Below are 86,332 nucleotides of genomic sequence, written 5' to 3' on the forward strand. Positions count from 1 at the left end.
TGCCATTGTGGTTCGAGCATTACAACACGCTTCACCCGCACAAAGCTTTGGGATATCGATCTCCCCGCGAGTTCTTAAACCGTCAAACAGAAATCTGATCCTGTCCGGTTTTTATGGGGCAACTCCAGGAAGAACCTTGCTCCGGCGCATGTGTTCCCAATTTTAATATTTCGTGATCTCGTTTCGAAAACAGGGATTGAGGAAGCGGACCGGGCGGGTAGGGAGCTCGCCTGCCGTTTCGTTGGCCATCGGGAGAAAGCGGAAAAATCCCGATGTTCTCCAGCACTGCCGTGTCCGCTTGGCGCGGCCCGCAACCTCGCTTCGACAATGCGGGTGGCGGCAGGAAGGTTCCGCAGTCCAACGGTCCATCCATGCCGGAATGGCCGTTGCAGCCAGCGGGCTCTTTCCAATTGACCTCGTCGCTCTAGCTTAACAGGCATGGAACGAAAGGAGAAACCCATGTCCGACGCACCGAATACGGCGACCCCGGCGCGAAGAGTGTTGCGTGGCCGCCCCTACAGCATCAGCGAATTTGCCAGGAAATACCGGCTGGATGACGAGGAGGCCAAGCGCCTCTACGAGAAGTTCGGCCCCTCCGCCACCGAACTCGATCTGTTGATGGCGGCTAAGCGGCGCCCGCCGGGGCTGCCCACCAGCCTCGACGCCTGACGGCGGCCATGCGGATGCGGACCGGAAGCTGCCTGTGCGGGGCGGTTGCCTATCGCGTGGAAGGTGAGCCGCTTCGTGTCGGCCTTTGCCACTGTGCCGATTGCCGCAAATCGAGCGGCTCCGCCTTCGTCTTCTTCGCGGTCTGGCCGCGCCGGGCATTTTCCCACAGCGGCGAGATCGCCACCTTTGCCGGCCGCAGCTTCTGCCCTGCCTGCGGCAGCAGGCTTTTCTGCCTGCAGGAGGAGACGACAGAAATCCGTCTCGGCTCGCTCGACGATCCGCCGACGGACCTTGTCCCGGATCATGAAGTCTGGATCAAGCGACGCGAACCCTGGCTGCCTCAGCTGCCGAGCGCTGGCCAATTTGGCGAGGATGCCGACTGACGAGCGCTCCGCGCCAAAACTTGACTTTTCTTACCAATATTTCATTTCCCCCATCCGCAATTCCGTGCCACTTCGGCGGCAATGATAATGCCCGGTTCATCTGCGCTGTGATTATTTCACTAGAGGGCCAAGGCAGCCACTGACTGACGAGGATGACATGAACGATACCGGAACCGGCAAGAAGACCGGGGCACAGACGAGCGGCGCGTCCGATCTCGCAGCGGTCCTTGCCGCATCGGGACGGCAGGGCAAGCGCAGCCGCTGGCGCGGACGCCTGCTCATCCTGCTGATTCTCGCCGCTGCTGCAGCAAGCGCTGCATATTTCTATATGGGCCGCGGGGAAAGTGAAGTGAGCTACGCCACCCAGCCGGCAAAACGCGGCGACCTGACGGTGCTGGTCACCGCCACCGGCTCGGTGCAGCCGACCGAGCAGGTGGATATATCGAGCGAACTTTCCGGGACGGTCCGCGACGTCAACGTCGATTACAATAGCACGATCAAAGCGGGCGACGTGTTGGCGCTGCTCGATACCAACAAGCTCGAGGCGGATGTGAAAAGTTCGCGCGCCAAGCTCAATTCGGCCAAGGCGAATGTCGTCAAGGCGAATGCCGACATGCAATCGGCGGGCACCTCGCTCGAGCGGCTGAAGAGCCTGGTCAGGAGCAATGTCTCCACCCAGCAGAGCCTCGACGACGCCAGCTACAAATATGATTCCGCCGTCGCCGCCAAACAGATCAACGAAGCCGAGGTGCTGGCTTCGGAGGCCGACCTGCAGCTTGCCGAGGTCAATCTCGCCAAGGCGAAGATCATCTCGCCGATCGACGGCGTGATCCTCACCCGCGCCGTCAATCCGGGTGCGACGGTCGCAGCCTCGCTTTCGGCGCCGATTCTTTTCACCATCGCTGGCGATCTGAAAAAGATGGAGCTGCAGGTCGATGTCGACGAGGCCGATGTCGGCCAGATCGCCGTCGGCCAGAAGGCGAAGTTTTCGGTCGACGCTTACCCTGACCGCAGCTTTCCCGCCGAGATCGAGCAGATCCGCTTCGCCTCCGAAGTGGTCAACAATGTCGTGACCTATAAAGCGGTCCTCTCCGTCGACAATGCCGACCTCTTGCTGCGCCCCGGCATGACGGCGACGGCTGACGTCACCGTCCAGGCCGTCAAGGATACGCTGATGGTGCCGAACACCGCGCTACGTTATGCTCCGGCGCAGGCCGGAAGGCGCGGCCGCGGCATTTTCGGGATCTTCGGCCCGCCGCGCCAGCGCGGCGGCGGCAATTCCGGTCAGGCGCTGACGGGCGCTGAGCGGCGCGTCTGGGTGCTGCGCGACGGTCGGCCCACACCGGTCGTCATCCAGGTCGGCTCGTCCGACGGCCAGTTCACCCAGGTCGTCTCCGGAGACCTCAAAGAAAACGACGCATTGGTGACCGACGCCACGACGCGTGCGAACTAGGCGGAGAGACGGATGGCAAGCCCGCCGCTCATCGAATTCAGGCAGGTCTCGAAAATCTACGGCGAGGGTGAGGCGGCGATCCGCGCGCTCGACCATGTCGATCTTGCAATCAACGCCCACGAATTCGTCGCGATCATGGGCCCGTCGGGCTCCGGCAAGTCGACGGCGATGAACATTCTCGGCTGTCTCGACGTGCCGAGTGCTGGCGATTACATCTTCGAAGGCATTCCCACCAGCGGCTTCGACCGAAGCCAGCTGACGCTCCTGCGCCGTCATATGCTCGGCTTCGTCTTCCAGGGTTTCAACCTCCTGTCACGCACCTCGGCCGTCGAAAATGTCGAGCTGCCGCTGATTTATCGCGGCATGGCGGTGCGCGAGCGGCGCGAACGGGCCCGCGAAGCCCTGGCGCTGGTCGGCCTCTCCGGCCGCGAACATCACAAGACCCAGGAACTATCAGGCGGCCAGCAGCAGCGCGTCGCCATCGCCCGCGCCATCGTCACCGAACCGGCGCTGTTGCTCGCCGATGAGCCGACAGGCAACCTCGACACCAAGACCAGCGTCGAGATCATGGATCTGATGACCCGGCTGAACCGCGAGCAGGGCATCACCATCGTCATGGTCACGCACGAACCCGATATCGCTGCCTATGCGCAGCGGCTGCTGAGATTCGTCGACGGCAAGCTGGAGACCGAGGTCGAGCACCGGAGGAGGGCGGATCATGTTTTTTGAGACGCTGAAACTGGCATTGCGCGCCATCAGCCGCAACATGCTGCGCTCGTTCCTGACTGTGCTCGGCGTCGTCATCGGCGTCGCCGCCGTCATCGCCCTGGTAACGATCGGCAACGGCACGACCGCGCAGGTCTCGACCGAACTGTCGCGGCTCGGCACCAACATGCTGTTCGTCCGCCCCGGGCAGTTCGGCCCTGGCCGGGCGAGTTCCGAGGCCAAGCGCTTCAGCGTGAAGGATGTCACCGCCATCCGCGACCAGATCGGCGGCCTCAGAGCCGTAGCGCCGCTCAACCAGTCCACAGCCACGGTGATTTTCGGCGGCCAAAACCATTCGACCAGCGTCTCCGGCACTACCAATGACTATTTCGTCGCCCAGGACTGGAGCCTGGCGCTCGGCCGCAATTTCACCCCGGCCGAGGAACGTGGCCAGTCCCGCTGCATCATCGGCGAGACGGTGCGCTCGCAGCTCTTCGGCGCCGCCGACCCGATCGGCCAGCAGATCCGCGTCGGCAAGGTCTCATGCCCGGTTATCGGCGTGCTCGCCAAGCGCGGCCAGTCCGGCATGGGCACCGACCAGGACGATGTCGTCATCATGCCGGTCAAGGTGTTCCAGCGGCGCATCAGCGGCAACAGCAATGTGCCGCAGATCATCATCTCGGCGCGCGACGGCGTCTCCACAGCCAAGGTGCAGTCCGATGTCGAAGATCTCCTTCGCGAGCGCCGCAAGATCGTGCCCGGCCGGCAGGACGATTTCAACGTCAACGACATGACCCAGATCGCCGAGGCGATGACCGGCACGACGACGCTGTTGACCGGCCTGCTCGGCGCCGTCGCGGCCATCAGCCTGCTCGTCGGCGGCATCGGCATCATGAACATCATGCTGGTCTCCGTCACCGAGCGCACCCGAGAAATCGGCATCCGCCTGGCGATCGGCGCGCTCGAAAGCCAGGTGCTCACCCAGTTCCTGGTCGAAGCGGTGGCGCTGTCGCTGTTCGGCGGCATCACCGGCATCGCCCTCGGCCTCAGCCTCGGCTTCGGCGCCGTAACGCTCCTGAAAGTCCCCTTCGTCTTCAGCCCGACGATGGTCGCCGTCGCCTTCCTCTTCTCCGCCGCCATCGGCATGATCTTCGGCTATTTCCCGGCGAGAAGGGCTGCGCAGCTCAATCCGATCGAGGCGCTACGGCATGAGTGACGTGTGATGAACGCGTCATGGCAAAAACGCCGCGAAGGAACTCCTTTCACCCGCCCCACCCTCCGTCATGCTCGGCCTTGAGCCGAGCATCCACATCACATCTACCAGCGGCAGTGGCATGGATCCTCGGCTCAAGGCCGAGGATGACGGAAACCGGAGTTGGCACTCTTGCCAAACTCACCCCAATGGGAAGAGCCACGCCGCGTCGGGCGCTTCACCAAAGCGGCACATACCCCCTCGGTCAGCTCTTGCGAAAAGCTCGGCTGGACACCGAGATCGGATTTTGACACGGGTCTTTTGCATTGGCGAACACATAACCGTCAGCCTTATGAACAGCGCCGAATTCCAGGCCATTCTCTGCACATCGCATGCAAAAGGCTTCGACGTCCTCTACGTCGAATACGAGCTTGACGATGGATTGGCCGCTACGCTGCCCCTTGGCAGCCTGATGAAGCATTATATTCGCGCCGCCGTCTTGGGCGACGAGTTCAACGATCCTGTCGTCAGGCAGGCCGGTCGCCTTGAAATCGAAGTGCTTCTCATAAAACCGCGCCGTGTCCTCGACATTCGCGGCATAGATCACCAGTCTGTTGAGCGGCATGATGGCGCCCTCCGATAAGGTTCAGTCCACAAGAGTAGAAAGACATGGGACGCACCCAAGTCGCCCAAATTCACGCCGCTGTTATCTATTTGTCTCTATTCTGATATTTCAATGCTGACTTGTCTTCGGTTTTTGACCGTGCCACTATGTGATATATCAGATTCAGGCATTGGACTCCAGCATGCAGACGTCACAGAGCCATCTTGCCTATCTCGCGCTCGAGCATCTGATCGTCACGCTGGCGCTGAAGCCTGGGGCGCTGGTTACCGAAAAGCAGTTGATCGATATGGCGGGCCATGGGCGTACGCCGGTGCGCGAGGCCATTCAAAAACTTGCCTGGCAGGGGCTGATCCTGGTGAAGCCGCGTGTCGGGCTGCAAGTGGCCGAGATCGCGCCTGGAGATCACGGCAATGTCATGCAGGTGCGCCGTGAGCTGGAGCCGATTGCAGCGAGCCTCGTTGCCGAACATGCAACGGACGAGCAGCGTGCGCGTCTCAGCGACTGCGCCAGGGCGATGGAGGAATGCACCGTCACCGGCGATCTCGCCGGCTTCTTCGGCGCCGACAAGGCCTTCGACGAAATCCTCGAAGATGCCTGCCCGAACGGCTTCATCATGGCGGCGCTCGGCCCGGTGCAGACGCATGCGCGTCGCCTCTGGTACTCGACGGCAAACCCGGAGCGCATGGACCGCGCCACTGCGCTGCATGTCGCCGTCATCCGCGCCATCCATCAGGGCAGGGCGGATGAGGCGCGCACCGCCATGGCGGTGCTCATCGACTATCTCGCCCACACATAGAAACGGCCCCGTTTTCGGAGCCGCTGTCAGATCGGATTGTCGGAAAAACGTCAGCCGACGAAAGCGCGCTCGATAACGAATTCGGCAGGCTTGCTGTTGGCGCCTTCATAGAGGCCGGCCTTTTCGAGCAGTTCCTTGGTATCCTTCAACATCGCCGAGGAACCGCAGATCATGCCGCGGTCGATCACTGGGTCGAGCGGCGGCACGCCGAGATCGGTAAACAGCTTGCCTGAGGAGATCAGGTCGGTGATGCGGCCGCGATATTCGAAATCCTCGCGCGTCACCGTCGGATAATGCCGCAGCTTGTCGCCGACGACTTCCTTCAGCAATTCGTCATTCTGGATCTCGTGCACGAGGTCGAAACCGTATTTCAGCTCGGCGACATCGCGAGTCGTATGGGTGAGGATGACTTCCTCGAACTTCTCATAGGTCTCTGGATCGCGGATCAGGCTGGCGAAAGGCGCAATGCCCGTTCCCGTCGAGAACATGTAGAGACGGCGGCCCGGCGTCAGCGCATCGAGCACCAGCGTGCCGGTCGGCTTCTTGCGCATCAATACCTGGTCGCCGGGCTTGATCGCCTGCAGATGCGAGGTGAGCGGGCCGTCCGGCACCTTGATCGAGAAGAATTCGAGCTCTTCGGCCCAGGCGGGGCTGGCGATCGAATAGGCGCGGAAAACCGGTTTGCCCTCGACCATCAGGCCGATCATCGCGAATTCGCCGGAACGGAAACGGAAGCCCTGCGGCCGGGTCATCGTGAAGCGGAAGAGCCGGTCGGTGTAATGCGTCACATCGAGCACCGTCTCGGCGTAGACGCCGGCGGGGATGGACGAGGCGAAGTCTTCGGTCTTTGCAGGCGCGTTCATTGCGGTAGCGGATCCCGTATTCGTCGGATGAACTGTCGGATGCGAGCGAGATATTACAAATCGGGCTCGAATTAAAGGTATTCCATTCCACGCAGCACTCCTGAAGGGAAATATGCATGTCATTGTCAGGATTCAATGGCTCGCGGGCAATGTCGTATTTCCCGCTGGCGAAGCCCGGCAAAGGATGCATATTAAGGCGGCGCGCCTGGACTGCAGGCCGATTTTCGGCAAAAACGGTGCGACAACAAAGACCTACGGCGTCGGGACCCGATTCATGAAGAGGGATCCGGTGATGGTTGGCGAAAAAAGATGCTTGCCGGGGCGAGCGCGATAGGGCGGTCGGGGGAATATGAAGATTTTTAAGTACAAGCGCGTTCCTTACGCGGAGATGCGCGCCTTTTCCGTCCATATCCTGACGGCCTCCGGCTCTTTCCTTGCCTTTCTCGGCGTCGTTGCCGCCGCCGAGCACCGCTTCATCGACATGTTCTGGTGGCTGGGCCTTGCCCTGCTCGTCGACGGCATAGATGGGCCGATCGCCCGCAAGGTGCGCGTCAAGGAAGTGCTGCCGAACTGGTCTGGCGATACGCTCGACAATATCATCGATTACGTCACCTATGTGCTGCTGCCGGCCTTCGCGCTCTATCAGAGCGGCATGATCGGCGAGCCCTGGTCCTTTGTCGCCGCCGGCATGATCGTCATCTCGAGCGCCATTTACTATGCCGATATGGGCATGAAGACCGACGAGTATTTCTTCTCCGGCTTCCCCGTCGTCTGGAACATGATCGTTTTCACGCTGTTCGTCATCGATGCCAGTGCGACGACGGCGCTCGCTGTCGTGGCGGTTTCGGTGGTGCTGACCTTCCTGCCGATCAATTTCCTGCACCCGGTCCGCGTCAAAAGGCTGCGCCCGCTCAATCTCGGCGTCTTCTTCCTGTGGTCGGCGCTCGGCATTTTTTCGCTGCTGATGCACTTCGACACGCCGGAATGGGCGCTCATTCTCTTTATCGTGACCGGGCTCTATCTTTACGTCATCGGCGCGGTGCTGCAATTCTTCCCCGCCCTTGGACGCGAAGCATAGGATGACCACGATGACCAAAACGCAGGCGGTTTCATTCTCAAGGACGGGCGGGCCGGAGGTTTTCGATTATATCGAGCTCGACCTTGCGCCGCCTGCGGCTGGTGAAGTGCAGATCCGGCAGGCCGCGGTCGGTCTCAATTTCATCGATGTCTATTTCCGCAACGGCTCCTACAAGGCGCCGCACCTGCCCTTCGTCACCGGCAAGGAGGGCGCCGGCACCGTAACTGCGGTCGGCCCGGGCGTTACGGATTTCAAGCTCGGCGACCGTGTCGCCTATGCCAGCGCCGATGGTGCCTATAGCGCCGCGCGCAATATCGAGACGCGCCATCTGGTGCACGTGCCTGATGGTATCGAACTCGAAACGGCGGCGGCGATGATGCTGAAGGGTATGACGGCCGAATATCTCCTGAACCGCACCTTCAAGGTCGGCCCTGAGACGGTCCTCCTGTTCCATGCCGCCGCCGGCGGTGTCGGGCTGATTGCCGGCCAATGGGCAAAGGCGCTCGGCGCCACCGTTATTGGCACGGCAGGCTCTGAAGACAAGGTCCAACTGGCGCTCGCCCATGGCTACGACCATGTGATCAACTATAAGAGCGAAGACTTCGCCGTCCGCGTCCGCGAGATCACCGCCGGCAAGGGCGTCGATGTCGTCTATGATTCGATTGGCCGCGATACTTTTCCACAGTCGCTCGACTGCCTGAAGCCGCGCGGCCTTTTTGCCTCCTTCGGCCAATCCTCCGGGCCGATCGAGAATTTCACCCTTGCCGCGCTGGCGCAAAAGGGCTCGCTGTTTGCAACGCGGCCGACGCTCTTCACCTACATCGCCGCGCGCGGGGAATTGATCGATAGTGCAAAAGCGCTATTTGATGTTGTGCAAAGCAACAAAGTGCGTATCAATATCAATCAAACCTATCCGTTACGTGAGGTTGGGCAGGCTCACGCGGATCTGGAAACAAGAAAAACAACAGGAACGACGCTGCTGATTCCATGAGATCCGAACGGACCGGTTGGCAGAAGAAATGAGGGGAACGTGTCGCCATTGAATGTGCCGGAGTCCGGTGCGTTATTATCCGTCCAGAAGCTGACGAAGTTTTTCGGTGGCTTTGCCGCCTGCAATGAAATCGATCTCGATATAGCGCCGGGCGAAATTCACGCGCTTCTCGGCGAAAATGGCGCCGGCAAGTCCACGCTGGTGAAGATGCTGTTCGGGGTTTTGGAGCCGACGGACGGGCATATCCTCTGGCAGGGCAAGCAGGTCTCGATCACCTCGCCGGGTGAGGCCCGCAAGCTCGGCATCGGCATGGTCTTCCAGCATTTTTCGCTGTTCGAGGCGCTGACGGTTGCCGAAAACATTGCACTCTCGCTCGATGACGCCATCCCGATCGACAGGATTGCCGAGGAGGCGAGAGCACTGTCGCAAGCTTACGGCCTGCCGCTCGACCCGCATGCCCATGTCGCCGATCTCTCGGTCGGCGAGCGCCAGCGCATCGAGATCGTCCGTGCGCTGCTGCAGAACCCGAAGCTGATCATCCTCGACGAGCCGACCTCGGTGCTGACGCCGCAGGAGGCCGACCGGCTGTTCGAGACGCTGTTCAAGCTGCGCGCTGAGGGCCGTTCGGTTCTCTATATCAGCCATCGCCTGGAAGAGGTGCAGCGCATCTGCGATCGCGCCACCGTGCTGCGCCATGGCCGCGTCACCGGCGCCTGCGATCCGAAGCGGGAGACGCCTGCCTCGCTCGCCCGGATGATGGTCGGCAGCGAGGTGGCGACCGTCACCCATCCCGAGCGAAGCGGCAAGGGCGAAGTCCAGCTTGCCGTTGCCAGGCTTTCCGTCGCCGCCCGCACGCCTTTCGCCATGCCGCTGCGCGATGTCTCGATGACGGTGCGCGCTGGCGAAATCCTTGCCATTGCCGGTGTCGCCGGCAATGGCCAGAGCGAGCTCTTCGATGCGCTGTCCGGCGAATATCCGGTCGCGTCGGCTGAGGCGATCGTCATCCGCAAAAAGCCGGTGGGCACCGAGGGCATCACCGCCCGCCGGCTGCTTGGCGCCGGCTTCGTGCCGGAGGAGCGTCACGGCCATGCCGCCGTTTCCGCCATGAAACTGTCGGACAATCTGGTGCTCGCCCGCAGCCAGTCGGACCGCAAAGCGTTTCTCGGCCTGCTCGGCATCATCCGCCATGGTGCTGTGAAATCTGCCGCACGGCGGATTTCCGAGGCCATGGATGTGCGCAAGAGCGGCGACGATCCGGCCGCCGGCTCCTTGTCCGGCGGCAATCTGCAAAAATTCATCGTCGGCCGCGAGCTCGACCGCCAGCCGGCGGTGCTCGTCGTCAACCAGCCGACCTGGGGCGTCGATGCCGGTGCTGCAAGCCGCATCCGCCAGGCGCTGGTCGATCTCGCCAGAAGCGGTTCGGCCGTTGTCGTCATCAGCCAGGATCTCGACGAGATCTTCGAAGTGGCGACCGATATCGCCGTCATCTGCGAAGGCAGGCTTTCCAGCCCGTTCCCATCAGGCGAACTGACGCGCGAAAAGATCGGCCTGCTGATGGCCGGCCTGCACCAGAGCAGCGATGCCCCGGAGGCGCGCCATGCGCATGAAGAGGCGCCCCATGCGCATTGAACTCGAAAAACGCCCCGACGTCTCGAAGCTCTATGCTTTCGTCTCGCCACTGCTGGCCCTTGTCCTGACGCTGGTCTTCGGCGCCATCATGTTCGCCTTGCTGGGCAAGGATCCTGTGGAGGCGCTGAACGCCTTCTTCGTCGAGCCGCTGCTTGAGGTCTGGTCGCTGCACGAACTGGCGATCAAGGCAGCCCCCCTGATCCTGATCGCCGTCGGCCTGGCGGTCTGCTATCGCTCGAACAACTGGAATATCGGCGCCGAAGGCCAGTTCACCATCGGCGCCATTACCGGCTCCTATCTGCCGATCGTCTTTTACGATTGGCATTCGCCGCTGGTGCTGCCGTTGATGCTCATCCTCGGTGCGCTCGGCGGTGCGCTCTTTGCCGCCATTCCGGCGCTGCTGAAGGCGCATTTCAACACCAACGAAATCCTGACATCGCTGATGCTGGTCTATATCGCGCAGCTCTTCCTCGATTGGCTGATCCGCGGCGCCTGGCGCGATCCGAAGGGATTCAACTTTCCGGTCTCGCGCGATTTCGCCCCTGAGGCGGTGCTGCCGGCAATCTGGGCAGAATCGGGCCGGGCGCATTGGGCCTTCATCTTCGCCATTGTCGCGGCCATCGGCGTCTGGTTCATGCTGCGTTATACGCTGAAAGGCTTCGAGATCGTCGTGCTCGGCCAGTCGGAACGGGCAGGGCGCTTTGCCGGTTTCTCGTCGAAGAAGATGATCTGGTTCAGCTTCCTGTTCTCCGGCGCCCTTGCCGGCCTTGCGGGGATAGCCGAAGTCTCCGGCTCGATCGGTCACCTGCAGCCGGCGATCTCGCCGGGCTACGGCTTCACCGCCATCATCGTCGCCTTCCTCGGCCGCCTCAATCCGCTCGGCATCATCGCCTCCGGCCTGGTGCTGGCGCTGACCTATCTCGGCGGCGAGGCGGCGCAGCTTTCGCTCGGTGTCTCGGACAAGGTCACCCGCGTCTTCCAGGGCCTGTTGCTGTTCTTCGTGCTCTCCTGCGATACGCTGATTTATTACAAAATCCGCATCGTCTGGGCGCGGCTAAGGGGCAGGGCGGGATGAGCATCTTCGAAGCCATTCTGCTGACGGTCATTACCGCTTCGACACCGCTCGTCATCGCCGCCCTCGGCGAGCTCGTCACCGAGCGTTCCGGCGTACTCAATCTCGGCGTCGAAGGCATGATGATCATGGGCGCGGTCGCCGCCTTTGCCGGCGCGCAGATGTCGGGCTCGCCCTATGTCGGCATTGTCTGCGGCATTGCTTCAGGCGCGCTTTTCTCACTGCTGTTTGCCTTCCTGACGCTGACGCTGGTGGCAAACCAAGTGGCGACGGGATTGGCGCTCACCCTTCTCGGCCTCGGCGCCTCCGGCATGCTTGGCGAGGCCTATGTCAGCGTGCCCGGCATCCGGCTGGGAGAGATCGTCATCCCGGTCTTGTCGGATCTTCCGGTCATTGGTCACGTTCTCTTCAGGCAGGATCTGATCTTCTACCTGTCGATTGCGCTTGTCGTCGGTGTCAGCTGGTTCCTGTTCCGCAGCCGCGCCGGGCTTAAGCTGAGAGCGATCGGCGACAGTCACGGTTCGGCCCATGCACTCGGCATTCAGGTTATCCGTACGCGATATCTGGCGGTGATGTTCGGCGGTGCCTGCGCCGGTCTCGCCGGCGCCCAGCTATCGCTCGTCTACACCCCGCAATGGGCGGAGAACATGTCCGCCGGCCGCGGCTGGATCACGCTGGCGCTGGTGGTGTTTGCCTCCTGGCGGCCGTGGCGGGTTCTTGCCGGCGGCTATCTCTTCGGCGCGGTCACCATCCTGCAGCTGCACGCGCAGGCTTTCGGTCTCGGCATTCCCTCGCAGTTCCTCTCGATGCTGCCCTATGCCGCGACTATTGTGGTTCTCATCATCATTTCCCATAATCGGCGCACGACGTTGATCAATACGCCCGCCTCGCTCGGAAAAGCCTTCGTGCCGGAGCGATAAAGCAACACCATAAAGACGGGTTTCTGCAACAACTTCAAACCAACAGGGGTTACCATGAAAAAATACGCATTCGCACTCGCCGCTTCGGCCGCCGCCGTGATCGGCATCTCGTCGGCCGCTCAGGCTGCTGACAAGACGAAGGTCTGCTTCGTCTATGTCGGTTCGCACACCGATGGCGGTTATTCGCAGGCGCATGATCTCGGCCGCCAGCAGGTCCAGGCCGAATTCGGCGACAAGATCGACACGCCTTACCTCGAAAACGTGCCGGAAGGCCCGGATGCCGAACGTGCCATCGAGCGTCTTGCCCGTTCCGGCTGCAAGCTGATCTTCACGACGTCCTTCGGCTTCATGGATGCGACCGTCAAGGTTGCGGCCAAGTTCCCGGACGTCAAGTTCGAGCACGGCACGGGCTACAAGTCCGGCCCGAACCTCGCCACCTACAATTCGCGTTTCTATGAAGGCCGCTACATCCTCGGCCAGATTGCCGCCAAGACCTCGAAGAATCACGGCGCGGCCTACATCGCCTCCTTCCCGATTCCCGAAGTGGTGATGGGCATCAACTCGTTCGAGCAGGGCGCCAAGTCGGTCGATCCGAGCTTCAAGCTGAAGGTCATCTGGGTCAACACCTGGTTCGACCCGGGCAAGGAAGCCGATGCCGCCAAGGCGATGGTCGACCAGGGCGTCGACGTACTGACGCAGCACACCGATACGACGGCGCCGATGCAGGTTGCCGAAGAACGCGGCATCCACGCCTTCGGTCAGGCGTCCGATATGATCGCAGCCGGCCCCAAGGCGCAGATGACGGCGATCGTCGATACCTGGGGCACCTACTACTCCAAGCGCATCCATGCGCTTCTCGACGGCACCTGGAAGTCCGAGCAGAGCTGGGACGGCCTGAAGGACGGCATCCTGAAGATGGCGCCCTACACCAACATGCCCGACGACGTGAAGAAGATGGCCGAGGAAACCGAAGCCAAGATCAAGTCAGGCGAACTGCATCCATTCACCGGCCCGATCAACAAGCAGGACGGCACGCCCTGGCTGAAGGCCGGCGAGAAGGCCGATGACGGCACGCTGCTCGGCATGAATTTCTATGTCGAAGGCGTCGACGACAAGCTGCCGGCGCAATAAACCGTCTTCATTTCGCGAGTGCGAAGAGCGCCCCTTGTGGGCGCTCTTTTTTTGCTGCAGTGCATGCAAAGATTCCGATTTACAAAAGTAATACTATATGATTTTTTGACCCTGCGCCGCGAGATGCGGCTTGGGAGGAAATCATGAAATTGAAGACTGCACTTTTGAGTGCCACGATGCTTGCTGCCTGCATGTTCGGTTCGGCTTCGGCCGCCGGGCTGACCGTCGGCTTCTCGCAGATCGGCTCGGAATCGGGCTGGCGCGCGGCTGAAACGACCGTAACCAAGGAGCAGGCCAAGAAGCGCGGCATCGATCTGAAGTTTGCCGATGCGCAGCAGAAGCAGGAAAACCAGATCAAGGCTCTGCGCTCCTTCATTGCTCAGGGCGTCGACGCTATTCTCATTGCTCCGGTCGTCGAAACCGGCTGGGACGACGTTCTGAAGGAAGCCAAGGAAGCCAAGATTCCAGTCATCCTTCTCGACCGCACCATCAAGGCTCCGGACGATCTCTACCTGACGGCTGTCACCTCCGACCTGGTCCATGAAGGCAAGGTCGCAGGCGACTTCCTGGTCAAGACTGTCGGCGACAAGAAGTGCAACGTCGTCGAGTTGCAGGGCACGACCGGTTCGTCGCCGGCCATCGCCCGTAAGAAGGGCTTCGAAGAAGCTCTCGCCGGTCACGACAACCTCAAGATCGTTCGCAGCCAGACCGGTGACTTCACCCGCACCAAGGGCAAGGAAGTCATGGAAAGCTTCCTGAAGGCTGAGAATGGCGGCAAGGATATCTGCGCTCTCTACGCCCATAACGACGACATGGCCGTCGGCGCCATCCAGGCGATCAAGGAAGCCGGTCTGAAGCCAGGCAAGGATATCCTCGTCGTCTCCATCGACGCCGTTCCGGATATCTTCAAGGCCATGTCCGAAGGTGAAAGCAATGCTACGGTCGAGCTGACGCCGAACATGGCAGGTCCGGCCTTCGATGCGCTCGAAGCCTATCTGAAGGACAAGAAGGCTCCGGCGAAGTGGATCCAGACCGAATCCAAGCTCTACACGCCTGCCGACGAGCCGTTGAAGGTCTACGAAGAGAAGAAGGGTCAGGGCTACTGATCTGATTTGACACCGCTGCATAATTCCTGAAATCGGAATCGATTTGACGATAAAGTTTGCAGCATTCGAAGCGCTGCAGCCTCACGCGCCTGAAAAGACGCGTGGTGCTGTAGAACCGCACCGGCCCGTCATGGACCGGTGCGGAACTGCCTTGCCGCCTTGGGACATCATGTCCGGCCGCGGCGCGGCTTTTGCCGTCAATATCAGGAAAACAGACCTTATGACTCACGATTTCGAGAACGTTCTCGCGGCTTCCGGAATATCGAAATTCTTTCCCGGCGCAGTGGCGTTGGACAAGGTCGATTTCACGCTGCGCAAGGGCGAGGTGCACGCGTTGCTGGGCGAAAACGGCGCCGGCAAATCGACGCTGATCAAGTGCATCACCGGCGCCTATCATCGTGACGAGGGCAGCCTGATGCTCGATGGCCAGGAAATCAATCCGGCCAATACGCTCGCCGCCCAGAAGCTCGGCATCGGCACCGTCTACCAGGAGGTCAACCTCCTGACCAATCTGAGCGTTGCCGAAAACCTGTTTCTCGGACGCCAGCCGAGGCGTTTCGGCATGACCGACGTGCGCGCGATGAACCGCAAGGCGCGCGACCTGCTGACCGGCTACGGCGTCGATATCGACGTCACCGCCGAGCTTGGCCGTTTTTCCGTCGCTGTTCAGCAAGTGGTCGCCATCGCCCGCGCCGTCGATCTTTCCGGCAAGGTGCTGATATTGGACGAGCCGACGGCAAGCCTCGACAACCAGGAAGTGGCGCTGCTTTTCCGCATTATCGAGGACCTGAAGAAGCGCGGTCTGGGCATCGTCTTTATCACCCATTTTCTCGAGCAGGTCTATGCGATCAGCGACCGCATCACCGTGCTGCGCAACGGCAAGCTCGTCGGCACCCGCGACGCCGCCGATCTGCCGCGCCAGGGCCTGATTGCCATGATGCTCGGCCGCGAACTGGCGCATGTCGAGGAGACGGTCAAGGAACGCAGCGTTGCGGCTGGCGAGGTAAGATATCGTTTTGCAGGCTATGGCAAACGCGGCAAGGTCAAGCCCTTCGATCTCGACGTGCGCGCCGGTGAGGTGGTCGGCATTGCCGGGCTGCTCGGCTCCGGCCGCACCGAAACCGCCGAACTGCTTTTCGGCATCGAACATGCCGATAGCGGCAGTGCCACGATCGACGGCCAGCCGGTAACGCTTTCGAGCCCGCGCGCCGCGATCGAAAAAGGTTTCGGCTTCTGCCCTGAGGACCGCAAGACCGATGGCATCGTCGGCGATCTGTCGATCCGGGAAAACATCGCCCTGGCGCTGCAGGCCCGCCGTGGCTGGACGCGGCCGCTGTCGCGCGCCGAGCAGAATGCGCTTGCCGACCGCTACATCAAGGCGCTCGATATCCGCACCACCGATCGCGAAAAACCGATCCGGCTGCTCTCCGGCGGCAATCAGCAAAAGGCGATCCTTGCCCGCTGGCTGGCGACCAATCCAAAATTTCTGATCCTCGACGAGCCGACCCGCGGCATCGATGTCGGCGCCCATGCCGAGATCATCAAGCTCATCGAACAGCTCTGCGCCGAAGGCATGTCGCTGATCGTGATTTCCTCGGAACTTGAAGAGCTTGTCGCCTATAGTTCACGTGTCATCGTACTTCGCGACAGGCAGCATATCGCCGAACTGACGGGTGAGCGCATCACCGCCGCCGGTATCGTCGATGCCATCGCCGCCGCTGAGCACAAGATGGAGCATGCATGAAGTCCTCGCTGAAGACGCTGGCATATCGCCTGGCGCCGCAATTGATTGCGCTTATTGTCATTCTTTTGTTGAATTTCATCACGTCACCGCAGTTTTTTAATGTTGTGGTTCAAAACGGCCGGCTCTATGGCAGCCTGATCGACGTCCTGAACCGTGGCGCGCCGGTGGCGCTATTGGCGATCGGCATGACGCTGGTGATTGCCACCAAGGGTATCGATCTATCGGTCGGTGCGGTCGTCGCCATCTGCGGCGCCGTCGCCGCCTCATCGATTGTCACTGGCAATTCAGTTGCCTACACCGTCATCCTGACGCTGGCGATCGGCATTGCCTGCGGCGTCTGGAACGGTTTCCTCGTGGCGGTCCTCAATATCCAGCCGATCATCGCCACGCTGGTGCTGATGGTCGCCGGCCGCGGCATCGCCCAGCTCATCACCGAAGGCGCCATCCTGACCTTCAACGATGACGGCTTGACCTTCTTCGGCAGCGGTTCCATGGCCCTCCTGCCGATGCCCGTCGTCATCTGGCTGCTCGTCGGCCTGCTCGTCATCCTGCTTGTGCGCCGCACGGCGCTCGGCATGCTGATCGAGGCCGTCGGCATCAATCGCCGCGCCAGCACGCTCTCCGGTATTCAAACCCCGGTGCTGCTGATGGCGGTCTATATGCTAAGCGGGCTCTGCGCCTCGATTGCGGGCATCATCGTCGCCGCCGACATCAAGGGCGCCGATGCCAACAATGCGGGTCTCTGGCTCGAACTCGACGCCATCCTCGCCGTCGTCGTCGGCGGCAACTCGCTGCTCGGCGGCCGCTTCAGCATTCTCGGATCGCTGATCGGCGCGATGATCATCCAGGCGGTGAATACCGGTATTCTGTCCTCCGGCTTCCCGCCTGAATTCAACCTGATCATCAAGGCGGTCATCATTATCGTTATCCTCGTCATCCAGTCGCCAGCGGTTCAATCGCTCGCCATCTTCGCCAGCCGCCGGCAGAGCGGCAGGGAGCAGCCGAAATGAACTCTAAATACCTGCCGCTGCTTGCGACCATCGTCATCTTCGTGCTCGCCTATGCCGGCTGTACGCTGCAATATCCGAACATGCTGTCGACGCGCGTCATCGGCAATCTTTTGACCGACAACGCCTTTCTCGGCATCGCCGCCGTCGGCATGACCTTTGTTATCATCTCGGGCGGCATCGATCTGTCGATCGGATCGGTCATTGCCTTCACCGGCGTCTTCCTTGCGGTGATCCTGCAGAAGACCTCGATCCATCCGCTGCTCGCCTTCGCGCTTGTGCTCATCATCACCACCGCCTTCGGCGCGGTCATGGGCGCAATCATCCACTATCTCGAAATGCCGGCCTTCATCGTCACGCTCGCCGGCATGTTCCTGGCGCGCGGCATGGCCTTCGTGCTTTCGATCGACAGCATCCCGATCGATCACGAATATTATTCGACGCTGACCAGCCTCTATTGGCGTCTGCCTGGGGGAGGCCGGCTGACGTTGATCGGCGGCATCATGCTTCTGGTCTTTGCCGTCGGCATCTTCATTGCCCAGCGCACTCGTTTCGGCACCAACGTCTATGCTCTTGGCGGCGGCCCGCAGACGGCGCGGCTGATGGGCGTGCCTGTCGGACGCACGACGATCCAGATTTATGCGCTGTCGGGTTTTCTGGCAGGCCTATCCGGGATCGTGTTTTCGCTGTACACCTCTGCCGGATATTCTCTTGCAGCAGTCGGCGTCGAACTCGATGCCATTGCGGCTGTCGTCATCGGGGGGACGCTGCTGACCGGAGGAGCGGGATTCGTGGCGGGGACCTTGATCGGTATCCTGATCCAGGGGCTCATTCAGACCTACATCACCTTCGACGGCACTCTGTCGAGCTGGTGGACCAAGATCCTGATTGGCCTTCTGCTGTTTGCATTCATTCTGATGCAAAAAGCCATCCTGTTCGTTTCCAGTCTGAACAAGAGGTACGCCTGAGGGGAGAGGGATCGCTTGCGCAACAAATTGGATGAGACCCGCAAGACGGGGCGCAAAGCCCGGACGAGCCACGCGCAGGTGGTCGACGAACTCGGCAAGGGTATCGTCGCCGGCACCTATCCCGTCGGCTCGATCCTGCCTGGCGACACCGAACTGGCGCAACGCTTCAAGGTGTCCCGCACCGTCTTGCGTGAGACGATGAAGACGCTTGCGGCCAAGGGCATGGTCGTCGCCAAGGCGCGGGTCGGCACGCGTGTGACCGAAAAGAACCTCTGGAACATGTTCGACAGCGAGATCATCGCCTGGCATTTCGACAATGGCGTGACGGAAGAGTTCCTGCTGCAGCTCTACGATATTCGTCTCGCCATCGAACCCTTCGCCGCCGGTCTCGTCGCCGAACGGGCAAATGCCGAGGATATCGAGACGCTGCGCAGACTGGCGCTCGAGATGGCGGCGAGCGGCCATACTGCCGACAGCCTTGCACTCGCCGACCTTAATTTTCACCTGGCGCTCGCCGAGGCCTCGCACAATCCTTTCATGCGCACCTTGGGTAGCCTCATCGAAGCGGCCCTCGTCGGCATGTTCCGCATGAGCACGCCGCCATCCGAAAACGGCTTTGCCAATATCGCCGACACCCACATGCGCATCGTCGACGCGATCGTTGCCGGCGACAGCCTTGCTGCGCGCCGCGCGATGGAACTCGTCATCCTGGACGGCCGCCATCATGTGCACGAGGCCTTCGCCGCTCGCGGCTCTGAGACCCTCATAGTGCCGATTTCTGGCGCAATTTCACCCTTGTGAGGGCTTGCTTGTCCTGCAGCGCCGCGCGTGTTTTCAGGCGGGAAAAAGAGGCTGCACGACTTTCAATCCACGCATTGCGCTTTCCGAAAATCGATTCCGATTTCTGGAATTATGCAGTATGAGGCAACAAAGCCGCCTCATGGCGCGGATTCGCGGAGCAGATCATGGAACGCACTTGTCTTGCCGTCATCCTCGCCGCCGGTGACAGCACGCGGATGAAATCCTCGAAATCGAAGGTACTGCATCCGGTCGCCGGACGGCCGATGATTGCCCATGTGGTCGAGGCGGTCGCCTCCGCCGGCATTTCGTCCGTCGCGCTCGTCGTCGGCCGCGATGCCGAGGAGGTGGCGAAGGCCGCAAGCATTGGCGGTGTCGGCATCGAATCCTGCCTGCAGAAGGAACGCCTCGGCACCGGCCATGCGGTCTTGGCGGCGCGCGATGCGATCGCCAAGGGTTACGATGATATCCTCGTCACCTACGGCGATGTGCCGCTGCAGACCGACGGCCCTCTCAAGGCTGCCCGCCAGGGCCTTGCCGATGGCAGCGATATCGTCGTCATCGGCTTCCACACCGACCGCCCGACCGGCTACGGCCGCCTGCTCGTCAAGGACGGCGAACTCATCGCCATCCGCGAGGAGAAGGATGCGACCGATGCCGAGCGCACCGTCACCTGGTGCAACAGCGGGCTGATGGCGATCAACGGCCGCAAGGCGCTCGATCTTCTCTCGCGCATCGGCAACGCCAATGCCAAGGGCGAATTCTATCTGACCGATCTGGTCGAGATTGCTCGCTCGCTTGGCGGCCGTGTCACCGCCGTCGATGCCCCTGAGATCGAGATGACCGGCTGCAATACCCGGGCTGAACTCGCCGTCATCGAGCGCTTCTGGCAGGAGCGCCGCCGCCACCAGATGATGCTTTCAGGCGTCACCATGATTGCGCCGGAAACCGTTTTTCTCGCCTACGACACCGTCATCGGCCAGGATGCGCTGATCGAGCCGAACGTCGTTTTCGGTCCCGGCGCGGTGATCGACAGCGGCGCCGTCATCCATGCTTTCTCGCATATCGAGGGCGCCCATGTCAGCCAGGGCGCCACCGTCGGCCCCTTTGCGCGGCTGCGGCCGGGCGCCGATCTCGGCAACGGCGCCAAGGTCGGCAATTTCTGCGAGGTCAAGAACGGCCGGATCGGCGAGGGCGCCAAGGTCAACCACCTCACTTATATCGGCGATGCCGTCATCGGCGCCGGCAGCAATATCGGCGCCGGCACGATCACCTGCAATTATGACGGCGTCAACAAGAGCGAGACGGTGATCGGTGAAAACGCCTTCATCGGTTCCAACTCCTCGCTGGTTGCCCCGGTGACGATCGGCGACGGCGCCTATATCGCCTCCGGCAGCGTTATCACCGTCAATGTGCCGGCCGGTGCGCTGGCACTCGGCCGTGCCCGCCAGGAGATCAAGCCCGGCCGAGCAACGCTGCTGCGCGAGCGCGCGCTCGCCATCAAGGCCGCGAAGAAGGCGAAGAGCTGAGCCTGCTTTGCGTAACCGGCGGAAATTGAAAGTGACCGCCGAGGTGATTGAGAACTAAGCGGGAATCGTTAGGACTGGCCTCGATTGTCGGAGCCAAAAGCAATTCCAGCAAAAGTGCGCAGCGGTTTTGCGTCCGGAAATTGCGTGAAGAAAACAGAAGAGCATTTCCGCGGAAATGCTCGGGTGGGGATATTGCATGTGCGGAATTGTTGGGATCGTCGGAACTCAGCCTGTTGCCGGGCGCTTGGTCGATGCGCTGAAGCGTCTCGAATATCGCGGTTATGATTCCGCCGGCGTTGCCACCATCCATGAGGGCGTGATGGATCGCCGCCGCGCCGAAGGCAAGCTGTTCAATCTGGAAAAGCGCCTCGACGCCGAGCCGCTGCCGGGTGTGGTCGGCATCGCCCATACGCGCTGGGCGACCCACGGTGTTCCGAACGAAACCAATGCCCATCCGCATTTCGTCGAAGGTGTGGCCGTCGTCCATAACGGTATCATCGAGAATTTCTCCGAGCTGCGCGATGAGCTGACCGCCGAGGGTTCGGTCTTCGAAACCCAGACCGACACCGAGGTCGTCGCTCAGCTGATGGCGAAATACCTGCGCGAGGGCCTGGAGCCGCGCGCCGCCATGCTGCGGATGCTGAACCGGCTGACCGGCGCCTATGCGTTGGCTGTCATGCTCAAGGCCGATCCCGGCACGATCATGGCCGCCCGTTCGGGCCCGCCGCTTGCCGTTGGCTACGGCCGTGGCGAGATGTTCCTCGGTTCGGATGCGATTGCGCTGTCGCCCTTCACCAATGAGATCACCTATCTCGTCGACGGCGATTGTGCCGTCCTCACTCGCGACGGTGTGGCCGTCATCGATTTTACCGGCAAGCCGGTCAAGCGCGCCCGGCAGATCTCGCAGGCGACCGCCTATGTCGTCGACAAGGGCAACCACCGCCATTTCATGGAAAAGGAAATCTACGAGCAGCCGGAGGTAATCTCCCACGCGCTCAGCCATTATGTCGATTTCGCGGAGAACACGATCGGCGCCAATGCTGCCGCAATCGACTTCAAGGCGGTGACCGGTCTGGCGATCTCGGCCTGCGGCACCGCCTATCTCGCCGGTCTCGTCGGCAAATATTGGTTCGAGCGTTATGCCCGCCTGCCGGTCGAGATCGACGTCGCTTCCGAATTCCGCTACCGCGAAATGCCGCTGTCGCCGTCGCAGGCAGCACTCTTCATCTCACAATCAGGCGAAACCGCCGACACGCTGGCATCGCTGCGTTATTGCCGCGACAACGGCCTGAAGATCGGCGCCGTCGTCAACGTCCGCGAATCGACGATCGCCCGCGAATCCGATGCCGTCTTCCCAATCATGGCCGGCCCCGAGATCGGCGTCGCCTCGACCAAGGCCTTTACCTGCCAGCTTGCCGTGCTGGCATCGCTGGCGATCGGCGCCGGCAAGGCGCGCGGCACGGTGAGCGCCGAGGAGGAGAGGGCGCTGGTGCGCCATCTCGCCGAAATGCCGCGCATCATGAGCCGGGTGCTGAACCTCATCCAGCCGCAGATGGAAAGCCTGTCGCGCGAATTGTCGAAATGCAAGGATGTGCTTTATCTCGGCCGCGGCACCAGCTTCCCGCTTGCCATGGAAGGCGCGCTGAAGCTCAAGGAAATCTCCTATATCCATGCCGAAGGGTATGCCGCCGGCGAGTTGAAGCACGGGCCGATCGCGCTGATCGACGAGAACATGCCGGTGATCGTCATCGCCCCCTACGACCGCTTCTTTGAAAAGACCGTCTCGAACATGCAGGAGGTCGCAGCCCGCGGCGGCCGCATCATCTTCATCACCGATGAGGCGGGGGCGAGCGCCTCGAAACTGCCGACCATGGCGACGATCACCCTGCCTGTGGTCGACGAAATCATCGCGCCGATGATCTTCTCGCTGCCGATCCAGTTGCTCGCCTATCACACCGCCGTCTTCATGGGCACCGATGTCGACCAGCCGCGCAACCTGGCGAAATCCGTAACCGTGGAATAAGCCCGCGACGAGCCGATCTTGGCGTCGAAACATATTGTGCCAGGCCCCGAATTCTGGCAATTTTGGTCGGCGGACAAGGGGGAACGGCCGGCGTACCGGCCTGTCCAGGACTGATATGGAGTTCATCAGGAGAGATGACCGACAACACCCCCAGAATGCCGGTGGCGACCCGGTTGAGGAATAATTTTCTCGCAGGCCTGATCATCTGCGCGCCGATCGCCATTACCATCTGGCTGACCTGGACCTTCATCCACTGGTCGGACAGCTGGGTCAGGCCCTATATTCCGGCGCGCTGGAATCCGGAAAGCTATCTCAATTTCGCCATTCCCGGTTTCGGCCTCCTGACTGCCATCGTGTTGATCACCGTCGTCGGCTTTCTCGGCAAGAACCTGATCGGCCAGAGCATCGTCCGTTTCGGCGAATCGATCGTCCAGCGCATGCCGCTGGTCCGCACGATCTACAGAAGCGTGAAGCAGATTTTCGAAACGGTGCTGAAGGAACAGGCGAACTCCTTCAAAAAGGTCGGCCTCATCGAATATCCCAGTCCCGGCCTCTGGGCGCTGGTCTTCATCGCCACCGACGCCAAGGGCGAGATCGCATCGAAGTTCAACGCAATGGGCCAGGATATGGTCGCCGTCTTCCTGCCGCCGACCCCGGTGCCGACGGCCGGTTTCCTCGTCTTCGTGCCGCGCGAAAAGATCGTCCTGCTCGACATGAGCCCGGAAGACGCCGCCAAGTTCCTAATTTCCGGCGGTCTCGTCGCCCCCGGACACAAGCCGTCCGAGCCAAAGCAGAAACATTTGCCGCGGCCGAAGCCGGTGGCAGTTTCAAAGGCGGATTGATGCATGTCGCCCGAAAGTGTCAGCGGTTTTGGGATAACGACATGTACGTAACAAAGATTTAAAGCGCGTCGCGGCGCGCTTTATCCCGCTCTCAGAAACCGGATCGCCTCGTCGCGGCGGAAGAGATAGAGTAGCGTGCGGATCGCCGTGCCCCTCTCGCCGGTCAGCTCCGGATCCCGCTCGATGAGATAGGCCGCATCCTTGCGGGCGATTTCCAGGAGGTCGGCATGCGCCTCGAGGCTGGCGATACGGAAGCCCGGCGTGCCGGACTGGCGGGTGCCGAGCAGCTCACCTTCGCCACGCAGTTTCAGGTCTTCCTCGGCGATGCGAAAGCCGTCCTCGGTCTCGCGCATGATCGAAAGCCTGGCATGGCCGGTCTCGCCGAGCGGCCCCTTATAGAGCAGGATGCAGGTTGAGGCCTCGTCGCCGCGCCCGACGCGGCCGCGCAGCTGATGCAATTGCGCCAGGCCGAAGCGTTCGGCATGTTCGATCACCATGATCGTCGCATCCGGCACATCGACTCCGACCTCGACGACAGTGGTCGCGACGAGCAGTCGGGTTTCGCCGTTCTTGAACGCCAGCATCGCCGCGTCCTTCTCCGGTCCGCTCATCCGGCCATGGATGAGGCCGATACCCGGGCCGACATTGGAACCGAGCGCGGCGACCAGCGTCGCGTTCCGCTCCTCGGCCGACATCAGGTCGAGTTCTTCGGACTCTTCGACCAGCGGGCAGATCCAGTAGGCTTTCTTGCCCTCGGCTATCGCGCTCTGCAGACGCCCGACGATTTCGCCTGTTCGTTCCATCGGCACGGTGATCGTCTGGATCGGCTTGCGGCCGGCCGGCTTCTCGGTGAGCTTGGACACGTCCATATCGCCGAAGGCGGCAAGCACCAGCGTGCGCGGGATCGGCGTCGCCGTCATCACCAGCATATGCGGCGAGATGCCCTTGGCCGTCAGCCTCAAGCGCTGATGCACGCCGAAACGGTGCTGCTCGTCGACGACAGCCAGCATCAGCTTGGCATAAGTGACGCTGTCCTGGAACAGCGCATGCGTGCCGATGATGATTTGTGCGGCGCCCGAGGCGATGCGCTCGAGGATTTCCTCGCGTTCGCGCCCCTTGGTGCGCCCGGTCAGCACCTCGATGCCGAGCCCGGCGGAGGCGGCGAACTTCGAGATCGTCGCATGGTGCTGCCGCGCCAGGATTTCGGTCGGCGCCATCAGCACGGCCTGGCCGCCGCTTTCGATCACCGCCGCCATCGCCATCAGCGCCACCAGCGTCTTGCCGGAGCCGACATCGCCCTGCAGCAGCCGCAGCATGCGCTCGGCTCTGGCCATGTCCTTCAAGACCTCGGCAATCGCCTCGTTCTGGCTTGATGTGAGCGAGAAGGGCAGGGATTTCAGAATCTTGCCGCTGATGTCCCCCGTCGCAAGCACCGGCTGGCCCGCCACTTTGCGCAGCCTCTGGCGCACCAGGCTGAGCGAAAGCTGGCCGGCGAGGAACTCGTCATAGGCAAGCCGCCGCCGGGCAGGGGCCTGCGGGTCGATATCGACGGGATCGCGCGGCTCGTGCAGCATATGGAAGCTGCCGCGGATCGACGGCAGGCCTTCTCTCTGCGTCAAAGCGAGATCGATCCATTCCGGCAATTCGGGAAACCGCGGCAGGGCGGCGTCGATGATCTTGCGCAGCGTCTTCGGCGAAAGCCCCGCCGTCAGCGGATAGATCGGCTCGACGAGCGGCAGGTTCTCTGCCTCGTCTGCCCTGACGATATAGTCGGGATGCACCATCGAGGCGCGGCCGTTGAACCAGTCGACCTTGCCGCTGACCGTCACCTCCGTATCGATCGGCAGTTGCTTTTCCAGCCAGGCGGCCTGGCCGCGGAAGAAAACCAGCGTCAGCTCGCCGGTCTCGTCATGCAGGAAGACGCGGTAAGGATTATTGCTTTTGCCGCGCGGCGGCGCCTGGTGCCGGTCGACGCGCGCGGTGATCGTCACGATCGCGCCCTGCGGCGCGCGGGCGATCCCCGGCTGGTTGCGCCGGTCGATCAGCGAAAACGGTGCGTGGAAGATCAGATCGATGACCCTGCAATCCTCCGGCGTCTCGCGCCCCAGCAGCTTGACCAGCAGGTCGGCGATCTTCGGGCCGACGCCCGGAAGGCCTGAAATTGGGGAAAACAGAGGATCGAGAATGGCGGGGCGCATGCGGCCAAAATGCGATGAACAATGCGGCCTTGGCAAGGCTGACAAGCCGCTTTCCAGGGTCTATAGAGGCGCATCAACAGGAAGGTAATGCCATGACAGGTGTCACGCTCACCAGTGCCGGTCTCGACCCGCGCCGCCGCCGGATCCTTTTCCGCTGCTGGCATCGCGGCATCCGCGAGATGGACCTGGTCTTCGGCCAGTTCGCCGAAGCCGAGATCGCGACGCTGTCGGAAATCGAGCTCGACGAGTTCGAGACGATCATGGCAGAAGAGGACAATGATCTTGTTCGCTGGATCATGGGAACATGGCCTGTGCCTGAGCGTTTCCAGACGCCGATGTTTACCCGCCTTGCCGCCTACACACCCGATTTTGACAAGCCCCTCAGGACGCCGGAATGATCCCTGGTTTCGATGCGAAGAAGCTTGCGGCCATTGCCGAGCCGCTGACGATCGGCAATGTGCCGTCAGGTCTGGAACCGCTGCTGCTCGCCGAGCTCGCCCGCGCCGGAGAGCCGGTCGCCTATGTCCTGTCCGACGGCCACCGCATGGCCGATCTCGAGCAGATGCTGGGCTTTGTCGCCCCCGATATTCCGGTTCTCACCCTGCCGGCCTGGGACTGCCTGCCTTATGACCGCGTCTCGCCGAGTGCCGATACCTCGGCCCGCCGGCTTGCAGCACTCGGCGGCCTGATCGCCCACCGGAAAAAACCGCATGCGGCGATCGTTCTCGTCACTGCCAATGCCATGCTGCAGAAGGTGGCGCCGCAGGATGTGATCGAAAGCCTGAGCTTCTCGGCCCGTCCCGGCAACCAGCTGCGCATGGACGATCTTGCCGGCCGCCTGGAGCGCAACGGCTTCGAGCGTGTCGCGACCGTGCGCGAGGTCGGCGAATATGCGGTGCGCGGCGGCATTCTCGACGTCTTCGTGCCCGGTTCGGAAGAGCCGGTCCGCCTGGATTTCTTCGGCGATACGCTGGAATCGATCCGCAGCTTCGATCCGGGAAGCCAGCGCACGACAGGGCAGGTGCGCTCCCTCGATCTCAACCCGATGAGCGAGGTGACGTTGACCCCGGATACGATCAGCCGCTTCCGCAAGAATTACCTCTCGGCTTTCGGCGCCACCACCCGCGACGACGCGCTCTATCTCGCCGTCTCCGAAGGCCGGCGTTATCCAGGGATGGAGCACTGGCTGCCGCTGTTCTACGAGAAGCTCGATACCGTCTTCGATTATCTCAGCGGCTTCCGTATCGCCACCGACCATACCGTGCGCGAAGCGGCCGAAGAGCGCTCCAAGCTGGTTTTCGATTATTACGACGCCCGCCTGAATTCCGGTCAGCCGGCCAAAGGGCAGATGGCGCAGGGCACGCCTTACAATCCGGTGACGCCGGGCCAGCTTTATCTCGACAGCAAGCTTTTCGCCAAAACCCTCGACGCGCTCGGGGCTATCCGCATCAGCCCCTTCAACGAACATGAGGGCGAGGCGCGCCGCGTCGTCAATATCGACGCCCGCCAGGGCCAGCGCTGGGCTCGCTCGAATGCCGAAGGCGGCGGCGATGCCGAACGCATCAATATCTTCGATGTCGTTGTCAAACATATCGCCGACCGCCGTGCTGCCGGCGCGAAAGTGCTCGTCACCGCCTGGACCGAAGGCTCGCTGGAGCGCCTGCTGCAGGTGCTGAACGAGCACGGCCTGGAAAAGGTCAAGCCGGTCGAGGCGCTGAAGGATCTTGGCTCGCTGGCGAGAGGCGAGGCGGCCGCCGCCGTGCTCAGTCTCGAAGCCGGCTTCGAGGCCGGCGACCTTATCGTGATCGGCGAGCAGGATATCCTCGGCGACCGCATGGTGCGCCGCTCCAAGCGCCGCAAGCGCGCCGCCGATTTCATCGCCGAAGTCGCGGGCCTCGACGAAGGCTCGATCGTCGTCCACGCCGAACACGGCATCGGCCGCTTCATCGGGCTGAGGACCATCGAGGCCGCAGGCGCACCGCATGCCTGCCTCGAACTGCAATATGCCGACGAGGCCAAGCTCTTCCTGCCGGTCGAAAATATCGACCTTCTCTCGCGTTATGGCGGCGAGGGCACCGAGGCTCAGCTCGACAAGCTCGGCGGCGGCGCCTGGCAGATGCGCAAGGCCAAGCTGAAGAAGCGTCTGCTCGACATGGCCGACGCGCTGATCCGCATCGCCGCCGAGCGGCTGACGCGCCATGCGCCGATGCTGACGACGCCGGAAGGTCTTTACGACGAATTTGCCGCCCGCTTCCCCTATGACGAGACAGAGGATCAGGATGCCGCCATCGAGGCCGTGCGCTCCGATCTCGGCGCCGGCCGGCCGATGGACCGTCTCGTCTGCGGCGACGTCGGCTTCGGCAAGACCGAAGTGGCGCTGCGTGCCGCTTTCGTCGCGGCGATGAACGGCGCCCAGGTCGCCATCGTCGTGCCGACGACGTTGCTCTCCCGCCAGCATTTCAAGACCTTTTCCGAGCGGTTCCGCGGCCTGCCGGTGCGCATCCAGCAGGCGTCGCGCCTGGTTGGGGCCAAGGAGCTGGCGCTGACCAAGAAGGAAGTTGCCGAAGGCAAGACCGATATCGTCGTCGGCACCCATGCGCTGCTTGGCGCCGGCATCAAATTCGCTAATCTCGGCCTGCTCGTCATCGATGAGGAGCAGCATTTCGGCGTCAAGCACAAGGAGCGGCTGAAGGAGCTGAAGAGCGACGTGCATGTGCTGACGCTGTCGGCAACGCCGATCCCGCGTACGCTGCAGCTTGCGATGACCGGCGTGCGCGAACTATCGCTGATCACCACGCCGCCGGTCGATCGCATGGCGGTGCGCACCTTCATTTCACCCTTCGACAGCCTGATCATCCGCGAGACGCTGATGCGCGAGCATTACCGCGGCGGCCAGAGCTTCTATGTCTGCCCGAGGCTTGCCGACCTCGAAGACGTGCATGCCTTCCTGCAGTCGGATTTGCCGGAGCTGAAGGTCGCCGTCGCCCACGGCCAGATGCCGGCCGGCGAACTCGAAGACATCATGAACGCCTTTTACGAAGGTCGTTACGACGTGCTGTTGTCCACAACCATCGTCGAATCCGGCCTGGACGTGCCGACAGCCAACACGCTGATCGTCCACCGCGCCGATATGTTCGGCCTTGCCCAGCTCTATCAGCTGCGCGGCCGCGTCGGCCGCTCGAAGGTGCGCGCCTTCGCGCTCTTCACCCTGCCTGTCAACAAGGTGCTGACCGCAACCGCCGAGCGGCGGCTGAAGGTGCTGCAATCGCTGGATACGCTCGGCGCCGGCTTCCAGCTGGCAAGCCACGATCTCGATATTCGCGGCGCCGGCAACTTGCTCGGCGAGGAGCAGTCCGGCCATATCAAGGAGGTCGGTTTCGAACTTTATCAGCAGATGCTGGAAGAGGCGGTCGCCGAGGTCAAGGGTATCGACGAGATCCACGACACCGGCTGGTCGCCGCAAATCTCCGTCGGCACGACGGTGATGATCCCGGAGGGCTACGTGCCCGACCTGCATCTGCGCATGGCGCTTTACCGCCGTCTTGGCGAAATCACCGAGCTCAAGGAGATCGACGGCTTCGGCGCCGAGATGATCGACCGCTTCGGGCCGATGCCGCTCGAGGTCCAGCATCTCCTTAAGATCGTCTACATCAAGTCGCTCTGCCGCACCGCCAATGTCGAAAAGCTCGATGCCGGTCCCAAGGGCGTCGTCGTGCAGTTTCGCAACAAGGAATTCCCCAACCCGGCAAATCTCGTCGGCTATATCGGCAAGCAGGGCGTGATGGCGAAGATCCGCCCCGACCATAGCCTGTTCCTGACCCGCGACCTGCCGACCCCGGAAAAACGCCTGCAGGGCGCTGCCGTGATCATGACGCAGCTGGCCGAGATGGCGAAATAAATGAAGGGAGATTGAGATGGCGACATACGGCGCGACGATCGCCTGGGCGCGCAACGGCGAGATCTTCACCGACAATCGCTACAGCCGTGCCCATCGCTGGACTTTCGATGGCGGCATCGAGCTGCGCGCATCCTCGTCTGCCCACGTCGTTCCGCTGCCCTATTCCGCCGAAGACGCCGTCGATCCGGAGGAGGCTTTCGTTGCCTCGCTCTCCAGCTGCCACATGCTCTGGTTCCTGTCGATTGCCGCCAAACAGCGCTTCTGCGTCGACAGCTACACCGATGCCGCCGAGGGCATCATGGAAAGGAATGCCGAAGGCCGCCTTGCCATGACCGTCGTGACGCTCCGCCCGCATGTGATTTTCTCCGGCGACAAGCAGCCTTCCCTGAGTGAGCTCGAATCCCTGCATCACCGCGCCCACGAGGAATGCTTCATCGCCAATTCGGTGAAGACCGAGGTGCACTGCATTCCTGTGCTGGGGTGAGCTAAGCCCGTCGCCGGGCTTGTTAATTGAGCCCCGATCGCGCCTCGGCCTTGGCCTTGGCGATATCGCGTAGCGCATTCGCCAGCACATCGGGTGTCTGGGCGCCGCTGACGGCATATTGCTGGTCGAAGATGAAGAACGGCACGCCGTTGACGCCCATTTCCTGCGCCGCCTTGATCTCGGCAACGATCAGATCGCGATCGGCATCGGAGGCGAGCAGCGAGGCGGTGACCGAGCGGTCGAGGCCGGCCTTCTCGGCGATATCGAGCAGCACCGCGTGGTCGCCGACATTGCGGCCTTCCTCGAAATTCGCCGTGAACAGGGCGGCAACCACCTTGTCCTGCTTCTCGCGGCCTTCGATCAGCGACCAGTGGATCAGCCGATGTGCGTCGAGCGTGTTCGGGCCGATCTTGATCGCTTCGAAATCGAAGGCGATGCCGACCTCGCGGCCCAAATCGGTGAGCATCTTGTGGGCCTGCGCCACGCGTTCCTCGCCGCCGAGCTTCTCCGCCAGCGCCTTCTTGTGGTCGACACCCTCCTTGGGATAGTCAGGATTGAGCCGGTACGGACGCCAGTTGATATCGACGCCGATTTGGTCCTGCACCTCGGCAATGGCAAGCTCCAGCCGCGCCTTGCCGAGATAGCACCAGGGGCAGACGACATCCGAGACGACGTCGATGGTGATACGCTCCATGATAATCTTCCTTATTCTATGCGTCTCAGAACGGAGAATTTCAGCCGGCCCGATTCGGCTTTCTTACTGCACGCTCGTATCCCACCATACCGGCAGCTGATAGCCATTGAGCGGCACGCTGTCGGGATGGCCGATGCGCTTGCTGCGCGCCAGCCATTGCTGGTCTATATGGTAGAGCGGCAACACGTAATGGCCGGAAAGCAGCAGCCGGTCGTAGGAGCGCACCGCCGCGGTGAAATCCTCGGCGGAGCGCGCCCTGAGCAGATGGTCGATCAGCGTGTCGATATCGGGATCGGAGACACCGGCGAAACTATCGGTGCCTTCGCGGGTCTTGGCGGCTGAGGACCAGCGGCCGAGCTGTTCGTTTCCAGGCGACAGCGACGAGGTGTAGGACTTCATGATCATGTCGTAGTCGAAGCTGTTCGTCCGGCTCTGATACTGCGAATCGTCGACGGTGCGGATCGAAGCGGCGATGCCGATCGTCTGCAACGAACGCTGATAGGCAACGGCGAGCTTCTCCTGGTCGGCGTTTTGCGTCATGATTTCAAAGGCGAGCTGGCGGCCGGAGGCATCGACCATCTTGCCGCCTTGGATCGCATAGCCGCCCTCTTTCAATAGTCCGACAGCCTGTTTCAGCACATTGCGGTCGCGGCCGGAGCCATCGGTGACCGGCAGCTTGTAGGTGCCGTCGAGAATGTCCGGCGCAATTTTGCTCTTGATCGGCCCGAGCAGGGCAAGCTCGGCGGCATTGGCGGGTACGCCGAAGCTCGACAGCTCGGAATTCTGCCAGAAGCTCTGGGTGCGTTTGTAGGCGCCGGAATAGAGGTTCTTGTTTGCCCATTCGAAATCGAACACCAGTGACAGGCCTTCGCGCACCTTGAGATCGGCAAAGATCGGCCGGCGCGTGTTGAACACGAAGCCGAGCATGCCGCTTGGCAGTTTCGGCGTGAAAACGTCCTTGACGACAGAGCCCGAGGTGACGGCGGGGAAATTATAGGCATTGGCCCAATGGCCGGGATTGCCGTCGGGATAGACGTCGACATCACCCTTCTTGAAAGCCTCGAACAGCGTCGTATCCTGCAGGAAATACTGGACGGTGATCTGATCGTAATTGTCGGTGCCGACCTTGGCGGGAATGTCTTTGCCCCAGTAATTCGGGTCGCGCTCATAGGTGATGCTCTCGCCGGGCTTCACCGTCTTCACCTTGTAGGGACCGGATCCCACAGGCGGCGTCAGCGACGAACGGTCGAAGGTTTCCGGATCGATCGCATGTTTCGGCAGAACCGGGAAAAGGCCGAAGATCAAAGGCGTCTCTCGGTCGGCCTTCTCGTTGAAGGTGAAGCGTACGCTATGTTCGCCGACCTTCTCCATCTTGGCGACGACGTTGAGCCGGCTGGCGAAGGGCACACGGCCCTTGTCGCGCATCAGTTCGAACGTGAACATCACGTCCTCAGGCGTCACCGGCTGGCCATCGGCCCATTTCGCCTTCGGATTGAGGTTGAACTGAATGAAGCTTCTGTCGTCGTCCCATTCGACCGTCTCGGCCAGCAGGCCGTAGAGCGTGAAGGGCTCGTCCCTGGAGCGCTGCATCAGCGATTCGTAGACGAGATTGCCATATTCCGGATCCCACATGCCGCGCGCCGTCGTGCGCATGCTCTTCAGGATGAACGGGTTGAGGCTGTCGAAGGTGCCGACGACGCCATAGGTGATCTTGCCGCCCTTCTTCACATCAGGATTGACGTAAGGGAAGTGTTTGTAATCAGCCGGTAAAGCCGGCTCGCCGTGCATCGCGATGCCGTGCAGCGGCTCGGCGGCGACAGCGCCGCACAGCAGCGACAGGACGAGGGGGACGACGATCCGGAGCATTCGGTAATCCTTGAGACCACGAAAATGGGCATGATTCACCGCGGAGATTATCATGGGGTCGAGTGATTCCAACACGGAGCGCCGATTTCTTTGGCAGCGCGACGAAATGCTCCTCAAATTGCCAAAGAAATGCTGGATATCTTGAACGCTGCGATGTAACAGGTGAACCCGAAGTTTCGGGGTCATGCATTTGCCTTATTGTTTTAAGAGGTGAGTGCCGAACGACCCGAGGTTGGGGCGGCAAGTCGCTGTCCTGAACGGATATCAGGAGACGGAATTCGTTATGATGTTCAAGTCTGAAAAGAAAATGCGGGCAGCGCTGTCCGTTCTGGCAGTGATGTTCGGCGCCGCTTCGGCTCCGGTCTCCTCCTTCGCTCAGGAAGCGGCAGCTCCTGCCGAAGGCCAGGCACAGGCCGCCGGCGCGCCGAAGCTCGGCTGGTACAAGACCTGCAGCAAGCAGGAAGACAACGACATCTGTGTTGTCCAGAACCTGATCCTCGCCAATGGCGGCCAACTCGTCACGGCCGTTGGCCTGATCTCGGTTTCCGGCAAGATCAACCGCAAGCTCCTGCAGGTCTCGGTTCCGACGGCTCGCCTGATCCCCCCGGGCGTCATCATGCAAATCGACGGCGGCAAGGGCCAGAAGCTCGATTACGCCGTCTGCCTGCCGGACAAGTGCACCGCTGAAGTTCCGCTGACCGATGCGATGATCGCCAGCCTGAAGAAGGGCAGCGACGTGATCTTCACCTCGATCAACTTCCGCCGCGCCCCGAACCCGATCAAGATCTCGCTCGAAGGCTTCACCGGCGCTAATGATGGCGAACCGGTTTCCGAATCCAAGCTCGCTGAAAGCCAGCGCAGCCTGCAGGACAGCATGCAGAAGAAGGCCGAGGAAGCCCGCAAGAAGCTCGAAGACGCCCAGAAGGCAGCCAAGGCGCAGTAATTCTGCCGCCATATCGAATAGAAACCCGGCTTCAGGCCGGGTTTTTTGTGCGCAAGGAAAAGGCCTCGTCGGGAACGAGGCCTTGAATGGTGCTGCGGTTAGGCCGACTTTAGTGGGCGAAGCTCATCTTGGGCTTGAACTGCCCTGACGGGGCCTGATCGAAAATCTGGTAGATCTGCGGGTTGCGAAGCGGCGTGCCGCTTTCATCGTTCATCAGGTTCTGTTCGGAGACATAAGCGACATATTCGCTTTCATCATTTTCGGCGAGCAGGTGATAGAAGGGCTGGTCCCTGCTTGGGCGCACCTCGGCCGGAATGGAATTCCACCATTCCTCCGTATTCGCGAACTCCGGATCAACGTCGAAGATGACGCCGCGAAACGGGAAAACCTTGTGCCGAACCACTTCGCCGATACTGAATTTTGCTACTCTTTCTTTCATGGTACGACTTCCTTTCATCACCAAATTTGGTGATTGGTGCCGCGCAAATCAAGATTTTTGCGCAAGCGCGTCACATGAACGTCATATCCTCCTGCTGGCGTCCATGACCCTGGAGGGGAAAGCCCCGGGGACCGGGACTTTCCGTGTTCAGGCCAATCAGGCCGAATAGTACATGTCGTATTCTACCGGATGCGGCGTCATTTCGAAACGCATCACCTCAGCCATCTTCAGCTCGATGAAGGCGTCGATCTGGTCGTCGTCGAACACGCCGCCGGCCGTCAGGAACTTGCGGTCCTTGTCGAGGCTTTCCAGTGCTTCGCGCAACGAGCCGCAGACGGTTGGGATCTTCTTCAATTCCTTCGGCGGCAGGTCGTAAAGATCCTTGTCCATGGCCTTGCCTGGATGGATCTTGTTCTTGATGCCGTCGAGGCCGGCCATCAGCATGGCGGCAAAGGCGAGATAGGGGTTGGCGGTCGGATCCGGGAAACGGACTTCGACTCGCTTTGCCTTCGGGTTGGTGCCGAACGGAATGCGGCAGGATGCCGAGCGGTTGCGGGCCGAATAGGCAAGCAGAACCGGTGCTTCGTAGCCCGGGACGAGACGCTTGTAGGAGTTCGTCGACGGATTGGTGAAGGCGTTGATCGCCTTGGCATGCTTGATGATGCCGCCGATGTAGTAGAGGCAGCTCTCGGAAAGGCCCGCATATTCATCGCCTGCAAAGGTCGGCTTGCCGCCCTTCCAGATCGACTGGTGCACGTGCATGCCCGAGCCGTTGTCGCCGAAGATCGGCTTCGGCATGAAGGTCGCGGTCTTGCCATAGGCATTCGCCACTTGATGCACGACGTATTTGTAGATCTGCATCTTGTCGGCGTTGCGCACCAGCGTATCGAACTTGATACCGAGTTCGTGCTGGGCGGCGGCGACTTCATGGTGATGCTTTTCGACGACGACGCCCATCTCGGAGAGAACCGTCAGCATTTCCGAACGCATGTCCTGGGCACTGTCGACCGGCGGAACCGGGAAATAGCCGCCCTTGACGCGCGGGCGATGGCCGAGATTGCCGGTTTCATAGTCGGTATCGTCGTTCGACGGCAGTTCGGTCGAATCGAGCTTGAAGCCGGTGTTGTAGGGATCGGCCTTGTACTTGACGTCGTCGAAGACGAAGAATTCGGCTTCCGGGCCGACGAAGATCGTGTCGCCGATGCCGGATGCCTTGAGATAGGCTTCGGCCTTCTTGGCAGTGCCGCGCGGATCGCGGTTATAGGCTTCGCCGGAAACTGGATCGAGAATATCGCAGACGATGACCATGGTCGACTGTGCGAAGAACGGGTCCATATGCACCGTCTCGGTATCGGGCATCAGCACCATGTCGGACTCGTTGATGGCCTTCCAGCCGCCGATCGAGGAGCCGTCGAACATAACGCCGTCAGCGAACATGTCCTCGTCGACGCAGACAACGTCCATCGTCACATGCTGCAGCTTGCCCTTCGGGTCGGTGAAGCGCAGATCGACGAACTTCACGTCGTTCTCCTTGATCTGCTTCAGAATTTCGCTTGCGGTCGCCATTAAATACCTTCCTCCGATTTGCGATGACAATACATGGCTGCGCTGACCGTATCGAACTTTGCGCGCTAGGCAAAGTGGGTCAGATGGCGTCGATGCCGGTCTCGCCGGTACGGATGCGGATAACCTCTTCGACGTTGGAGACGAAGATTTTTCCGTCGCCGATGCGGCCGGTCTGCGCCGCCTTGCGGATCGCGTCGATGACGGCCTCCGCGTTCTCGTCGGCCAGCACGACCTCGACCTTTACCTTCGGCAGAAAATCGACGACGTATTCGGCTCCGCGGTAAAGTTCTGTGTGGCCCTTCTGACGGCCGAAACCCTTGGCTTCCGTGACCGTGATACCTTGCAGGCCGACTTCCTGAAGGGCTTCCTTCACTTCGTCCAGCTTGAAAGGCTTAATGATCGCTTCGATCTTTTTCATGAGAAAATGTCTCTCCGCTTCTCCCGTTATGGCAGGAATTTTCCCGCTCGCCGGATATGATGCAGATATCGTGCCAGTTTGAAATCCATCTTCTTAAAAAAATACGCGGATTTTGTCGAAACCACCGCTTTTGCGGGGATTCTGATGTCGATTTGCTGGCAAACGAGCGGGAAAACTCGGTCCTTCGATCAAAATCCAATCGAAAATCGAAAAAGACATGTGTTTAAGGAGTCGCGCAACTACGTCTCTTTGGGGTGAAAATATAGGCAATTGCACAAAATAGGTTCTTTTCTTTGGTGTTTCAGGCGGTTGTTTTTTAGGCGTTTTTTGATTGAATAGGCCGATGAGCCACAAACTTTCCGATCTTCTTCTCACGCCTGCCGAAATGGCCGCGGTCGACGCTGCCGCTGCCGCATCCGGCATCGATTCCTTCGCTTTGATGGAAAGGGCAGGGGCGGCGGTCGCGGCGGCTGCCTTGCGCCTTCATCCCGGAGCTTTGCGCTTCGTCGTGCTCTGCGGGCCCGGTAACAATGGCGGCGACGCCTATGTCGCGGCAAGACATCTGCAGGAGGGCGGGGCGACAGTGGCGCTCTTCCATCTCGGCGACCCCGCCAGTCTGAAGGGCGATGCTGCCCGCGCGCGAGCCGAATGCGCGATCCAGGGGGAGCAGCTCCACCTCTATAACCCTGAAACCGGCGACGTCGTCATCGACGGCCTGTTCGGTGCGGGGCTTGGCCGTGAGGTGCCGGCCGATGTTCGCGCAGTGATAGAGCAAGTCACTGAGGCCGGTCTTCCCGTGCTTGCCATCGATCTGCCGTCTGGCCTGGATGGCCGTACCGGCCGGGTGCTGGGCGCCGCCTTCCGGGCCAGCAACACCATCACCTTCATGACCCGCAAGCCCGGCCATCTGCTGATGCCGGGCAGGGAGCTTTGCGGCGAGTTGGAGGTCTTCGATATCGGCATTCCCGCCCGCATCATTAGGGCCGAGGCGAGCGGCGTCATCGCCGAGAACAGGCCGGATGCCTGGAAGGGTGTGCTGCCGGCCGAGCAACTGGAAACCCACAAATACAAGCGCGGTCATCTGGTCGTCTTCTCAGGCGAGGCCGATAAGACGGGTGCCGCGCGCATGTCGGCGGTCTCCGGCCTGAAGGCCGGCGCCGGCCTGGTGACGATCGCAGCCCCGCGCGCGGCGATAGCCGCCAATGCTGCGCATCTCACCGCCGTCATGCTGCACGCGATCGACACCGAGGCCGACCTCGAAGACTGGCTTTCCGACAGGCGGCTGCAGAGTTTCGTTCTCGGCCCCGGTTTCGGTATCGGCGCCAGGGCGCGCGGCTTCGTCTCGGCGCTCGCCGAACGCCGGCTGGTGCTTGACGCCGACGGCATCTCCTCGTTCAAGGATGATCCGCAACAGTTATTCGATCTTTTCCGGGGTGAGCCGCGCCTGGTGCTGACCCCGCACGAGGGCGAATTCGCCCGGCTCTTTCCCGATATATCAGGCGACGAAGCGCTGGGAAAGGTGGACAAGGCCCTAGCCGCCGCCCGCCGCGCCAACGCCGCGATCGTCTACAAAGGCGCCGATACCGTCATCGCCGCGCCGGATGGCCGCGCGCTGATCAATACCAACGCGCCGGTCTGGCTTGCCACCGCCGGTTCCGGCGACGTGCTCGCCGGCATCATCGGCGGATTGCTCGCCCAGGGCCTGCCGGCCTTCGAGGCCGCGGCCGCCGGTGTCTGGCTCCACGGAGAGGCCGGCCAACGCGCCGGAAAAGGCTTGACGGCGGAGGAGCTCGCCACCCACGTCTCGCCGCTTTAACCAGGTCGGCGCATAGCTGCTCCGAGGCTCGGGGCGCTGGCTTATTTCGCCAGCGCCTGCTGCAGGGCGATCGCCCCATGCGGCGCATTGACCTTGCCCTCATGGATCATGAAGGCGAAGACGTCGCGCGGCTCGGCCTTCACCTTGCGATCCGCATCGATCAGCGGCAGATCGTCCGGAACCTTGCCCTCCGCCCAGCTCGCCAGTCGGCTTGCCCAGGCCTTCAGGTCCGTATCGGGATAGCAGGTCGGAATATCGTCCGATCCCTTTTGCAGCCTGGCATAGACGAAATCGGCCGTGACATCGGCGATCATCGGATATTCGAAATGTTCGGCGCAGACCGGCGCCACGCCATATTTCGTCAGCAGCGCCACGAACTCCGGCACTTTGAAGGAATCGTGCCGCACCTCGACCACGTGGCGAAGCGCCAGCCCATCCTGCTTTTCCGGCAGCAGCTTCAGGAAGGCCTCGAAATCGTCCGGATCGAACTTCTTCGTCGGCGCGAACTGCCAGAGCAGCGGCCCAAGATGATCGCCGAGTTCGCTGATACCCGAGGACAGGAAGCGTTCCATCGATTCACCGGCTTCGGCAAGCACCCGCCGATTGGTGACGAACCGGGTCGCCTTCAGCGAAAAGATGAAACCGTCGGGCACGTCGGCTGCCCATTTGGCGAAAACCGCCGGCTTCTGGGTGCTGTAGTAGGTGCCGTTGACCTCGATGACCTTCAACTGGCGGCTGGCATAATTCAGCTCGTCCTTCTGTTTCAGGTCATCCGGAAAGAAATGCCCGCGCCAGGGCTCGAAGGTCCAGCCGCCGATGCCGGTGCGGATAGTGCCGGATTTCGTCATGTCGTCCTCCCCATTCGCAGCCGCTCAAGCCGCGTTGATCTGTTTCGTCATGTCGACGAGGGTCCATCCTGGCCGATAAGGGTTCGGCCGGCGACCCGTTTCCTGAAACCCGAAGGCGCTGTAAAGCGCGATGTTCCGTTCCATCAGGGCATTGGTGTAGAGCCGGATCTCCGGCTGCGCCCATTCACGCGCCTTGCCCTCCAGCCAATTGAGCATCGCCAGCCCATGCCCGCCACCCTGAAAGGCTGGCGAGACCGCGATGCTGAACAGCATGAGGTGATCCAAATGCCGCTCGACAACCATCAGCCCCGCGGTTTCGCCGCCGACCTCGCGGAGCCAGACTTCGCCGCGTTCGATGCGAGGCGCGTAATCCTCCGTCACCGGGATCGGCGGAGCACCGAACAATTCGGTATAGGGCCGATAGGCGGCTGCCGTCAGCGTGGTGATCCTTTTCAGATCCTCGGGCGACGCCGGCCGCATCGTCATTCCGCTGCAACAGCCTTCTTCGCCGGCCGCCGTTCCAGCAATTCCTTGAGGAAGTGTCCGGTATAGGAGCGCTTCTCCTTGACGATTGCCTCGGGCGTGCCGAAAGCCACGATCTCGCCGCCGCCATCGCCGCCTTCGGGGCCGAAATCGAGCACCCAGTCGGCCGTCTTGATGACTTCGAGATTATGCTCGATCACCACCACGGAATTGCCCTGGTTCACCAGTTCGTGCAGCATTTCGAGCAGCTTTGCGACGTCGTGGAAATGCAGGCCGGTCGTCGGTTCGTCGAGAATATAGAGCGTGCGCCCCGTCGAGCGTTTAGACAGCTCCTTGGCGAGTTTGACGCGCTGCGCCTCGCCGCCGGAAAGCGTGTTCGCCTGCTGTCCGACCTTGATATAACCGAGGCCGACATCCTTCAGCGCCTGCAGCTTGTCGCGCACGGCGGGTACCGCCGCGAAGAAATCGACGCCTTCCTCCACCGTCATGTCGAGCACGTCGGCGATCGACTTTTGCTTGAAGGTAACGTCGAGCGTCTCGCGATTGTAGCGCTTGCCGTGGCAGACGTCGCAGGTGACGTAGACATCGGGCAGGAAGTGCATTTCGATCTTGATGACGCCGTCGCCCTGGCAGGCCTCGCAGCGCCCACCTTTGACGTTGAAGGAGAAGCGGCCCGGCTGGTAGCCGCGCGCTTTTGCCTCGGGCAGGCCGGCGAACCAGTCGCGGATCGGCGTGAAGGCGCCGGTATAGGTCGCCGGGTTCGAGCGCGGCGTGCGGCCGATCGGCGACTGGTCGATGTCGATCACCTTGTCGATATGCTCGAAGCCGTCGATGCGGTCGTGATCGGCCGGGTTTTCGCGCGCGCCCATGACCCGCCTTGCCGCCGATTTATACAGCGTCTCGATCAGGAAGGTGGATTTGCCGCCGCCGGAAACGCCGGTCACCGCCGTGAACACGCCGAGCGGGATGGCCGCCGTGACGTTCTTCAGATTGTTGCCGCGGGCGCCGACCACTTTGATCTCGCGGCCCTTCTTCTGCTTGCGGCGCTCGTTGGGAACGGGAACGCCAAGTTCGCCCGACAGATATTTGCCGGTCAGCGACTTCGGATTGTCCATGATATCCTGCGGCGTGCCGTGAGCAATGACCTCGCCGCCGTGAATGCCGGCGGCCGGGCCGATATCGACCACGTCGTCGGCCGTCATGATCGCATCCTCGTCATGTTCGACGACGATGACGGTGTTGCCGATGTCGCGCAGGTGCTTCAGCGTGTCGAGTAGCCGGGCATTGTCGCGCTGATGCAGGCCGATCGACGGCTCGTCGAGCACGTAGAGCACGCCGGTCAGTCCCGAGCCGATCTGCGATGCCAGCCGGATGCGCTGGCTTTCGCCCCCCGACAGCGTGCCGGAATTGCGCGACAGGCTGAGATATTCCAGACCGACATCGTTAAGGAAGCGCAGCCGGTCGCGGATCTCCTTAAGGATGCGCACCGCGATCTCGTTCTGCTTGGCGTTGAAGCTGGCCGGCAGCGTCTCGAACCAGTCGCGGGCGACGCGGATCGACATGCCAGTCACTTCGCCGATATGCAGCGTGGCGATCTTCACCGCCAGCGCTTCCGGCTTCAGGCGAAAGCCGTTGCAGGAGGGGCAGGGGGCCGCCGACATGAAGCGTTCGATATCCTCGCGCGCCCAGGCGGAATCGGTCTCCTTCCAGCGCCGCTCGAGATTGGTGATGATGCCCTCGAAATTTTTCTGCGTCGTATAGGAGCGGGCGCCGTCGGCGTAGTGGAATTCGATCTTGTCTTCGGTGCCGTTGAGGATGACGTCCTTGGCCTCGTCGGATAGATCGTTCCAGCGGGTGCCGAGCTTGAAGCCGTAATGTTTGCCGAGCGCCTCAAGCGTCTGATTGTAATAGGGCGAGGTCGACTTGGCCCATGGGGCGATCGCCCCGTCGCGCAGTGTCCGTTCGGGCTCCGGCACGATCAGATCCGGATCGATCTTCTGCTGGGCGCCGAGGCCGTCGCAGGTCGGGCAGGCGCCGAAGGGGTTGTTGAACGAGAACAGGCGCGGCTCGATCTCCGGAATGGTGAAGCCGGAAACCGGGCAGGCGAATTTTTCCGAAAACAGCACGCGCTCATGCGTCTCGTTCAGCGACTTGTTGGCCGAACCGCCGGCCGAGGTCTCTTCCGCCGGCAGCGGCTTGTCGGCGAATTCGGCAACCGCCAGCCCGTCTGCGAGCTTCAGGCAGGTTTCGAGGCTGTCGGCCAGGCGGGCCGAGACATCCGAGCGCACGACGATGCGGTCGACCACCACGTCGATATCGTGCTTGTATTTCTTGTCGAGCACCGGCGCCTCGGCGATCTCGTAGAACTGGCCGTCGACCTTGACGCGCTGGAAGCCCTTCTTCATCAGTTCCGCCAGTTCCTTCTTGTATTCGCCCTTGCGCCCACGCACGAGCGGCGCAAGAATATAAAGACGGGTGCCGTCGCCGAAGTCGAGCACGCGGTCGACCATCTGGCTGACGGTCTGGCTCTCGATCGGCAGGCCGGTCGCCGGCGAATAGGGAACGCCGACGCGGGCAAAGAGCAGGCGCATATAGTCGTAGATCTCGGTCACAGTGCCGACTGTCGAGCGCGGATTGCGCGAGGTGGTCTTCTGCTCGATCGAAATTGCCGGCGACAGCCCGTCGATCTGGTCGACATCGGGCTTCTGCATCATTTCGAGGAACTGCCGGGCATAGGCCGACAAGCTCTCGACATAACGCCGCTGGCCCTCGGCATAGATCGTGTCGAAGGCAAGCGAGGATTTGCCGGAACCCGAAAGCCCGGTCATGACGATCAGCTTGTTGCGCGGCAGATCGAGATCGATGCCTTTGAGATTGTGCTCGCGCGCGCCGCGGATGGAGATCGTCTTCAGTTCGCTCATCGTCTCAGCTTGGTCCTTTGGGATAACAGCCCTTATTTAGTGATGCCGAACGGCGAGTCGAGGCTGAATGTCCGCAACACTGAAGGTTTTCGATTCTGTTGACAGGATCATACGGATAAACTAGAACAAATAAAGAACAAAATTCCTGATGAGTGCATGCGGTCTCCTGATGGAGAAACATGTGGATTAAATGCCGCCCATGCGCATCGGCGGTCCGTGATGGTTTAAGGTGCGCCGATCGATTGAAACGCCGCCGGGCAGGGCGGCAGGTAGGGTGAGAGCATGGCTGGTAGCGTAAACAAGGTAATTCTGATTGGAAACGTCGGTGCGGACCCGGAAATCCGCCGCACTCAGGATGGCCGGCCGATTGCCAATCTCCGTATTGCGACCTCGGAGACCTGGCGCGACCGCAATTCCGGCGAGCGCCGTGAAAAGACCGAGTGGCACACCGTCGTCGTCTTCAACGAAGGCCTCTGCAAGGTCGTCGAGCAATATGTGAAGAAGGGCGCCAAGCTCTATATCGAAGGCCAGTTGCAGACCCGTAAGTGGCAGGACCAGCAGGGACAGGACCGCTACTCGACGGAAGTGGTGCTGCAGGGCTTCGGTTCGACCCTGACCATGCTCGACGGCCGTGGTGAAGGCGGCGGCGCAAGTTCTGGCGGCGGCCGCGGCGGCAGCAGCAACAATGATTATGGCGACGACTACGGCGCCCCGGCTCCCTCATCATCGCCAAGCCGCGGCGGTGGCGGCAACTTCTCGCGCGATCTCGACGATGACATCCCGTTCTGATCGACCGTTCCTGGTTTATGTTCCATCCGAGAGCATGACGTCTTTAACGGCGTCATGCTCTTTTTTTTGATCTCGCGGCGGATGCCGTTTCAGTGCGGCGTCGCGCTGATGAGATTGAACGCCGATTTCGCCCCGTCGACGACGAACTGTGCGGCAAGGGCTGCGAGGATAACGCCGAGAAGCCGCGTCAGAATTGCCCGGCCGGTGACGCCGAGGAAACGGTCCAGCCGTTCGGCGACGAGCAGCATCAGGAAGGTCAGCAGCAGATTGGCGGCAATGACGCCGATCAGCTGGGCTTTCCCGATGGAGGTGGCGAGCGTGCCGGCAAGCAGGATCGTCGCCGAGATGGCGCCCGGGCCGGCAATCAGCGGCAAGGCCAGCGGGAAGACGGCGATATTCTCGATATGATCCTTGGTGATTGCCGCCTCAGTGGCCTTCTCCTTGCGTTCCTGGCGCCTCTCGAAGACCATTTCGAAGGCGATCCAGAACAGCAGCAGACCGCCGGCGATGCGGAAGGCGCCGATCGAAATCCCGAGCACGCCGAGCACGCCGGCCCCAAACAGCGCGAAGACGGCGAGGATGATGAAGGCGATGACCGAGCCGCGCAGCGCCACCTGCGTGCGCTGGGCGCGGCTCATGCCCATCGTCAGCCCCAGGAAGATCGGTGCGAGCCCCGGCGGATCGATGGTGACCAGCAGCGTCGTGAAGGCGTTGATCAATTGGTCGGCGCTTGCCATCGTCTCTCCGGAACCCCATATAGTCGCGTGGTTTTTGTGCGTGGTTTTATAATTGTGAAGCGGCGATTCCGATTTGGCAAATATCCCGCGGCGGGCCGCGGCGGATTTGCCCGGTCTGGCCGCGCAACTTGCATGTTTTACCCTCTTTAAGCCGTAAAAGCCTGTTCAAAACGCCGCGTGAAATTGGCGCGGCAACGGGCTTTCCGCTATAAATCTTCAAGTGATTCTAGAAGAGATCGTGATCTGTTTTGACTGAGCAAACACCCCCCGGCGGCGGGAAGCTCCCGCCAGGCATCGAGCCCATCTCCATCATGGAGGAAATGCAGCGGTCGTATCTCGATTACGCCATGAGCGTCATCGTCAGCCGCGCGCTGCCCGACGTGCGCGACGGCCTAAAGCCCGTGCACCGGCGCATCCTCTACGGCATGTCCGAGCTCGGCATCGACTGGAACAAGAAATACGTCAAATGCGCCCGCGTCACCGGTGACGTGATGGGTAAATTCCATCCGCACGGCAATTCGGCGATCTATGATGCGCTTGCCCGCATGGCCCAGCCCTGGTCGCTGCGTTTGCCGCTGATCGACGGCCAAGGCAATTTCGGCTCGGTCGATGGCGATCCGCCGGCGGCCGAACGTTACACCGAATGCCGCCTCGAAAAGGCGGCCCATTCGCTGCTCGACGATCTCGACAAGGAAACCGTCGATTTCCGCGACAACTATGACGGCACGCTCTCCGAGCCGGTGGTGGTGCCGGCCAAGTTCCCCAATCTGCTCGTCAATGGCGCCGGCGGCATCGCCGTCGGCATGGCGACCAACATCCCGCCGCACAATCTCTCCGAAGTCATCGACGGCTGCATCGCGCTGATCGACGATCCGGCCATCGAGCTGCCGGAACTGATCCAGATCATTCCTGGCCCCGATTTCCCCACGGGTGCGAAGATCCTCGGCCGGGCCGGCATTCGCTCCGCCTATGAGACTGGTCGCGGCTCGGTCATCATGCGCGGCGTCGCCGCCATCGAGCCGATGCGCGGTGACCGCGAGCAGATCATCATCACCGAGATTCCCTATCAGGTGAACAAGGCGACGATGATCGAGAAGATGGCCGAGCTGGTGCGCGACAAGCGCATCGAAGGCATCTCCGATCTGCGCGACGAATCCGACCGCCAGGGTTATCGCGTCGTCGTCGAATTGAAGCGCGACGCCAACGCCGAGGTCATTCTCAACCAGCTTTATCGCTACACGCCGCTGCAGACCTCCTTCGGCTGCAACATGGTGGCGCTGAACGGCGGCAAGCCGGAACAGCTGACCCTGCTCGATATGCTGCGCGCCTTCGTCTCTTTCCGCGAAGAAGTCGTTAGCCGGAGAACGAAATTCCTGCTGCGCAAGGCGCGTGACCGCGCCCATGTGTTGGTCGGTCTCGCCATTGCCGTCGCCAATATCGATGAAGTCATCCGTGTTATCCGCCAGGCGCCCGATCCGCAGTCGGCCCGCGAAGAACTGATGACCCGCCGCTGGCCGGCCGAAGATGTCGAAAGCCTGATCCGTCTGATCGACGATCCGCGCCATCGCATCAATGAGGACCTGACCTACAACCTCTCCGAAGAGCAGGCCCGCGCCATCCTCGAACTGCGCCTTGCCCGCCTGACGGCCCTTGGCCGCGACGAAATTGGTGACGAACTCAATAAGATCGGCGAGGAAATCAAGGATTACCTCGATATTCTCTCCTCGCGCGTCCGGATCCAGATCATCGTCAAGGACGAACTCCTCGCTGTCCGCAACGAATTTGGCACGCCGCGCCGCACCGAGATCATCGACGGCGGCCTCGAAATGGACGACGAGGATCTGATCGCCCGCGAGGACATGGTCGTCACCGTCTCGCATCTTGGTTATATCAAGCGCGTGCCGCTGACCACCTACCGCGCCCAGCGCCGCGGCGGTAAGGGCCGCTCCGGCATGACTACCCGCGACCAGGATTTCGTTAGCCGGCTATTCGTAGTCAACACCCATACGCCGGTTCTGTTCTTCTCGTCGCGCGGCATCGTCTACAAGGAAAAGGTCTGGCGCCTGCCGATCGGCACGCCGACTTCACGCGGCAAGGCGCTGATCAACATGCTGCCGTTGGCACCCGGCGAGCGAATCACGACCATCCTGCCATTGCCCGAGGACGAGGAGAGCTGGGACAATCTCGACGTGATGTTCTCGACGACGCGCGGCACGGTTCGCCGCAACAAGCTGTCGGACTTCGTCCAGGTCAACCGTAACGGCAAGATCGCCATGAAACTCGAGGAGGAGGGCGACGAAATCCTCTCTGTCGAGACCTGTACCGAGAATGACGACGTGCTGCTGACGACGGCGCTCGGCCAGTGCATCCGCTTCTCCGTCGACGACGTCCGCGTTTTCGCCGGCCGCAATTCGATCGGCGTGCGCGGTATCAGCCTTGCCGGCGGCGACCGCATCATCTCGATGACCATCGTCCGCCATGTCAATGCCGAGCCATGGGAGCGCGCCGCCTATCTGAAGCGCGCCGCCAACGATCGGCGTCTGACGACGGGTGAGGCCGAGGAAATCGCGCTGGTCGGTGAGGAGGTCACCGAAGAGGGACAGCTCTCCGACGAGCGTTACGAAGAGCTGAAGCAGCTCGAGCAGTACGTTCTCACCGTCTCCGAAAAGGGCTTCGGCAAGCGTTCGTCGTCCTACGATTTCCGCATCTCCGGCCGCGGCGGCAAGGGCATCCGCGCCACCGACACGTCGAAGACCGGCGAGATCGGCGAACTGGTCGCGGCCTTCCCCATCGAGGACGGCGATCAGATCATGCTGGTTTCCGATGGCGGCCAGCTGATCCGCGTGCCGGTCGGCGGCATCCGCATCGCCAGCCGCGCCACCAAGGGCGTCACCATCTTCTCGACCGCCAAGGACGAGAAGGTCGTCTCGGTCGAGCGCATCAGCGAGCCGGAGGAGGACGAGACGGAGGAGACGGTCGAGGTCGCCGACGGCGCCGCCGTTACCGACGAAGATGCTGCCGGCGAAGCGCCGATTGCCGATGGCGATCCGGCTGGGCCTGCCGAGGAATGATCAGATGAACGGGGCGGCTTCGAGCCGCCCTTTTCTTTTCAGTCCGGGGAATGGTTTTAAGTCACGCCCAAAGAAAAAGCCGGACGCTGGGTGCATCCGGCTTGGAATGGCCTTGGGCTGCGGAGGGGTGCTGCTCAAGGTGGGGAAGAGGGAAGTAAAAAGAGGAAAGTCAGAACGCTCTATGTTTCTCATTCAGTGCCTTTACCTCTTCGCCTTCGCGCCGCAGCGCTGAGATCGTCGAGGTTACAGACACGATGAACATGACGCTGATAAGGGCCGTGAGCACTGTCAAGATCGTGAACATAGGCATTCCTTTTCCTGGGGAGTTGCGTTCCCGCCCCTCAGTACTGGCCCAGTACGGCCGTCCGGGCCGAAGCATAAGGACCATAAACCTTGGACGTACCAATCTTCTGATCATAGAGAGCGACAGTTGCGGTCAGCATGCCCGTGACCATTACCATCCAGAGCACGTTAATCATCGTAATCTTGCCGGGCATCTTTAGTCCTTCCTGCCGCGATAATCGCATCTATGTCGGTTGAATGAACGCATCCGTTTTAAAATGGTTCCGCCGGATGTTGACGGGTGTTTACCAACGCCGATCTGAAGCCTCCTTGAATGTCTCGTTCATCTGGCGTTCAGATTCGAACGTCGTTTTTTCGCGCAGCCGGCCTTGAGCGCGCACAATCGCCGCATGTTCGGCAAGCGCCGGCCGCACCCAGCTCACTTCGTAGCGATCGGCGAAATAACCATAGGCCATCTCGGCGGCAAGCGAGGAAACGACGGCAAGTGCAACGAGCACGATCAGCATGGACTTGGTCTTCCCAGGGGGCGGCGGATGCCGGAATGGCATCGGCTGTCTTGATGATTTGAGTTAAGCAGATCCCGTCTGAAACCGCCTTGAACGGGCCGTTCATCCGCCGTTCAACCGTCCGGGACGATTGGCCAAATCACTTGCGACAAGGCAGCATCCGTGACAAAAGGCGTCAAACCAACGGTCGGGCCAGATGACGACAGCTTTTTATCCCGGGTCCTTCGACCCGATCACCAATGGGCATGTGGATGTTCTGGTTCAGGCGCTGAACGTCGCCGAAAAGGTGATCGTTGCGATCGGCATCCATCCCGGCAAGGCGCCGCTCTTTTCCTTCGAGCAGAGAGCCGAGCTGATCCGCCTTTCCCTGGCTGAAGCGCTGCCCGGCAAGACCGGCGACATCGACGTCGTGGCCTTCGACAATCTTGTCGTCGATGCCGCACGCAGTCATGGCGCCACGCTTTTGATCCGCGGTCTTCGCGATGGCACCGATCTTGATTATGAAATGCAGATGGCCGGTATGAACAGGACGATGGCGGCCGATATCCAGACCATCTTTCTGCCGGCGGGCACCGCCTCGCGGCCCATTACCGCCACATTGGTCCGCCAGATCGCCGCCATGGGCGGCGATGTCAGCGCTTTCGTGCCGGCCGCCGTCTTGCAAGCCCTCACATCCAAGCGCCAAAATTAGCAAGCGCCAATACTAGCAAGCGCAAAGACCAGGCGGAACCCGCCGCAACGGAGCCCATATGAAACTCTTTTATCTCGCATTTGCCGGCGTGTTGTATCTCGCTTCCTTCGCGGGGGATGCCTTCGCCCAGTCGGCCGATCATTATCTCACCATCCAGCTGAAGAACGGCCCGGTCGTCATCCAGCTGATGCCTGAGGTCGCGCCGAAGCATGTCGCCCAGATCGAGGCGCTGGCCAAGAAGGGCGAATACGACAACGTCGCCTTCCACCGCGTCATCGACGGCTTCATGGCCCAGACCGGCGACGTCAAATTCGGCAATATGGAGAAGGGTTTCGATGCGAGCCTCGCCGGCACCGGCTCCTCCGACATGCCGGATATTCCGGCCGAGTTTTCCAAGACCCCGTTCGTGCGCGGCACGGTCGGCATGGCTCGTTCGCAGGATCCGAATTCCGCCAATTCGCAGTTCTTCATCATGTTTGCTGAAGGCTCCTTTCTCAACGGCCAGTACACCGTCGTCGGCAGGGTCGTTTCCGGCATGGAGAATGTCGACAAGATCAAGCGCGGCGAAGGCCAGAACGGCGAAGTCAAAAGTCCCGACCGGATGATCAAAGTCACCCTGGGCAAGAAGTAAGTTACGAAAGAAACAAGAGGAGAAGACAATGGCCGAGATCAAAGATCCCGAAAACACCGTCATTCTGGAAACCACCAAGGGCAAGATCGTCATTCAGCTTTTGCCGCAGGTCGCCCCGGAGCATGTCGCCCGCATCAAGGAACTCGCCCGCGAGAAGGCCTATGACGGCGTCGTCTTCCATCGCGTCATCCAGGATTTCATGGCCCAGACGGGCGATGTCGAATTCGGCAAGAAAGGTTCGGAAACCTTCAATCCCGGCCGCGCCGGCATGGGCGGCTCCTCCAAGCCGGATCTGAAGGCTGAATTCTCGGCGACCACCCATACGCGCGGCACCTGCTCGATGGCCCGTTCGCAGAACCCGAACTCGGCCAATTCGCAGTTCTTCATCTGCTTCACCGATGCACCCTGGCTGAACAAGCAGTATTCCGTCTGGGGTCAGGTCATCGAAGGCATGGACAACGTCGACAAGATCAAGCGCGGCGAGCCGGTTTCCGATCCGGATTCGATCGTCTCGATGCGGGTTGCCGCCGACGTCTGATTGTGATTTCTGCTGAAACCCGCTCTTGCGCCTAACCGCGCGGGGGCGGGTTTCGCTTTGAAAGTACCCTTATGCGCGTAGACCTTTTCGATTTCGATCTGCCCGATGAACGCATCGCATTGCGGCCCGCCGAGCCGCGCGACAGCGCGCGCCTGCTCGTCGTCAATCCCCACGCGGAAAGCGTGCCGCCTGCGGAAAGCCTGCTCTCTGATCATTGCGTCGGTGATCTGCCGTCGTTCCTGCGGGCGGGCGATGCGCTGGTCTTCAACGATACCAAGGTCATTCCCGCCCAGCTCGAGGGCATCCGCCATCGCGACGGCGCCGGCGGCCAGCAGGTGTCGGCGACGCTGCACATGCGCGTCGGCCCGAGCCGTTGGAAGGCCTTTGCCAAGCCCGGCAAGCGTATCAAGGAGGGAGATAGCATTGCCTTCGGCCATTCCGGCGAAAGCTGCTTTCTCGGCGCGCTTGATGCCACTGTCGAGGAAAAGGGCGAGGCTGGCGAGGTGACGCTCGCTTTCGATCTTTCCGGCCCGGCGCTCGACGAGGCGATCGCCGCCGTCGGCCACATTCCGCTGCCGCCCTATATCGCCGCCAAGCGGCCTGAGGACGAGCGCGACCGCGCCGATTACCAGACGATCTATGCTCGCGAGGAGGGCGCCGTCGCCGCGCCCACCGCCGGCCTGCATTTCACGCCCGCCCTATTCGAGACACTCGACAGAGCCGGGATCGAACGCCATTTCGTCACCCTGCATGTCGGCGCCGGCACCTTCCTGCCTGTCAAGGCCGACGATACCGACGATCACCGCATGCATCTGGAAAGCGGCACCGTCAGCGCTGAGACTGCCGCACGGCTGAACGCCGTCAAGGCAAAGGGCGGGCGCATCGTCTGCGTCGGCACCACCTCGCTGCGGCTGATCGAAAGTGCCGCGGAAGAAAGCGGTGAGATCCGCGGCTGGAGCGGCGCCACCGGCATCTTCATTACGCCTGGCTATCGTTTCAAAGCGGTCGACATGCTGATGACCAATTTTCACCTGCCGCGCTCGACGCTGTTCATGCTGGTCTCGGCCTTTTCAGGCTTTGAGACCATGCATGCGGCCTACAAACACGCCATCGCGACTGGCTACCGCTTCTACTCTTACGGCGACGCGAGCCTTCTTTTCCGGAAAGACAAATGACAGAGAACTTCCAATTCACGTTGAAGAAGACCGATGCCGGCGCACGCTTCGGCGAGATTTCCATGCCGCGCGGCACGATCCGCACGCCGGCCTTCATGCCTGTGGGGACCGTCGGCACCGTCAAGGCGATGTATCTCGACCAAGTGCGCGAAACCGGCGCCGACATCATCCTCGGCAATACCTATCACCTGATGCTGCGCCCCAGCGCCGAGCGGGTCGCCCGCCTCGGTGGCCTGCACAAGCTGATCCGCTGGGAGCACCCGATCCTGACGGATTCCGGCGGATTCCAGGTCATGTCGCTGTCCGGCCTGCGCAAACTCGATGAGCAGGGCGTCACCTTCAAGTCGCATGTCGACGGCAGCCTGCATCATATGTCGCCGGAGCGCTCCATAGAAATCCAGGGGCTGCTCGGCTCGGACATCCAGATGCAGCTCGACGAATGCGTGGCGCTGCCGGCCGAGCCGAAGGAAATCGAGCGCGCCATGGAGATGTCGCTGCGCTGGGCCGAGCGCTGCCGGGTCGCCTTCGGCGAACAGCCCGGAAAAGCGATGTTCGGCATCGTTCAGGGCGGCGACATTCCGACGCTGCGCATCCGCTCGGCTGAGGCGCTGAGCCAGCTTGATCTCAAGGGTTATGCCATCGGCGGCCTTGCCGTCGGCGAGCCGCAGGACGTCATGCTGCAGATGCTGGAAACGACGCTGCCCGTGCTTCCTCTGGAAAAGCCGCGTTACCTCATGGGCGTCGGCACGCCGGACGATATGCTGAAATCCGTCGCCCGTGGCATCGACATGTTCGATTGTGTCATGCCGACCCGTTCCGGCCGCCATGGCCTGGCCTTCACCCGCCGCGGCAAGGTCAATATCCGCAATGCCCGCCACGCAGAGGATATGCGCCCGCTCGACGAGCAGTCGAATTGCCCGGCCTCGCGCGACTATTCACGCGCCTACCTGCATCATCTCGTCCGCGCCAACGAGGCGCTCGGCGGCATGCTGCTCTCCTGGCACAATCTCGCCTATTATCAGGAACTGATGCAGGGCATCCGCAAGGCGATCGCCGGAGGCCGCTTCGCCGATTTCATGGCAGAGACGCAGGAAGAATGGGCAAGAGGCGATCTCGACCCGGTGTCGGTGTAGGGCTATCCCGCCTTCGCGCTGTTTACGGCCGGGACCGCAGACGCCGGATTTGGCCCAACCATCCTTTTGAGCTTTTTGCGCACTGGCTCATCGAAGCCTGTGGCGGCGATGCCGGCCAAAATGAAAATCGCGACTACCACGACCATCCCGGCCGCCGGAGAGGCAGGAAGCTCGAAGCCCTTTCGCCGTAGCGAATACAGCAGACTGAAAATAGGTCCATGCAAGATATAGATCGGATAGGAAAGTCTTCCCAGCCAACGGAATATCAGCTCGACCAGACCAGTTTGTTCCGTGCGCATTGCAAGCCACACTATGGCCGGGAAGACAACAAGGCATATGAAGAAATCGAAATACGGGAAACCGAAGAACGTGCTGGCGGATATTCCCGTTATGAAGATCAGGCATATACACAGAAAAAGACCGACGATATTCCCCTTAATAACCAAAGTCGGTTTCTGGAGATCATGTAGTCTGTAGAGGCAAATTCCTAGCGAGAATGAAAACAATACCCTTGAAAAGCCAAAGATGAAGTAACTTGGCTGGAAACCGATGTCGAGGTTGCCTTCTAGCAATGCTCCGTACATGGCCATGCCGGTAGTTGCCAGTGCTATGGCGAGCAAGCTTCTGAGCGATAGTCGTATCAGCAGAGCGGAGAACACCACACCGGCCCAAAGCTCGAAGAAGAGCGACCAGCTAGGTGCATTGAAGGGGAAAAGACTTCCGGCACTCATACTTGGAATGAACAGAATCCCCTTTAGCAGCAGTCCCGTCAGGGTGGGGTAGTCCAAGCCGATTTGAAGGGCATAGCTGACAAGGCCAATCGGAAGCGAAAGAAGATAAAGAGGATAAAGCCGTATTACACGCTGCAACAGAAACCCGGCAGGCGAAATCTCCCCCGCTAATAGTCGCTTCTCATACGAATTTGCAAGAACGACGCCACTCAGAAGAAAGAAGAGATCGACGGCAAGGTAGCTGATATTCGGCGATATCGGGCCAAGTGCGCCTTCCGTATGCCGGAAGATGACCATGACAGCCGCAACTCCGCGCAACGCCTCAAGTGCCGTGAAAAATTGCTTGCCAGAGTTCAACTTAACAACCTCCGCTGGCACATTCTTACTTGAGGAGGATTTCGAAATCATTAGCGCAACGATTCCGTAGAATGAGTTCGCCTTCAATAGAGAAAGGAAACGGTGCGTCAGATCCCCTTGCTGTCCGCATCCGGCATGATCTGCACGCCGTTGATCCTGTAGCTGCCGTCCGGCTGTCGAGTCATCTGGTAGATCGCCGTCCAGTCCTTGCCGTCGCGGCCTGAAATCAGCACCTCGTGATAGATCAGCGCGCCGTTGTCGATCGAGCGGCTGCGGCCGAAGGCGTAATTGCCAGGATGATAAACCGGCTCGTAGCTCTTTTTCACCATGGCGAAGAACAGGTTTTTGTCGGGATACATCGCCCTGATGCCGGGAGCGGCGTAGGAATAGGCGGCTTCGGCATCATCCTTCAGGAAGGCTGTGATCTGCTCCTCGATCATCGTTCGTGTCGTGGCGATCGGATCTTCGGCAAGGGCCGGGACAGCGGGGAGGATAGACGCGGCACACAGAATGAGAACTGCGAAGAAGGCGCGCATGGGGGTCTCCGGCTCTATCGGGGGAAAGACTCCGATAGAGCAGAAGTGTAGGCCATTTCTAGCGCAAGAAAAGCGGACTTTACGACCAGCGCCGGAAGATTGCGCTGGCATTCACGCCGCCGAAGCCGAAACCGTTGGTGATGGCATAGTCCATTACCAGCGGCCGCGCCGTCTTGCCGACGATATCGATGCGGTCGGCATCAGGATCGGCCTGATCGAGGTTGCGGGTCGGCGGCGCGATCTGGTCGCGCAGCGCCAGGATGGTGAAGATCGCCTCCAGCCCGCCGGCGGCCCCGAGCAGATGGCCGGTGGCCGATTTCGTCGCGCTGACGGCAATGCCGCCATTGCGGCCGAAGACCGTGGCGATCGCCGCGATCTCGCCCCTGTCACCGACCGGTGTCGAGGTCGCATGCGCGTTGAGGTGCTTGACCTCCGAAGCCGGGATCTTCGCCTGCCTGAGCGCTGCCTCCATCGCCCGGCGCGCGCCGTCGCCGTCTTCGGGACCTGAGGTCATGTGATAGGCATCGGCCGCCGTGCCGTAGCCGACGAGTTCGGCGAGCGGCGTGGCGCCGCGGGCAAGCGCGTGTTCGAGTGTTTCGATGACCAGGATGCCGGCGCCTTCGCCCATGACGAAACCGTCGCGTGCCGTGTCGAACGGCCGCGACGCCAACTCCGGCGTCTCGTTGAAGCCGGTGGAAAGCGCGCGGGCGGCAGCAAAGCCGCCGAGGCTCACCTTGTCGATGCAGGCTTCGGCGCCGCCGCAGATCGCCACATCCGCTTCGCCGGAGCGGATCAGCCGCGCCGCATCGCCGATCGCCTGGACGCTGGCCGCACAGGCCGTCACCGGCGCACCGAGCGGACCTTTGAAGCCGTAGCGGATGCTGACCTGGCCGGCGGCGAGATTGACCAGGAAGGAGGGCACGGTGAAGGGCGACAGTCGCCGCACGCCGCGTGTTTCGCCGATCCGCACCGCTTCGGCGATCGCTGGAAACCCGCCGACCCCGGAGGCGATGATCGTTGCCGTGCGCTCGCGTTTCGCTTCGTCGGTCGGCATCCAGCCGGCCTGCTTCACCGCTTCCTCCGTCGCCGCCATGGCGAACTGGATGAAGCGGTCCATCTTCTTCTGATCCTTGGGGGTGATGTAACGGTCGGGATCGAAACCGGCCTCAGCATCCTCGGTCATACCAGGAACGATACCGCCGACCTTGGCCGGGAGCTCGCCGACGACACCGTCCGAAAGCACCCTCAGCCCCGAGCCGCCGTCAAGAAGGCGCTTCCAGGCGGGCTCGACGCCGGTGCCGAGTGGCGAGACAAGTCCCATGCCGGTGACAACGATGCGATCCATGATATTTTCCTCTCTATGCGTCGATGCCGAGATACCAGGCGCGCATGCGGGCGATCCGCGCGTGCACCTCGTCGTCGGCGGCGGGGCCTGCAAGCAGGCTGGTGTTTTCTGGGGTCATTTCTTGGCCGGTCCGCGCGTCGACCAGTACCGTCTCGCGCGCTTCGCCGGAGGCGGAGTCGCCGAGCAGATAGGCAAGATCCTCTTCCGGGATGTGCCGGCTTCCCCAGGAAAACAGCGTCATCAGCACCGGAAAGAAATCGCGGCCCTTGTCCGTCAGTCGATATTCGTAGCGGGCAGGGCGCTGGCGGTAGAGCCGCCGTTCGAACAGTCCCTGATCCGTCAGGTGTTTCAGCCGCCGCGTCAGGATGTTCGGCGCCACGCCGAGGCTCTTCTGGAAATCGTCGAAACGCGACAGCCCCTGAAAGGCGTCGCGCAGGATCAGGATGCTCCACCAGTCGCCAACGCTGTCGAGCGCGCGCGCCGCCGGGCATTTGAATTGGCTGAAGCTTGTCCGCTGCATGGTGATGTCACTACAGTAGTGACTATCATCATGCAAGTTACTTATATCCGGGGTCGCCCTCGAAAATCCGGGCGAGCAGGATGCCGGCGACGAGCATGCCGGCCGCGACGAAGATCGTATCGCCCGGCGTGCCGATATAGAGCGGCCCGATATTGGCGAACAGCAGGAAGGCAATCAGGAAATTGACCCAGCCCCAGACGACGTTCACTATAGGCGCGCCGAGCTTGCCCCGTTGCGAAAACGGGATTCGAAAGCGCCGGCCGCTGACGCCGTTGACGAAATGCGGGACGCCGTTGGTCAGAAACGCTGCGGCAATGAAATGGACGACATAAGCGATCCAGGGCAAAGGCTTCTCCGGTGCTGCGAGTTGAGTCAACGGAGGAATGTGGCCGGGAATGTCACCTCGGCAAGGGGAGCCTGGAAACGCGCGAGGTTCGGCAGCCCGCCGCCAGAAGACGACAGGCCGGTAGGATCAGACAAGCAGGAAATCTTTAAAATGAAGCGCCGCGGAATTGTCGAGATCCGCGACATGGATTGCCGCGCCCGCAGCACTTCCATCCGCGTCAAAAGATAGAATGCCGCTGGCCTGATCGTAGATTAGCTTGTCGTCGGCCTCGAGCGCTTTCGTGCCGAGAACGAAATTCTCATCGGAAAATCCGGACAGGCTGAGCGCTGCGAAAATCGAATGGTCGAGCAGCAGCTTGTCGCCGGTCGCAGAGGAGAAATCCCGGATCCTGTCGACGCTGCCATTGTCGGGCTTCACATCGAAGACGAAGCTATCGGCGCCACCGCCGCCGGTCAGCGTGTCTGCGCCGGCTTTACCGAACAGCTTGTCGTTGCCGAGCCCGCCGCTCAGTTGGTCGGCGCCTTTGCCGCCATTGATCGTGTTGCTGCCGTCATTGCCGGTGAGGATGTTGGCCGTGTTGTTGCCTGTCGCACTGAGATTGGCCGTTCCGGTCAAGGTGAGATTCTCGATCGTGCCGGCCGCGTGCTTGACATCGGCCAGGCTGAAGGAGGTCGAAGCCCTGACGGTGTCACTGCCGGACGAGCCCGTTTCATCGGCAACATCGCCCGCATTGTCGATCACATAGGTGTCATTGCCGGCACGCCCCGACATATGGTCGGCGCCTGTGCTGCCATCGAGGATATTGTTGCCAGAATTGCCGACAAGCGTGTTCGCCAGGCCATTTCCGGTGCCGTTCAGATTGGCGGTGCCGGTCAGCGTCAGGTTCTCGACGTTGCCGATCGTATGCGTCGTATCCTTGAGACTGAAGCTGATCGACGACATCACGGTATCGGTTCCGCCGCCCCGGCTTTCGTCGACAATTTGAGTGGGGCTGCTCACGGTGAATATGTCGTCGCCCGTGCCGCCATAGAGATGGCCGGTGGCCGGCGGCGGCGTACTGGCGCTGCCGCCACCGATGTCGATGATTACCGGATGGTCGACGACATCCACCGTCAGCGACGACACGTTGCTGAGGCTTTTGATCGCCGTCGTCCCGCTCATCGGATCGAAAACCTTCACGGAGCCGAACGAGGACCCGAGATTGACCTTGACGCCTGTCGTCGCAGCCTGAATGGCCGCGTCGGTAGACTGGTTCCAGATGTCGGGCTCGTTCCAGATGGTGATCTGGTAGCTGCCGTCCGATTTTTCGGTGAGCAAGCTGTGGGCGGAGGACGGCATGCCGTCGATCGAGTAGTTGAGCGTCCCTGCGCTGAAACTCGCCTTCGCAGCGCCGTCGTCGCCCAGTATTTCGGTCAGGTTGTGGATCGCCGTCGCCGCCGGCTTTGCTGAATAGTCGAGATGAAAAAGCCCGAAATGCTTTTCCTGATTGGCGCCCTGCGGATCGGAATAGGCATCCAGCAGCTCGTAGATGAAGGTCTGCTTCGATCCGAGTGCTGCGCCGTCCATCAGCGTATTGAGCACCAGCTTTGCCTGCGTCGCTTCACTGACGCCTTCCCAGCCGCCATTGGTGTCGGCGGTGAGCGAGGTATGATAACCGGTCTCGGTGATAACAAGCGGCTTGCCCGGATCGGCAGCGCGCTGAACGCCGGCTTCGCGGGAAAGCCATGAGAATGGCTGGTCGCCGTCCTTCGCATAGGTATGGATCGTCGTGTAATCCGACGCGGAAGCGACCGTATATCCGGTAAAGCCGAGGACCGGGATGTTCTTCAGCAACGGATCGGCGTTGACGGCGGCAGACAGGTCTTTCTGATAGGCGATGGCTGCCGCCTGGCCGCTAAGACCGTGATAGCTGACCGGCCAGTTATTGACTTCGTTCGGCCCCTCGATGCCGACGACCGACCCGGGATGGGCCTGCACGAAAGTATGCAGCCGTTGGGCCACCGTGGTTGGGTCGACTTCCCGCTGGGCGCTGAAGACGAACTGCACGCCTGCTTCGGCTGCATCGCCGAGATGGGTTTGACCGTTAGGATCGGAAGCGGAGTTGGGGGCGTGATCGCGCACCGTATCAAGGCCAAGATAGTCTAAAGCTTTGACAACCTCTCCGACGCTGGAATATTTTCCGTCGGTGTAATCGATATGCGTATCAATTCCGAAGGAGCGAATAATATCGTTTATTCTAACGGCTTGAGCCATAGTTTTCTCCCGGTTTACGAGGGAATCGGCCGTGGGAATATATCCCTATTTGCTATTGCCGATTCGATTTAATACACGAGGAGGGCCGTGCAGTGCTTGCCCGTTAACCATGATATATTGTTCCGAATGTGGCCCGTATCGGGCAGCCATTCGTCCAATGAGATCATCAATCTTTGCTTGCATTTTTCCGGTCAGCCGGCAGATCATGCCTGGGTGAGGCTGCCGCATAAGCAGAACCGGCAAAATCCGATGCATCTGGAGGATCCGATGACCGTCAATGTTCACTTCCGGTTTCGCAGCGGCCTGCCGTCGATGGCCTTCGACAATGTCCGTCTCCGCGGCAGTTGGGACGAGCAGGCCCGCCTCTCGGCCGATTGGAGATCTGTTCCAATGCAGCGCTCTCGCGACGAGGATGGATATGATGTCTTTGTCGCCAGGGTTTCCTTTCCCGATGGCGAGATCGGCACGAATTTTCGCTGGGGCATCGAGCTCGATCGGCCGGGCATCTCGAACCTCTGGGCGGTCACCGCCGAATTGGACGATGAGGCCTCATCGCGTCGCGAATGCTCCTTCGAACTCCGGCAGGGCATAGCGCCGCAGACCTGTTATCTGACATGGATCGGCCGTCTGGGGGCGAACCGGGTTGAAAGGCGTAACGGTGCCGACGGCATCCGCTTCTCGGTCTGGGCGCCGAACGCTCGGGAGGTCTCGCTCGTCCTCGTTGATCCCGCTGTCGGCTACGTCGCCGACGACGGCACCGGAACTCTCGATACCATCGGCATGCGAAGGACCGGTGAGGGGATCTGGTCGGTTGAAACCGGCGACGATGGCCGCCTTAGCGATTTCGACGGCATGGTCGGCACGCCCTATATGTATCTCGTCACCAAGGACGACGGATCGCTCGCCTACCGGACCGACATCTGGTCGCTGATGCAGATCGGGGCGGGAGATTTCGATCCGGATGGTGCGCCTTATCACGGATCGCCGGCTGGTTTGGACGGGCCGCAGAGCTGCTCGGTCGTCTGCGACCCGAAGCGGGTGGTGCTGCCGTCCGGGCAGGAGCTTGCCGCCGAGGCTTTCTGGGTTGACGAATTCGTGGACGGCCGCAAACTTCCTAATCGGCTCGAGGATCTGGTGATCTATGAATTGCATGTCGGCGCGCTCGGTTTCGGCAAACCCACGCCGGGAACGCTTGATGATGCGATCGCCTTCGTCGCGTATCTCTCCGCGCTCGGCGTCAACGCCGTCGAACTGTTGCCGATCGCCGAATTCGAGACGCGGGCCAACTGGGGTTACGGCACCTCGCATTTCTTTGCCGCCGATCAGGGGGCCGGCGGCACCGACCGGCTGAAGTTGTTCGTCAAAGCCTGCCACCAGCAGGGCATCGCCGTCATTCTGGACGTTTGTTACAACCACTTCGATCCGGATGGCGAGCGGGCGCAATGGGCCTATGATTCCAATGATCCCACCCGCAATATCTATTATTGGTACGAAGGCCGTCCCGGCGATTACGCCGATCCCACCGGCGGCTATATCGACAACATCTCGACGGGATGGGCGCCTGCCTTCGATGAGGAGGCGGTGCGGCAGCTTTTCATCTCAAGCGCCGCATTTCTCGTCTCCGTCTGCCATATTGATGGCTTCCGGCTCGATCAGACCAGTTCGATCCACCAATATCCGGTGCTGCATGCCGACGGCCGGCGCGCCGATCGGGCAGCAGCCTTCGGCGCCAAATTCCTGAAGCAGTGGACCCGCACGATGCGGTTGATCAAGCCGCAACTTTTCCTGACGGCCGAGGATTATTCGGATTGGTCGGCAATGACGGAGCCGAGCCTGACCGGCGACGGGCTCGGCTTCGACGCCACCTGGTACGGCGATTTTCATCACAACCTTGTCGAATATCACGGCGGCGCGCAGGCGCAGCTTTTGAAGAATGCCGGTTTCGGAGACAAGCGGGCGTTGACCATGTCGTCCTTTGCCGGCGCATTGCAGACGAGCGCGCGATCCAAGGTGGTCTACAACCAGTCGCACGACGACTGCGGTAATCGCGAGGGATCGGCACGAACCGCTGTCATCGCGGTCAATTTCGCGCCGATCGTTGGCGAGACCAGGGCTTGGGCGGAGGCGCGATCCCGGTTTGCAGCGGCGATGACGCTGCTATCGGCCGGGACGCCGATGTTTTTCATGGGCGAGGAAATCGGCGCCCAGAAGCCCTATCGTTACAGTGATTTCGTGGAGAACCGCGAGAATATTCTCGGCGAGGCTGCGGGCCACGGGGCAGGGATGATCAGCTGTTATCGCGATCTGATCGCGCTCAGCATCCACCAAGATGCCATTCGTTCTCGCAACATCGCCGTTCCCTACGTGCATGACGAGGATCGGGTGATCGCATTTCATCGATGGAACGACGGCGAGGATTTCCTCGTGGTGGGATCGCTGAACGACGCTCCCTTCGAGCATGGCTATCGGCTGCATAGCGAGCGTTTAGGAGATGACCTCTGGGAAGAGATCTTCAATACCGATGCTCAGACATATGGCGGCTGGAATATCGGCAACGGCGGCGGAAAAATCAGAGCCACGGCGGGAACGCTCGATGCGGTGCTGCCTGCGTCAGGCGTCCTGGTGTTTCGCAGGCTGTGACGCGTCACGCTTTTCCAAGGCAGCAGGCAATGGGGGTGCCGCGCTCAGGCAAACCCGACCGGCAGGCTGTCCAGTTTTCTGCCGGCGCCGTAGTCGCGCTCATGCTGTGAGCGGCGGCGGCCGTTGTGGCGAGCGGACAGATCGATCCGGTTTTCAGCAAAGATGCCATCGGCATAAGTGCCGGTATCATGGCAATCGGCGTCGATCTTGGGGGCAAGGATTTTCAGGATCATCGGGGTTCCTCCGCGGCGCACCATCAACACTCGGAAAGGCCGCTTCGTTCCCTTTATAAACTCTGAATTATTAATAAATTAACCATAAGCGTCGCCGAAAGGCTCGGCGGTTGCCAACGTCCGGGCCCACACGCGTCAGCACTAAATGGCCTGCGGTGGAACTCACGGAGCGTGATTGCCGTTGATATCGATGAACACAGGAGGTTTCCATGCAGTTGATCGATACACGAGTGTCACAGGCCGGTGACGTCTTCACCGTCGAATTCTTGGGTGAAGGAGGAGAATCGATCTCCGTCAAGATCGACAACTCCCATGGCGAGCTCGACCACTCCACAGCCGTCGACCATGCCAAGGTGATGATGGTCCAGCTGACCAGCTTTGCCGCCGGCGAGGCGGATGGCAGCATCAACCGTTACGATGCCTTGAGCAACGGCAATTTCGACGAAGGCAGCAAGGGCCTGATCGGTCAGCCGAGCGCACGTTCGACCCATGACAGTAAGGTGCTGGAGGAAGAACTTAACGAAGGTCTTGAGGACAGCTTTCCGGCAAGCGATCCTGTCTCGGCCACGGTGTCGTCCATTCCCGCCAATGCGCGACGGCACTGAACTCAGGCGTTTCTCATTCCAAATCCAGGCGAAGGTTGCCCGTTCCAGCGGGCAGCCTTCTTCCTGCATGACAGATGGATGTCAAAACTGAGAAACAGCTGAAAACATCAGGTGTCTGATTGACATGCGAGCCTTCTAGAGAGGGCCCGAGAAGGGGGTGCGCACGACGCGCTTCCAAGGTCTCGGAGACGCGCTCGTGAAAATCATTCAGATCACCGACACCCATTTCAGTCCGAACAAGCCGCATTTCAACGGCAACTGGGCGCCGCTTCTGAGCTGGATCGAAGCGACCGGCGCCGACCTGATCGTTCACACCGGCGATCTCACCGTCGACGGCGCCGACAAGGACGAGGATATCACCTTCTCGATGGATCTGATGCGCCAGGTGTCGATCCCGATGCTGATCGTCCCCGGCAATCACGATGTCGGCCATCTCAAGGGATCCGACCAGCCCGTCAATGCCGAGCGGCTGGCCCGCTGGCGCAGCCTTGCCGGTGACGATCGCTGGCTGGAGGATGCGGCCGGCTGGCGCTTCATCGGCTTGAATTCGCTGCTTCTCGGCTATGAGGATGAGGAGGAAGAGGCGCAGTTCGAATGGCTCGCCAAGGCGCTCGAAGATAGGGCAGGGCGGCGCGTGGCGCTCTTCGCGCATAAACCGCTGTTCGTCGATGCGGCTGAGGAAGGCGACACCGGCTACTGGAGCGTTCGTCCGGCGCAGCGCCGACGGCTTTATGATCTGATAGCAGCCCATGACGTGGCGCTGTTTGCCAGCGGCCACCTTCACTGGGCCTGGCAGGGCCGTCTCGACAGCACTCAGCTGACCTGGGCTCCGTCAGCGGCCTTCATCATCGACAAGATGGAGCGCGAGATGCCGGGCGAGCGCCTGATCGGCGCTGTCGTTCACGAGTTCGATGCCGATGTCGAAAGCAAGATCGTCGCCGTTCCCGGCATGACCGCTTATGTGCTCGACGAGGTCGTGCACGAGGTCTATCCGCAGGCGGTAAAGCAGCGGGAACCCGTCGAATGAGCGCGCTCTCGCTTCGCGGCATCACGAAGGCGTTCGGCGGCAACCAGATCCTCGATGGCGTCAGCCTTGACGTCGAGGCTGGGGAATTCATCGCGCTGGTCGGCCCCTCCGGCTGCGGCAAGAGCACACTGTTGCGCATCCTGGCCGGCCTCGACCATGCCGACCGCGGTGAGATCCTGATCGGCGGACGGGATATGTCTGGCGTCGCCGCCGCCGACCGCAACATCGCCATGGTCTTTCAGTCCTACGCGCTCTATCCGCACCTGACGGCCTCGCAAAACATTGCGGTACCGCTGGCGATGCGCCGGTTGTCGAGAGTAGAGCGGCTGCCTTTTATCGGATCGCTGGTTCCAGGTCAGCGTGCTACCCGCGCGGCGATCGCCCGCGACGTCACGGAAATGGCGACATCGCTGAAGATCGACCATCTGCTCGACCGCAAGCCCGGCCAGATGTCGGGCGGCCAGCGTCAGCGTGTGGCGCTCGCCCGCGCCATGGTGCGCCAGCCGAGCATCTTCCTGATGGACGAGCCGCTGTCCAACCTCGACGCCAATCTGCGTGTCCACGCCCGCGGCGAGATCGTCGACCTGCATCGCCGCGCCGGCGTGCCGACGCTCTATGTCACCCATGACCAGGCGGAAGCGCTCTCGATGGCAGACCGCGTCGCCGTGATGATGGGCGGCCGGCTGCTGCAGATCGCCAGCCCTGAGATCATCTACGACGATCCCGCCCATATCGAGGTCGCCCGCTTCATCGGCCAGCCGCGCATCAATCTGCTGCCGGCTGTAGCTGAAGGCGGCGCCATTGCTTTCGGCGGCTTGCGCCTGACACTTGAAAATGCACCCGACAGGAAGATGCCGGTCACCCTCGCCATCCGTCCCGAATTCGTCTTTCTGTCCAAGAACCGGCATGACGGCCTTGCCGCCCATATCGAACGAGTCGAGTTCCTGGGCTCCGAGGTCATTCTCCATTGCCGGCTCGATGCGGTCGGCGAGACTGTCGTCGCCAAGGTTCAACCATTCGAAGCCTCGGGCCTTACATCAGGCGATGCGGTGGGACTTCGATTGTCGCCGGGCAGGACGCTAATCTTTGCCGAGGACGGCAGCCGGCTGGCCGGCAGCGTTGCTACAGGTGATGCCGGGCTCGGCAATGCCGATGCCGGGCTCGCGATGAGCGATGCCCCACGGGAGAGGGCGCATGGCTAGCGTCGTCTCCATGACCATTCCGCATGATTCCGCCGTTGCGCATCGGCGCAGCGAAGCCCGCATCGCCTGGATGTTGGTGTTGCCGGCGATGATCCTGCTGTTTCTCTTCGTGCTTTTGCCGGTTGCTTCAGTCATCGTGCTTGGATTCACCGATTTCGAACTCGGTTACGGCAAGTTCCGTTTCGTCGGCTTCGAGAATTATGCGCATCTGATCACCGACCGCACATTTCGCAAGTCGCTGTGGAATACCACGGTCTATACGGCGATCGTCGCACCGGCCTCGATCTTTCTCGGCCTCGGCATCGCCATGCTGATCGAGAGCGAAACCACGGCCCGCAGCGTCTTCCGCACTGCCTATTTCCTGCCCGTCGCTTCGCTGATCGTCGCCATGGCGACCGTCTGGCAATATATGTTCCATCCGACGATCGGCCCACTGAATGCGCTGCTGGCGCTTGTCGGGCTTCCCGGCCCGAACTGGCTGGGCAGCTCCGGCACGGTGCTTTGCAGCCTGTCGATCATCGGCGTCTGGCAATCCGCCGGTTTCAACATGGTGCTGTTCCTGGCCGGGCTGACGGCGATTCCGCGCGAGCTTTACGCGGCCGCCGAGGTGGACGGCGCCAGATCCGCCTTCGACCGCTTCCTGCTGGTGACCTGGCCGATGCTCGGACCGACGACGCTCTTCGTCATCACCATCAGCATCACCAATGCGGTCAAGGTCTTCGAGACGGTGAAGACGCTGACCGAGGGCGGCCCGAACAAGGCGTCCGAGGTGCTGCTCTTTACGATCTACCAGGAGGGCTTCGTCTACCTGCGCGTCGGTTATGCCTCGGCAATGACCGTGGTGTTTCTGCTGATCCTCGTTGTGCTGATGTTCCTGCAGTACCGCCTTCTCGACCGCCGGGTGCATTACACATGATGATGAGCGCTTTTTCCCTCGGCAGGGTCATCCGCCTGAGCCTGCTTTCCCTCGGGGCGATCATCTTCCTCGCGCCTTACATCTTCATGATCTCGGCGGCCGGCAAGACCCAGAGCGACATCTTTACCTCGTCGCTGTCGCTGATCCCGGCGCATCTCGCCTATATCGAGAATTTCGCCAAGGCCTTGAGCCGGGTGCCGATGGCGCGACTCCTGTGGAACGGCGTCGTCGTCTGCGGGCTGATCTTCTTCTTCCAGGTGCTGGTGGCGATCCCTTGCGCCTACGCCATGGCGAAGCTGCGCTTCGGCGCGGCGCGGGCCATGATGGTGCTTGTCATGCTCGGCCTTCTCGTGCCGATCCATGCGACGGCACTGCCGCTCTATGTCGCCTTCGACCGTGCCTCGCTGCTCAACAGTTATGCCGCTCTTGTCGCGCCCTTCACCATTTCGGTCTTCGCGATCTTCATGTTCCTGCAGTTCTTCCGCGCCATGCCTGACGATCTCATCCATGCCGCCCGCCTTGATGGCATGTCGGAGCTCGGCATCGTCGCCCGTGTCATCGTGCCGAATGCCTGGCCGGCGGTCACTGCCTTCGCCATCTTCTCGGTCGTCGCCCATTGGAACGATCTCTACTGGCCGCTGATCGTCATCAGCAAGCAGGACTATGCCACGCCGCCGCTCGGGCTGATGTACTTCCGCGCAGCCGAGGCCGGCGACGACTACGGCGCGCTGATGGCGGCGACCCTCATCATTACCCTTCCTCTCGTCGCCGCCTTCCTGCTTGCGCAGAAGCGGTTCGTCGAGGGTATCACCATGACCGGTCTCAAAGGCTGACCGGCTTCAACCAGGAGAACGAGCGATGAAACATATCACCCAGCTTCTCGCCGCAGCGGCCGTATCGATGGCAATCGCGCTTCCCGCGCATGCCGAAACGACGCTGACGGTTCACTACCCGATGCCGGGCTTCTTCAAGGACGTGATGGACACGATCTCGAAGAAGTTCATGGTGGAGAACCCCGATATCAAGATCCAGTTCGCCAGCCCCTCGGCAACCTATGAAGAAGGCATCCAGACGATCCTTCGCCAGGTCGGCACCAGCGAAATGCCCGACATCACCTTCATCGGCCTGAACCGCCTGCGCATGCTCGACGAACGCGACGTTGCCGTCGACCTCGGTCCGCTCGTCAAGAAAGACGGCAACATGGCCGAGCAGGGCTTCTCCGACACGATCCTCAAACTTGCCCAGGTCAAGGGCAAGCAGGTGGGTCTGGCTTTCGCGACCTCCAACCCGATCATGTATTACAACGCCGATCTGGTGAAGGCGGCCGGCGGCAATCCCGACAATCCGCCGAAGACCTGGGACGAGGTCATCGCGCTCGGCGGCAAGATCAAGGCGCTCGGCAACGGCGTCGACGGCATCGATTTCCGCTGGCAGGGCGACGACTGGATGTTTTCGGCGCTGCTCTTCGGCGCCGGCGGCAGGATGCTGAGCGATGACGAAGGCAAGGTCGCCTTCAACGGCCCGGAAGGTCAGAAGGCTGTCGAGGTCCTGCATCGCCTGGTGACCGAAGGCGGTATGCCGGTCTTCACCAAGCCTGCCGGCGAACAGGCTTTCGCTGCCGGCAAGGTCGGTTTCGAATTCCAGACGACGGGCGCGCTGCGCAACACGATCAAGAATGTCGGCGACAAGTTCGATCTGCGCACCGCCAAGATCCCGTTGATCGATCCGGTGAACGGCCGTCTTCCCACCGGCGGCAACGCCGTCGTCATCCTGACGCATGACGCCGCCAAGCAGGATGCTGCCTGGAAGTTCGCCAAATTCGCAGCCGGCCCTTACGGCGCCTCCGTCGTCGTGCCCGGCACCGGTTATGTCCCGAACAACGAGCTTGCCGCCAAGTCGCCCGAATATCTCGGCGATTTCTACAAGCAGAACCCGCTGTTCCAGGCAGGCCTCAGCCAGATGCCGGTGATGATCCCCTGGTATGCCTTCCCCGGCTCGAACGGCGTCAAGGTCACCCAGACGATCGTCGACAACCTGTCGCGCATCGTCGACCAGTCGGCCGAGCCGAAGGAAGCGCTTGACGACGCGGCCGCCGATGTCGAGGGCATGCTGCCGCGCAGCTGATGATCCTGCCCGTCAGAAAAGACGATCGGGCCGTCACGCCAAGCGCGTGGCGGCCCTTTTGTTTCGAAGCTTCAGATGGCGCGCACCGTGCCGCCGCGGCGAAGCGTATAGGCGACATCGAGATGGCGGGCAGGGGCGGCATTCTCCGCCATGTCGAGGAGCAGCGAGGCGGCCGTCGCCCCCATGCTGGCATCCGGCATTTCGATTGTCGTCAGCGGCGGATCGATCAGCCGGCCGATGGCGATGCCGTCGAAGCCGGCGACCGACACATCCCCGGGCACCGACAGTCCCTCGCGCTTCAGCGCACCGATGACGCCGAGCGCCAGAAGGTCGTTGGAGGCGATGATCGCCGTCGGCGCAAGCGCGGCCATCACAGTGCCGAGGTCGATCTGGTCATAGCCGCCGACGAAGGGGATCTGCACGGCGTCGAGCGATGGCAGCCCATTCTCGGCCATAGCGTCGAGATAACCACGGTAGCGCAGGCGGGCGCGGTCGGAGGCGGCGAAATTGCCGGAGAGGAAGAGAATGCGGCGATGACCCATGCCGGTCAGGAAGGTGGCGATCTCGCGGCCCGCGCCGCGATTGTCGGCGGTGACGGCCGCCGGAAACTGCGCGGTCGGCAGATTGTTGAGCAGCACGGTCGGCGGCAGCCTGGCCAGCAGCGCCTCGCTGGTCGACGGATCGCAGACGGTGAGTATGAGCCCGGTCGGCCGGTCGTTGAGCAGGGCGGCGACGGCATCGGCCTCGCGCGCCGGATCGTAATTCGACTGGGCGATCAACACGCCGTGGCCGGCGACCAGCATGCGGTTCTGGATGCTCGACAGCGATGAGGCAAAGACGGGATTGGTGATGCTCGGAATCAGCACGCCGACCACCGGCCTGCGCCCCATCCGCCCGACGGCGTGGCTGGTCGGGCGGTAGCCGAGTTCTGCCGCGGCGCGGCGCACCTTGCGCACCATCAGGTCGCTCGCCGGTCCGTCACTGTTGAGAACCCGGCTTGCGGTCGCCAGCGAACATCCGGCCCGGAACGCGACCTGCTGCAATGTCGCCATCGAAAACCCCTCCTGGTGACAGATAAGGCGCAATCCCTTAGGAGGTTTCGATGACATTGGTCTGACATTGGCGGAAGCGGCTGGCCGGAGTTTTGCCGTCTCGTCCATTGGCACACATAGAAGTTGAAGAGAAATGCAACCTGTGGAACAGTCAGGTCAACGCGACCCATACCTTTCACACTCATCCTGGACAAGAATGTCTCATAAATTGGAATGCTCCGCCGCCTGGCGGTTTCCCGCGACGGTCGCCCTTGTCGCAAGTTTCGCGTCGTCGGCCTTTGCGGACACCTCGTCCACGTCATGGCCACAAACGCAAAGCGACCTCCATGCCGACGCCAACGTCCATTTCGGCACGCTCGCCAATGGAATGCGGTTTGCGATCATGCGCAATGCCACGCCCCCCGGGCAGGCAGCGATCCGCTTTCGCATCGGCTCCGGCTCGCTCGAGGAAAACGACAACCAGCAGGGCCTGGCGCATTTTCTGGAGCACATGGCCTTCAAGGGTTCGACCCATGTCGCCGAAGGGGAGATTATCCGTATCCTGCAGCGCAAGGGCCTGGCCTTTGGGCCTGATACCAACGCCCACACCTCTTATGACGAGACTGTCTATGCGCTCGATCTTCCCGAGGTCGATGCCGATACGGTTTCGACGGGCCTGATGCTGATGCGGGAGACGGCGAGCGAGCTCACCCTCGATGCCGGCGCCTTCGATCGCGAACGCGGCGTCATCCTGTCGGAAGAGCGGCTGCGCGATACGCCGCAGTATCGCGCAGGGCTCGGAATCATGAATTCCTTGCTTGCCGGCCGCCGCGCGACCAGCCGCGTGCCGATCGGCAAAACCGACATCATCAGCAATGCGCCTGTAGACCTCGTCCGCGATTATTACCGGGCCAATTACCGGCCCGATCGGGCAACGCTGATGGTGGTGGGCGATATCGACCCGGCCGCCATGGAGGCCCAAATCCGGCAGCACTTCGGCGACTGGAAGGCCGTAGGTCCGACACCGTCAAAACCGGATCTGGGCACACTGGAGACGAAAGGCGAAAGCGCCGACGTCCTCGCTGTTCCCGGCGGCATGACCAGCATCCAGATTGCCTGGACGCGTCCTAATGACGCCGCGCCTGACACATTTGCCAAGCGCCGCACGCAGCTTATCGAAGATCTCGGACTGTTGGTGCTCAAACGCCGGGTGAGCACTATTGCCAGCAAGGCGGATGCCCCCTTTATCAGCGCGGTCGCCGGCTCCCAGGATCTTCTTGATTCCGCGCATATCGTCCTGATCGTGGCAAATTCCGAGCCGGATAAATGGCAGGCGGCGCTCGCGACCATCGACCAGGAACAGCGGCGTATCCAGCAATTCGGCGTTGCGCAGGCTGAACTCGATCGTGAAATCCTCGAATATCGCTCGTTCCTCCAGGCTGCTGCGGCCGGAGCCGCAACGCGCACGACCACCGACATCGCTTCCATGCTGGCCAGCAGCGTCGATGACAATCAGGTCTTCACGTCGCCCGCCGAAGACCTTTCGCTGTTCGAGACGATCACCAAGGACGTCACGGCAGCCGAGGTCAATCAGGCGCTGCGGCATGCCTTCTCCGGCAATGGTCCGCAGGTCGTGCTCCAGACGGCCCAATCACCGCAGGGCGGAGCCGACACGGTTCGGCAAGCCTATGATGCTTCAAAGGCTATTGCCGTCTCGGCATCATCAGGTGCAGCCGACGTCGCCTGGTCCTACACCCATTTCGGCGAGGCGGGCGCCGTGGTCGAACGCCGCGCCGTCGACGATCTCGACGTGACCATGCTGCGCTTTTCCAATGGCGTCCGGCTTACGGTCAAGCCGACCAAGCTGCGCGCCAACGAAGTGCTGGTGCGCGAAGATATCGGTCGCGGCCGGCTGGACCTGCCGCAGGACCGTCCCACCCCGATTTGGGCGTCTCCGGCTGTCGCGCTGTCCGGCGTCAAGGCCATGGACTACCAGGATATCCAGAAAGCGCTGACGGCCAACATCGTCGGGATCGACTTCTCGGTCGGCGACAGTTCCTTCAGTTTCGACGGTCGCACGCGGACTGAAGATCTAGCGACGCAATTGCAGCTGATGACGGCATACACCGCCGATCCCGCGTACCGCCCGGAGGCATTCAAGCGGGTGCAGCAGGCCTATCTGAGCGGCCTCGATCAGTATCAGGCGACCCCCGGCGGCATCGTCAGTCGCGATTTCGGAGGTCTCGTGCATTCCGGCGATCCGCGATGGACCTTCCCCGATCGCGCTGCCTTGTCCGCCGCCAAGCCGGACGATTTCGAGGCGCAGTTCCGGCCCATGGTTTCCAACGGCCCGATCGATATCACCATCGTCGGCGACATCACGGTGGATGACGCAATCCGGATGACAGCCGAAACCTTTGGCGCTTTGCCGCAGCGGCCGGAGGCCGCGCCGAGCAAGGATTGGGGTGACGTGCGTTTTCCGGCGGCGAACCAGACGCCCGTTTTGCTGACCCATAGCGGCAGGGCGGATAACGCGGCCGCCGCCTTCGGGGCCCCGATCGGCGATTTGCTCTCCGATCTGCCGCGGTCCTTCACCGCCAATATCGCCACCCAGATTTTCCAGAACAGGCTGATCGACCGGTTTCGTATTGCGGAAGGCGCAAGTTATATCCTGGAGGGTGACGCGAACCTGTCACGGGAAATCCCCGGCTATGGCTACGCATTCTTCTACGTCGAGACGGAGCCGGCAAAGATCGGGCGCTTTTATGCACTTGCCGACGACATCGCCAATGACCTGCGGTCGCATGATGTCTCCCCGGACGAGTTCGCGCGCGCCCGCGAACCGATCATCGAAACACTGAAGCATCAGCGGCAGAGCAACGAATATTGGATCGAATCTCTGCGGGGCGCTCAGACGGATCCGCGTCGCTTGGAGCGGATACGCGACAGTCTCAGCGGCTACGCCAAGGTCACTGCCGGGGATATTCGCGCGTTTGCCGGGACCTATTTCAGTCCGGAGAACTTCTGGAAATTCGAAGTGCTGCCGGCGGCGGTAAGATAGGCGCTCCGGGGCTTCAGCGCCGTCGTACGATCGCTCAGCCGCGGCGTTTGACCACGCGCATGTTCATCTCCGAGCGAAGCGTGAAGCCGAGCGTCAGGTAGAGGGAGATGGCGGATGTGTTTGCCGCATAGGCATGCAGATAGGCCGTATCGCCGCCGGCTGCGATTTCGCCGGCAACGAAGCGGAAGAGCAGGGTGCCGAGGCCACGCCCCTGGAAATCGGGATGGGTGCAAAGCCCGCTGAGCTCGATGAACCCGGTCTGCCGCATCCGCTGCCCGGCTATTGCCACCAGCCGGCCCTCGCTTCTGATCCCCCAGAAGCTGCCGAGGCTCTGGGCTCTGAGCGTGAATGGCCCGGGTTTGGTCAGTGTCGCCAGGGCCAGCATGTCGGCGGCATCGGCCTCCGTCAGCCTCTCGATGCGGGAATCCGAAATCCGCTCGTGCGGCCGCTCGGCAATCATCTGGACCGCCGATGCTTCCGTGACGACGGCAAGGCCCGTTGGGATGGCGATCAGCCCGGCCTCTATGAGGATCATGCTCTCCTCCGACGCCGGCAGCATCTCCAGGGCGTCGAGGCTTTCGGGCCTATCGTCGGCGGATGCTGCGAAGGGGACGATCGATGGTGGGTATCGCCGTGCGTTTCGGTTGCCTTCTGCGAGGCCGGCATGTGCTGTCTCCAGCGCCGTCCAGATCGGCCGGTCGAGGATATGGGTCATGCTTCCTCCTCCTTGGCGGCGTGGCGGCGCGCAAGCGGCACCGCTGCAAGCCCGTCCTCGATGGCTGCGAGCTGCTGGAGAATCGGCCCGTCGAGATCGCCGCAGAGATCCGCAACGGCGGCCGCGATGCGCGGCCAGATGACCATCTTCGAGTGATCGACGAGATCCTGTCCCTTGCCGGTCAGCGAGACCAGTCTGCGCCGTTGATCGTCGGGGGCCGGCTGCATATCGACGAAGCCGAGTTCGAGAAGCTGGCCGATGGTGCGGGTTGCGCCGGGCTGGGTGATCCCGACCGCTTGCGCAAGCTCGCCGATCGTCAGCGGGCCGGATCGGTCGATCGCTGCCAAAAAGGGATATTGGCCCGCCTGGATGCCGAGACCGGCTTCGTCGATGACCTGCTGCGTATCGGACTGCAGCCTCTCTCCGATCCGCCGCAGCCGGCTGCCCATGCACAGAAAACCGAGCGTTCGGACCACATCTTCGACCATGCCCGTTCTCCATTGTATTGAATGTTATATAACGCGTTATGCATTCGTGACTCAAGTCCTGAAATTCGAGGGCAGGGTTCACCCGCCCCGCCGTCTCCCGGCCATCAGTAACACCGCCAGGACACAGCTGAGCAGGCCAAGCGACATTGGCAGCCCTTGGTGTCCGACCAGCTGCATCGCCAATCCCGCCGCGGGCGAGCCCGCCATGCCGCCGATGCCCCACGCCAAGGCGAAGGCCGCGTTGCCGGCGATCAGGGTCTGGCCGGTGAAACGCTCGCCGAGCTGGATCAGCGACATGGTGTAGATACCGAACGAGACGCCGCCCCAGACGAAAACCAGCGGCCAGATCAGCCATATGTTGAAGACCAGCGGCAGCAGCAGGCAGCCGGCAAGGCAAGCCAGGACACAGAATGACATGGTCCGCTTCGAACCGAACCGTTCGGCCACGCGCCCGAGCAGGATCTGCAACACGGCATTGCCGGCGATGAAACAGGTGATGAGCGAAGCGATCCGTCCCACGGCGCTGCCGAGGGCCGCGCCATAGACCGCGAATAGGGAAAGCAGGATCTGCTCGAAGGCGGCAGCTGTGAAAACAGCAAATAACAGCAGCGGCGCCAGTGCGAAGAAGTCGCCGAGCGATGTTGCTTCGCCTTCGCTGGATATCTTTGGCACGCGTGGTGCGACCGCCAGCACGATGAAGCCGCAGGTGATGAAAGCCGCGATACCGATCATGAAGGGCGGCCAGCCCTCCGTGCCGGTGAAGCCGAGCGACAGCGGGCCGATGGCGAAGCCAGCCGAAACGATCGACGAATAAAGGCCCATGATGCGGCCGCGCCGCGGCGCCGGCGTGATCGTGATAAGCCAGGTCTCGCTGATCACATAGAGCGGATTGGCGAAGACGCCGAGCAGGAAGCGCAGCGGCATCCAGGCCCGAACATTCTGCATCAAGCCAATCGCCATCAGGGTGAGGGCGGCCAGGATCGAACACAGAATGGCCAGCCGCGCCCCGCCGAGGCGCCGTGAGAGCGCCGGAATGAAGGGCGCCGATACAACGAAACCCAGCGGCGTCATCGCCGCCGACAGGCCGATCAGGCCGGATGTCGTTCCCTGCCGCTCCAGGATGAAGCTCAGCAGCGGATAGGTCAGCCCCTGCGCCACGGCGAATACCGTAACGGTCGCGATGATCCCCGCCATCGCCGCCCATGGGATACGGGCCTCCCTCGGTGACAGGATGTTTTCGGCGCTCATGCAGATGTCCTCGTCAGACCTCAATGTTCTTAGAACCTTGGAACCCCGGCTCAGGAGGATGAATTCTGCGGGATATGGCGAACGCCGTAATTAAGCTCTCCCAAAAAGTTCTCAAAAATTTCCAAAGGGGCTAAACAGATCAGGATCGAACGCAGGACCATCAGGATATGACCGCCTCGCCCTCCTTTCTCGGCCTTCCCAATCGCCTCGCTGATGACCGCTTGCCCCGCGCGGTGATTTTCGCGGCCGCCCACGGCACCACCTATCCCGGCAAGGACGGTAGCGGCTATGCCTTGGCGGCCGGCGCCATCCGTTCTGCAAGCCAGGACGATGCCGGTCTCATCGAGCATTGGGATTTCGATCTCGGCGGTCCGCTGTTCGACGGCAAGCCGATCTCATGCATCGACGCCGGCGATGTCGAGACCATTATGCACGACAATTTCGGCAACCGGGCGCGGATCGAGGCGAAGACGCGCGAGGTATTGGCACTGCCGGCCATACCGATCCTGCTCGGCGGCGACTGTTCCGTGACCATTCCTTTCCTTGCCGGCTTTGCGGCGCAAGGGCCGGTCTGGGTTCTGCAGATCGACGCCCATATCGATTGGCGCGACGAGGTGCATGGCGAACATCACGGTTATTCAAGTCCGATGCGCCGGGCGAGCGAGATGCCGCATGTCGCCGGCATGGTGCAAGTCGGCCTGCGCAGCGTCGGCAGCGCGCGCACCGCCGACATCGAAGCGGCGCAACGCTATGGCAGCTGTTTTGTCACCGCTCGCGAGCTTCATAGCCAGGGCGTTGGCGCCGCCCTCCGGCATATCCCGGAAGGAGCGCAGGTGGTCGTCACCCTTGATTGCGACAGCATCGATCCCGGCATCATGCCTGGTGTGGCGGCACGTACCCCTGGTGGCCTCACCTACACCGAGGTGATCGACCTGATCGCCGGCCTCGGCAGGCGGGCGAGGATCGCGGGATTCGACCTCGTCGAGTTCTATCCTCCGGCCGACATCGACGGCCTGTCGGCGCTCACCGCCGCGCGGCTTCTCGTCAATACGATCGGCACCGTCGTCCGGCAGGCTTGATCCTGCTGCTCGCAGCAAGCCGTCGATTGTGTCCCGGACGAACAGTTTCATCCAAGCTTTAAAGACTCTAGGATGCGCCTATGCAGGGATCGCGCTTTGCCTTTGGTCCGTTCGTGCTTGATCCGGCTGCGGGAACGCTCCTTCGGAATGAGGATCCCGTGGCCGTCGGCGACCGCGGGGTGAAGCTGCTTGCGGCGCTCGTCGGGCGGCCGGGCGAAATTCTCGGCAAGGCCGAGTTGATGGATGCGGCGTGGCCGGGCAGGGCGGTGGAGGAGGGCAACCTCACCGTCCAGATCGCGCAGCTGCGAAAGCTGCTTGGCCCTGCTGCCGACGGCGGCGAGTGGATTGCCACGGTTCCACGCGTCGGCTACCGCTTTACCGGGGCCATAGATCAGCTCGGCGGCGTCAAGCGAAAGGCTTTGCCGTTGCCTGACAGGCCATCCATTGCTGTGCTGCCCTTCGTCAATATCAGTAACGATCCCGAGCAGGAATTCTTCGCCGATGGGCTGACCGAAGACCTGATTACCGACCTTTCCAGGATGCCGGGTCTGTTCGTTATCGCCCGCAACTCGGCGTTTTCCTACAAGGGAAAGACGGTTGATATGCGAGAGATCGCCGAGGAACTCGGCGTGCGCTACCTGCTCGAAGGCAGCGCACGACGCGCCGCAGGACAGGTCCGTATCAATGCCAAGTTGATCGACGCCATCAGCGGCGATCACCTGTGGGCGGAACGCTTCGATCGCAGCCTTGACGATATCTTTGCCGTTCAGGACGAGGTGACGGAGAGGATCGTCGAGGCGCTGCTCGGGCGGCTGCGCGCGCCACCGCCGCGCAATCGGCCAAGCAGCCTTGAGGCTTACGACCTCTGTGTGCGGGCGCGCAGGCTGATGGATGATTCCCCGCAGACGGCTGAGGAAGCGCATCTGATGCTGACGCACGCTGTCTCCCTCGACCCTGATTATGCCGAGGCCTATCGCTGGCTTGCCATGAACCACTGGATGGGACGGATCCATAGCGGCGGGCCGACGGAATTCAATCGTAGCCTCGCTTTAGAACTGGCACGCAGAGCCATCACGCTCGATCCCAACGATGCCGGCTGCCGTTGGGTCCTGGCTTACCTGCTTGCCTATGAGCGCGACTTCGCCGAAGCGGATGCGGAATTCGCCAAGGCGATCGAACTCGACCCGAATGAGGCCGATACTTTTGCGGCGCTATCCGACATCACCGTCCTTGCCGGTCGGGTCGGCGAGGGGCTCGAGCATATTCGCAAAGCGTTCCGGCTGAACCCGTTTCCGGCAAGCTGGTACTATCTGACACTCGGCCAAGCGCAATATGCGGCCGGGCAATATGTGGCCGCCGGCGAGACGCTGCGCCGCGACGAGACCTATCGCACAAGCTCACGCCGTTTCCTGGCGGCAAGCCTTGCCCAGCTCGGCCGGCTCGACGAGGCGCGCGCCGAGACCGACCTCTTCCTCGTCGCCAACCCGCATTTTTCCATCAGCCACTGGGCGGCGACCGAGCCATTCCGCGACGCTCGGACGCTTGAGCATTTCGTCGATGGCTATCGCAAAGCCGGTCTTCCCGAGTGATCGCCGGGCCGCGCCGCCCGCCAGACCAGGGGAACCAGCACCAGGGCGGCGGCCGGCAGCACGATCCAGTTGATCGTCTCCCAGCCGGAGCTATGGAGAAGCGACCCGGCGGAGAAGGACGCGCAGGCGACGGTACCAAAGACCAGGAAGTCGTTTGCACCCTGCACCTTGCTGCGTTCGGCCGGCGTATGGCAGTCGGCCACCATGGCGGTTGCGCCGATGAAGCCGAAGTTCCAGCCGATTCCGAGCAGAACCAGCGAGAGCCAGAAATGGGCGATGTCGAAGCCGGAGAGCGCGACGGCGGCCGAGCAGCCGATGAGCAGGAGGCCGACGGCCGCGACCCGTTCCTTGCCGAAGCGCACCATCAGGCGGCCGGTGACGAAGCTCGGCGCATACATGGCGAGAATATGCCATTGGATGCCCAATGCTGCCTGGTCGATCGAATGACCATGCCCGACTATGGCGATCGGTGACGCGGTCATCACGAAAGTCATCAAGCCGTAGGAGACGACTCCGGTTGCGATGGCGAGAAGATAGCGCGGCGATGTGAGGATCTGGACAAGCGGCCGCTCCAGAGCGCTTTCCGACGCGTGAGCCGTCGGCGGCGTCGATGTGCGAAGCATCAGCAGCACAGGAAACGCCAGGGCGGCGAGAACGGCCTGGCTGAGGAAGCTCCCGGCGAAGGGTGTCCCCGGCAGAGCGTCGCGCGTCCAGATGACGAGCTGCGGGCCAATGATCGCGGCGATCAGGCCGCCGACCATGACGCGGGCGATCGCCTTGTGGCTCTGCGCTGCGGTGGCGTTGTCGGTCGCGGCGAACCGGTAGCTCTGCACATAGGAGGAATAGAAGCCGGCGAGGCAGGTGCCGAGACAGAAGACCAGGAAGCTGGAGAGCACGATCCCCAGCGCCGCGATCAGGCCCGAAACCATGCCGATCACCGAGCCCAGCAGATATCCGGGCTTGCGTCCGAACCGACGCATCACCCAGGCGGCAGGGAGCGTCCCGAGCGCCAGCCCAAGGCTGAGAAGGCTGACGGGAAGCGTGACGAGATCGGGATCGGTCGACAAATGCTGCCCGACCAGACCGCCGAGCGAGACGATGATCGGAGCATTGGCGCCACCGAAGGCCTGCGCAATGGTAAGTACCCAGGAGTTGCGCTTTGCGGCTGCCGGGTCGGCCGAGGCTTGCTTTATGACGTTCATCTGGAATCCATCTTCGACAGAATGTCGGCGACCGCGCGACCGGCAGCGACGACTGCGCCGGCGAGATAACCAGGTTCGGAAGGACTTGTCTCGCTGCCGGCCAGGATGAGGCGGTCCTTCCACAGGCCAGACACCCATTGCGAGCTTCCCGGCAGCGGATGCGCCCCGCCGACACGATCGGCGGCGGTGGCTGTCAGCGGATCGGCTGCCCAGTCCTTCAACAGAACCGCCCGAGGTTTGAGGGCAGCGGAGCCGAACAATTTGGCGAGCTGTGCCAGGCAGGCTTGTTTCAACATCTCCTCGCCGAGCGCGGCGCGCTGATCGGCGCCGACCCCTGGGAAGCCGAAGAGGGCGGCCTTGCCCGAGGCGGTCGTCGCGTCATGAATTTCCACCAGCGGTCCGACCATGCTTTGCGCGGTGCCTGACAACTCGGCTGTTTGCCAGAATGCTTCGTCGTAGACGGCGAAGAACTTCGCGTGCGGAGCCATCCATGTGGCTGTGTCGCGCCAGCGGGCAGCGATTGCCGGATCCTGTTCCGGGCTGAAGCTTACCGTCGCTTCCAGCAGCCGCGGCGGGAGGGCGGCGACAACCTGCTCCGCCTGGAGGACGTCGCGACTGACCCGCCCTCTTTCGACGGTGAGCTCAACCCCGGTGCCGGAGAGTGCCATCGCCGTCACCGTCGCATCGCGGAGGATCCGGTCGGCGGGGATGTCGCGCGCCAATGCGCGCACCGCCGATGCCATGCCGCCGGAAAGCCGCATCGACTGCTGCTCCACCATTGTGGGCCGGTAGCGCTGCGGCGTCTCCCGGGACATCCTTTCGATGATCACGTCGCCCTCGCTGTTTTGCGCGAAGGAATGCAGGCCGAGTTCGCCGATCAGCGTCTCCATCGGCGGCTGCATCCGCGGCCAGTACCAGGACGGGCCGAGGTCGAAGCCGTCTTCCGCCGGCATGCCGGTTTCATCGGCCGTCAGAATGCGGCCGCCCAGCCGATCCCGCGCTTCGAGAACGATCACATCGATACCCGAAGCATGGAGCGCGCGGGCCGCATAAAGGCCGGCGAGGCCGGCACCGACGACGGCTACTCTGCATGCCTTCATCTCGCCTGTCCTTTGTCGTCGGCCTGGTCGAAGCTGCAGACGTCGTTGTGAAGCAGAGGGGCCGACTTGTACCAGACCTTTGCGCCGTGATCTCCGACCCGCGCGCGGAATATTTGCCCACGGGGAAGGCGCAGCCAGCTCCAGCGTTCAAGTGTGTCGCCGGCCTCAGTCAGGGAGCCGTCGATCACCAGCAGCTCAAGTCCTTGGAGATTGGCGAGTTCGATGTCGGCGTGTGCCTGCCAGTCCTCGAGCATCACACGCTCGTCTGCTCCATCGAAAAGGGTTGTTGACGACATCACCGCATCGCCAAGCCCGCCGCTTCGACCTTGACCGGGCAGGCGGACGATCCGTTCCCGGTCGCCTTGCTTGAACTGCCAGAGCTTGACGAGGATCACGCATCCGTCCTCGCTTCCCGGCGCATGCCCGGTTCCGGGAGGATTTCGAACGTAGCTGCCGGTAGGAAAGTCGCCGCTCTCGTCCTGAAAGACGCCGTCCAGAACGAAAAACTCTTCGCCGCCTGGATGTTCGTGATGCGGGAAGCGGCTGCCGGCCGCATAGCGCACGATCGAGGTGGCGCGGGCCTTTTCGCCGCCGATGCGAAACAGCATCCGCCGATCCACGCCTTTGGTGGGGCTCGGCATCCATTCGAGCCGGCCGGCATGGACGAGGGCACGCTCGGAGAGGTCGTTGTTGAGCAACATGGTCAAAGCTCCGATCTGCCGCCGTCGACGACGATCTCGGCGCCGAGCATATAGCTCGACGCGTCGCTGGCAAGGAAGCAAACAGCGGCTGCGATCTCCTCCGGCCTGCCCATGCGCCCGATCGGCACCTGTGCGCCGACCCGCTCCGCATAGGCGCGAAACTCTTCCTCGGTCTGGTTCTTTCCACGGTGAATAGGTGTCTCGATCGAGCCGGGGCTGACGGCATTCACCCGGATCTTGCGGTCTATCAGTTCGGCAGACATCGTCCGGGCGAAGGAGCGAACGGCCGCCTTGGAAGCGGAAAGGACCGCCCGTCCCGGCGTGCCGACCTGGTTCAGCCAGGAGGTGTTCAGAATAATCGAGCTGCCCTCACGCATCAGCGGCAGGACAGCCTGCACCGTGAAGAAGACACCTTTCACGTTCGCGTCCATGATCGTGTCGTAGGTCTCTTCCTCCGTGGTTGCGAGCGGCGTACCGAGCGCCACGCCGGCATTTGCGAAAAGAATATCCAGCGACCCGAACGCATGCTGAAGCTCTTCTCGCATGCGCTTCAGATCATCAATCGACGATATGTCGGCACGGATTGCAACGGCATTGCCGCCCAAATCATCCACGGCGTTGTCGAGCTTCTCCTGCGATCTGCCGGTAATGGCCACCCGTGCACCGCCATCGCGCAATTGCCTTGCAGCCGCGAGACCGATCCCGCTCGAGCCGCCAGTGATCAACGCCGTCTTTTCCTGAAACATCGTCGCAAACCTCTTTGTCTTTCCTCCAGCGTAGCGCCCGAGATTGCATTAGCGAGGAAAACCGGGCATACCGAAAAGAAAGAAAATCTTTGTCGTGAGCTTGATGAGAGACCTGACCAGATTGAAGTCCCTGCAGGCGCTGGAGGCTTCCGCGAGACATGGCAGCTTCGTCGGTGCGGCAGCCGAGCTGGATGTCACGCCTCCGGCCGTCGGGCAGCTCGTCCGTTCGCTGGAGGATTGGGTCGGCTATCCGCTGTTCAGAAGAAGGCGCTCCGGCGCCGAAAGGCTGACCCCCGTCGACGAGGCCGAGGATGCGCTCAATGATATCGCGGAAGGGCTCGATCGTCTCGAAACCGGGCTGCGGAAGCTTCGCGGCAGGAAGGCCCGGTCGGTCGTGGTGGTTACGGCGTCCCAGGCGCTGGTTGCCAACTGGCTGCTGGCAAGATTGGACGACTTCTCGACGAACTACCCGACGATCGATGTCCGGCTTGATGTCTCCGACAGGGTCATCGATCTGGCCCAGGGCGAGGCCGATATTGGCATACGCTGTGGTCTTGGTGCCTGGAAGGGTGTGAAATCGACGTTCCTCATGAGCGAGGAAATTATCGCTGTTTGCCACAATCGGCTGCTCAAGGCGGATCGGGAGGTGACCGCCGGCTGGATCGTCGAACAGACGCTGATCCATGACGGCACGCCGCATCCGGGCGGCAACTTTCCGACATGGGCGGAATGGCTGGCCAAATCCGGCGCAAACCAGGTTCCGGCAGAACGCGGGCTGAAGATCAATTCCACGGCGGCAGTGATCCAGGCTGCCGTCGCGGCGAGGGGCGTTGCCCTCGTGCGCAAGGCGCTCGTGGCACAGGAACTCGACAGCGGCAGGCTGGTCCATCTGTTGCCGGATGTCCGCTGGCCTGTGAAGTGGGCGTATTACATCGTCGCAGCGCCAAAGGCGTTGCGTCGATACGAGGTTGCAGCCTTTCACGACTGGCTGGCCTCGCGCCCGAGATAGACGCCGAGGAGTAATCCCGAACGAAAGACTACTCGCTTCAAACAGCCATATTCGACGCTGCCGACATCACTTCCCGAGGGGCCGGACCACCGAACATATGACGGCCGCCGTCCTCGACTTCGGTGAAACACCAGCGCACGACGCCATCTCGATCGAGCAGGAATTCGCCGACGAGCTGACCGTGGCCGGTCGCAATCATCTGCGTGTCATCCTCGGTGAATTCGTAGCCATCGGCCTTGTCGAGATAGTCCACCGCCGCCATCACGTCCATCGGCTCGGGGAGCTCACCGGGCATGTCGATGCGCATCGAGGTCACCGTGCTCATGCTGAGCTTGTGCGGCCAGTCATTCTCGGCTTCGGTGAACTGGACATTCGGCAGGCCGAACGCCCTGTGCGACATCCGCTCGGGGTCGGAGGCCGCCAGCAGGTTGGGAAGCGGGTGGTAACGGAAATAGAGGCGGGCGCGCTCGATTGGGGTATTCACGACAGTCAGGCTGTCGATGCCCTTTTCCTGCAAAGCTCCGGTGAGTTCGGCCATGGCGGCGATCTGCCGGCGGCAGAAGGGGCAATGCAGTCCGCGGAACAGCCCGACAAGCACCGGCTTCTGACCGCGAAAATCATCGATGGCGATCTTGCCCTGGCGGGTGATCGCATCCAACACCACGTTCGGCGCGCGATCTCCAGGCTGCAATGGTCTTTCCGAGTGGTTCTCCTGCATGATTAATTCCTCCCTTTATCTGTTTGACTTGATTTGACTAACCGATCTTCGGAAGTTGCGCCGAGAGGAGGATCAGTCGAGGAACGGTAAGACGACGAGTGTGCCTGGATCGAGGTTGTGGCGAATGCACACATCCTGTGCCAGCGTGAAATACCGCTCCGCCTCGTCCATGTCGTCATGCTCGAGGCTCAGTGTCGCCAAGCCATCATAGCACGGAAAGAGCAGTTGCGGCTCGTCAATTTCCTTCGCAACCTCAAGGGCTTCCTCGTAATACTTACGAGCTAGCTTCGGCTGGCCGTGGCACTGATGAATCTGCCCGAGGACGATCAGCGGCACGGAAAGATGATCGCGCTGATCGAGAGCCCGGTCGATTTCGATGGCCTTCTCCGCCGCCGGAACACCCTCGGCCGCGCATCGATCGGTAAAGGTGCAGCAGGAAACCGCGAGATTTGCGAGAAGTCGCGCCTGGAAGCCGAGATCGCCGATACGGGTGGCGACCTCCAGTCCGCGCCGGCAGATTCTGATTGCGTTGGCCGGATCGATGATCGTGTAGAGAACCCCGAGATTGGAATAGGCGCGGCACGCTGCACTTTGCAGATCGGCCTGTTCGGCGACTGAAAGGCTGCGCTCGACTTCCTGCACGGCCTCGCGGCGGCGTCCGAGCCGCGCCAGTGCCGCACCCTTGGTGTTCAGCGCCTCCGCCATTGCGCGCGCCGCCTCCCGTCCAGCCTCGGTCGTTCCGTCGACTGGTAGCGTCTGCAGGCATTGCAGCGCCTGCGTCGCCCACTCGGCGGCAGCAGCCTGATCGCCCATGCGGAAGGCCAGATGGCCGCGCTCCTGCAGGAGATGCGCATGTTCGACCGGCGCATCGATCGTCGCGATCATCGCTTCGGCCGCGGCGCAATGGGTCTCCGCCTGGTCGCGGCGCCCTGCATCAAGATGCAGACGGCCGATCTTCCGCAATATCTTCGCCGCGGCAATCCGATCGTCCTTGGTACGGTGGATCGCAAGCGCACTATGATAGTGGTTCAAGGCATCGTCGCGCCGGCCGGCAGGGCCACAGAGATCGGCAAGACGCTCCAGCAGCGCCAATTGTTCCGGCGTCACCTCCGGCTCGTTGGCGAAGGCGGCAAGAGCTTGACGGTAAAGGCGCATCGCATCGTCATTGGCGTGGGTTTTGCGCGCCAGATCGCCCGCCGCCATCAGATAACCGGCTCCCTTGGCTTTTTCGGTGGTCAGGCTGAAGTGATGGCCGAGCTGCGCCAGATGTTCCTGCCGATCGGGCGCCGCGCCATATTGGCGTTCCAGAACCCGGCCAATCCGAAGATGAAGCTCCATGCGCCGCTGCAGCAGGAGATTATGGTAGATGACGTCGTGCATCAGTGTCTGGCTGAAGCGATAGCCCGGTGACCCGGCCACATCGGGGCCGCGCAACTCCTCGATGATATTGCCCTCGCAGAGATAATCCAGCGCCGCATCGATGGCGGCCGGGTCGGTGGTGACGGTGCGGAGCAGGGCGGTATCGAACTTCGGGCCGACGACCGACGCCTCCTGCGCCAACCGTCTTATCTCGAGTGGCAGGCGATCGACGCGGGCAAGCAGCAGCGCCTGCAGATTGACCGGGATATCGACATCCCCGTCTTCGGTTGCGACATGCCAACGCTGACCGTCATTGTGCAGCGTGCCAATGTCGATCAGTGCTCTCAGGATTTCTTCGATGAACAGCGGATTTCCGCCGGCGCGGTCGAGAATGCGCTTACGCATCGTCACCGGCAGTTTGCCATGACCCTCGCCAAAAAAGGCAGCAAGCAGCTTCTGTCCGTCGGCTGCAAAGAGCGGGTCAAGACGTTGTACGGTGACGTTGACGCGATTGGAGTTCAACGGGTCGGTCTGCGATGTCGGCCGGTAGATCGCCATCAGCATCAGCCGGCTGCGCTCCAGCCGATCCATCATGTAGCGAAGCACTTCCAGCGAGGCAGCGTCCGCCCAGTGCAGATCCTCGATGACGAGCAGCAGGGGACCTTGCGCCAGCCGACGCTCGAAAATGGTGCGCACCGCATAGAAGATCTGTCGCCGCAACTGTTCCGGCTCGATGTGCCGCAACGCTCCATCGGGATCACCGAGGCCGAGGACATGCAGAAAGAGCGGCAAAAGTCCCTCGACATCCTCCTGCGTGAGATCGAGCGCGCGGAAGCCTGTCGTCAGCAGTTGCCGGGTCTTGTCGAGATCATCCCGCTCGCCGATGCCGTAAGCGCTGCGCACGACCGCGGCGAGCGTGCCATAGGATTGTTCGCCGAGAGGAGAGCAGGTGGCTTTGCGGATGGCAAGGCCCGGGAACCGGGTCGGATCGCCGGCGGTGCCGACGAACTCTGCGACCAGCCGCGATTTGCCGATGCCGGCCTCGCCGATCAGGCGGACAAGCTGCGCCGCACCGCCACAGGCGAGATCGAGGCATGTCAGCAACCGCGACAGCTCCGTATCCCGTCCGACCATCGGCGCCTGAAGGCCGAAACTTTCGAGCCCGCGCGCCGTATGCGGCGCTTCCAGCAGCCCCGTCAACCGATGGACGACGACATCTCCGCTTTTGCCGCGCAGCGCCTGCGCGCCAAGACTATCGAAGGCAAAGGCATGGCGGGTGAGGCGATAGGTCAGTGGCCCCACAAGGATATCGTTTTCGCCGGCCATCGATTGTAGGCGCTGGGCAGTGTTCACCGTGTCGCCGGTTACCGAATAGGATTTTGTACTGACCGCACCAAAGCCGCCGGTGACGACAGGCCCGCTATTGATGCCGATATGCAGACGCAGCGGCACGCCGGCGCGGGGCCGCCAGCGGTCGCCGACCACCGTGGCCCGACGGATCATATCGAGTGCAGCACCGAGCGCCCGGACAGGATCGTCCTCATGGGCGACCGGCGCGCCGAACAGCGCCAGCAGCGCATCGCCGACGAACTTGTCGACGAAGCCGCCATAGGCCTCGACCGCCTGGGTCATTTCCTCGAATAATTCGTTCTGCAGCACCCGCATGATTTCGGGGTCGATTTGCTCGCTCAGCGTCGTGAAGCCGCAGAGATCGGCAAAGAGCACGGTCACCGGCCGCCGGTCGGCGTCGCCATCGGATTTGGACGGCACCACCTCGGTGCTTCGTTTCGGCGCAGGCTGGACTTTGCCAGAAATCGACGCGCCGCATTTGGGGCAAAAGGCAAAATCGAGCTGACAAGGATTGCCGCAAGCGGCGCAGGAAAGAGGCTGCCTTGCGCCACATCGCGGACAGAAGGCAAAACCACTTTGAACATCGAAACCGCAGCCGGCGCACTCCATCGCACGCGTCCCACGAAGACCCGATGTGTGACGGCCAGGTTAGCCGCAACCACGGGCCTTAAATTAGAGAAGTAGCATGAACCTGCTGTCTCGTGCCCGCAAGCATTAAACAGCCGGCGGAACGGCGGTCGTCGTTGAGTGCCTGGCCGTCCTGAGATCCGTGCCGGACGTCAAACGATGTCACCTCGTCCCCGCAAGAAACTGCCGAAATCTTTCGGATTTCGGATTGGCGAAAAGTTCGTCAGGTTCGCCCGCTTCTTCGACGACACCCTTGTGAAGAAACACCACTTTGCTGGAGACGTCTCGCGCGAACCCCATCTCATGGGTTACAACAAGCATGGTTCGACCTTCCTCGGCAAGGGAGCGCATCACTTTGAGCACTTCCCCGACGAGTTCGGGATCGAGCGCAGAGGTCGGCTCGTCAAACAGCATGACCCTGGCCGTTGCGCGAGCGCGCGAGCGATCGCAGCCCGTTGTTGCTGCCCGCCGGACAAGTGCGCGGGATAGAAATCTCGCTTATCGACGATGCCGACCCGTTCGAGCAGAGCTTCAGCCTCCGCGATGCATTCGGCGCGATTGCGTTTCTGCACATGCACCGGTGCTTCGATCACGTTCTCCAGGATGGTCATATGAGACCAAAGGTTGAAGCTCTGAAACACCATGCCGATGTGTTCGCGCATCCGATCGACCTTTGCTGACGCCGGCCTGCCGGCGGGCGTGCTCAATCTCGTTTTCGGAGTTCCCGCCGATATTTCGAATTATCTTATTCCCCACCCGGTTATCCGGAAAATCTCCTTCACGGGATCGACCGTCGTCGGAAAGCAACTGGCCTCGCTGGCCGGCGCCACATGAAGCGCGTGACGATGGAACTCGGAGGCCACGCGCCGGCGCTCGTTTTCGATGACGCCGATATCGATCTGGCGGTCCGATTGTTGGCCGGTGCGAAGTTTCGAAACGCCGGACAGGTCTGCGTGGCACCGACACGGTTCCTCATCCAGGAACGCGTCTTTGAAAGATTTCTCGCTGGCCTGGTAAAGGCGGCCGAGGCAATCGACGTCGGCGATGGATTGTACGACGGTGTGACCATGGGGCCGCTTGCCAATGCGCGAAGGGTCGAGGCCATGGAAGCGCTGACAGCCGACGCTGTGATGCGCGGCGCAAAGATCGCAACCGGCGGCAAGAGGATAGGCAATCTCGGCAATTTCTTCCAGCCGACGGTTCTGACCGACGTTCCACAAGATGCGCGCGTGCTGAGCGAAGAACCGTTTGGTCCGCTTGCGATTGTCAGTGCCTTTTCAGACTACGCTTCTGCCGTTGCCGAAGCCAATCGCTTGCCATACGGGCTTGCGGCATATGCGTACACGACCTCTGCAAAGACCAGTGCCGGCCTTGCGCGGGATATCGAAAGCGGCATGCTGTCGATCAATCATCATGGACTGGCGCTGCCAGAGCTACCCTTCGGCGGCATAAAGGATTCCGGCTACGGTTCGGAAGGCGGTACCGAAGCGATGGAAAGCTATTTCAATACAAAGCTCGTAACCGAGGCGGTCAATTAGCGGACCGCCGATCCACGCGGTAACGTCGGGCGCGGGAACGGCACGCTGGGCAAACCTTCCGGCAAATAGACCAGCACGTCGAGAGGCGAGACTGTCGCATCTCTAACTGGCCCAACTGTCGCATTACTAAATAGCCGTGTGACTTCTAATGTAAATGCAACAAAGGCTTAAAGGCTACTACAGGGCAGGGAGATCAGCCCCCGATCCGACCGGCTGGGCCGGGTTGCAAGGGCGGAGCGGGGGCGGGTGATGACGCACCCCTTC

Annotated in this window: 74 protein-coding genes and 3 pseudogenes; 45 read left to right on the plus strand and 32 right to left on the minus strand. The window is 61.8% G+C overall.

The window, feature by feature from the left end; genetic code table 11:
- The 6 genes from GR197_RS27390 to GR197_RS27415 all read left to right on the plus strand — a co-directional run.
- Positions 1 to 98, plus strand: a 98-nt coding sequence (locus GR197_RS27390) for an integrase core domain-containing protein (RefSeq protein WP_156536171.1), incomplete at its 5' end; no start/stop codon positions are given.
- A 361-nt stretch (positions 99 to 459) separates the two neighbouring features.
- Positions 460 to 669 carry a hypothetical protein gene (locus GR197_RS27395; protein ID WP_164015325.1) on the plus strand — a complete coding sequence of 70 codons (210 nt, stop codon included), beginning with the start codon at positions 460 to 462 and terminating at the stop codon, positions 667 to 669.
- Between the two features lie 8 nt (positions 670 to 677).
- The gene (locus tag GR197_RS27400; protein WP_164015327.1) at positions 678 to 1,052 is read left to right on the plus strand and encodes a GFA family protein; all 375 of its coding nucleotides are present in this window, start codon (positions 678 to 680) and stop codon (positions 1,050 to 1,052) included.
- Positions 1,053 to 1,209: 157 nt separating this feature from the next.
- On the plus strand, positions 1,210 to 2,505 hold the full coding sequence (locus tag GR197_RS27405; RefSeq protein ID WP_164015329.1) for an efflux RND transporter periplasmic adaptor subunit: 1,296 nt from the start codon (positions 1,210 to 1,212) through the stop codon (positions 2,503 to 2,505).
- A 12-nt stretch (positions 2,506 to 2,517) separates the two neighbouring features.
- Positions 2,518 to 3,234: an ABC transporter ATP-binding protein gene (locus tag GR197_RS27410; protein WP_164015331.1), complete on the plus strand. Its 717-nt coding sequence runs from the start codon at positions 2,518 to 2,520 to the stop codon at positions 3,232 to 3,234.
- The gene (locus GR197_RS27415) at positions 3,224 to 4,426 is read left to right on the plus strand and encodes an ABC transporter permease (protein WP_164015333.1); all 1,203 of its coding nucleotides are present in this window, start codon (positions 3,224 to 3,226) and stop codon (positions 4,424 to 4,426) included. Before GR197_RS27410 ends, GR197_RS27415 begins: the two co-directional genes overlap by 11 nt.
- Before the next feature lie 241 nt (positions 4,427 to 4,667).
- Here the strand turns inward: GR197_RS27415 and GR197_RS27420 are convergent, their stop codons facing one another.
- Positions 4,668 to 5,027, minus strand: coding sequence for a VOC family protein (locus tag GR197_RS27420; RefSeq protein WP_164015336.1), 360 nt, complete (start codon positions 5,025 to 5,027; stop codon positions 4,668 to 4,670).
- A gap of 181 nt (positions 5,028 to 5,208) precedes the next feature.
- Between GR197_RS27420 and GR197_RS27425 the strand changes: the two genes are divergently transcribed.
- On the plus strand, positions 5,209 to 5,823 hold the full coding sequence (locus GR197_RS27425) for a GntR family transcriptional regulator (RefSeq protein WP_164015338.1): 615 nt from the start codon (positions 5,209 to 5,211) through the stop codon (positions 5,821 to 5,823).
- 50 nt (positions 5,824 to 5,873) lie between these two features.
- On the opposite strand, the gene GR197_RS27430 is transcribed toward GR197_RS27425, so the two are convergent.
- Complete coding sequence (locus tag GR197_RS27430) at positions 5,874 to 6,686, minus strand: ferredoxin--NADP reductase (protein ID WP_164015340.1); 813 nt, start codon at positions 6,684 to 6,686, stop codon at positions 5,874 to 5,876.
- A 349-nt stretch (positions 6,687 to 7,035) separates the two neighbouring features.
- Between GR197_RS27430 and pcsA the strand changes: the two genes are divergently transcribed.
- From pcsA to GR197_RS27500, 14 genes are all read left to right on the plus strand, one after another.
- Positions 7,036 to 7,764 carry a phosphatidylcholine synthase gene (gene pcsA, locus GR197_RS27435; RefSeq protein WP_164015342.1) on the plus strand — a complete coding sequence of 243 codons (729 nt, stop codon included), beginning with the start codon at positions 7,036 to 7,038 and terminating at the stop codon, positions 7,762 to 7,764.
- 10 nt (positions 7,765 to 7,774) lie between these two features.
- A complete protein-coding gene (locus GR197_RS27440; protein ID WP_164015344.1) occupies positions 7,775 to 8,755 on the plus strand; it encodes a quinone oxidoreductase family protein in 981 nt (326 codons plus the stop codon).
- A 39-nt stretch (positions 8,756 to 8,794) separates the two neighbouring features.
- Entirely contained in the window at positions 8,795 to 10,384 is a 1,590-nt protein-coding gene (locus GR197_RS27445; protein ID WP_164015346.1) for an ATP-binding cassette domain-containing protein, read from the plus strand.
- Positions 10,374 to 11,459, plus strand: a complete 1,086-nt coding sequence (locus tag GR197_RS27450) for an ABC transporter permease (RefSeq protein WP_164015348.1) — start codon at positions 10,374 to 10,376, stop codon at positions 11,457 to 11,459. Before GR197_RS27445 ends, GR197_RS27450 begins: the two co-directional genes overlap by 11 nt.
- The gene (locus GR197_RS27455) at positions 11,456 to 12,376 is read left to right on the plus strand and encodes an ABC transporter permease (RefSeq protein ID WP_164015350.1); all 921 of its coding nucleotides are present in this window, start codon (positions 11,456 to 11,458) and stop codon (positions 12,374 to 12,376) included. The genes GR197_RS27450 and GR197_RS27455 overlap by 4 nt, the downstream gene beginning before the upstream one ends.
- Before the next feature lie 54 nt (positions 12,377 to 12,430).
- On the plus strand, positions 12,431 to 13,507 hold the full coding sequence (locus tag GR197_RS27460; RefSeq protein WP_164015352.1) for a BMP family ABC transporter substrate-binding protein: 1,077 nt from the start codon (positions 12,431 to 12,433) through the stop codon (positions 13,505 to 13,507).
- A gap of 143 nt (positions 13,508 to 13,650) precedes the next feature.
- A complete protein-coding gene (ytfQ, locus tag GR197_RS27465; RefSeq protein WP_164015354.1) occupies positions 13,651 to 14,613 on the plus strand; it encodes a galactofuranose ABC transporter, galactofuranose-binding protein YtfQ in 963 nt (320 codons plus the stop codon).
- A gap of 220 nt (positions 14,614 to 14,833) precedes the next feature.
- The gene (gene ytfR, locus GR197_RS27470; protein WP_164015356.1) at positions 14,834 to 16,357 is read left to right on the plus strand and encodes a galactofuranose ABC transporter, ATP-binding protein YtfR; all 1,524 of its coding nucleotides are present in this window, start codon (positions 14,834 to 14,836) and stop codon (positions 16,355 to 16,357) included.
- Positions 16,354 to 17,367: an ABC transporter permease gene (locus tag GR197_RS27475; RefSeq protein ID WP_164015358.1), complete on the plus strand. Its 1,014-nt coding sequence runs from the start codon at positions 16,354 to 16,356 to the stop codon at positions 17,365 to 17,367. The genes ytfR and GR197_RS27475 overlap by 4 nt, the downstream gene beginning before the upstream one ends.
- A complete protein-coding gene (gene yjfF / locus GR197_RS27480) occupies positions 17,364 to 18,332 on the plus strand; it encodes a galactofuranose ABC transporter, permease protein YjfF (RefSeq protein ID WP_164015360.1) in 969 nt (322 codons plus the stop codon). Before GR197_RS27475 ends, yjfF begins: the two co-directional genes overlap by 4 nt.
- Before the next feature lie 15 nt (positions 18,333 to 18,347).
- Positions 18,348 to 19,133: a FadR/GntR family transcriptional regulator gene (locus GR197_RS27485; protein ID WP_164015362.1), complete on the plus strand. Its 786-nt coding sequence runs from the start codon at positions 18,348 to 18,350 to the stop codon at positions 19,131 to 19,133.
- A 164-nt stretch (positions 19,134 to 19,297) separates the two neighbouring features.
- Entirely contained in the window at positions 19,298 to 20,659 is a 1,362-nt protein-coding gene (gene glmU, locus GR197_RS27490; protein ID WP_164015364.1) for a bifunctional UDP-N-acetylglucosamine diphosphorylase/glucosamine-1-phosphate N-acetyltransferase GlmU, read from the plus strand.
- A 196-nt stretch (positions 20,660 to 20,855) separates the two neighbouring features.
- Positions 20,856 to 22,682, plus strand: coding sequence for a glutamine--fructose-6-phosphate transaminase (isomerizing) (glmS, locus tag GR197_RS27495; protein ID WP_164015366.1), 1,827 nt, complete (start codon positions 20,856 to 20,858; stop codon positions 22,680 to 22,682).
- Between the two features lie 134 nt (positions 22,683 to 22,816).
- Positions 22,817 to 23,524 (plus strand): DUF502 domain-containing protein, encoded by a 708-nt coding sequence (locus GR197_RS27500; RefSeq protein WP_164015368.1) that lies wholly within the window; start codon positions 22,817 to 22,819, stop codon positions 23,522 to 23,524.
- A gap of 80 nt (positions 23,525 to 23,604) precedes the next feature.
- Here GR197_RS27500 and recG read toward each other — a convergent pair whose 3' ends face one another.
- Positions 23,605 to 25,722, minus strand: a complete 2,118-nt coding sequence (gene recG, locus GR197_RS27505; RefSeq protein WP_164015370.1) for an ATP-dependent DNA helicase RecG — start codon at positions 25,720 to 25,722, stop codon at positions 23,605 to 23,607.
- 92 nt (positions 25,723 to 25,814) lie between these two features.
- On the opposite strand from recG, the gene GR197_RS27510 reads away from it, so the two are divergent.
- From GR197_RS27510 to GR197_RS27520, 3 genes are read left to right on the plus strand one after another with little or no spacing between them, the layout of a single operon-like run.
- Positions 25,815 to 26,120: a succinate dehydrogenase assembly factor 2 gene (locus GR197_RS27510; RefSeq protein ID WP_164015372.1), complete on the plus strand. Its 306-nt coding sequence runs from the start codon at positions 25,815 to 25,817 to the stop codon at positions 26,118 to 26,120.
- Entirely contained in the window at positions 26,117 to 29,620 is a 3,504-nt protein-coding gene (gene mfd / locus GR197_RS27515) for a transcription-repair coupling factor (RefSeq protein ID WP_164015374.1), read from the plus strand. Before GR197_RS27510 ends, mfd begins: the two co-directional genes overlap by 4 nt.
- 16 nt (positions 29,621 to 29,636) lie before the next feature.
- Positions 29,637 to 30,104 carry an OsmC family protein gene (locus GR197_RS27520; protein WP_164015376.1) on the plus strand — a complete coding sequence of 156 codons (468 nt, stop codon included), beginning with the start codon at positions 29,637 to 29,639 and terminating at the stop codon, positions 30,102 to 30,104.
- Between the two features lie 22 nt (positions 30,105 to 30,126).
- On the opposite strand, the gene GR197_RS27525 is transcribed toward GR197_RS27520, so the two are convergent.
- Positions 30,127 to 30,798 (minus strand): DsbA family oxidoreductase, encoded by a 672-nt coding sequence (locus GR197_RS27525; protein ID WP_164015378.1) that lies wholly within the window; start codon positions 30,796 to 30,798, stop codon positions 30,127 to 30,129.
- Between the two features lie 63 nt (positions 30,799 to 30,861).
- Positions 30,862 to 32,664: an extracellular solute-binding protein gene (locus GR197_RS27530; RefSeq protein ID WP_164015381.1), complete on the minus strand. Its 1,803-nt coding sequence runs from the start codon at positions 32,662 to 32,664 to the stop codon at positions 30,862 to 30,864.
- 283 nt (positions 32,665 to 32,947) lie between these two features.
- Between GR197_RS27530 and GR197_RS27535 the strand changes: the two genes are divergently transcribed.
- Complete coding sequence (locus GR197_RS27535) at positions 32,948 to 33,607, plus strand: invasion associated locus B family protein (RefSeq protein ID WP_164015383.1); 660 nt, start codon at positions 32,948 to 32,950, stop codon at positions 33,605 to 33,607.
- A 109-nt stretch (positions 33,608 to 33,716) separates the two neighbouring features.
- Here GR197_RS27535 and hspQ read toward each other — a convergent pair whose 3' ends face one another.
- The 3 genes from hspQ to GR197_RS27550 all read right to left on the minus strand — a co-directional run bounded on the left by hspQ (position 33,717) and on the right by GR197_RS27550 (position 36,030).
- The gene (gene hspQ, locus GR197_RS27540) at positions 33,717 to 34,046 is read right to left on the minus strand and encodes a heat shock protein HspQ (protein ID WP_003539613.1); all 330 of its coding nucleotides are present in this window, start codon (positions 34,044 to 34,046) and stop codon (positions 33,717 to 33,719) included.
- 156 nt (positions 34,047 to 34,202) lie between these two features.
- Positions 34,203 to 35,612 carry a type I glutamate--ammonia ligase gene (gene glnA / locus GR197_RS27545; protein WP_003559365.1) on the minus strand — a complete coding sequence of 470 codons (1,410 nt, stop codon included), beginning with the start codon at positions 35,610 to 35,612 and terminating at the stop codon, positions 34,203 to 34,205.
- Positions 35,613 to 35,691: 79 nt separating this feature from the next.
- Positions 35,692 to 36,030, minus strand: a complete 339-nt coding sequence (locus GR197_RS27550) for a P-II family nitrogen regulator (RefSeq protein WP_003539626.1) — start codon at positions 36,028 to 36,030, stop codon at positions 35,692 to 35,694.
- A gap of 343 nt (positions 36,031 to 36,373) precedes the next feature.
- Here GR197_RS27550 and GR197_RS27555 point away from each other — a divergent pair, with 343 nt between their 5' ends.
- Positions 36,374 to 37,846 carry an NAD(P)H-hydrate dehydratase gene (locus GR197_RS27555; protein WP_164015385.1) on the plus strand — a complete coding sequence of 491 codons (1,473 nt, stop codon included), beginning with the start codon at positions 36,374 to 36,376 and terminating at the stop codon, positions 37,844 to 37,846.
- Between the two features lie 41 nt (positions 37,847 to 37,887).
- On the opposite strand, the gene GR197_RS27560 is transcribed toward GR197_RS27555, so the two are convergent.
- From GR197_RS27560 to uvrA, 3 genes are read right to left on the minus strand one after another with little or no spacing between them, the layout of a single operon-like run.
- Positions 37,888 to 38,694 carry a DUF72 domain-containing protein gene (locus tag GR197_RS27560; protein ID WP_164015387.1) on the minus strand — a complete coding sequence of 269 codons (807 nt, stop codon included), beginning with the start codon at positions 38,692 to 38,694 and terminating at the stop codon, positions 37,888 to 37,890.
- 24 nt (positions 38,695 to 38,718) lie between these two features.
- A complete protein-coding gene (locus GR197_RS27565; protein WP_164015389.1) occupies positions 38,719 to 39,180 on the minus strand; it encodes a GNAT family N-acetyltransferase in 462 nt (153 codons plus the stop codon).
- Positions 39,177 to 42,098 carry an excinuclease ABC subunit UvrA gene (gene uvrA, locus GR197_RS27570; protein ID WP_164015391.1) on the minus strand — a complete coding sequence of 974 codons (2,922 nt, stop codon included), beginning with the start codon at positions 42,096 to 42,098 and terminating at the stop codon, positions 39,177 to 39,179. Before uvrA ends, GR197_RS27565 begins: the two co-directional genes overlap by 4 nt.
- 282 nt (positions 42,099 to 42,380) lie before the next feature.
- Here uvrA and GR197_RS27575 point away from each other — a divergent pair, with 282 nt between their 5' ends.
- Positions 42,381 to 42,887: a single-stranded DNA-binding protein gene (locus GR197_RS27575; RefSeq protein ID WP_164015393.1), complete on the plus strand. Its 507-nt coding sequence runs from the start codon at positions 42,381 to 42,383 to the stop codon at positions 42,885 to 42,887.
- A gap of 89 nt (positions 42,888 to 42,976) precedes the next feature.
- Here GR197_RS27575 and GR197_RS27580 read toward each other — a convergent pair whose 3' ends face one another.
- Positions 42,977 to 43,624: a MarC family protein gene (locus GR197_RS27580; RefSeq protein WP_164015395.1), complete on the minus strand. Its 648-nt coding sequence runs from the start codon at positions 43,622 to 43,624 to the stop codon at positions 42,977 to 42,979.
- A 248-nt stretch (positions 43,625 to 43,872) separates the two neighbouring features.
- On the opposite strand from GR197_RS27580, the gene gyrA reads away from it, so the two are divergent.
- The gene (gene gyrA / locus GR197_RS27585) at positions 43,873 to 46,695 is read left to right on the plus strand and encodes a DNA gyrase subunit A (protein ID WP_164015397.1); all 2,823 of its coding nucleotides are present in this window, start codon (positions 43,873 to 43,875) and stop codon (positions 46,693 to 46,695) included.
- 341 nt (positions 46,696 to 47,036) lie between these two features.
- Here the strand turns inward: gyrA and GR197_RS32135 are convergent, their stop codons facing one another.
- On the minus strand, positions 47,037 to 47,192 hold the full coding sequence (locus tag GR197_RS32135; RefSeq protein ID WP_204330423.1) for a hypothetical protein: 156 nt from the start codon (positions 47,190 to 47,192) through the stop codon (positions 47,037 to 47,039).
- A 128-nt stretch (positions 47,193 to 47,320) separates the two neighbouring features.
- Positions 47,321 to 47,610 (minus strand): annotated as a pseudogene (locus GR197_RS32525) (hypothetical protein).
- A 90-nt stretch (positions 47,611 to 47,700) separates the two neighbouring features.
- Between GR197_RS32525 and coaD the strand changes: the two are divergent.
- The 5 genes from coaD to tgt all read left to right on the plus strand — a co-directional run bounded on the left by coaD (position 47,701) and on the right by tgt (position 51,672).
- A complete protein-coding gene (gene coaD, locus GR197_RS27595) occupies positions 47,701 to 48,195 on the plus strand; it encodes a pantetheine-phosphate adenylyltransferase (protein ID WP_164015399.1) in 495 nt (164 codons plus the stop codon).
- A gap of 58 nt (positions 48,196 to 48,253) precedes the next feature.
- A complete protein-coding gene (locus tag GR197_RS27600; RefSeq protein WP_164015401.1) occupies positions 48,254 to 48,826 on the plus strand; it encodes a peptidylprolyl isomerase in 573 nt (190 codons plus the stop codon).
- Between the two features lie 28 nt (positions 48,827 to 48,854).
- Positions 48,855 to 49,364 (plus strand): peptidylprolyl isomerase, encoded by a 510-nt coding sequence (locus GR197_RS27605; RefSeq protein WP_007628975.1) that lies wholly within the window; start codon positions 48,855 to 48,857, stop codon positions 49,362 to 49,364.
- A gap of 71 nt (positions 49,365 to 49,435) precedes the next feature.
- Positions 49,436 to 50,539 carry a tRNA preQ1(34) S-adenosylmethionine ribosyltransferase-isomerase QueA gene (gene queA / locus GR197_RS27610; RefSeq protein ID WP_164015403.1) on the plus strand — a complete coding sequence of 368 codons (1,104 nt, stop codon included), beginning with the start codon at positions 49,436 to 49,438 and terminating at the stop codon, positions 50,537 to 50,539.
- On the plus strand, positions 50,536 to 51,672 hold the full coding sequence (gene tgt, locus GR197_RS27615) for a tRNA guanosine(34) transglycosylase Tgt (RefSeq protein ID WP_164015405.1): 1,137 nt from the start codon (positions 50,536 to 50,538) through the stop codon (positions 51,670 to 51,672). The genes queA and tgt overlap by 4 nt, the downstream gene beginning before the upstream one ends.
- A 2-nt stretch (positions 51,673 to 51,674) precedes the next feature.
- Here the strand turns inward: tgt and GR197_RS27620 are convergent, their stop codons facing one another.
- The 6 genes from GR197_RS27620 to GR197_RS27645 all read right to left on the minus strand — a co-directional run bounded on the left by GR197_RS27620 (position 51,675) and on the right by GR197_RS27645 (position 57,760).
- On the minus strand, positions 51,675 to 52,760 hold the full coding sequence (locus GR197_RS27620) for an acyltransferase family protein (protein WP_164015406.1): 1,086 nt from the start codon (positions 52,758 to 52,760) through the stop codon (positions 51,675 to 51,677).
- A gap of 107 nt (positions 52,761 to 52,867) precedes the next feature.
- Positions 52,868 to 53,296, minus strand: a complete 429-nt coding sequence (locus GR197_RS27625; protein WP_164015408.1) for a DUF4864 domain-containing protein — start codon at positions 53,294 to 53,296, stop codon at positions 52,868 to 52,870.
- A 79-nt stretch (positions 53,297 to 53,375) separates the two neighbouring features.
- Positions 53,376 to 54,641 (minus strand): beta-ketoacyl-ACP synthase II, encoded by a 1,266-nt coding sequence (fabF, locus tag GR197_RS27630; protein WP_164015410.1) that lies wholly within the window; start codon positions 54,639 to 54,641, stop codon positions 53,376 to 53,378.
- A 13-nt stretch (positions 54,642 to 54,654) separates the two neighbouring features.
- On the minus strand, positions 54,655 to 55,161 hold the full coding sequence (locus GR197_RS27635; protein ID WP_164015447.1) for a winged helix-turn-helix transcriptional regulator: 507 nt from the start codon (positions 55,159 to 55,161) through the stop codon (positions 54,655 to 54,657).
- A gap of 37 nt (positions 55,162 to 55,198) precedes the next feature.
- Complete coding sequence (locus GR197_RS27640) at positions 55,199 to 55,507, minus strand: hypothetical protein (RefSeq protein ID WP_164015412.1); 309 nt, start codon at positions 55,505 to 55,507, stop codon at positions 55,199 to 55,201.
- A gap of 126 nt (positions 55,508 to 55,633) precedes the next feature.
- Positions 55,634 to 57,760: a calcium-binding protein gene (locus GR197_RS27645; RefSeq protein ID WP_164015414.1), complete on the minus strand. Its 2,127-nt coding sequence runs from the start codon at positions 57,758 to 57,760 to the stop codon at positions 55,634 to 55,636.
- Positions 57,761 to 58,027: 267 nt separating this feature from the next.
- On the opposite strand from GR197_RS27645, the gene GR197_RS27650 reads away from it, so the two are divergent.
- Positions 58,028 to 60,400, plus strand: a complete 2,373-nt coding sequence (locus GR197_RS27650) for an alpha-amylase family glycosyl hydrolase (protein WP_164015415.1) — start codon at positions 58,028 to 58,030, stop codon at positions 60,398 to 60,400.
- A 44-nt stretch (positions 60,401 to 60,444) separates the two neighbouring features.
- On the opposite strand, the gene GR197_RS27655 is transcribed toward GR197_RS27650, so the two are convergent.
- Positions 60,445 to 60,633 carry a hypothetical protein gene (locus tag GR197_RS27655; protein WP_164015417.1) on the minus strand — a complete coding sequence of 63 codons (189 nt, stop codon included), beginning with the start codon at positions 60,631 to 60,633 and terminating at the stop codon, positions 60,445 to 60,447.
- Between the two features lie 209 nt (positions 60,634 to 60,842).
- Between GR197_RS27655 and GR197_RS27660 the strand changes: the two genes are divergently transcribed.
- The 6 genes from GR197_RS27660 to GR197_RS27685 all read left to right on the plus strand — a co-directional run bounded on the left by GR197_RS27660 (position 60,843) and on the right by GR197_RS27685 (position 66,507).
- Positions 60,843 to 61,238 carry a hypothetical protein gene (locus tag GR197_RS27660; RefSeq protein ID WP_164015419.1) on the plus strand — a complete coding sequence of 132 codons (396 nt, stop codon included), beginning with the start codon at positions 60,843 to 60,845 and terminating at the stop codon, positions 61,236 to 61,238.
- A 196-nt stretch (positions 61,239 to 61,434) separates the two neighbouring features.
- The gene (locus GR197_RS27665; RefSeq protein WP_164015421.1) at positions 61,435 to 62,265 is read left to right on the plus strand and encodes a metallophosphoesterase; all 831 of its coding nucleotides are present in this window, start codon (positions 61,435 to 61,437) and stop codon (positions 62,263 to 62,265) included.
- Positions 62,262 to 63,467 carry an ABC transporter ATP-binding protein gene (locus GR197_RS27670; RefSeq protein WP_164015422.1) on the plus strand — a complete coding sequence of 402 codons (1,206 nt, stop codon included), beginning with the start codon at positions 62,262 to 62,264 and terminating at the stop codon, positions 63,465 to 63,467. The genes GR197_RS27665 and GR197_RS27670 overlap by 4 nt, the downstream gene beginning before the upstream one ends.
- On the plus strand, positions 63,460 to 64,383 hold the full coding sequence (locus GR197_RS27675; protein ID WP_164015424.1) for a carbohydrate ABC transporter permease: 924 nt from the start codon (positions 63,460 to 63,462) through the stop codon (positions 64,381 to 64,383). The genes GR197_RS27670 and GR197_RS27675 overlap by 8 nt, the downstream gene beginning before the upstream one ends.
- Positions 64,380 to 65,216 (plus strand): carbohydrate ABC transporter permease, encoded by an 837-nt coding sequence (locus GR197_RS27680; RefSeq protein WP_164015426.1) that lies wholly within the window; start codon positions 64,380 to 64,382, stop codon positions 65,214 to 65,216. The genes GR197_RS27675 and GR197_RS27680 overlap by 4 nt, the downstream gene beginning before the upstream one ends.
- Before the next feature lie 25 nt (positions 65,217 to 65,241).
- Positions 65,242 to 66,507, plus strand: coding sequence for an ABC transporter substrate-binding protein (locus GR197_RS27685; protein WP_164015428.1), 1,266 nt, complete (start codon positions 65,242 to 65,244; stop codon positions 66,505 to 66,507).
- Between the two features lie 71 nt (positions 66,508 to 66,578).
- Here the strand turns inward: GR197_RS27685 and GR197_RS27690 are convergent, their stop codons facing one another.
- Positions 66,579 to 67,559 (minus strand): substrate-binding domain-containing protein, encoded by a 981-nt coding sequence (locus GR197_RS27690; protein ID WP_164015429.1) that lies wholly within the window; start codon positions 67,557 to 67,559, stop codon positions 66,579 to 66,581.
- A 196-nt stretch (positions 67,560 to 67,755) separates the two neighbouring features.
- Here GR197_RS27690 and GR197_RS27695 point away from each other — a divergent pair, with 196 nt between their 5' ends.
- Positions 67,756 to 70,599 (plus strand): M16 family metallopeptidase, encoded by a 2,844-nt coding sequence (locus tag GR197_RS27695; protein WP_164015430.1) that lies wholly within the window; start codon positions 67,756 to 67,758, stop codon positions 70,597 to 70,599.
- A 34-nt stretch (positions 70,600 to 70,633) separates the two neighbouring features.
- Here GR197_RS27695 and GR197_RS27700 read toward each other — a convergent pair whose 3' ends face one another.
- The 3 genes from GR197_RS27700 to GR197_RS27710 all read right to left on the minus strand — a co-directional run bounded on the left by GR197_RS27700 (position 70,634) and on the right by GR197_RS27710 (position 73,050).
- Positions 70,634 to 71,314, minus strand: a complete 681-nt coding sequence (locus tag GR197_RS27700; protein WP_164015431.1) for a GNAT family N-acetyltransferase — start codon at positions 71,312 to 71,314, stop codon at positions 70,634 to 70,636.
- Positions 71,311 to 71,802 carry a MarR family winged helix-turn-helix transcriptional regulator gene (locus GR197_RS27705; RefSeq protein WP_164015432.1) on the minus strand — a complete coding sequence of 164 codons (492 nt, stop codon included), beginning with the start codon at positions 71,800 to 71,802 and terminating at the stop codon, positions 71,311 to 71,313. The genes GR197_RS27700 and GR197_RS27705 overlap by 4 nt, the downstream gene beginning before the upstream one ends.
- A 78-nt stretch (positions 71,803 to 71,880) precedes the next feature.
- On the minus strand, positions 71,881 to 73,050 hold the full coding sequence (locus GR197_RS27710) for an MFS transporter (protein ID WP_164015433.1): 1,170 nt from the start codon (positions 73,048 to 73,050) through the stop codon (positions 71,881 to 71,883).
- A gap of 167 nt (positions 73,051 to 73,217) precedes the next feature.
- Between GR197_RS27710 and GR197_RS27715 the strand changes: the two genes are divergently transcribed.
- Complete coding sequence (locus GR197_RS27715; RefSeq protein ID WP_164015434.1) at positions 73,218 to 74,129, plus strand: agmatinase; 912 nt, start codon at positions 73,218 to 73,220, stop codon at positions 74,127 to 74,129.
- 80 nt (positions 74,130 to 74,209) lie between these two features.
- Entirely contained in the window at positions 74,210 to 75,718 is a 1,509-nt protein-coding gene (locus GR197_RS27720) for a winged helix-turn-helix domain-containing tetratricopeptide repeat protein (RefSeq protein ID WP_164015435.1), read from the plus strand.
- Here GR197_RS27720 and GR197_RS27725 read toward each other — a convergent pair.
- Genes GR197_RS27725 through GR197_RS27740 form a run of 4 tightly spaced genes read right to left on the minus strand, consistent with a single transcriptional unit; the run spans position 75,691 to position 79,467 of the window.
- Positions 75,691 to 76,920, minus strand: coding sequence for an MFS transporter (locus GR197_RS27725; protein WP_164015436.1), 1,230 nt, complete (start codon positions 76,918 to 76,920; stop codon positions 75,691 to 75,693). The two genes, GR197_RS27720 and GR197_RS27725, sit on opposite strands and share 28 nt — an antisense overlap.
- Complete coding sequence (locus GR197_RS27730) at positions 76,917 to 78,020, minus strand: flavin monoamine oxidase family protein (RefSeq protein ID WP_164015437.1); 1,104 nt, start codon at positions 78,018 to 78,020, stop codon at positions 76,917 to 76,919. The genes GR197_RS27725 and GR197_RS27730 overlap by 4 nt, the downstream gene beginning before the upstream one ends.
- The gene (locus GR197_RS27735) at positions 78,017 to 78,721 is read right to left on the minus strand and encodes a cupin domain-containing protein (RefSeq protein ID WP_164015439.1); all 705 of its coding nucleotides are present in this window, start codon (positions 78,719 to 78,721) and stop codon (positions 78,017 to 78,019) included. Before GR197_RS27735 ends, GR197_RS27730 begins: the two co-directional genes overlap by 4 nt.
- A 2-nt stretch (positions 78,722 to 78,723) precedes the next feature.
- Positions 78,724 to 79,467, minus strand: coding sequence for an SDR family oxidoreductase (locus tag GR197_RS27740; RefSeq protein ID WP_164015441.1), 744 nt, complete (start codon positions 79,465 to 79,467; stop codon positions 78,724 to 78,726).
- Between the two features lie 103 nt (positions 79,468 to 79,570).
- Between GR197_RS27740 and GR197_RS27745 the strand changes: the two genes are divergently transcribed.
- Positions 79,571 to 80,476 (plus strand): LysR substrate-binding domain-containing protein, encoded by a 906-nt coding sequence (locus GR197_RS27745; protein ID WP_164015449.1) that lies wholly within the window; start codon positions 79,571 to 79,573, stop codon positions 80,474 to 80,476.
- Positions 80,477 to 80,513: 37 nt separating this feature from the next.
- On the opposite strand, the gene GR197_RS27750 is transcribed toward GR197_RS27745, so the two are convergent.
- The 3 genes and pseudogenes from GR197_RS27750 to GR197_RS27760 form a co-directional block, all read right to left on the minus strand.
- Positions 80,514 to 81,194, minus strand: coding sequence for a peroxiredoxin-like family protein (locus GR197_RS27750; RefSeq protein ID WP_164015443.1), 681 nt, complete (start codon positions 81,192 to 81,194; stop codon positions 80,514 to 80,516).
- A gap of 72 nt (positions 81,195 to 81,266) precedes the next feature.
- On the minus strand, positions 81,267 to 84,512 hold the full coding sequence (locus GR197_RS27755) for an adenylate/guanylate cyclase domain-containing protein (RefSeq protein ID WP_164015445.1): 3,246 nt from the start codon (positions 84,510 to 84,512) through the stop codon (positions 81,267 to 81,269).
- 180 nt (positions 84,513 to 84,692) lie between these two features.
- Positions 84,693 to 85,219, minus strand: a pseudogene (locus GR197_RS27760) (ATP-binding cassette domain-containing protein); the annotation flags it as partial.
- Here GR197_RS27760 and GR197_RS27765 point away from each other — a divergent pair.
- Positions 85,203 to 86,068 (plus strand): annotated as a pseudogene (locus tag GR197_RS27765) (aldehyde dehydrogenase family protein); the annotation flags it as partial. The pseudogenes GR197_RS27760 and GR197_RS27765 sit on opposite strands and share 17 nt — an antisense overlap.
- Between the last annotated feature and the right edge of the window lie 264 nt (positions 86,069 to 86,332).

It is taken from the genome of Rhizobium phaseoli, from assembly GCF_010668805.1.
Lineage (GTDB): Bacteria > Pseudomonadota > Alphaproteobacteria > Rhizobiales > Rhizobiaceae > Rhizobium > Rhizobium phaseoli_A.

Coding starts and splice junctions, on each gene's coding strand:
- GR197_RS27535 (WP_164015383.1), top strand. CDS start 32,948: ATGATGTTCAAGTCTGAAAAGAAAATGCGGGCAGCGCTGTCCGTTCTG.
- GR197_RS27755 (WP_164015445.1), bottom strand. CDS start 84,512: ATGGAGTGCGCCGGCTGCGGTTTCGATGTTCAAAGTGGTTTTGCCTTC.
- GR197_RS27395 (WP_164015325.1), top strand. CDS start 460: ATGTCCGACGCACCGAATACGGCGACCCCGGCGCGAAGAGTGTTGCGT.
- GR197_RS27450 (WP_164015348.1), top strand. CDS start 10,374: ATGCGCATTGAACTCGAAAAACGCCCCGACGTCTCGAAGCTCTATGCT.
- GR197_RS27655 (WP_164015417.1), bottom strand. CDS start 60,633: ATGATCCTGAAAATCCTTGCCCCCAAGATCGACGCCGATTGCCATGAT.
- GR197_RS27425 (WP_164015338.1), top strand. CDS start 5,209: ATGCAGACGTCACAGAGCCATCTTGCCTATCTCGCGCTCGAGCATCTG.
- glmU (WP_164015364.1), top strand. CDS start 19,298: ATGGAACGCACTTGTCTTGCCGTCATCCTCGCCGCCGGTGACAGCACG.
- GR197_RS27685 (WP_164015428.1), top strand. CDS start 65,242: ATGAAACATATCACCCAGCTTCTCGCCGCAGCGGCCGTATCGATGGCA.
- GR197_RS27750 (WP_164015443.1), bottom strand. CDS start 81,194: ATGCAGGAGAACCACTCGGAAAGACCATTGCAGCCTGGAGATCGCGCG.
- GR197_RS27405 (WP_164015329.1), top strand. CDS start 1,210: ATGAACGATACCGGAACCGGCAAGAAGACCGGGGCACAGACGAGCGGC.
- GR197_RS27695 (WP_164015430.1), top strand. CDS start 67,756: ATGTCTCATAAATTGGAATGCTCCGCCGCCTGGCGGTTTCCCGCGACG.
- GR197_RS27420 (WP_164015336.1), bottom strand. CDS start 5,027: ATGCCGCTCAACAGACTGGTGATCTATGCCGCGAATGTCGAGGACACG.
- GR197_RS27675 (WP_164015424.1), top strand. CDS start 63,460: ATGGCTAGCGTCGTCTCCATGACCATTCCGCATGATTCCGCCGTTGCG.
- GR197_RS27510 (WP_164015372.1), top strand. CDS start 25,815: ATGACAGGTGTCACGCTCACCAGTGCCGGTCTCGACCCGCGCCGCCGC.
- GR197_RS27440 (WP_164015344.1), top strand. CDS start 7,775: ATGACCAAAACGCAGGCGGTTTCATTCTCAAGGACGGGCGGGCCGGAG.
- GR197_RS27530 (WP_164015381.1), bottom strand. CDS start 32,664: ATGCTCCGGATCGTCGTCCCCCTCGTCCTGTCGCTGCTGTGCGGCGCT.
- GR197_RS27635 (WP_164015447.1), bottom strand. CDS start 55,161: ATGCAGCGGACAAGCTTCAGCCAATTCAAATGCCCGGCGGCGCGCGCG.
- GR197_RS27580 (WP_164015395.1), bottom strand. CDS start 43,624: ATGGCAAGCGCCGACCAATTGATCAACGCCTTCACGACGCTGCTGGTC.
- hspQ (WP_003539613.1), bottom strand. CDS start 34,046: ATGAAAGAAAGAGTAGCAAAATTCAGTATCGGCGAAGTGGTTCGGCAC.
- recG (WP_164015370.1), bottom strand. CDS start 25,722: ATGCGCCCCGCCATTCTCGATCCTCTGTTTTCCCCAATTTCAGGCCTT.
- GR197_RS27690 (WP_164015429.1), bottom strand. CDS start 67,559: ATGGCGACATTGCAGCAGGTCGCGTTCCGGGCCGGATGTTCGCTGGCG.
- uvrA (WP_164015391.1), bottom strand. CDS start 42,098: ATGAGCGAACTGAAGACGATCTCCATCCGCGGCGCGCGCGAGCACAAT.
- GR197_RS27700 (WP_164015431.1), bottom strand. CDS start 71,314: ATGACCCATATCCTCGACCGGCCGATCTGGACGGCGCTGGAGACAGCA.
- GR197_RS27430 (WP_164015340.1), bottom strand. CDS start 6,686: ATGAACGCGCCTGCAAAGACCGAAGACTTCGCCTCGTCCATCCCCGCC.
- fabF (WP_164015410.1), bottom strand. CDS start 54,641: ATGGATCGCATCGTTGTCACCGGCATGGGACTTGTCTCGCCACTCGGC.
- GR197_RS27650 (WP_164015415.1), top strand. CDS start 58,028: ATGACCGTCAATGTTCACTTCCGGTTTCGCAGCGGCCTGCCGTCGATG.
- GR197_RS27565 (WP_164015389.1), bottom strand. CDS start 39,180: ATGACGATGCGGCCGGCGTCGCCCGAGGATCTGAAAAGGATCACCACG.
- GR197_RS27475 (WP_164015358.1), top strand. CDS start 16,354: ATGAAGTCCTCGCTGAAGACGCTGGCATATCGCCTGGCGCCGCAATTG.
- GR197_RS27410 (WP_164015331.1), top strand. CDS start 2,518: ATGGCAAGCCCGCCGCTCATCGAATTCAGGCAGGTCTCGAAAATCTAC.
- GR197_RS27575 (WP_164015393.1), top strand. CDS start 42,381: ATGGCTGGTAGCGTAAACAAGGTAATTCTGATTGGAAACGTCGGTGCG.
- mfd (WP_164015374.1), top strand. CDS start 26,117: ATGATCCCTGGTTTCGATGCGAAGAAGCTTGCGGCCATTGCCGAGCCG.
- GR197_RS32135 (WP_204330423.1), bottom strand. CDS start 47,192: ATGCCCGGCAAGATTACGATGATTAACGTGCTCTGGATGGTAATGGTC.
- GR197_RS27460 (WP_164015352.1), top strand. CDS start 12,431: ATGAAAAAATACGCATTCGCACTCGCCGCTTCGGCCGCCGCCGTGATC.
- ytfR (WP_164015356.1), top strand. CDS start 14,834: ATGACTCACGATTTCGAGAACGTTCTCGCGGCTTCCGGAATATCGAAA.
- GR197_RS27455 (WP_164015350.1), top strand. CDS start 11,456: ATGAGCATCTTCGAAGCCATTCTGCTGACGGTCATTACCGCTTCGACA.
- GR197_RS27520 (WP_164015376.1), top strand. CDS start 29,637: ATGGCGACATACGGCGCGACGATCGCCTGGGCGCGCAACGGCGAGATC.
- ytfQ (WP_164015354.1), top strand. CDS start 13,651: ATGAAATTGAAGACTGCACTTTTGAGTGCCACGATGCTTGCTGCCTGC.
- GR197_RS27705 (WP_164015432.1), bottom strand. CDS start 71,802: ATGGTCGAAGATGTGGTCCGAACGCTCGGTTTTCTGTGCATGGGCAGC.
- yjfF (WP_164015360.1), top strand. CDS start 17,364: ATGAACTCTAAATACCTGCCGCTGCTTGCGACCATCGTCATCTTCGTG.
- GR197_RS27525 (WP_164015378.1), bottom strand. CDS start 30,798: ATGGAGCGTATCACCATCGACGTCGTCTCGGATGTCGTCTGCCCCTGG.
- GR197_RS27730 (WP_164015437.1), bottom strand. CDS start 78,020: ATGAAGGCATGCAGAGTAGCCGTCGTCGGTGCCGGCCTCGCCGGCCTT.
- GR197_RS27605 (WP_007628975.1), top strand. CDS start 48,855: ATGGCCGAGATCAAAGATCCCGAAAACACCGTCATTCTGGAAACCACC.
- pcsA (WP_164015342.1), top strand. CDS start 7,036: ATGAAGATTTTTAAGTACAAGCGCGTTCCTTACGCGGAGATGCGCGCC.
- coaD (WP_164015399.1), top strand. CDS start 47,701: ATGACGACAGCTTTTTATCCCGGGTCCTTCGACCCGATCACCAATGGG.
- queA (WP_164015403.1), top strand. CDS start 49,436: ATGCGCGTAGACCTTTTCGATTTCGATCTGCCCGATGAACGCATCGCA.
- GR197_RS27725 (WP_164015436.1), bottom strand. CDS start 76,920: ATGAACGTCATAAAGCAAGCCTCGGCCGACCCGGCAGCCGCAAAGCGC.
- GR197_RS27645 (WP_164015414.1), bottom strand. CDS start 57,760: ATGGCTCAAGCCGTTAGAATAAACGATATTATTCGCTCCTTCGGAATT.
- GR197_RS27560 (WP_164015387.1), bottom strand. CDS start 38,694: ATGACGAAATCCGGCACTATCCGCACCGGCATCGGCGGCTGGACCTTC.
- GR197_RS27600 (WP_164015401.1), top strand. CDS start 48,254: ATGAAACTCTTTTATCTCGCATTTGCCGGCGTGTTGTATCTCGCTTCC.
- GR197_RS27740 (WP_164015441.1), bottom strand. CDS start 79,467: ATGTTTCAGGAAAAGACGGCGTTGATCACTGGCGGCTCGAGCGGGATC.
- GR197_RS27415 (WP_164015333.1), top strand. CDS start 3,224: ATGTTTTTTGAGACGCTGAAACTGGCATTGCGCGCCATCAGCCGCAAC.
- GR197_RS27660 (WP_164015419.1), top strand. CDS start 60,843: ATGCAGTTGATCGATACACGAGTGTCACAGGCCGGTGACGTCTTCACC.
- GR197_RS27715 (WP_164015434.1), top strand. CDS start 73,218: ATGACCGCCTCGCCCTCCTTTCTCGGCCTTCCCAATCGCCTCGCTGAT.
- glmS (WP_164015366.1), top strand. CDS start 20,856: ATGTGCGGAATTGTTGGGATCGTCGGAACTCAGCCTGTTGCCGGGCGC.
- GR197_RS27680 (WP_164015426.1), top strand. CDS start 64,380: ATGATGATGAGCGCTTTTTCCCTCGGCAGGGTCATCCGCCTGAGCCTG.
- GR197_RS27745 (WP_164015449.1), top strand. CDS start 79,571: ATGAGAGACCTGACCAGATTGAAGTCCCTGCAGGCGCTGGAGGCTTCC.
- GR197_RS27500 (WP_164015368.1), top strand. CDS start 22,817: ATGACCGACAACACCCCCAGAATGCCGGTGGCGACCCGGTTGAGGAAT.
- GR197_RS27400 (WP_164015327.1), top strand. CDS start 678: ATGCGGATGCGGACCGGAAGCTGCCTGTGCGGGGCGGTTGCCTATCGC.
- GR197_RS27625 (WP_164015408.1), bottom strand. CDS start 53,296: ATGCGCGCCTTCTTCGCAGTTCTCATTCTGTGTGCCGCGTCTATCCTC.
- GR197_RS27550 (WP_003539626.1), bottom strand. CDS start 36,030: ATGAAAAAGATCGAAGCGATCATTAAGCCTTTCAAGCTGGACGAAGTG.
- GR197_RS27670 (WP_164015422.1), top strand. CDS start 62,262: ATGAGCGCGCTCTCGCTTCGCGGCATCACGAAGGCGTTCGGCGGCAAC.
- tgt (WP_164015405.1), top strand. CDS start 50,536: ATGACAGAGAACTTCCAATTCACGTTGAAGAAGACCGATGCCGGCGCA.
- GR197_RS27735 (WP_164015439.1), bottom strand. CDS start 78,721: ATGTTGCTCAACAACGACCTCTCCGAGCGTGCCCTCGTCCATGCCGGC.
- GR197_RS27710 (WP_164015433.1), bottom strand. CDS start 73,050: ATGAGCGCCGAAAACATCCTGTCACCGAGGGAGGCCCGTATCCCATGG.
- GR197_RS27720 (WP_164015435.1), top strand. CDS start 74,210: ATGCAGGGATCGCGCTTTGCCTTTGGTCCGTTCGTGCTTGATCCGGCT.
- glnA (WP_003559365.1), bottom strand. CDS start 35,612: ATGGCGACCGCAAGCGAAATTCTGAAGCAGATCAAGGAGAACGACGTG.
- GR197_RS27555 (WP_164015385.1), top strand. CDS start 36,374: ATGAGCCACAAACTTTCCGATCTTCTTCTCACGCCTGCCGAAATGGCC.